The following is a 115343-nucleotide window of genomic DNA, read 5'->3' on the forward strand; positions in this document are numbered from 1 at the left end:
AAAACCTCTGTCTGATAAATGTGTAACTGCCATCTTCTTCTATTTTGAAAATATCACTTTCTAATGGTACAAATATGTCAGGCTGTAGGTAATAGACTGCTTTTTCAGTGCCTAAATACATATTGTCAGGAGGCGAAAATGGATAGGAATAGGTAAGGTGTGTGTATGAACCTATATAATCACTTGAAGTAAAAGTTGTATCGAGCTCATAGTGAACAAAACCCTTATTATCATACGCTTTGTTACTGTCTTGAGCGGTTAGTTGCATGCTCATGAAGGCTTTGCCTGAGGGGGATGTGTATAGTTTGTATTTATGAAGGGTTTCACCGAATGTTAGGCTGAGTTCGGAACCGCTTTGTGAATAATGAAAAGTACGTATTTCATCAAGTGATTTATCGGCGGTAGAGAGTGTAACGGTACCTGTACTATCGTCAGTAAGGGTAAACTCTATTCCCCCTTTATAATTATAATCACCGAGTGTCCACTTTAGTTGGTTAGGTGCAATTTTACCCGCATATGTTTTTCCCGCTTGCAGTGGCGTGGTAAATCCGCTTAATACATCTATCGGGTATGCAATGAGGTCTGACTGAGGAATTAACAGTTCAGATAAAGTAGACTTCCATTCTGGGCTCGCGTCAATATCGACTCCTTGTGTAATGAGTTGATACGTGTAACTAGATTCAATAATTAGATGATCTTGTATTTTACCAAGTATCTTTAGGGTGTCGTATTGTATTGCAAATTCTAATCTTACATCTGGGTAACGATAATAAGTGAAACTTTGATTGATTGTTTGTTCTTCAGGGGTAAATTTACCTGAACGATTATTATACGTACCGATTACTGAGTTTATATCGTAGTGAATGTTAGCAGGGTCAGTTGATGAGTAATGTTTGGGCATAAGTGAGCGGGCGCTCAATGTAGCAAGGCGCTTATCATTACTGTTAAGATTAATAATATCTGCGTGTACCCCTGACTCAGGTGTTCTTGCGTACACTTTTTCACCTGACACAGGCGATGTTTTACGCAGCATATAGGTTTGTGTGTCATTATTGTCGGTTGAAAGTACAACATAAAGTTTCTCTGGGGACTTAGCGAGAATTTTTAATCCATTGTATTGCTCAAGGTCACAATCGTACTTACATCCATACTGGTACATATTGAGTTTATCTAAGTAGTCACTGTTGTATTCAAAGCGACTGAGAGCACCGTTGTTAATTAATAGGCCTTGTTCTTTCTGGTTGAAAATTAATCCGAGATGTTGTTGTTTGTCTTCCCATGCGCCTGTAAGTTCTGCCGCGGAAATATCAATAGGCGCCCACGCTTGGGGATTATCGAGGACATTCACGGTGAACTCATAAGAGGTTGAAGCTTTACCATCAGACACACTGATGGGGTACGTGTGGGTCTCGATATCTAAAAAGTCTGGCGATACGCTGAGTTTTACTTGGTTATTTTCTAGGGTATACGTAAGCCAGTCAGGTTGGTTTTCGATACTGATAGAGAGTGGATCATTCTCTTTATCTTGCGCGTTTAACACGAGGTCGTATTGTGACTTGGCCTTCGCATCAAGGGTGAAAATACCGCTTAACGTTGGGGCGGTATTAACCGGAACTTGTGGTGTGCTGGTTCCGCCATTTGATGACGTATTATTTGATGAAGCAATGCTTGATGAGTCGTTATTTGATGAGCCACCACATGCGCTCAATGCTAAGCATCCTGCTAGTATGAGTAATTTCTGTTTCACGGTAATTCCTGACATCCTGTTTTTAAAAGTGGACGGAATATACCATAATACGGGATGGTTTTGTTTGTTTTTTAGGTAACTTAAACAGTGGTGAGAGGCTCACTAAGTTGTTTAACGTTGGTTGCATACAGGCAGTGTGTAGTCGGCGTATAATTTACGGTAATCGCCGATGGTATTAGAAATAGAAGGAACATAGGAGTATGTCAGAGTTAATCATTCGTACCATGTTGCCGCATGAGCTAAAAGTGGCCATAGAGTGGGCCCGCATTGAAGGGTGGAACCCTGGGCTTGAGGATGCGACATTATTTTACCAAGCAGACCCTGAAGGGTTTTTTGTAGCAGAGCTTGCGGGTGACATTGTTGCAGTTGGCAGTGCGGTCAGATATGACACGCATTTTGCTTTTTGTGGGCTTTATATCGTCGCACCAGAGCATCGTGGAAAAGGGTATGGGTTAGCTCTAACCAAACATAGACTAGCGTACTGTGGTAAGCGGAATATCGGCATTGATGGGGTATTAGAAAACGTCGAAATATATCAGCGTGTGGGGTATCAGCCTTATTATCAAAATAAACGGTTTCAAAAGTGTGCCACTGCCCACGATGTATCATCCACTATCCAAGATGTGACGGTACAGCATATCGATGCCGTCATCGCTTATGATAAGCAATGTTTTCCAGCCAAGCGAGACATGTTTTTAAAAGGGTGGTTACAGCAAAAAAATGGCAAGGCACTCTGCGTGATAGAAAATGGCCAAGTTCGAGGGTATGCAGTAAGGCGACAATGCGTTGAAGGGTATAAAGTAGGGCCATTGTTTGCAGATTCGAAAGCGGTGGCCACACAGTTACTGGGTGCTTTGCAGCAGGATATTATCGGTGAGATTATCATTTTAGACGTACCGGAAAATAACCCTCTTGCGATTGAATTAGCGATTGGTGAGCATATGGAAGTAGTGTTTGCGACATCTCGTATGTATCAACACGGGCTACCTGATATAGCACATCATAAAATCTACGGTATTACCACGTTTGAGCTGGGGTAATGGATAGATAAATATGATTCTTTGAAATTAAGAAATTGATTACTTCTATAGCAAAGCCCTCAATTGAGAATGGTCGTTACCAGTATCAACAGAGGGCTTCGTTTGTATATACCATATAAGAGATATGATTGACTCATTGCAACATTGATTAGAGTGAGTATTTGTCATTACTCGCAATATGCTGCTTAGCGCCAAAATATTAGCGGATATTGTTCCCACCAAATAACTATCAGGCAAAATTGTAATGCACTGATGATGGCAATTAATTCAATTACTTCCCAGCGGTTTTGTCTAATTTTTGCAATCTGATGAAACATACTATAGCCCAGCGTGATGGGTAAAATGGTTGATACCACGATCAGTGACATACTGGCAATATTGAGCATACCAAACTCTAAAAATGATTGGTTGAGGTAAAAATACACGGGGATTGAAAACAGTAATACATTGATAAACGCCAGATGAGTCCTTTTTAGCGGATGTGACATAAACAGCTTTACGCAGCCAATAATAATAAACAATAGCAACCCAAATATCCCAACAACCATGCTTACCCAATAAGGTAAAAGGGTTGTTACAGGCACTTTTTTAAATGTTTTTAAGCCATTACTCATGAAGAACTCATCGTCATTCTTAGCATAAACAACGTGTGATGCTTGGGTTCTGCCTGCTTGTTGATATAAATTATTACCAATATAACTTAAGCGTATTGGCGAGCTTTGCAATGAGTTGATCACCATATGTTGTTCAGAAGCAGTAACCCAAATAAAATTAAACAGCTTATCGATAAATGCAAATTCAGCCATATTATTAGGTGCTAAAATATAGAAGCCGTCCACATCGGTATTGTGTTGCAGCTCAGGTTTTGGCTCTGGTAATTTGGCCGATTTAAGTTTCAAGTATTGTATAAACAAAGCGTTGAACTGTTCAGTGTTGGCGGTTTCGCTGTCGGTGTTAATCGAATAGAAAAAACCTTTTTGCTCATTGAGATAAAGACAAATATAAGCTTTAAATCCAAAGGTTCCACCGGGGTGGCACATGCCCACTGCATCATGTCTATCGCGCGTGGCGAAGGCGAGCCCGTGGCCCATGGGTAACCCTGCTTTTTTAGCATCCGTGTTATCGGCAATGGCAAGTAGTGCCATTAAATCTGCCTGAATAAATGCTTCACCCTTGTGCTGTCCGTTGCTTAAAATAAATGCCATAAATTTTGCCATATCAGGGGCGGTAGTCGTGAATTGACCCGCGGCTCTTAAGTACATAGGTACCGCTTTTTGCATCACTGCGTTTTCATGATAACCCATGGCTAATAATGGGTCTTTGCGAGGTCCACTTTGACTAATAAATTCGAAGGTGCTGTCATGCATATCTAAGGGGTGCAATAAGCGACTATCTAAATAAGCTTCATAGCGCTGTTGTGTCACCGCTTCAATAATCATAGCAAGCAGCGCATAGCCCATATTTGAGTATGAATACTGAGTGCCTGGCTGAGTTCTTATGGTTAGTAAGTCGTGCTGATTTTTAGAAAAAGCAACTTCCAGCGGTATATCCGGTGTTGGGGTGGTACTTAAAAATTGCCGCATTTTGATGTTATCTAAGCCAGCTGTATGTTCAAGCAAGTGTTTAACGCGAATAGGGGTATTGGCTGACCATGGGTTATTTAATTGCAGCTGAGATAAATAGGGCGTGACTTCTGACTCTAATGTTATTGCACCTGTTGATATTAAACGTAGAACCCCCATCGCCAGCACCGTTTTTGAGACAGACCCAACGTGCATCTTTTGTGCGTTTTTCATGGGTAATTGTTTTGCAATATTGGCTTGCCCCGTGCTACCAACATAACTTTGATTACCGTCAATAACCGACCAGGTTATACCGGCTAATTGCTCTTCGCTAAGCACGCGTTCAATGTGTTTTTCAAGCTGTTCAATTTCAGTTGCATGGACGATATTCATTATCAGTATTGCTAGGCAGAGCATCGCAGTGTGTAATAGAGGTTTAATGTGCATGAAAGTCCTAGTCTTTTGCGGTGTATAACAAATTACCACCGCCTATTTTTTTAATTTAATTGTTTAAGCTGATTAGCCAAGCTGAAGATATCAATGCCTTTGCTTATATCTAATTGCATGAATGCAAGGACGCCGTGCATTACAATCAGAATGCGTTGGTATGCCTGAGGCTGTTGTTTTAGTGCTTGTTTTGCTGCTTCAAAGCCATGTTCGTCATAGGTTAATAGCAATGCAACTGCATACTCTTCAGGGGTCCGTTGTCTGGTTTTGGGTTCATACCCTAGCTCTGCAATTACTTTTTCCGCGAGCGTCCAAACTGACCACGGGTTCTGGCCGGTAATGAGTTTACCATCTTGAGTTACTTTTTCTAAGTAGGTTGTACCTGCTTGAAATTGCGCGCCTTGTGCGATGAGTTTGTCTTGTAGTAAAAATGGAAAGATTTGCTTTGCATCAGGAATGAGGAATAGCTCTTCTTCATTGGTGAAGGCACTGACATTTTTATTACTCAGTAGCATGTCACCGTTGTCGAGCTGCACGTTCACGAGTGCCGCAGGGCCATGACATACCGCACTGACGACTTTATTGTTTTGGTATAAGGTTTTTGCAATATTTTGTATATGGGGGTTGTTTGGGAAGTCAAACATGGTGCCTTTGCCGCCGACGAAGTACACAGCTTCATAGTCATCTGGGTTGATGTTTGCTAACGGGATGGAGTTGGCGACTTGTTGTTGAATGGTTTCATTATTTAAAAACGCATAGTCATATGCGCCCATATCTTCGCCATCGATGACAACAGGTGGTTTGCCGCCTTTAGGGCTGGCAATATCAACCGTAAAGCCATTGGCAATAAAGACCCAATAAGCACGAGCAAGTTCGGTATGCTCATAGCCTGTTTCTTTATCTTCGGCCATTTTATCAACGCTTGTGACCACCGCGAGGATTTTCCCTCTGGGTGCGGGAATATCGTCAGTTAAGTAGGGGAAGTCACTCATTTGAGATTCTTTTAAGGCAAGAAAGTGGGCTTTTTCAGGCAATAAGCTTTTAACCCAGCCTTTGGCGCCATAACCGAGCCCAACCACTAAAAGTGTAAGCGTGACGAGTGTAAAGATAATTTTTTTCAGCATAACAGTAACCCAATTAATAATGTGGCAACGAGCATAAATAAGGCGGTGTGAAATTTGTGTGAAGTTCGCTTTCATAGGGGAAATAAATTTTGCGAGATAAATATCGCGTCGATGACTTAAAAGTGACAAAGCACCGCATTGAGGTTGGTTACAGCAAATTATGCGCAGCCATATAGTTTGGGGGTCGTGCCATGGAATGTTAACTCATGTCGTTTTTTTTGTTTTTTTTTGTTAATGTTTACTCGCTGGCGGTTGGTCAGCGTTTAGATTAACAAGGACTGATTAAATGAAAACAATGATGTTATTTATCGCGCTACTGTATAGCGCAACGGGCTTGGCTGCACTTGAAAAAAAAGGACTGTTTTTTCAATCTCAAGGCTATGAGGTTAATATCGGTTTTGAAGGCAGTTATACCGATACCACAGCGGTGGCCTTTTATATTGAATGTGTAGCAGAGCACAGCTGTTCTTCAGCGGCGTTTACTGAAAGAGTGTTGTACGATTTTTTCAGTACACTAAAGCATGGTGGCTTGTACGAATATGTGTGGGACAGTGATGACCCATGTGTGGAACCAGTGGATAGTTGTGGTTCAACTGAAGTTGGTAAAGGCAATAAAAAGGAAAATGTAAAAGAGTCGCTAGAACGACAAATTAATTTTGTTGGCAAGCAAACCAAAGTCGAGTCATCTGCGATCACTGAATTGGTGAAGTATGCGCAGTCATTGGCAAATTTAACACCAAACCAACGCCCGACGAATACGCCGGTGTATCGTATCGTTACAACCAAGCGAGTGGGAGATCAGGTTAAGCCTATATTAATGTGTAAAGTTACCGAATCATCGTGTGAAATACAAAACAATGTAACCTTTGTTCACTATGATAATGATTCAATTGGTGTGTCATTTGACTACAACAGTGGCTGGGGAGAGGACCGAGAAATTAGAGATAGCATTGATACTTTTCTTGAGCGTTTTTCATACCATTGTCAAATGACTTATACAGGTCAGGCTGGCAGCTTAGTGGGTCAATATGTGTGTTACCTTGCACCTTAAATAGAGTAAGATGCACAGCATATGTATTGCTGTTAATGATTTAATTTATTGATAAAAAGCCAAAAAGTCGTGTGATTTACTTTTTGGCTTTGACTGAATTAAGTGTTATCGAACATAAATATATGTTGTGTTATCAACAACATAGGTGGTTATGTTGGTGTCTTTATACACGTCGCCCGTGTAGTTATAAATGTTGTGGTAATTGAGCATTGAATAATCAGTGCCAACGCCGCTGCACCCTGATGTTTCGTGCCAAAATAAGCGAAATTGATGTTCACCGGTTTTATTGGGCAGTCGGCCGAGTGTGTCTGCCAAAGGAATACAATTGGCATTTTTAAGGGTACTGATATCCGCCAAGGCATAAATTCCCACATCGTTCATGCTTAACAGCAGTTCTTGGCTGTTATTTTTCAGGTATTGCCACTGGGCATCGCCTAAATGGTAGTTGTCATCAAACGAGGTTATATTCGCTGTTTCAGTAAACAACACGTCAAAGTCATTAATATGGTCATATGCTTTTCCTGGTACGTACCTAATCCCAACCAAAGTCCAGCCTCCGCCTTTTAAATCCATGTCACAGTAAGTGGTAAATGCCGGCAGCCCGCCAGCACCGTCAGGGTCCATGTGAAAATACCCCGAAGCGGCACTGCTATTATTGGCTTGTATTGATTGACACGTTGTACCTTGGCTGACTGGCGGCGTGGTGTGCTCTTCAACAAAAAAGCCGTAATACTCCATTTCATCAATTTGGGTATAGTCTGTGGAGCCGTGTGTTGTTAAGGTCAGTAACCTGAAATACTTACCGAATGCCGCACGGTTTAAGGTCACATTAGCGGTGCCTTTTTCCATGGTAATGTGTTCATGGTCGACAAAGTTCACGCCATCGTCTGAAACTTGAAAAATAACGTCTTTGGGGGTTCTTGGGCTCGACTCTGCAAAATGCGTGGTAACCTGAGTTTTAAACCCTGTAATAACGGTTTTTTTGCCAAAGTTGACCTGTAGCCATTCGTCAGAGGGGGTTGGGCCGAGCCAAATACCATGGGTAATAAGGTTACCTGCATGGGGATTGATTTTGGCATTGGGGTCGGTGTAATAAAGGTGCCCATCAAACGCGCCAGCTGGGCTGAAAGCGTTGACTGTGCCACTGGCTCTATAGCTGTTGGGTAATAATGCATTGGTATGCACTAAAGCAATGTTATCACCCTCGCCAGTAGTTTGCCCTGGCAGTGTGGGTCGTGAAGCATCGACATTTTGCATATCGCAAAAGTATTGCTGAGCAGCTTCGCCACCAGGACCATCGGCGTCAATTAAGTAAATGTTACTTGGCGCATTCGGGTTTTGGGCTAAAATACTCGCGCAGCTAATTCCATCACTTGGGAAAACTTGTTTATTTAAGGTGGTTAGCTGTGCTAACAATGTGTTGTATTTAGTCAGTAAGTCGGTATTAACAGCATCGACATATTGTTTGGTAACAAGGTGGTTTGGCAAGGTTGGTGTATCAGCGATAGCGTTGCCAATGACTTCTAAGGCCGCACTGGGAGAGGTTGTACCTACGCCTACTTTAACGTTGGTAGAGACGGTATTTGCGCCATCGTTCCAGTGAGTTGTCCCGGGCACGCCTTGAACCCCCTGTATTCCTTGAATGCCCTGTACTCCTTGAGTGCCAGGTATGCCGATTGGGCCTATATCTCCGGTTTCTCCTTGAATGCCTTGGACGCCTTGAGTGCCTTGTATCCCCTGCACACCTTGAATGCCTTGTTCACCTTGAGCCCCTTTAAACTCAGCCCAGAGGTTGCCGTCACAAATAAACACTTTACGCTCTAATTTGCTGTAATAAATAGAGCCTTCATGAATAGAAGTACAGTTAATAGGCTCTGATGCACTCGGAACAAGTCTTATTGCGCCTGCTACTTCAACATTAGAATTGAAGTAATGAGGGAATAGGCTAGGGGTACTCGTCGGGTCGTTAGGGTCAGTGGCAGCTAAAAATTCATTTAAGTTAGCGGCGTTGTCGTTGTCTAAGTCTAACAGTGCATCATTGGCGTCAGTCGGATTTAAACCGCCAAGTATCACTCATACCATCGTTGTCACTGTCGCGCTGTTTTGGTGCGACATGAACAGAGACATCATCAAAGTCAATGATGCTAAGTTGCGTATCAGAGTTCTGCAGCTCTAGAATGATGTTGGCGCCTGAATCAATAAGTGCTTGATGGCCCGCGTTGGGTGAAAATTGCGCTGAAACTTGAACAAAATTGCCTTTGATAAGCTCAGTTGAGGGGGTCATATCGATAAACTGGTCGTTAATACGCAGCCCCAATTTATAGTGATAAGCATCATTATCATGACGCCAACCTACTTTTACATGAATGGTATATTGCTGCTCTAAATCAAGCGGTTGACCAAGATCTTGTGAAATGCTTGCGCCTGCTGATGCAAAAGCGATGTTATGTAACAGCGCATGACTCTCGTATTGGCTGGCTGTGGGGTTGAAAATGCCGGCCCCATTTGATGATGAAAATTGCCAGTTATCAGCTGTATGGCTTTGTGAGTTTTCGGTTAATGTATTGCCATCAAAACTACCGTTGTTTATTAACTCTTGTGCATATATACCAGTAGATACCGTGCTAAGCGCAATTGCAATCCAATTTGCGACGACGTTTTTTTTCATAACTATTTGTTCCCTTATTAGCGTGTAAAATCAATAGAATTATATTGAAAAAGGGCATGATAGATAGCATGAAAAAGTATGGTTTATTCTAGCTGCCCGTATATAGGAAAATAAAGGTAGAGCGGCTATATATTATAATGAAAGGCCTGTTTTATTTAATAAAGCCGTGGAGCAAGCAATTCGCTTGATTAACGAGTAGCGCGCAATTGTTACTCGCTTAGGCGGTAAAAACTGATTAAAATAACATTAAATTTCTTACAATAGTGATAGTGTATGTCGTTACCTGCTTGTCCTAGCTGTGCATCTGAGTATGTATATCAAGATCAATCTAATTTAGTTTGCCCGGAATGTGCCTATGAGTGGAACCCTGAAGAAAAGCGGGCTGAGGAAACAATAACCGCAAAAGATGCCAATGGAACGGTGTTGGTTGACGGTGATAAAGTGACGGTAATCAAAGATCTTAAAATAAAAGCGAGTTCTCAGGTTATCAAAATTGGTACTAAAGCGCTTGTTAGGCGAATTAAAGATGCCAAAGATCATCAGCTAGACTGTAAAGTGGATGGTGTTGGTGAAATGATGCTCACGGCAAAGTTTGTGAAAAAGGCTTAAACGCAATGAAGAGTTTAAGCAGTGATAATAAGCTAACTGTTTTAGCTCCCTCTCATAGGTCTTTAATTCAGTATTTCGCCAATAGAAACCGGTGCTGACGTTTGTTCTTTGATGGCATTGAGCACCGATACCAATGTGTTGTGTTGGCTATTTGGATGGGCGCGCAGACTGATGGCATTTATATTCCCAACAGCCGCTAATCGGGCGATGTTGACATTAACGGCTGTTATCTCTATCAGCCTTTGATTAAGAAATATTTGGTTTTTGCTGTTAATCGTAAATTGGGGTGTTAGTTTAGGCTCAATGGTACTAACACTGTTTTTTGCTCGCTCAATATCAAGCACTGTGTCGCGGTTAAAGCTGGCAGTAACAATAAAAAAAATCAATAAAATGAACACAATATCTAGCATCGGGTTCATATCTACAGTCGCATTCATTTGTTGATAAGCGCTTCTTGTTTTATGCATATTATTTCTCCTGAGTTGTTCATAGTGAGCTTAGAATATGGTTGTTTTTATTTTGGAAACGCATTGTTAATATTCATATTTACTTACAAAGTTGTCTTTATTTCGAACAATTTAGGTGTCGGGTACTGGGAAAGGGATAGATACGATGAATTTGTTAGGTTTCGTTTTTCCTCAAAATTCATCACCTAAACTGCTTGGAATAAGCAGATGCTACTGTGTAAATTGACTTTGATGATGTTATTTAAGTTATTTAAGTTATTTAAGTTATTTAAGTTATTTAAGTTATTTAAGTTATTTAAGTTATTTAAGTTATTTAAGTTATTTAAGTTATTTAAGTTATTTAAGTTATTTAAGTTATTTAAGTTATTTAAGTTATTTAAGTTATTTAAGTTATTTAAGTTATTTAAGTTATTTAAGTTATTTAAGTTATTTAAGTTATTTAAGTTATTTAAGTTATTTAAGTTATTTAAGTTATTTAAGTTATTTAAGTTATTTAAGTTATTTAAGTTATTTAAGTTATTTAAGTTATTTAAGTTATTTAAGTTATTTAAGTTATTTAAGTTATTTAAGTTATTTAAGTTATTTAAGTTATTTAAGTTATTTAAGTTATTTAAGTTATTTAAGTTATTTAAGTTATTTAAGTTATTTAAGTTATTTAAGTTATTTAAGTTATTTAAGTTATTTAAGTTATTTAAGTTATTTAAGTTATTTAAGTTATTTAAGTTATTTAAGTTATTTAAGTTATTTAAGTTATTTAAGTTATTTAAGTTATTTAAGTTATTTAAGTTATTTAAGTTATTTAAGTTATTTAAGTTATTTAAGTTATTTAAGTTATTTAAGTTATTTAAGTTATTTAAGTTATTGTTTATATTGTGCTTGTGTTGTTTTGGCATGGTCGGTCGGCGACGTGATTGATAACTTGCATGCGCTTATTGAACGCCTCACAATGAAATAGTGATCTATCCTATAGGTTAAATCGTAGACATAGCTGCGAATACTTTATTGGGATGTGTCATGCTCCGAGCAATATCTAAGTATATTTCTAGTCACCTAACCTTTGTTGCTTTACTACCGTGTTTTTTGCTAGCCGCAGTTGTTTTTTATGATGTCTCCATGTCATCACAGCGAATGAATGATGCATATGAAGCGGAATATAATGCTTTTTTGAGTCATGCAGTATTAGGTGTAGTACATGAAAGCCAAAAAGAACGGGGCGCATCCGCGGGTTTTATTGCCTCGAAAGGGCGTAAGTTTAAGGCTAGTTTATCTCAACAAAGAGCGGCGACAGATCGCGTTATAAAAGAATTACGTGCAAAACAAGCTAAGTGGCAGCTGAGCGCAACGATGCAAAGAGAGCTGCGTGAATTCTTACAACACTTTGACAAACTCGATCGGGTAAGAGATAAGGTCGATTCGCTGGCAATACCGATACCTGACATGTTGAAATATTATACCGGTATTAATGCGAAAGGCTTGCATATTGTCATCACTGCCTCGCGTTTGAGTAATGAACATATAATCGCAGCCGAACTTTTTTCTATCTATAACTTTTCCAGTGCAAAAGAGTCTGCTGGTATCGAGCGCGCTGTTTTAGCCAATGTATTTAGTACCGACAAACTCAGTTATGCATTAAAAGCAAAATATATACAATTGCGTACCAAGCAGGAGGTATACCTACATGAAGCGCTTGAAGCCTCACCAGAGGTAATGAAAGGGGTATTTGAACAGGCACTATCTTCAAATGAAAATACGGCGGTGGATACATATCGGCTAAAAGTTGAAAGTAAAGAAAGTAACTTTGGCGTTGACCCTGAGCAGTGGTTTAAGGCCGCAACAACACGTATTAATGTGTTGAAAGAGGCCGAAGAGCAAGCGTTGACTTTGGTTGATGAAACCGCAAAAGAGATATATGACGCATCTGTTGTTGTATTGGTCGTTGAAATCATCATTTTTGTTTTAGGTTTACTGATCACCTTTGCGTTATTTATGGCGATTCGGATGCGGTTTCGTCAATCACAGAAGATAGCCAGTGGTATTGAGATTGCGATTTATAAAAAAGACTTGGCACACGAGATAGAAGTAACTAGCCATGATGAGCTGGGTAAGTCCGCAGAAAACATTAATCAGTTAACAATGCAGTTTGGTAGTGACCTGATAGAGTTTGGGCAAGTGGCAACGGAAATTACAGGTTCAACAGAGGCCACGTCCGCTGCCATATTGCAAAGCCAAGATAACTTAATGGAGCAACAAAATGGGATAAAAACCATTGCTGCGGCATCAGAACAAATGAGCAGTAATATCCAAATGATTGCACATTCTATGAATGAGAATTCAGAAGCAGCCCGAGTGGTGGCCAGTGAGTCGATTCATGGTCAGAAAATAGTGAGTGACGCCGTGATTGTGATTCAACATGCATCGGATGATATGGCCAAATCTGCGATTGCAGTTGACGCATTAAATGAGCGCGTAGGCAGTATTTCAAGTATGGTTGAGATGATCCGCAGTATAGCCGAACAAACCAATTTATTGGCATTGAATGCTGCGATAGAGGCCGCTAGAGCTGGAGAACAAGGCAGGGGGTTTGCGGTTGTGGCAGATGAAGTCAGAAGTTTGGCCAGTCGAACACAAAAATCCACAGAAGAAATATCGTCGTTGGTTTCAGAGCTGCAGGCAAGTTCAGAAGAGGCGTCTGAAGTTATTGTAAAAGGAAAGGAAAATGCGATTCAAGCGGCAGAACGAGCCAATGAAATTAAGAGTGCACTGAATAAAATAGTGACTCAGGCGCAACAAGTTGAAAAGGTCACAGAATCTGTTTCAATGAGCACACAGCAACAAAGCGAAGCGATTGGCGATGTGAGTGAGCATATTGCAGTCATATTTAACAAGTCGGCAGAGAATGTGACCGGCGCAGAACAAATAGTGTTAGCGGCACAACGTATTTCTGATGCAGCTAAAAATATGGATAGTTTGATTGAACAATACACGGTGCAAAGTGTAAATAATGACTAAAAAGAGAGAAGGTAGTCCGTATTTAATGTTGTAAAACAATACTGGAAAACGCATCTGACATTATGAGCCGTTATTACTATTGAGGTTAGGGGTATAGCGGTTTTATCCACAGAGTGCGAGTTTTTGGCTCCGTTGGATCTGGGCCAAAAATTTGTGCATCGATTAGTTTAAACACACTTATTAGCGGGCTATTATCGACCTGAGTTCGACCCGCAAGGTAATCAAAGCCCTGTTGGGCAGCATAGTTTGAAAGTGTTTTGATAAGGTTTAAGACAATGGAGATACCTGTTTTTGTTTTATGCAGAGATTTATTTATTACCACCATATCAATATAAAACACCTCATTGCTTAAATTGTGCAAAGGCTTTTTATAACCCCATATTAGCCCCTGCACTTCGAGGTGTTTTGTGGCGAAATAACCAAAGGGCTGTTGTGCATGCATAAAGTAATATTGTGTTCTTTGCAGACTCCAAAAAGACGTTAATTTAGTGGTACAGACTGGGCAGTATTCGCGGTTACGATATACTGCTTTTGACAGTGAGAAGTCATTTCCTTTACATTGTGGGCATACCCACCCTAAATATACGGCAGAATCGTCAGTACAATATGCATGGTGTAAATAATGGGATAGCCCCTCAATGCCACCAATGACGTTAATATGCCATGGTACATAATTCACATCTGATGCTTTTTTACATAGATTGCTGAACAACACGGAACTAAGCATTTTTCTTATACCTTTAAAGATTGTTGCGAAAGGAGTTTAATACTTTCTTGGGTCAGAAGTAACAGAGGATCAATGAGCGGTAAATTAGCCGGCCGAGGTAAATCCGTACAGCCTAAAACAATATTTTGTGCGCCGTGTTGAGCAAGATCTTTGGTGATTTTAATAAGTAATTCCGGTGTCTTTGTTGTCGCTAAGGTGGGGGCATGACTGACTTGGGCAAGAATCAACTTATCCAGGTCGTGCTGGTGCCTCGAATTTGGAAGTATAAGCTCAATATCATAAGAACGGGCAGCTTTTGTGTATAGGCCATAATTTAGGGTTTGTGATGTTGCTAGTAATCCTGCTTTGGTTATTTGGCTATGTGCCAGTGCTTTTATCGCCAAATTAATGATGTTGAGCACTGGTATATTTACGGCACGTTTTATATCGTCGATAAAGTAAGAAAGCGTATTACAAGGCAGCACCAAGAAAGTTGCACCGCTTTTTTCGAGGTTGATAGCTGCATTCACGAGTATGTCTTTGTAGGGGTCAACACTGGCACCGTTAAGTAATATACCGTGCTCCAATATATGAGGCACTGAGATACTATTGATTAAAATGTTAGGGCGATACTTGGTACCCGTAAAGTGCCTTTGTAAATCGAGATAAAATTGTGCGGTGGCGCTTGGACCTGTACCACCAATGATGCCAATCGTATTCATAGTATATACTTGTGATTAATTCTGTAATTGACGCTATTTTCATAAACTGTGCTGTTGAAATCTATTACACGCGTATTACACCGAGTGAGCTGGAAGAAATTAAGCTAGTAGAAAGTAACATGGTGATTGTCCGTTTTATGCCGTGCTAAAATAATGCGTGATAAGTGCTATTTTATAGTGTCGTAAATATATAATGATATGTACGTTGCTGTTCTTTGTTTGGTATGTCACCGATGTCGGTATGTGTTTACATGTTTGTTGCATTGAAAAGCGATTGGTTGTTATTTTTCATGCTTTGATAATAAGTGATAGTGTTACATCACGTGAGGAGCAGGCATAGATATGGTGAAAGTATGCGGCTATTTGTTGAAGAAGTGCGTCGACAAGTACCGTCTTCTTTTAAGCCATAGATGATAGGCGTTACTAAAGTGTGGTTTTTTGTTGTTTATTAATTGCTTGTGTTTTAGTCTGGTGAGAAAGGTATGTTACATAGGGGCGTATTTGTAGTGAGAAGTATATTAGAAATACCGTTAGTGACAGTGTTACATGATGGCTAATACGTTTTATTTTTATAATTTACATTATCGCAATTATCTTTTTAAAATACTCTCTAAAATAGCGTTTATTATTGTACTTGTTTTTGTATCGTATTTTTTACCTGTTAAAAATAGGATGATTAATTAACCTAGGGTGCAAGGTGTTTTATTTTCAACTCACGAGTGAGATGTTTTTAGATTTGAAATTTAACTTTTCTATATCGGTGCAAGATTTGAATGAAGTGGTTTGGTGCTGTTGTTTATAAGAATTAAGTAGATGCTTAAAAATTGCTTGATTTAATTTTATTTGATTGTTAATGTTTGCCTCGTTGCCTTTAGGTGTTTATAAAAACACAATTTTAGTTAATTTGAATTTTAATATCTTTAATAGTGCATGGTGTGGTCATTTTTATTTTTATCAATGATGTTTGATCCATGTGTATATTTGAACTGAGCGATTTATTAAGTTTGGCCTTATATGGTCATGTATGCATGCTTGTATCATCTCTTTATGCATTCACTTTTGTATAGCCAGTTGTTATATCGCGTATTAAACAAATTTCTTTATGTAATATCATATAAATATTTACGTATGCTGATATACCTATATAAGTCTTGGTATGAATTAAATATGGATTAGCTAATAACGGTGATTAAACATCTTGAGCGCAAGGAGTGCATTAATATTAAATACTTACAAGGGTGTTAAAAAATGAAAAAAGCAATATTTTTGATTGGTTCTACAGTTCTAAGCAGTCTAGCATATGCGGGTGATGACCCTGTTAATTGTCGTAGTGAGACCCATAACGTTAGTGTGTATGGCGGTTATGTCGCTAGCTGTACAACTTCGTCAGGCACAGATATCCGACAATATGTTACGCCATCAACGACTAGCTTTATTAGGTTACACAGTCATGGACAGAGTTGTACTACATCGTTGCGCTATTATGGAAAACAAACCGTAACAAGTACACAATGTGATTATACACCTAAAGCGAACTTGACGTTGAGAGCACTACATGACGGTACGGCATATGAAGCCGCGTTGCGTGTTTCTGGCAGTGGCAGTGACCGTGACGGTAGCATTGTTTCTGAAAAATTTTGGTTGAATGGTGCATATAAAGGTTCGTCAATCAGTCCAATTAAAGTACGTACTGCAACACGCTTCACTGTTAAATATGAAGTGACGGATAATAGCGGTTATACAGATTCACAAACAAAAACGATTTGGGTGAACCCTCAAAGTGATCCATGTCGTGAAGGTGTTTCTAGTTGCTAATATAAGACAATTCAGTTTCTTAAAGTGAATTAATTTTATTTAAAAAAGCTGGCTTTTCATTAAGCTGGCTTTACTTATATTTAACATTTTTATGTGGATTAATACATAAATATTCAATGATGATGTGGCAGTTCAACTTTTTAAGTTATGTTTTGCTAGTCACTACATTGAATAGATTATATGAGATAAATATGCTCTTCTTTGTTTCATGCTCAATACGAATCATAGGTGTGCTCTGAGTTACATTTTATAAAAAGCCAGTTAAATACTTACCATCGAATTGTGCATAAAGATGATTTATAATTTCATTAAATTGATGAAAACTGGTTTTTTTATTTAGGTTAATGTGTTTTATCGTTTTTTCTATAAAAAATCATTGCTTTTATTGGCTAAAGAAGGGTATAGTGTTCGCCCAACCGAATAGCAGATTTTCGCTATACTTTTCGTCTTTATTTTCTCACGTTTATTATTGCAATCTCACTAGTAGATGGCGCTTTCGTGCGCGTGTATTTTATAAAAATGATCATGTATGCGTCGCTGCTTTCGCTTTGGTTGGCGCGCCTTTGCGAGAAACCAAAACACACGAGATTAAAAATTAACCGTTTCTAATGAGGAGCAAGTATGACCATCACGAATAAGTCGATTAAAGGGGTTTGTCACTTAAACCCTATCGCTGCTGCAACGGCGTTTGCATTGGCTAGCTTGTCTATCACACCCGCTTTGGCCGAAGCAGTAGAAGCCAAAAAAGAATCAAAAATCGAAGCGATAACAGTAACTGCAACGAAGCGTTCGCAGGTAATTTACGAAGTACCAATTGCAATGAGCGCTTTCTCTGGTGATGAATTAGCATCACAGGGTATTTCAGATATTACTGATGTGGGTAAATTTGTTCCAAACTTGAATATCACCGGTTTTTCAGCGGGCCATAACTCGTCAGCGAACCCCTTTATTCGTGGGATCGGGCTTCAGGACCATTTGATCACGACCGATCCTGGCGTAAGTGTCTACGTTGATGGGGTATACCTTGGTCGCCAAGTTGGTCAAAACTGGAACCTAGCAAACATTGAGCGCATCGAAGTATTGCGTGGCCCACAAGGTACTTTGTATGGTCGTAACTCAATTGGTGGGGCAATTAACATTATCACCAAACAGCCAGATCAAGACGCGGTTACTAAGGTCAGTGCTGAAGTTGGTACGCGTGGCCGTTTGAAGGGAAGCATATTCACCAACCAAGCCGTGAATGATGACCTCGCTTTTAACTTCAACCTTGGTTTTAATCGCCGCGGCGGGCTTGGTGAGTTCACTAACCTACCAAATGCAGAATTTGATGTTGGCGAGAACCAAGAGTTTCACGGCCGTTTTTCATTAAAATATAATGCCAGTGATGATTTACGCGTGGTGTTTACCGCAGATGCAAATGATGGTGAAGGGGGCACGCGCCCATATACAACATTGATAGATGAAATGCCGAATGGCCGCTTGTATCAAAACGGGCTGCGCAATTCTGATGTTGCAGCAGACCCGTACGACAATGCGACAGGTACAATTGAAACATCGACAGTGTCTAATAATGCGAACGGTTTATCGTTAACCCTCGATTATGATATCAACGAAGAACTCGGGACTAAATTTATCTTTAGTAAACGCTCTTCTGAATATAAAGCAGGTTTGGATGATGATGGCGCCGTTGTTGGGCTCGATCATTATCCTGAGAGGGGGACAGCAGACCAAACCTCTGTAGAACTACAGTTTACAGGCTATTTAGGCAATGTTGACTTTGTTACGGGGTTATATTGGTTTAACGAAGAAGGTAGCAATCGTCAGAGTGCCTCTGAGGCAAGCTTTGATGGTGGGCCAACGAAGTTAGAGCTTGATCAAGAAACGACAAGTCGCGCAGTGTTTGTAAATGTAGGCTACGATGCCACCGATGATTTACGTTTATCGGGGGGGGTACGTTATACGGAAGATGAGAAGTCTGCCTCAACCAATGTATTTGACCCAATAGGGACAATTTACTCAAACAAAGAGTGGGATGACGTATCATGGGAAGTGGCAAGTAACTACACCTTTGAAAATGGTTTAAACTGGTATGCAACGGTCCAAACGGGTTATCAATCTGGTCAATATCCAGCACGTCCTTATTTCTTGATCAATCAATTCTTCGGTGCTGGTGGATTTGATAATCCTGAAGCCCCTGCAATTGTTCGCGCCAATAACGCTTTCATAGCCAGTGAAAACATCAGTGCAATTAACTATGAAACCGGTTTTAAAGGTCAGTTAACGAATGACTTTAGTATGAGCGTGGCGTTTTTCAATACTGAATATGATGATTTACCTTATCAAGTGAGTGTGGTTACTGATGCGGGCTTTGACACAAATAATCTTGTAGTTGAGCAGACGTCGCGTGGTATCGAGTTTGAAAGTACGTATTTAATCACAGATAATTTCACTTTGCATTCGAGCTTAGGCTTTATGGATGTTGATGTGGAAGAGCAAAATGGCGTAAAACCTGTCGCGCCTTTAACACCAGAGCTTACAGCCTCGATTAGTCCATCATATGAGTTTGAGCTGAATAATAGTGCATTAGTAACAACCCGATTAGACATATCTTATCGTGATAGCATGTATGGAGAGCCAAGTTCAGACGTCCGTCGTATGACGCAAATTGATTCACGTACCACAGTAAATTTTGATATTTCGTATGCGCCACTGAATGCTGATTGGACAGTCTCATTGTATGGACGAAATGTATTTGATGAGCGTTATGACGATGCGCGTTTAAACACAGGGGATTACATTCTATTAATTAAAAGCAATGACGCCAGTGAGTTTGGTGTTCGTTATAATGCGACTTTTTAAATAAGACATAAGCCTGTTGCACGACACTAAAAGCTCGCAGTGAATGTTTTCACTGCGAGCTTTTTAATGGTGCGCCAAGTATTGAATTTACTGCCTATCTAAATTCATCACTTTGACCCATGCCTTTACAAAGTCATTAATAAAACGCTCTTTTGAGTTATCAAATGCGTATACTTCTGAAATTGCACGAAGTTCTGAGTTAGAACCGAATATCAAATCTACCGACGTTGCTGTCCATTTAGATTGTTTTGATTTTCTATTGATACCTTCAAATACACCTGGTTGCGATGATTTTTTCCATCGAGTAGACATATCCAGCAAATTGATGAAAAAGTCATTAGAAAGTACTTCAGGTTTGTTTGTTAAGACGCCATGTGTTGCGCCTTTGTAGTTGGCATTTAAAACACGCAACCCGCCCACTAAAACGGTCATTTCAGGCACCGACAAGTCGAGCTGATCCGCTTTATCAATGAGCATTTCGGTAGGCGATTTATGACTTTTTTCAGTATCAAAGTAGTTTCTAAAGCCATCTGCATGTGGAGTGAGGAGGTTGAAAGAGTTGATGTCGGTTTGTGCTTGGCTGGCATCGCCACGACCAGCGGTAAAGGGGACAGACACATTAGTACCCGCACTTTTAGCGGCTTCTTCAATTGCTGTTGCACCAGAGAGTACGATTAAGTCGGCCAATGATACATGGCGGCGCTTTAAAAAGCCTTTATTTGCTGAAGTTTGTATTTCTTTCAGAACATTTAAGACCTTGGTGACCTCTGCCGGGTTATTGGCAGCCCACCCTTTTTGTGGTGCCAGGGCGATGCGAGCGCCATTAACACCTCCACGCATATCTGAATCACGGTAACTGGCGGCTGCACCCCATGCTACACGTACTCGCTCAGATATGCTCAGTCCTGAATTTAAGATACTTTTTTTCAATCGTTTAATATCTTTGGATCTCAATTCTGACTTAGTGCTGTCTGAGATGGGATCTTGCCAGATATGAATATCTTCAGGTACCTCGTTACCTAAAAAGTGGCGTGTAGGGCCCATATCTCTATGTGTTAATTTGTACCATGCTTTCGCGAATGCGAGTTGATATTCTTTGGGATCAGCTAAAAATCGTTCGGCAATTTTGCGATAAGCCGGGTCATATTTTAATGCCAAATCGGCGGTGGTCATTACGGGTGGATTAAACTTACCTTTAATATGGGCATCAGGCACAATTTTATGCAAAGATTTGTCTGTCGGCACCCATTGAATTGCACCTGCTGGGCTGCGCGTTTGCTGCCATTCAAATTGCAGTAAATTACTTAAATATAATGATGTCCAGCGAGTAGGTTGCTGGGTCCAAGCTCCTTCTAAGCCACTAGTCACGGTATCTTCTGAATGGCCTTTACCACAGGTATTTTTCCAACCAAGACCTTGTTGTTCTTGCGGAGCTGCGGCAGGTGCTTTTCCAAGGCATTTAGATGCTTTGTGTGCACCGTGCATTTTTCCGAATGTATGGCCACCAGCAATAAGAGCAAGTGTTTCTTCATCATTCATGGCCATACGCGCAAAAGCATGGCGAATATTTTTTGCTGAGCCTAATGGATCAGGTTTGCCTTTTGGACCTTCAGGGTTGACATAAATGAGGCCCATATGAGTGGCACCTAAAGGGCGTTGCAGTTTACCATCTTTGTGTTGCCGGTCGCTGGCGAGCATTTCAACTTCAGGACCCCAATAGACTCGGTCAGGTTCCCAATCATCTGCACGTCCACCAGCAAAGCCATACGTTTCAAAACCCATACTTTCTAAAGATACATTACCGGCTAACACCATTAAATCAGACCAAGATAATGCTTCTCCGTATTTCTGTTTTACAGGCCATAGTAAGCGTCTTGCTTTGTCTAAATTACCGTTATCAGGCCAGCTGTTTAGTGGGTCAAAGCGTTGTTGCCCACCACCAGCCCCACCTCGACCATCAAGCGTACGATAGGTGCCAGCACTGTGCCACGTCATACGAATAAAAAAGGGTCCGTAATTACCAAAGTCAGCTGGCCACCAGTCTTGAGAGGTAGTGAGCAGCTTTTCTATGTCACTTTTAACTTTGGCTAAATCAAGGCCCTTAAATGCTTTGGCGTAATCAAAGTCTTTACCTAATGGGTTTGATCGCACATCGTGATCTCTCAATGCGGATAAGTCGAGTTGGTCAGGCCACCAAAATTGATTCGATTTAGCATGGCCGTCTTTACTAATACCGCTCCCTAGCGCACCTTTAGGTTTACTTATTTGATCTGATTGTGCAACGGCGACACCTGACGCTAACGCGAGTCCCGTGAGTATTGCGATAGTTGATTTAGAAAATACTTGCTGTTTTTTCATTGTCCCAGTTCCTGTTTTAAAACGAGTGTAATCGTTTCGTGAATGACTCTATCAATTGCACAGCATGGATTGGTGATGTTGCCAATACACATGAATACAATAATTGTTCGACCGTCGTATTCATTGCTGTTGCTGAAGTGCGTTTTCTCACAACTTGGTTCCATAAAAAGAATATGGAATATGTTGTGTAATGTATTTTGAATTAAACCGATTAGTGCAATCGGAAAACTCAATTTGCTTAATTGTTATTTATACGTTACTTAGTTGTTATTGTGTGTGTCACTAGCTATTCCTCTTCATTTCTGTAAATGCAGAAGAGGATTTGACATGTTTTGTTTTTCAACTATTTGAATTTAATGTTTTTATTTTCATAAAAATAATGAAAGCTAAGAGTTGAGTAGATGTTAAGTAATCTTTATCACATAAATATCACAAATTCATAACATTTGGGTGGCAGTTAAAGTATCTTATAAATTCGTATGTTGTGTGACAGTGTGATCGATAGGAAAAGTTGACGATGATGCGTCAACTTCACTCAGGCAGGGTGGCAGGAGAATAGGGGCTTTCTCTATCTGTTAGGCTCGTTAAGAGACATCGGCCCACTTAATACCAAACTTTTGCAAGTATTTTTGTAGGCGACTTGAGTCATTCTGTTGTGTTTTTAAGGTGCGACTGACATCAAATAAGGCTCTACCCGCAGAGGCCATGGTTTTATGCTGAGCGCAGGTAGATAAAACAAAGTTAAGTTGATTGGCATCGAATACATCAAGTTGAGCGATTTGTTGTTTTGATAGATGTTGTGCGGAACAGTTTTCACTTTCTCACAATTCACGCACACTTTCCTACAGCTGAATACACGAATATTACAGGTTGTATCGGTATTATCGTTGTTATTGAAGCAAGTAATAGGACATAACAATGTTAAATAAATTTTCTCTTTTAATTGCGCTGGCATGCATCGGTGCAAGTCAGGCGAGTGAATTGAGTGACCGTAATGTCGTCACTCGTTCATTGACGGTACAAGATAGTGAGTTACAAGTTGTTGGCGCTTTGGGTTACGGTAAAAATGGGGGGGAAGACGGTATTGAAGTTGGTCTTGATGCACGGTATGGCTTAAGTGATGACTGGACAATCGGCTTAGGCCATACTCGTTATCGATTTTTAGACCGAGGAGAGAATGATTTAGGCCTTGAGCTGACTCTGGGCGCCGGTTTAAAAGGCATGTACGAAAAGTTAGGGCAAGGCAATGTTGATGTGCTGGGCTACGGTGCTGATATTATGGGTAAATATGTCTACTCTCAAGATACTGCCTTACTATTTGGTGCGCAATATGTGTTTTGGAATGTACAACATACCGATAAAAACGCGGATGAATATCGGTTTAACCTAGGAGTGCAGCATCAAGTGCTTGAGGATGTAGTAGTGAGTGCTGACTATACACTCAGGAGTCTAAATGATATGACTCAGTCAACCGCACATGAAGCCTCAGTGTCAATGAATTATGCACTTTCCAGAAGCTTAGATGCTGGAGTGTATTTGAAATACTCGAGCTTTAACCCGCAAGAGAATGGCTTTACGGCTGACAGTGCCAACAAACAAGAAGTTGGTGCTTATGTGAGCTACCGTTTCTAGTGTGACTCAGTTGGTTTTATTCATTTAGTACTTGATGATACAGCGTTTCAATAAAGGCTAAAAAAGCACTAACTTTCGGTAACTTTGCTCGATTACGAGGGTATAGTGCATAAACATCAACTTTTGGCATTCCCCACTTGGGCAGGATCTGAATTAAGCTACCTGCCTTTACTTCTTTTGCACACATATATTCAGGCAGTACAGCAACGCCTAAGCCATCTATTATGGATTGCTTAAGTAACGCAAAATCGTCAACGAGTAAACGTGGCTTGTTAGCCAAGGTGATTGACTGGCCATCTTCTGAGTTCAAATTTAACTTTGTGCCGTTACTCGCGGGGTTCATAATCAGCAGTTGATGCTCAATGAGTTGCTCAGCAGAGGTGGGGTTACCGTACTGTGTTAGGTAACGTGGGCTAGCAAATAGTTTACGTGAAACACTGCCCAATTTTTTCGCAATTAACAGTGAATCTTCTAAGTGACCAATACGTATTACAACGTCGAACCCCTCTTCAATGAAATCGACTCGTCGATTGACTAAATTGAGCTGCACGTTGATTTCAGGGTATTTATGCATAAACTTGCTAAGTGCTGGGCGCAACACTTGTTGGCCCATCGCGACCGATGTGCCAATCTTTAACTGGCCTTTATAACGATGTAACTGTTCACTGACTGAGCTATTCGCTAAATCAATCTCTTCATGTATGCGCTTGCAATGTATAAGATAATGTTTACCTGCTTCTGTTAAGTGCTGTGACCGGGTAGAACGCTCCAGCAAAGTAATATCTAACTGCTTTTCTAAGCGAGATACTTTTCTGCTGACATTTGCTTTGGGGATCCCCAACCGTTCTGCTGCTAATGTGAAACTACCAGCTTCTACTACAGCTAAAAAAACCATCATGTCATTTAAATCATATTGCATAAGTCAGTATCTAATTGTTGTTGATTATGAGAATATCATATCAATTAATGTGCATTTATCAATCTAATTAGACAGCGTACTATTACCACATCAACCAGATAAAATGACTTTACGAAGGGGAAATAGATGCAAGTATTAACAAGAGAATCATTACCATTAGGTGGCTTTGCCGGTTTAACTGAGCATCGTTTAGTGACTGACAGTCGCGTGTTTGCAGGTAGAAAAGCGCCAGATACATTCGAAGGCATTGGTAATTTTGTTTACCTAGCGGATGCTCAATTTAACCCAATGGGTGAAACGCACATGCACCCACATAAAGAAATTGATGTGATCACCATTATGATGGATGGGCGTATTAGCCATGAGGGGTCGTTAGAGCACGGACAAAGTTTAGTCGCCGGTGAGGCGCAGGTACAGCGTGCTGGTGGTGAAGGTTTTGAGCATAATGAGGTGAACCCTGATATGACCAAAAACCGCTTATTGCAGTTATGGGTATTACCGGATGAATTCGGTGAGCCTGCTGGTTTTAAGCATTATACAGTGCAGCAAGGAGTAACGCGTATTTATGGTGGAAATAAGACGCAAACTGAGGTCTTTTATAGCTCAACCATCATAGACATTGTGCGTTTAAGAGCCGGTGAAATATTCACTTCGAACAACGATGTATTGGTTTACGTCAGTAAAGGTGATGCGATATTAACGGATGGCGGTGCGTATTATGATGCAAGTGAAGGGAGCTTGGTACGCAGTGAAAATATTCGTATTGAAGCAAGTAATGACACTGAAGTGGTGGTTGTGACAGTGGCTGCTCCTTAGATAGCCTGTTTTAATCTATTAATTTATCAGGAACAAAGCCATGACACATATCAACTCACACCTGATTGCTTTGATTAACTACATTGTATTAGTGCCATTGGTGTACTTTATTCCAACCTGGGTAACGCCTTACTTGCCTAACAATCACTTACTGCAAGTCTGTATTGTTGTTGCGTTAATAGTCCCTATTATGTCTTATGTTGTGATGCCTTTGGTTGTATATTGCTTTGGAAAAAAGGCATCAATGTTAGAGAAACACTGATTGTGTCTCTCCTGTGTGTTTTCAAATAGAGGTAAGCTGATCTCGTTTTTTATAACTGTTTATCAAGCCAGTTAGTGATAAGAGGCACTAGGTTATTGTCTTTATCGAGTAATGGGTAGCCATGCTCAGCTCCTTTATAGCTGACAAACTTGCTATTTATATGCTCTGCATTTTTAAACAATGTTTGTGCGCTGCTATAGGTTCTACCATCTTGTTCCGCGGCAATAATAAGTGTAGGTATGCTGGCTAAATCATTTTTATAATGGGCGATATTGGTGTCATTTTGTGCGGATGAAAAAAACGTGATGGCTGAAATAGACTGGCTTTGGGCTAAAGTAATTGCTTGAGCACCACCACAGCTGGCACCGATAACGGCGATATTGCTATTAGGGCCACTTTTCTCTTTCAGAAAAGTGTATGCAAGCATGACATCATCAGGCCAATTTTGAGAGAGAGTTAACCAAGCCGAACGTCGAGTGTCATCTGGTTGCGATCTTACTTTTTCAATATCATATTGATGATTTACGCTTTCTCCAAATCCTCTAAAATCTAAACTTAATGCGTGAATACCTAATTGTGCCAATTGCTCACCTATCTTGGTATACATACTTCGATTGTAATTACATTGATGAAGCATTAAGACGGCACGATCGCTGGCAATGTTAGGTTTGAAATAGTCTGTTTTTAGCGCAAAGTTGTCGGAGGTGATTAGTACATTCTCTGTAGCGTGTGTCACAGTAGAAAAGCTCGCAAGGAATATGAATACGCTGAGTACTTTATAATTTTTTTTCATAATCGTTCTTTTAATTTAAGTGTTGTTCCAACTTAACGATAGCTTGTTTTTTTTTCAGTGATTTTCGTTCAGTGAGACAATAAACGCGTTAAGGTGAATTATTAGGTGATTCTAATTGCGGCACCCCAACAGGAGACCTTTGGCTATGTGTTTGGTTGTTGGTGCAGATCATTATGAGGAGCGGAGATCGTATTTGTTGTAAAAGTAATATTGATATGATGCTCGTTACTTTTTCGGAGAATGGATTTATCGCTTTGATTTTTATAGTTATATTTTTAATTTTTCTTTTTGTTTTCTATTTTTAGCAAATAATAAAAAGTGGTTAAGATTTAGGTAAACCGTAAATGTACAATGAGAGCATGTTTTAGGAAAAGGTATCATAACAATGAAAAATAGACTTTTACTTACGCTTTTAAGTACCCTGTGTTTAAGCGCTTGCTCTCAAAATATCACGCGTATAGAGAATGAACTGTTCCCGGTAACAGGCAAGAAGTATCAAAATATTTATCCTGGTACATATCAAGGCCGCGGCCCTCATCATGCTTATGATGATGTTGACTTTTTATTACCAACAGAGAAAAAAACAGTCGAACCGGGCATGATCAGTTTTGCGCATTCTGGTATTGATAAAACGTTTGGGTTTGAATATGAAAAGCTACTCTCACCGACTGCGGAAATAAATAGCCGCAATGCAGGTCATATTACCTGGCTTGGGCATGCAAGCTTTTTGATACAGAAAACCAATGGCGATGCATTCGTTACCGACCCTGTTTTTGGTGAGTTTGATGGATATGGTTGGGTTGGCAGTAAAGTCATTGATGACTTAAACCGCTTGGGCGATGCACCTATAAAAGCAGACCAACTAGATTTTGTTACGGCAATCATGGTTTCTCACAATCATTATGATCATCTTAATAGTGAAACTTTGAATCGTTTTAATGGCAACACGGCTTTGTACTTACCACTGGATACCGCTGATGATGTCAATTATCAGCAAGGTCCCATTACTGAAATGGGATGGTATACACAAACCAAACATAACAATACCGACCTTCACTTTTTGCCTGCGAATCATACGTCCAGTCATGGCGCGTTTGATACAGATGAAAGCTTATGGGGAAGTTGGCTAATGAATGATGGTAAACACACAGTCTACTTTGCTGGGGATACGGGATATAGCCCCATTTTTAAAGACATACAGCAGCAAGTTGGCGATATAGATGTGTGCCTAATGCCTATTGTTGCATACCCTCGGGGAGCAAGAAAAATGCATATGTCACCAGAAGATGCGGTGCAGGCAGCACTCGATTTAGGGTGTAAGGTGTTTATTCCATGGGGGTATGGTACCTGGGCGTTAGGGTTTGAACACGTCAATGAACCGTTACGCCGCTTAGCAAGAGCCGTTCAAGATATGAAACCTCACTTTATTGTAAAAACACTGCTAGTAGGAGAAGGCGTAAATTACGCTGAGTTATTAAACACGTCTAATTAGTATGTAATCTAACAACCACAATTGTTTTTGTTATACAGTGTTTTGGCGGCCGTTGTATGAAAAATACAGCGGCGCTTTTTACTATTTATTTGATCGCGTCTTATATAATATGTATTCAAATTCAAAGGTATGGAATGTCACTATGTTACGAATGGGCTTATTTTTGGCTGCGATCACATTAAGCGGTTGTGTTAGTTTCACCGATGCAGAACGGTTGCTTGCTAAAGACTGGCGCTATGCAACAGATTCACATGGAAGCCGAGCCATTTTTGATGGACGCTTGGTGAAAGATGGACAGATTGATATGGTTTTTTCGCGAGTTCCCAGACTTGATAAGGCGAATAACTCGTGGGTTGAATTAATTTATGATATTCCGCAGCGTTCTCTCGAAGGTTACGAAAGCGTCACCGTGACTTATCAAAGTGATAGGGTACTTATTATTAAATTGTCGCAAAGAGATTATGGTGGACAAGGTGACAAAAGTTATGCGCATTATCAAGTTACCTTACCAGAGGTAGATAAAAAGACGACACACACTGTAATGTTATCTGATTTTTCTCGTCCTGCTTGGACACCACCGTGGTCAATTGATAAAGGGGCAATTAAAGCACATATTAATGCCTTATATTTTGTACCTAGCTTAACAGATAAGCATGGTGGTCAAGCACAGTTGAGCATCTCTGCATTAACGTTAAACCGAAAGTGAAACGGTTTAATAATGGCTGATATTTAATTAACCTCAGCTCTGGATAAGCGAATTTGCCCAATAAAGCTATTTTTCTCTCTCTCGGCGTTGCTTTCATTTGTAATAGCCCGCTATTACTGCATAAAAGCGCCTTGATATTGAACAAAATAACATCATTGGATTGTACGTAAGTTTATTTTCAAAACATTTTCTATTCCAAAATCCTTATCCAAACCTGAGGTTAATTAAGCCTATTGCGTATTATCAATGAACGGACTTTTTGTATGACAAGGTAAACGCTGGTTGCCATTTGGTTGTGATAATTGAAATAGTCGTTTTACGGCCAAAATCGCGGTGACCACATTCGCGACTGCAATGGCGATAAACATACCAACGAGCGAAAAGTGGTACAATCCAACAATAGCGAGAGGTAACGTGAGTATAATTTTGTGGCTAAAGCTCAGCGCATTTGCTTGGGTCGCTTGGTTTATTGCATTTAAATAAGATTGTGTGAGCATGACAAAGCCAGCCCCAATTAAGCTGATGGGTACGAATAAGAGAAAGGCCGCTAAGTCGGCTTGTAACTCGTTACTTAAATTGAGTGCCACAAAGATAAAATGAGCGTTGCTATACAAAACGACCGCAACGGCAATTTGAATGATAAAAATGATAGCAAAACTATTCATGATAAGTAACTTTACTCGCGAATATTCATTTGCCCACCAGTTTGCAGCGAGAATACCTGGCAGTGATGCCGTAAATACCATAGGGGTTAATAAAGCGACTGCTTCAATTCGAAATAAAATACTCAATAATGGTAATTTTTGATGAGCCACGCTTGCCACAAAATACGTGAGCACACCAATACAAACAGGCATGTACAATTGTTGTAAAGCCGCATTGAGCCCCGTGACCGATATTTGTCTAAAAGTGTTACGCCATTTTATGTTCGGGAGCACAAGGGTATTAATACCAAGTATTCGAAACGTAATTAGCAATGACACAAGCGCAAAGCTACTGTCAGAAATTAAATGGGCATACCCTGCACCTATGATGCCGCTATTTAAAGATTGGACACACGTGCCGTCCCCAATGAACATATAGCTTAATGCAAACTTACAGAGCATCCATAAAGTCAGTAACGTACTTGCTGGCTTTATATGCCCTAAGCTACGCAGTATGCCATTGCATTGCCAAATGAGTACCAATGGTAACCAAGAGATTAATCGTAAATTGGTGTATTGTGTGACAAGAGAGAAGACGTCTAAGTCCGCTGTTGATGCTGCGGATGAATTGGTGCCTAACATTTTGTATATAAAGGGACTGGCGATATAAAGCAGCATCGACATCATGAGTGTAAGTACAGATACCACAACCAAAGTTCTTATCACATTGGTATTTACTCCCCCCATAATATTGTTATTGTCGGTAGATGAAGTTTGAGATTTGACTCGGCATATCCAGTTGTTGGTTGCGATAGATAGAGCAATTGTTAAGCCTGTCATCGCGATCGAAATGGGGGCATTGAAACTTAACGCAGAAAGGTGTGCTGAGCATAGTTTAGCAATTAAAGTGATTTCAAATAAATCATAAGTAACTAATAAAAAAATAGCTGGAAAAATGGGCAAAGAACTATAAATAATAAGCTTCAAAGCAGAGGTATTTAACATCCATTGTTGTTTGCATTGTGGCATGTATATTTTATATTCCGTTAGTGAATAAGAAAAAGATATTGTGTCGTAAATAATAGACCGTGCAATTGGCAAAAAAGTTCTAGGTAAAGGTTAGTTAATACTATCTGTATTTATCACAGTGTGTTGCGAGCATGGATTGACCTAAAGGCGTGGAGTGTCGTTGGCGTAATTAAAGTGCACGTGCTAATTTGTAGTTATACTTTGAAAGAATAGGTTTTTTAAAGTAGCTCAGGGTGTGCTTGGTTGAATCAGTGACTCGGAATATGAAGAAGTACTCTCAATGCAGGAGCACTTCTTATTATGGATCATGTTAAATTAAGGCATGCAGATCTCATTTACGGCAGAATAACATTCTCTACCTGTTCTACATCCTAAAAACGCCGCTGTGTCACATCCTAAGCTATAACAAGCTCCCTGTGTTGCGCCTTGACCGCCCACGATATTTGGCGTTTGGTTTTTAGCGATAAATGTTGCATTTTGGCTGAGTTGCTTAATATTTTTCTTATTTAATTTTATTTTCATCTTTAATATCCTTTTTTAATGTGAATTGTTAATATATCATATTATTTTTGTTGGTGTATGTTTTGTTTTTGTAATCCTGTATTTCTGCTTTTATAAGGCTACTAATTTTTATTCTGTCCCTCCTAGCTAAATTGATGATGCCACTTTTTATATAGTAATGAACGAATTTACTTGTCATTCATAAGCAATGAATAAAGGGGGACTCTATATTTCACCATTTATATGAAGCGGATCACTATCATTTTTATGGGGAGTGCTGGAGTAATTAACGAGCTGAGAAAGTATTACCGTTATTGAGGTAAATATTGTTCAGTACATGAAGTAAAAGCAGAAGTGAATGCAGTGAGGTTTGGCTCGAAAGCGCCGAGCACTGTTAATGCTTGTGCTTCAGCGTTTTATATTGAAAGTAGCCGCTATGTCGAAGCGGCGAAAATAAAGCGGTGTATTTCCCCCTCATTTTGTCAATATGTTATACAGATTTAAATAGCGGTTGATGTGTGTGGTGTTTTGCTGCGACTTAACACAATAAGCCCACCTTGGATGATAAATAAATAAGCGCCAGATACGGGCATGATATAGGCAGCCACGGTGCCTAAAAATATAAAGCTCCAGCCCAATTGTGACGGCACTTTTAGACCTTGTTTGATCATTGTTTGCAGTGCGAGGCCAAATGTTATCCAAAAAGCGCCAGTTAATAGGAACCAGATAATGGCTTCCCTTTTGAAGTTCATTTCTCCATTGGTCATAGTGGCGCTAAACCAACCACTGTCATGCATTTCTATTAGAGTCGGCCAGCCCAAAATAACCCCTATCATGGTGTGAAGCACACCAGTAAAAAATAAAGCATATCCTGAATATTTAGTTAAGTTCATGGTTAATCTCCTTGTTGTATGACGGGTAAAAATTGTTGAGCAATTAATGCTGATAGCTTTAGGCATTGCGTTACATCAGGCTGCGGTTTTATGTGTAAGAGGCCTAAAAATTGTGCATACGATATTGCTGCGAGATCTGTGGCTTGCTCAGAGTTGAGTCCTAATTCTTGATAACATGAGGCTAAAAATGCTTGGCGTTGACTGTCTATTTTCTCTAAATGCGTGACGATAAATGTTTCAGTGAGTGACCATGCCCGAATATGTATTTCAGCCTCAATGTTATTACTTGCAATGACTTGGTCAAGTTTTTGTAACTTTTCTAAGGGCGAGCTTTGGGTGTTAGCTTGCGCGATAAAATTGACAGTGGTTTGCTCATACCAATACTGCATTAATGCATGCACAAAGTCATCTCTACTTTTAAAGTGGTGATAGAATGAGCCTTTGGTGACTTCAAAATTTTGGCATAAATTTGCAATTTTGAGCTGTTGTGGACCAAATTTCACGAGCTGTGTGAGCGCTTTTTCGAGCCATTGGGCTTTACTAAGTTGTTGGGATTTTTTATTCATAATCGCTGCTCTTGCACAGCATTGTGGATAACCACTCGGGCAATTATCCAATGAAATGGCGTGATGAGTGCCATATATAATCGGCCTATAGGGGTTTTAAGGTTGACTAATGTTGAAACGGTTGCTTGTTGACCATCTGTTGTCACGCTCATATAAAACTGCATATGCTTATCTTCAGCAAAACTAATGATCTCTTGATCATGGACAGAGATGACGGTCATAAACCCCGCAGAGTCGCCGAGTTTTAAGTCTGTTTTTTCCATGTGTAATGTGCTGTCTGTAGCTACCTTGAAGCCAAAGTACTTGACGGTTTTGTTACGGATATTCATCAATGTATCTACCCACTTAGGCATACGAGAAAATATATTAAGTTGCGCTTTCGCAGCGCTTATTGATGGTTGGCTAACAGGGGCGCTTAAGGCATCTCGAAAGCTATGCTTGCTGCGTTTTGATGCTAAAAAATCATCTTTTGGTACAGAAACTGCTTTTACTTTCCACATAAACTACTCCTTCAATATATACATACCATACCTTATGGTATGTATATATTGTGCTTTTATTATGCAGTTGTAAAGTGATTAATAACTTTGATGTTATTAAACATGCCCACCAAGGTGGAGAAATAAAAGACAATGCGCTTAAAGCATTGGTTACAAGCCCCCTATTTAAAGCAAAAATTGAGCAAGTAAAAAAAGGTAAGGGACGTTTTAAACGTAAAGCGAAACATCAAGACCAAGAGCCTTATCTTATAGCAGTGTAGCGAGCTCTAAGATAAGGCTTTTCTAGAGTGATAGCTTGGTTTTATGGTAGGAGCTGACGCTTTAATAGTGCAGTGGTCGTCTGGTTTTTGACCTTCGGATAAGCGGGTATGTTACGGAATTATTTAGCTGTAAGGCCATACTATTTAACACCGTTATTTTTGAACAGCTGAGCGGCGAGTAAACCTGCTAACATGCCAAAAAAATGGCTACTCCAACTGATGTTTGGCTGATAGCTGAGCAGTGAAAAAGCAAGTCCTCCATAAATAAAAAAGACCACAATAGCGATGAAAATATTTTTAACGTTACGTTGAAAAAAAGCCAAGGCGAGTAAGTAACCCCATAATCCAAATATCATCAAACTGGCGCCTGCATGATGTGCCGCTGAGCCTAATAACCAAACACCGCTGCCAGCGGCGAGCGTAATAAAAGCGAACACGAGACTATATTGTTTAAACCCATTTTGTAGAGCAAGAAACGATAACAAAGCCAGTGGGATCGCATTTGATGCTAAGTGTAGCCAGTTGTGATGTATCCATGGTGCTAAGGGAATCCCGATTAATCCCATTGTGGTACGAGGAATAATACCAAACTGCGAAATGATGCCATTTGTTACTGTGTTAAGTAGCTGAATAAGCAGCATGATTAAAAGTAGTACGGCGATGATCTTGATTGACTGTCTAAATGGCATTGAACGTTTCCGAATATCAAGTTTAAAGTGTTTTTAATATGACAATAATTACCGTAAAGGTGTGGATATCTTATGTGCATAATGCATTAATTACCCCATGTAATTGTAACAGCATATTCCCATTTTGGTTATGCATAAAGAATTAAGTTAAATTAAAATAAAAGCTTACATAATTTATTTACGCCAAGTAATTTATTACACAAATAGGGATTTTTAGTGAGAAGCACTTGGTTATCTTGTCGGGGTATGTAGAATGGGAGCTTAAACTTTTACTAAAACAGATCAGGTGACAATGAATGTCCGATTTTAAAGTTTGGAAACTGATTAGTCTGTTTTGTTTGTTTAGCTTAATGCTGGGTTGTGAATCGAAGGAAGAACGTACACAACAAACAATCAAATACACACTACAAGAAGCTTCACGTGAGATTAATGCCTTAGGTGAAGCGCTTGAAAAAAAACAAATACGAAATGCGGTATTACTTAGTGAATATGGCAACGTACTCAGTCAGCAAAACCCACAATTTAGTGCCATTGCAGAACTTGTCGCGCAAGATGCAACGACGCAAGGCCCTTTGTATCAAAATTTACTCACCCGCTATCGTCAGTTGAAAGCACCAGAGCCAACGATGCACAGTGACGATATTATTACGCAAGCGATGTTATTAAAAGAAGCCGCGACGCGAAGTCTATTTGCAGACGCATTAACCGACCCAATTAATGTATTGGCAGATATGTCAAATGGTACGCTGGCACGTGTAGGGGCCATTAGTAAAGCGGCTGAAGATGCCGCCAATGGCCAAGCCGGTGTCGGTAATCAATTAGTAGGAAATGCCAACTACGGGCAATGGGAAACCCAATCTAATGGCACCAATTTTTGGATGTGGTATGGCATGTATCGAATGTTTGGTGATCTCGTTGGAGGAGTGGAGTATGGCCGTTGGAGCAAACACAGGAAGTATAGTTATTACAACGATTATGGACGAAAACGCTATACCAGTTATAGTAACTATAAGCGTCAAACCGCGGTTGAACAGCGCACTCGCCAGTCTTATAAAAGCCAAGGAAAGCAGTTTACCAGCCCTTATGCCAAAACCAAAGCTGGCGCATCAGGGTTGAGTCGTAGTAGCCATACCCCATCATCAGCAACGCGCAGTAGTTACTCGAGAAACAGTAGCTATGCTAAGTCAAATTCTGGCTCGGTGCGTAATAGCTCAAGTAGAACCTCGCGCGGTGTTAGCCGAGGAAAGTAACGAATTAGATAGCGGAGTTTATAAAAATGTACCAAATTAACGGATTAACGGCTTGGTCTCTTCAAGCGCTATTGATAGATATGATTGTTATCATTGCGTTGTTTGTGAGCCTTAAATACATAAAAGGGTGGGTCTCGAACCTCCATGCGAACGATGAAATAACAGAAAAAGATAACTTTGCATTTGGGTTAAGTTTTGCGGGCGGGCTTGCTGGACTCGCAGTGGTCTTAACCGGCATTACCAGTGGTGCTTTTGCTGATTCATTATTAGAAGAAGCGACCCAGATGGCAGGTTATGGTGTGGTGGGAATCGTTCTAATTAAAATAGGGCACTTCTTTCAAGATAAAGTGGCATTGAAAAAAGTCGATTTACATGGCGAGATCCTCAAAGGCAATATTACCGCAGCCCTGATTGATTTTGGTCATGTGTTAAGTGTTGCAATTGTGATCCGCTCGGCATTAGTTTGGGTATTAACAGAAGGTTGGTATGGCTTACCTATTGTTGTAATTGCGTTTGTCATAGGTAATATTTGTATGCTGCTAGTGAGTCAATATCGCGTTCAGTTATTTAAGCGTACGAATCGCAATGGTGACTGTTTACAGCAAGCTATTTTAGATAACAATATTGCGGTTGGGATCCGCTATGCAGGGTTTTTGATTGGCAGTGCATTGGCGTTAACAGCGGCGACTGGGATTGCACCGTACGTGGCAGACACGATTACTTCAAGTTTGATTTATTGGAGCGTATCAGCACTGGGCAGTATAATCGCATTTATCGTGTTGCATTTAGTGATGATCAAAATAATTCTTGCAGGGAAAGACATTTCAGATGAAGTGAATCGTCAGAAAAATATTGGCGTAGCAACAATTTCAGCGGCAATTTCGTTTGCGGTAGGTATCACTATGGCCACATTACTTGGCGTATAAACTTTGACAAGCGCATCTTCGCAAAACTCTGAAAACGTGACCAGCAACCTTAAGTTGCTCGGTCACGATATCTTACTAATTAGTGTCATGGCGATTCTTGCTGGCTGTGGCTTAATTTATGAATATTTATTATCTCACTATGCAGGGCGCGTTCTAGGTTCTGTAGAAAGCGCCATTTATGCCATGATTGGGACAATGATTGTTGCCATGGGGATAGGGGCGTTTTTAGCCCGTTGGTTTAAAGACCCATTTACTGCATTTGCATGGCTTGAAAGTTTAATTGCGCTGCTAGGCATGAGTAGTATTTTGATTATTGCCAGTGTTATTGCCTTAACTTATACCCTCCCTCATACATTTTCCAGCCTGTATAACTTACCTGCTGATGCGGTAGTTGATGGCAGAATATTTGAATCACTGCAAAGTGCCGCACGTTTTTTACCGTATATTTTTGGATTAATGCTCGGTATTTTTATTGGTATGGAGATCCCTTTGATTGCGCGTATTCGTCAGCATGTTTATGGGCGATTTTTAGAAAACAACGCAGGTACAATTTACGGTGCTGATTATATTGGCGCGGGTATTGGCGCTGCAATATGGGTGATGATCATGTTGGCGTTGCCGATAATGCAAGCCGCAGCATGGACGGCATTATTTAACGTGATTGCGGGGCTGATGTTTTTGTGGCGTTATCATCAGCATGTGCGTTTCGCTAAGCTGTTATTGTTATGTCATGTGTTGCTGCTTGGATTGTTTTTAGTATTGCTAAGTTATGGCTCTGTGTGGATGAAAGACTTGAGTAATGTTTTGTATAAAGACAAAGTGATTTATTCTGAGTCGACTAAGTATCAACATGTTGTGGTGACTGAGCGATTGAGTCGCACGCAAGCAATGCCTATTAATGATTTATTTTTAAACGGCCGCTTACAATTTTCCAGCGCCGATGAGCAGATTTACCATACTATGCTGGTATACCCTGCGATGTTAGCGGCTAATCGCCACGACCGAGTATTAATTATCGGTGGCGGTGATGGATTAGCACTGCGCGACGTACTTAAATGGCCAGTTAAAGAAGCGACACTCATTGATTTAGATGGTCAGTTACTGTCGCTATTTGGTTTGAAAGGTCAACCTTTCCCTGCGTTACCTGAGATAACAACTAAGCTATCGGCATTAAATAACGACGCATTGAACGATCCTCGTGCTAACGTTATTGTCACCGATGCTTTTCTAGAAGTGGAGAAAATGCTTGATGAAGGGTTATTGTTTGACAGTATTATTATTGACTTGCCCGACCCAAATCATCCCGACTTGAATAAGCTTTATAGTGATTACTTTTATAATCATGTTAGACAGTTATTGTCACCCGACGGTGCATTATCGATTCAATCGACTTCTCCGTATCACGCAAAGAATGCGTTTATCAGTATTGCTAAAACGGTGCAGCAAGCTGGGTTTGCTCATGTTGAGCAATATCAGCAGAATATTCCTTCATTTGGTCAATGGGGATGGACAATTGCAACTCGAACAGGTCAAAGTGCCAGTGAAAGAATCAAAGCCGTTAACGATTTTCCTGTACCAAGCAATTGGGTTAATCAAGAATATTTACAAGCTGCATTTGCTTTTCCAAATAAATTTTTTGATGAAAATAAAAGTATAGAAGTCAATAGACTGGGTTCTGGTGTGTTGTACGATTATTATCGTCAGGCATGGCAAACAGAAGCCGAGTTGTATAAAAATTAAAATGGAAGGTTGACATAATATGTCAGCTATGCAAATCTTAACTCAGACATAATATGTCATAGTGAATAAGGTATATAAGATGGAATTAAATGAATTATCAATCAAACTTGCATCATTTGAAACTGAAGGTGCAAATTTTGAGTCATTCTTAGTTGCGAACGAAGGCGAGCAAGAAGTGTTGCAGGTCATTGTAGATGGCAATGATGAGTTACCTATTTTTGTTACTCAAACAGAAGAGCAGCTACTTTGTATCAGTTACTTATTTAATGAAGCAGAAGTCAAAACTGAACTGCGCCATGAATTGAACGAAGCCTTATTAAAGTTAAATGTACCAATTCCTTTGAGTGCATTCGCTAAAATTGATGATCAGTATGCAATATTTGGTGCTTTAGCGGTGAGTTCATCTTTTGATGAAGTGACACATGAGCTAGTAACATTAGCCGATAATGCAATCGACGCTTTAGACGCTGTGACCGCTTATTTAAACGAATAATAGTGGAGTAAGTTATGAGTATTTTAAAGAAGTTATTTACCGCTGTACGTGGTGGTGCCAGAGAAGTTGGTGAGTCGATTGTGGATGCGAATGGCATTCGCATATTTGAGCAAGAGATAGCGGATGCACAGAATGCGCTGCATAAAGCCAAGAAAAGCTTAACGGAAGTGATGGCGAAAGAAATGCAAACCAAGCGTAAAATTAGCGCTTTAGATGACAGTATTGCCGAGCATGAAGAATACGCAGGCCAAGCGTTAGCGAAAGGTAATGAAGCATTAGCAATGGAAATTGCTGAAAAAATTGGTGATTTTGAAACAGAGAAATCTGAACATGATCAAGTACTAGCTGGCTTTAGTAACCATATTGTGGTTTTAAAGCAACAAGTTAAAGATGCTGAGAAATCAATCAAAGAGAACCAACGTCAATTAACGATGGTTAAAACGACTGAAAGTGTTCAGCAAGCAACAATGGCAGTAAATAGCACATTGAATACTAATGAGTCATCAATGACCAACGCGCGTCAATCGTTAGAGCGTATTAAACAACGTCAACAAGATAGACAAGATCAACTCGGTGCAGCGAAGCAACTAGAAGCATCTGCTAATGGTGATGATCTAAAAGCGAAGCTTGCTGAAGCGGGTATTGGTGAGCAAAATCAAAAGAGTAATGATATTCTTGCGCGTATAAAAGCAAAACAAAACGGATAATTGGTTTTACTCTGATAAAGGAGGCTGTGCCTCCTTTTTTGGTTTGGTATTATTGTAAATAAGGCTTCTTATGTTTGGTTTTTTTAAATCTAAAAAAGCGCCAGAGCGCGAACTCTCTCATCCAAGTCAGTTAGCCGTTGGTGATATGCTGACACTGATTGATTCATTTGCGTACCCGGGTTGGCTTAAAGGTCAAACGCTTAAAGTAACCGATGTACAAACTTATCAATATCAGCATAACGCAGAGTACGAGTTTGTACTGGAAAGTGAATCTGGCAAAGTGACTTTCCTGCAAATTGAACGCAATGATGGCGAAGAGTTTGCTAACTTTTCGGTCAAAATTCAGCGAGAAGAAGTGGATGTTATTTTTACTTTGGATGAATTTGCACGTATTTTCGATGAAGAGCAGTTAAGTGAGATCACGACTGTTGCGCAACCCGATGCTTATGCACATTTCTTAGCGGATAAATATAAGCAAAGTGAAACGCCTTATGTGTGCTATTTCCATGCAAAAGACTACAGAAATCAAACTTTACCGCGCTATCAAGATGAATCTGGCGAGCCATGTGAAGTGATCAGCTTAATTTCAAGTGACGAAAGTCACAGTATTAATATTGAGATTTGGGAAGGGGGAGAAACCGAAGTGTCTTTGACACTGAGTCGCCCTGTAAGTGACGTAATTGACTTGTTCCCAGGGTAAAGGTCGTGACAGATAAGCAAGCCAAGTGGCAACGACAAGAACAAGCCGTTCGAGCCACGCAGATGGCATTTGATTTGACCAGCGATGTGCAAAAAAGCATTAAAAAGCAAGCCGTTGATGAAGAGTTAACCCCATCAGATATGATCCGAAAGATTTTACAATTAGATGTGAAATCTAAAAAGACGCGGCAAAGACTGTCATTTAATCTGAATGATGATGAAATTGCAGAGCTGGCAATACGTTTTGGGGTTGCGACAGATGATAAAAGAGCGGTAAAGCAGCAAGTTGCCGATATTCTGATCCAGAAATTTTCAAAAGGTGAGTAGCAGCCTAGGCGCTTATCAATTTGGTATGGGGGTTTTGTATTACCGCTATTTCTGCACCGTCAAAAGCTGGGCTCCGTTGAAAGTGATTTCCAATTAACTTTGCGTAGCCCAATTCTGCAACGGCGTTGCAATTCAATATTTTTTCGTCGCCACTCGTGCCAACATATATTGTTCCAGAGGCTTCAACATAGCGCCTTTCTATATATACTTGAGCACAGTGATCAGGTATACATACGCCCGCATACGTTGCAAATAAACTTGCGCAGCATAAAGAGAGTAAATAGTTAGATAACGTCATTTTTTCTGTGAAACTCCAGTGTATGTGTATTTTTCACAAGGTATTTATATTCAATTAGGTTTACTCTAAGGTTGTCATGCAATTGTACCTTTAAAAGATTGGGTATGGAGCGTTCGAGTCCCCCACCAATACCCCATCTGATATGATGTTACAGCTGTTTATTCATTGACTAAGACCCGCACGAAAAGGACTATTATGGAAAAAACACGTATTAAGCTACTGCGTTATAATGATATTGCAGTTAGTACAGTCTTTGACAAAGAAGCGGCGTTATTGGCCCAATTGCAAACTAACACGTTAGATCAAAGCTTAGTTTTATGGCGAACTAAAGTACCAACATTGGTTTTACCTGCGGGTAACAAATGGCCCATGAGTTCCTCACTGGAAAGCGCGTTATCTGAAATAGGGTGGCAATTATTTACTCGAAAAACAGGTGGTGCACCGGTTCCACAAACCGACCGTGTTATTAACGTATCTCATTTATATCATTGGCCAACCTCGAAACCTTATTCAATTGTTTTGGCATACCAATATTTATGTCGGGCTTTAACTGGCTTTTTGGCATCGTTTGGTATCACCTGTGATGTCCATGCCACGCCTGGGTCATACTGTGACGGCGACTATAATCTAAATATTGCAGGTAAAAAAATAGTAGGTACAGCACAGCGTGTTGTCGTAACAAAAGGCGGAGGGCGAATTGTATTGGCGCAAGCATGTATTTTAATAGATGCATTAATGGAAGAGTTGGTTAAACCGGTTAACCTTTGTTATACCCATTGTGGTTATCAAGAATTAATCAAAGCAGATGTACATACCTCTTTATTTGAGCATATAGACGAACGTTTAAATGTCGATATGTTGTTTTCAAAGCTTCAACAAGCCTTTATGGATAGCCAGTTGTATTCCAGTTTTGAATAGTGTGTAATTTATTCAATATAGAATGATTACCTTTACTTTTATTTTACCTGCTTTACTCTCATCTGAGTGCTGTCACTTTTTATTGTGAGCAGCGAGGGATTTTGAGTTTGTATAATCGCGTTCTAGGATGAGTATGATTTTGCAGTATAGAAAGCCGCTAAGTCGTTATGTAACACAACTCACAACGGCTGTGCTTTTATCGATGTTGTGTGTCAGTAATTGCTTTGCGACGGTGAAGATTGCCGTTGTCGGTAAAACTAAAAATGACAGTTTCTATGAACAGTCTTATAAAGGGTGTGTACACTTCGCGAAAACACATGCCAATTTAGAGTGCGTATACGACGGTGCTGATGACTATCAGGATGTGCGTACACAAGTATTGATAGTAGAAGAGCTCGTGAAAAAAGGCATTGATGGGGTACTTTTATCCACGACTGATTCAACCTTTTTAGTTGAGGGAGCCCTTAAGGCTGCAAAGCGACAGGGGATCCCTGTGATCACCTTTGACTCAGATTTGTTACCCGAACATCAAACCTACAGATTGGCCTATGTAGGTACAAATAACTTTGATTTTGGTAAGGCATTAGGAGAGGTAGCCAAAAAATATCGCAACAATGATTCACCGCGGTTTTGTATTCAATCAGGCCACCACACGACGCCTAATTTGAATGAACGCATTAGAGGAGTTCGTTACTCTTTGAATAGCGAAGTGCGTGCACCGCATGAAAAAGGTAATATTTGGAAAGAGTATGAACGATGCCCTTTTTATACGATGGGCCGAAGAGAAGATGCGCTTAACCAGCTGCTTGCAATGGTGAGAACACCTAACCCGCCGATATTTATTGCTGTCGCAGGGTTCGCACAGTTTAACCCTCGATATATTGAAATGTTGCGCCCCTACAAGAGTAAAATTCAAAATAAACAAGCAATTATTATTTCGGCTGATACCGAGCAAGTGCAATTAAGTGCCTTGCAACAAGGGCTTGCAACTGAAAATGTGGGCCAAAACCCATTTCAAATGGGTATAACGGGTGCGCAATTATTGTATGATGTGATTATGTATAAAAAGGAGCCTGACAAAGACAGTTATTTTTTAGACTTTCACTATTGCCAGCAAACTAACACGCAGACATGTACGGTTAATCATTAGTTGTTTGCTCATTTTCAGTTAACGATATATTTTGGATCGCTCGATGACTTCAATGTCATAACCATCAGGGTCGGTGATAAAAAAGAAGGTGGCAATTAAGGTAGAGTGATTGAAAAATTGTTTTATTTCTTTAGGCTTGTAACCAAGCTCAATGGCGAGTTGGTGCAGCGAATTAAGATCTGGCGTCGCGAAAGCGAGGTGACCATAGCCATTACCTAATTCATACTGGTTTTTTTGTGCATGGTTATGTGTTAATTCGAGTTCAAAATCACTGTCTTCATTACCTAAATAAATCAGTGTAAAGTCATCAAATGTCAAACGACGCTTTTCATGCAAGTTAAATAATGCGTGATAAAATTTAATAGATTGTTCAGCGTTGGTTACTCTAACCATCGTATGGATCATTTTAGCCATGTTGTTCCCGGAGTAAATATGTGTGAATTATATGCCTCGCAACCACAGTTGCTATACGACACAACCAAGCGCTCAATTCGAATTCAAGGTGTTGTTACGAGCTTAGCGCTTGAAAATCAAATGTGGCATTTACTAGAGCAAATTGCACAACAAGAGCAGAGCTCAGTTGCAGAGTTTATTTCCGTCTTATATCAAGAGATTATAGAACGTCACGGTGAAGTAAAAAACTTAGCATCAATGCTGCGCGTTACTTGCTTAACGTATGTGCTCAATGATAACGGACGTAGCTCAAGTTGGGGTAGTAACTGAGTACTACGTTTTAACTCATGTCTATTTTAATCGTTAAGGCAGGTAGTATGGAAAAAATTGAAGTTAATACTTACTTATTAAATAAGCCATTTACAACAGTGAGTCAGCCATTTGGTGAAGGCGTTGATGTGTATAAAGTAAAAGATAAAATGTTTGCCACCTTAGCCCGAGGTAAAATGGGCAAGGCAGACAGCAATTATTGGTGGATGAATTTAAAGTGTGACCCTGATGAAGCTGCAATACTGCGAGATATCTTTGATGCCGTGATCCCTGGTTACCATATGAATAAACGCCTTTGGAACACCATTATTCTCGATGGCTCAATTCCCCAAGGAGAAATTGAGCGGATGATAGATAATTCATTTTTGCTGGTGGTAGGTAAAATGACGAAAGCTGCGCAAAAGGCAATTCTTCAAAGGTAGATTCCGTGGCGAGTCCGGTCCATTTATCAGTGATTCTAACAAGGCTATATGAATAAATTTTGATTTGATATATTGGATACAATATTTAGTATGAAATTGGACTGTTTTTCGTTACATTGAAGACTGTATTAACTTGTCTATTAATTAAGGAAAAATGATGACTACAGGTAAATTAGGATTGTTTATTGCTACATGGATGACGCTGTGTGTTGGCTGTCAGAGTGTGCAACAAAGTAATTCAGAAAAGGTGGATAGATTAACAGTAGGTGTAGTTCAAAAGGAGATAAAAAATGGTATGCCATCAACGGATGTGGTTGCTGCACTTGGTAGCCCAAATATAGTTAAAACAGCACCAAGCGGAAATGAAGTGTGGGTATATGATAAGTTTTCAAAAGAACAAGTTTATCAGACCTCAGGAGGAACTCTAGGGTACTTTTCTGGCAACGGAGGAGGGATTGTTTCTGCCGAGCAAGGCAGCAGTCAGGTTAGTTCGAATACGTTAACGGTCATCATCAAATTTGATCAGCTAAGTAATGTGAGTTCAATTGCTTATCACCGCAGTAAATTTTAATTAACAGGTAAGAGCTAATGAATTTACTGAAGTATTTTAGCGTATTGTTATGCGTGATAAGTGTACTTGGATGTGCATCAAAACAACAGCAAATGTCGACTTTAGAAGTGCGCAGTATGCAAACGAAAGAATACGATAGTACGACTCAATTGGTGGTGTTTAAAGCGTTGATAAATGCATTGTTAGATAGAGGGTTTACCCTGACATCTTCTGACTCAGATGCTGGTGTGGTGTTAGCAAATAGTACGACGACACAAACGAATGGCACAGAAGTACTCACAAAAGCAGTTGCCACGTATTTTACTCTGGGCCTTAATTGGGTATTTGGTGATAATAACCTAGATGATACGATTTCCATTGATATCTCAGCCAATGTGACTCAGCTAAAAGGGATCACAAGAGTTAGGATTAATGCCATTGCAAAGCGTTTAAATAGCAGTGGAGAAGTCGTTGAATCTGACATGATTGTTGAACCACAATATTACAACTCAATTTTTGAACAAATTGAAAAGTCGGTATTTTTAGAACAAAACCTCGATTAAAGCGACCATGCTATCCAAAATAAGAACTGAAATAGGTGGTATTCAGTTCTTATTTTATCGATATAAAGCGCTTCTGCTATGAGGCGCGTTTTGTCTCGAGTAAAGCTTGCAAATGTGTATATATGGTATTTTTGCATACCAGAGTATGGGGGCGGGTGAGCGATATACCACGGCCTACCACAACCGCTTTTTTTGCCGCATTTAACATCGCGACGTCATTGTGATCATTGCCAAAACACATGGTTGACGACAGGTCGAGCTGCAATAATTGTAGCGCAGAAAGTTTGTTGCTTTGTTCAGTGACAATATCAAAGCAATCCGTACCACTATGGTGATAAAAAGAGAACTTATCAAAATGTTGCTCACAGTAGGCTTTTATTTCTTTATAACGACTTCCTTCAAGCACTAAGAGCTTGATGACTTGTTGTTCACGTAAGCTCGCATTACAAGCTGGAGGAGTGCCAAGCTTAGCGACCCACTGATGAAATTCATGCGGCTTGTCTGAAATTGCATAATCGTAATGCCCGTCATAAAGGTAAGCAATGCCTTCACGGTCAAGCCATTCAAGTAACTGTACTATTTGTGCTTTATTAAAAGCATTTGCATTGGTGACTTGCTGCGCTTTGCTGATCATTGCCCCATTGCATCCAATTAAGGTGTGATCCCAAAAGTGTTTGGGTAGGACTGGCAACGTATCTCTTAATGGTCGGGCTGTTGCAAAGTAAGTATTAATACCTGCGGCCTCTAATTCTATGAGCGTGTCACTGAGTGCGCTAGTGAGAGGTTTGCCTTCAAAAATAAGTGTTCCGTCTAAATCGAAAACAAAGTTTTTAATACCCTTCATGTTACTCCTTGGTTATCTCAAATCAGGACTATTTTGCAATGAAAGTAGGGTTATTGTCTAAAGGTTTATTCTGAATTTAATCAGCCTATATTGAATTGTCGTTTTAAGCTGTGTTTTTCTATTTGTAAATTGTAACATTATGATTTTATTTATTATAAATATGATAGGAAACTTTTATAAAACTGATAAGACGTCGCGTTAGTAACGACCTACAGTGGCCTTGGAACTTTTCGAAAAAAGTAAATTGGAGCTGGAATGAAAAAAATAACATTAGCTACATTGGTATTGCTATATGGTAATCGGGTTTGGGCAGCAGACGTAATTGAGCCGCCAATGGCGAGTATTCCTGCAGGGAGTTTTACGGTACAAACCGAAAATGATGAAAGTTATGATGTCACGGTGCCCGCATTTCAGATGGCTAAATATGAATTGACCGTTGCTGAATATAGCCGATTTATTTCTGACACAGGATATGAAAGTGCGAACAATTGCTCACATCGTATTGATTCAGGGTGGTTTAGCGGTCCGAGTGATGGTAGTTGGGACAATAATATATATCGGTTCTCAGAGTTTCATCCTGTTGTATGTATTAACTATGATAATGCCGTTGCGTATACGCAGTGGTTATCACGTAAAACGGGCAAAGATTATCGTTTGTTGTCTGAAGCTCAGTGGCAATATGTTGTTGAAAGTGGCGGATTACAAGAATACATAAAAGCAGAGGGTAAAAAGCGTGAGCAAATATGTGATGTGGCTAATTTGGCTGATTTACATGCTCAAAATATGTCTGAAAAATTATACGGTGCGTCTTACACTGCAGCTTATAATGTTGAGAACTGTAGCGATAAAGAGGTAACGCTCGCTATGGTTGGTATGTATAAAGCCGATAAATATGGTGTGCATGATTTAGTGGGTAACGCGAACGAAATTATGGCAGATTGTTATGTTAGTGATACCGATAAGTTGAAAAGTGAAGGTGTCACCAAGACTGGAAAGGAGTGCAAAGCCTTTTTTTCTAAGGGTGGCGCTTGGCATTGGGGAATTCAAAATGTATTGGAGCGTTCTCAAAAAAGCCGGGACTTTTTAGGGGCAATTGAAGGGTTTCGTATAGTGCGTGATACCGCTGGACAACAGCTTGAGTCGCAAGAAGGCTCTACTTGGTTTGTGAACACGCTTAAAAAAGAACAGGTAAAAGCTAGGCGAGTACATGCACAAGTAGCAAATTACCCAAAGCAAGTGACGGGCGTAAAGCTCACTGAATTTAAAGAGAAAGTGGAGTTAAGTTGGCAGCTAAGTAATGATGAAATACAGCCAACATATCAAGTGATCAGACAAGATCTTTTGAATAATCATAAAGAGGTTATTGTTGGCTCTGGTATAAATGGGCGAGTTACAGACTTAAACCCTCTACCACATAAAGCGCGTTATTCTGTGGTTGCTTATTATGGTGATAGGCCGAGCTTACACAGCGAAACGATTGACACATCGGCCTATATTACACATGCCATACCAGGGAAAATTGAAGGGGAGGCCTTTTCACAAGGTACTGATATTGAAGTTATGAACTCAGTGCAAGAAGTGAAAGAGGACCGCGTGTTTGCAAGCTTAGGCTTGGCGAAAGCACAGTACAAAATTGATGTATCAACGGCGGGGCAATATGCTTTGCAGCCGAGGGTGTATCATACGGGCAGCAGCAAGCGTGTTGAAGTTAAGCTTAATGGTCGAGTGATTACGTCATTTTCGACTTCGTCTGAGCAAGGGTGGCAAGTTGTCCAAGATGTACACATCAACTTACCCAAAGGTGAGCATACATTGTCATTGCAAGGGCTTGAAGCTCGGTTGTCGGTTAATTGGATGGATATACGGCGTTTATAGTTTTTATTGTTGTCAAACAGTAAGTATAAGGACGTACTTGTTGTTTGAAATTCAATCTATTTATTTTGCAGCAAAGCGAACGTTGGATTATTTTGGTTTGCAAATACTCATTTAAAGATTAATCTATCAACTAATGACAGTTGCTATAAAATAATAATGATTAATTTTTTAAACTTTCAATTTGATGTAGAGCAAGGTTTACTTTCCCAAGAACAGCAGTTTGTTTCATTGAACCATACCCAAATACAGTTACTTACTTTACTTATTAGTGAGCCAGCAAGGGTGTTTAGTAAAGAGGAAATATTGGCAGCAGTATGGCAACACAAAGTGGTGTCAGAACAAGTCATATTTCAAAACATCAGCCAGTTACGTGCATTACTGGGTGAAAGTGCCATTAGAACCTTTCCAAAGAAAGGGTATCAATGGAATATTCCTTTAGAAGATATAGGCAATGTACATTCAATAACGGAACCAGAGTCTGCGTCTAGTGAATTAACCAGCGTAAGACCTGCAACGAACAAAATAGAGCCATTATCAGTTAAGTTAAGCAACGCAACATCTTTAAGTGGCGAACATAAATGTGCGAGTTATAAGAAGCGTTCTTATAACTCGTTTGTTTATGCTGGGGTTATACTTTGTATTAGTTTATTTTTCATTATATATATTTCAGCAAGTAGCGTATTTAATGGCAAGCATTTTGTTGATTCTCAGTTTGATAGTGTATTTTTACCACTTACTTTACAAAGCAATAAAAAATTGGCTCAAGAAACTGAGCAATTAAATCAATTACTGAGTAGTGAATTTAATATACCGAGCAATAAACTAGAACATGTGAATGAAGGGCAGTTTTTTAACTCGCCTTACATGACTTATCATACACTGCAAAAGGATAACACGGCGCTTTTGTTTTCGGGCACACTGTATGAGAATTATAATGAAGCCACTAAGCTATTTCAGCCTTATATGTTTGAGCTTTTAATACAAGGTTATGAACGGCAATGGGTCAGTTATTTATACGCGCAAGATATGACAGAGTTGAGTGGTAAAGTCATCGAACAAATGCGTATATTGAGTAACTCTCGTTATTTTATTCAGCAGCAAAGTGCGAATGTTTCAGCAGAGTTAGTGTTATTAAATGGCCAGTTCCCACTAAACTTAAGTGTGCTACAAAAACTAGCTGAACGGTTTATCGATGAAGACAAGTTCGATGCTGCTGATGGTTACATAGAGCAGCTTTTAACATTAAGTACGGAACGACAACATGCCTTGTATTATGCTTATGGCAAGTGGCTAAAAGGTGCGTTATTTGCCGCAAAAGGCAAGCAAGCGCTGGCACTGGCACTCTATGAGCAGGCGAATACGCTATTCTCAGACACTTTGCTATATGGTTTGCAAAGTGAGGTGAATAAATCACTTGCTGATTTGGCTCATGACAATCGTGACTATGACAAAGTCAAAGCGTATTTATATGCAGCAGCCAGCTTAGCGCGTTTAGCAAGAAAACCGGTACAGGAAATTCGTGCATATACGTTGTTGTCAATTAAGGCGCGTAAATTTGGCTTTGACAAAGCCAGTTATGATCATCTTTATCAAGCCAAAACGTTATTGGCAGAATATGAACTAGATGGTTCTCACTATATGCTGCCCTTTTACCACTTTGCTTTATTTGCATCGACTACTGAGGAGAAACAGCACTTTTTTCATGAAGTATTACGAATGCCGGTTACACCAGACAATGAATGGGTTTTTTTTAGTGCTGTTGAAGCCTTAAGTAAGCTATATCTAAGAAAAAATGACTTTAGTGCAGCAAAAGCAGTGATTGTTCAAGTTAAAAAACCTGCGTTAAAGGCTTACTTAGATGCACAATATCATCAAGCAAATGGCGATGCTCCTCAGGCAATATTGTCAGCGCAAGATGCGTTTAATTTTAGCCGTACACAACATACACTGTGGCTCAGTTTAAATAGTGCCCTATTATTATTAGAGCTTGCAAATACGACGCACAACTTAGAAGTGTCAGAGTATCGCGTTTTTATTGAGTCGAATGCTAATCTTAGCTGGTTACAATGGCGTCAAGCGCGTTTAGCTCAGGTCGGTATAGCAGTACCAGCGTCGTGAGTTAAACCATTGGTGCTTTTAAAACAGTACATTGTTAGAATCTTGAGGGTTTTCTTTAAAGAGAAAGCGTAGTTCGTGTGGTGGTTTTTTTAAGGTACCTAATAAGGTGGTTACCTTCTCGGCATTACCATTAAAGTTGTGAATGAGTTGGTAAAGATCATCACCAGAGTCTGTAATGAGTTTATCTAAGTCACTTTCATCTTGTAAATCAAACTGAGACACCAACCCAGACTCAAAAAGCTGAGACTTTAAGTGGCTTTTCGAATTATTAACCGAGCTCTGAATACTGTCTAAAATGGCTTTGTTATGGGTTTCAATTGATAGGATCTGCGCGACCAAGCTGGCTTGACGCATTATATGCGTAATGGCCATTTCAAGTGCATCCATGAGGTGTGCAATTACATCTAATTGTTCACCAACATTCTTAGCTAAAAACACCACTGATTGCCAATTAAAAATAACCGCCCCTTGAGCAAGCTTATGAATATGGTCCAGATCTTTGTGGTGGCTCAGTAGTTCTTTTTCTAATTTGGCAACGTGATTGGATGAGCTAACGGTGTTTTTAGTCTGTTTAAAGTGAATCACACCATTGAGGTTTAATGAGTGCACAGTATTGAGTAATACTTGTGTTAGACTTTTCATATCAGCACAATAATGGCTAGCCTGCATAAATAAGCTAATGGCCTTCATGTAGGCGTTTTGTTTTTGTAAATCAAGTAACAGAGACTCCGTTTCGTCAATGGTATCGAGTGCTTCATAGTGTTGCTGTTCAGCCGTAAGAATGGCTTCAACTTTAATTTTTATTTCATCTGGATGTACTGTTTTAGAGATGAAATCGTTGGCGCCTATTTCGTAAGCTTTGATATGGCCATCAACGGAAGTGAGACTAGAAATAAATACGATGGGTGTTGTTTGCATGACCTGCATATTTCTAAGTTGCGTACATACTTCAAACCCAGAAATCCCAGTCATAACCACATCAAGCAGAATTAAGTCAGGTTTAAAAGTTTGTGCACGTTCTACACCTTGCTCACCTGAGCATGCAACATCTACCGTGAAATGAGCAAAGGTTTTTTGTAATAACGTGCGGTAGAAATCTTCATCGTCAATAATTAGAATTCGTGGTGTTGTCACAGGCTTGTCCTAATGTATGAAGGTCACAGATTTATTCAATATAGTGCAAACAAGGATAAATGAAACTTTATCACCCGTGCAGGTAATTTTAATTGTATTTATATAAGTAACCTCAGCTCTGGATAAGCGAATTTGCCCAATAAAGCTATTTTTCTCACTCTCGGCGTTGCTTTCATTTGTAATAGCCCGCTGTTACTGCATAAAAGCGCCTTGATTTTGCACAAAATATCATTATTGGATTGTACGTAAGTTTGTTTACAAAACATTTTCTATTCCAAAACCCTTATCCAAACCTGAGGTGAAGTAATAAGTGTTTGAGGTGCTAATTATCGATTGATTAGGGAGTGCAGCAATCGAGGCGTCATATACCAGTGATGATTGAATGTTGCGTATTTCGAACTAACCGAATGATTTTCATTAATAAGGTGTAACATTGAACTATGACCTAAGTCATGAGTTTGCAATTTATTAAAAATATCTTACATTTTGATCTTGAGTATTCTGAGAATGGCCTCAATACTATTAGTGAGGTAAGCAAAAAAAAGGATACCCTATGAAAATTAATCTTTCAGGCCACCACGTAGATGTTACTGATTCAGTGAAAAGCCACGTCCAAGAAAAGTTTGCCAAAATAGCGAGTCACTTTCCTTCACTGTTGTCGATTGACATAATTATCAGTAACGAGCATAAAAAGTTTTACACTGAAATTACAACTACCTATTCAGGTGTGAGTATTTCAGTAAAAGGTGAGAATGAAGTAATGTACCCAGCGATCGCAAGTGCAGCAAAAAAATTAGATGCCGCACTTAAACATCGTAAAGGTCAGTTAAAAGCCAATTTACATGCAAAGCCTGTTAGCACAACACCGGAAATAGCACACGAAATCATCCAGGAAATGGAATTACGTTAAGCTGAGATAAATCTCGACATTTAAGATGAATAGGGCCTAGATAGGCCCTTTTTTTATGTTAGACTCGGCTTCTTTTCACTTTTTAATAAAAACTATGGCTGATTATCAAGCAGTATTAGATCGAGTCATTGATCATATAAAGCCCTTACTATATCAAGGCACTGTCGCCGACTATATACCTGCACTTGCAGAGCAAAGCTTAGGGCAGTTCTCAATTGCAATTCAAACCAATGATGGTCAAAGCTTCAGTGCCGGTGATATTGACGCACGTTTTACAGTGCAGTCTGTATCAAAAGTAATGACCTTAACTATGGCACTACAACGCTACGGTGATGAGTTATGGCAGCGTGTGGGAAAAGAGCCTTCAGGTACCGCTTTTAATTCACTGACTCAATTAGAGTTCGAAAATGGCTTACCAAGAAATCCATTTATTAATGCTGGGGCAATCGTGACGTGCGACGCCCTATATTCTCGCTTAGGTGCGCCAATTCATACAATGTTAGAGCATTATCGCGCACAATCAGGCAATGACAAAGTTAAAATAAATAAACGAGTTGCACAGTCTGAATTTGAGCATCGGTATAGAAATGCGGCGATGGCTTATTTGATGAAGTCATTCGGTAACTTTAACAATGACGTAGAAGAAGTGTTGTGGTCTTATTTTAATTATTGTGCGATTGAACTAGACTGTGTGGAGCTGGCTAAGACCTTTTCATACTTATCAAACCAAGGTTATTGCCAACACAGTAAACAACAGTTATTGACAGCTAAGCAAACGAAGCAATTAAACTCGTTATTATTTACCAGTGGTTTGTATGATGCTGCGGGAGATTTTGCGTATCGTGTTGGTATGCCGGGTAAGTCAGGCGTAGCGGGCGGTATTATTGCGGTGTTGCCGAATCAATTTACGGTGGCCGTATGGTCACCTGGACTTGATAAGGTTGGCAATTCTGTGGCAGGTATTGCCGCACTCGAATTCTTAAGTGAAGAACTCGGCACGGCTATTTTTTAACTTGAGCTCAGTGTTTTTCTTACTGGGTATCATTTATCCCAGTAAGAAGTTTCCAGTGAATCTTCACGTTCAGGTAATCCACGAGAAAGGCGTGGAGAGTGCTGTACCAATACTTCATAGCTTGCTCGGTTAGCGTATTTACTAATTTGTGCAAGAGACGAGTAAGTGATGGCTGCTTGTTCATGCTTTGCCGAGTTTGGCACATTCAATTTGTGATACTCGTTCGCAGATAAATCATGTAAAACGGCCGCTAGCGCACAATCACCAGCCCCATTGGTATTTTTAATGGTATCTGGGCCACCCATATAAGGTGCTGTATGACTATAAGCACGAATTGGGTTTGGGCAATCCGCTTTACGCATCGCACGTGAGAATTCGTATTGGTTAAATTCAGGAATAGCACCTGGTAATAAAGGGTATTCAGTTTCACGTTTTACGCTGTCTTCAACATAACCCGCCATAAATAAGCCTTTGGGCCCTGCTGTACAGATAACCAAATCAACCCAATCAAGCGCTTTATCGGCAGCAAGTAGCGGATCCGAGAAGCCTGTAATCGCTTCACCTTCCTCTTCATTCATTGCTAAAATATCGACATGCTTAGCGACAAATTCAGCCCACCAACTAGGATCTTGTTCGATTAAGAACTTAGTGCCTAAAGTTAATACCACAGGTACACCAGCTTGGTTCGCATATTCAACCGCTTGCATGGTTGCTTGCGTCATTGTTTCATCACCAGTGGTACGCATTAAATATGCGCTAATCACCAAGGCTGACGCGTCTTGGATCAAGCTTTGTGAAATAGATTCAGGACGCAGATAGTTCATTAATCCAGCGCTGATAGCAAATGTGCGTTCGCCACTGTCATCAATCAATGTAAAGCAACGACCAATAGGGCCATCAACAGGCTGTAAATGATCAAGGTCAACACGGCTAGATGTATTACATAAAAACTTATAAGCGTAGCTACCTATATTGATATTTTCACTCATCACGCCAAGTAATACTGAGCGATCATCTGCAAGCACTGAGTAATTGTGCATGGTATTACCAATGGTGCCACCAGCAAACTCGTAATCAACCATATCTTCGCGCTTTAAACGCTCGTATAACGCATTGGTAATATCACTGGCTATCACTTGCGACATACCACGCTGCAGGCCAAATTCATCAAGAAAGGCTTGATCTACTTTGGCTTCAATATCTACGACAATTTGGTCAATGCCACATATATAGCTGCGTTTTAATCTGTCGTCATTGCCCAATTGGTTTATTAGAGGGTCTTTTTCTTCCACTGGAAAATAGTGTTTATGCCTACGGCGTCCCGGAAATTTCATGTTATACCCGTGTGTTTGAGCTCAAGAAATAAAAAAAGCGGCGAATTATAGCGTAAGTGTGCCGTGTTGAGCCACGTCATTTTGGTAATTTTAGCAATAATATGTGGTATATTTGCTCTTGACGAATCCTTATTAATAGTAGCACGACATAAAATTCATGACGGAATTAGAGCAAGATCAATATTGGATGGCACAGGCGTTGGCTTATGCTGATCAAGCTGAGCAGCAAAATGAGATACCAGTGGGCGCACTTATTGTAAAAGACAATCAATTAATTGCGACAGGGTGGAATCAGTCTATTTGCCAGCATGACCCATCAGCACATGCAGAAATGCAAGCCGTTAGGGAAGCTGGTAAAGTACTCGAAAATTATCGTTTGGTTGACTGTACTTTATATGTCACGTTAGAGCCTTGCCCTATGTGTGCGGGCTTACTCGTACACAGTCGTTTAAAACGCTTAGTATTTGGCGCGCCGGATGCTAAAACAGGTGCAGCGGGGTCAGTGATGAATATCGTTAATGAACCTAAATTGAATCACCAAGTAGAGGTAACGCAGGGCGTACTTGCAGAGTTGTGTGCAGAAAAACTGTCAAACTTTTTTAAACGTCGTAGAAAAGAGATTAAAGCGGCTAAAAAAGCAAAGCAAGCGACTCAAGGCTGAGCCGCAATTTCTTCCATTTGTTGTTGCGCAAATAGTTTACGACGCAATAACACTTTCTTGTGGTTATTTTTCATAATAACCCGGCGGCGATTCGCCTGAGAATGTTGGGTGTTTCGTTTAAATTGGTGAGTTCGACGTCTTCTAAGCATCGGCACCTCCTTATTTGTGAGAGAAAAAACACATATGGCAGAATTGCAGGGATGTATTGCAATAGCATGACACTCGCATCGAAAAGATGCATTTTATTTGCCAGCTTTTGTATCAAGCGCTCCGTTTTCATCTAACCATATCAGCGCGTCGTAATATCGACGGATGTTGTTAACATACTGAACGGCAACATCGCCACGCGCATATCCATATCTGGTCTTTCGATAGTAGCGTTTTTTGATTAGAAGGGGTAGTCGTTTTTTTACCTCTGCCCAGCGGTCTGGATCACCCTTTTGCTGTTTGGTAATTTTCCTCGCATCGTTGACATGCCCCCAACCAACATTGTATGACGCCAATGCAAACCAAGTCCTATCAGGTTGACCGATGCTTTTCGGAATTCGTTTCAATAATTTTTGTAAATATTTAGCGCCTCCCCGAATATTTTGCTCAGGTTTAAGGCGGTTTGTGACACCCACTTGCTTGGCTGTTGGCTGGGTGAGCATCATTATGCCTCGCACACCGGTAGGGGACTTAGCACGCGGATTCCACATAGACTCTTGATAGCTTAAAGCGGCAAGTAAGCGCCAATCAAGCGGGCCGGCGTATTGTTCAAACCAAGCACGGTATTTTGGTAATGTTTTACGGGTGGCTTTAACGAATGACAGAGTATTCACATAATTAAATTCATTAACATGACCAAAATACTTTTCTTCTAAGGTGTAGAGGGTTTTGTCGTGTGCAACGGTATTAAAAAATGGCAATAGCAGTGCATAGAGCGAGTCATCGCTATCGTTTCTTAGTACCCACGCGACTTGATCTGAATGCGTAACGGAAAAGCCAATGCTGATATTGGGATGGTAACGTCGAAACAGAGCAAGGGTATGAGAGTCGGCAATGGTAAACTGAATTTCTTCATCTATCACGCCTTGTAGCAGCTCTTCTTCATCGAGATGGGAGGTTGTTTGCCATTCTAAGCTAGGGTATTCGTATTGTGCCTGCTCAAGAGATAAGGCATGGTTAGAATCATTGAGTACCACAATCGGTTCGTCAATATCGGCAAAACTGCGAGGTCGAGTACGGCCCTGTTTATAAACGAGTTTCTGGCTTACTTCTCGGTAGGTTGGACCAAAGCGGTAAGCGCGTTGTGGATGGTAACTCAGCCCTGATGCGGCTAAATCCAAATCGCCTTTGTCTAAGCGAGCAAATAACTCAGACAGACTGAAAAAAGGCACTATTTGTAACTCAACGCCTAAGTATTGCGCAAATTGATGACTAAGCTCATATTCAAAGCCTTGTTCACCTTGTTGCGATTGAAAGTAGTTACTTGGACCCACCAAAGTGCCAACTTTAATTACTTGCTGTTCTTTAATTCTTTCTAATTGATTGGGAGGTGTTTTATCACAGCCAGCAATTGCCAGTACTATGACAATCGTTAGATACGTCATTAATTGCTGCATTTTATGGCCTTTTAGCGAGGTTCTGTGCACTACGTTATCGAAATTACCGACTGAAAGCAAAACTCCCAGTACCTTGTTTTGTATACAACAAACACAGATTTTGCGTGGCAGTGCAAATGAGGGCACGGATTTTTTACGAGTTTTGACAATTTTGGGTTAAACCTAACCGCTATTTCTACTATAATGGCGACCCAAAATATCGTTCAATCCCTAACCCCGGATGAAAATACCTATGTTGATCTTACGTGGTGCACCTGCACTGTCTGATTTTAGAGTTCAAAAAATCCTTAAAAGCTGCGCTGACGCGAACTTACCTATCACAGGTATTTATGCTGAATTCATGCATTTTGCTGATTTAACAAGTGAACTATCTGAAGCCGAATTGGTTAAGTTAAACAAGCTGTTGGAGTATGGTCCGACAATCGCTGAGCATGAGCCAGCGGGTCAGTTAATTTTGGTTACACCTCGTCCAGGCACGATTTCACCTTGGGCGTCAAAAGCAACCGATATTGCAAACAACTGTGGCTTAAGCCAAGTACACCGTGTTGAGCGTGGTATTGCGTATTATGTTGAAGGCGAGTTATCCGCTGAGCAATTATCAGCAACGGCGGCACTATTACACGACCGCATGACTGAAGCCGTGCATTCTGAGCTTGAAAGTGCTGGTAAGTTATTTAGTGTTGATGAACCTAGCCCAATGTCATCGGTTGATATTTTAGGCGGTGGCCGTGAAGCGTTAGCGACAGCAAACGTAGAGCAAGGTTTTGCATTGGCAGATGATGAAATTGACTATTTGGTAGAAAACTTCCAAAAGTTAGGGCGTAACCCGAACGACATCGAATTATTTATGTTTGCGCAAGCAAACTCTGAGCACTGTCGTCATAAGATTTTCAATGCAGATTGGACAATCGACGGTGCTGAACAACCTAAATCATTGTTTAAAATGATTAAGAACACCTTTGAAAATAACCCAGAAAACGTATTGTCGGCATATAAAGACAATGCCGCAGTTATGAAGGGTTCTAAAGCAGGTCGTTTCTTCCCAAATAAAGAGGGTGAGTACACTTATAATCAAGAGAATATTGAAATCTTGATGAAAGTTGAAACTCACAACCACCCAACCGCTATAGCGCCTTTCTCTGGTGCTTCAACAGGCTCTGGTGGTGAAATTCGTGACGAAGGCGCAACCGGCCGTGGTTCTAAACCAAAAGCGGGTTTAGTGGGCTTTACCGTATCTAACTTGCGTATTCCGGGCTTTGAACAACCTTGGGAAAGCGACTTTGGTAAGCCTGGGCGTATTGTTAACGCATTAGACATTATGACTGAAGGGCCTCTGGGTGGCGCGGCATTTAACAACGAGTTTGGTCGCCCAAATCTACTGGGTTATTTCCGTACTTACGAAGAAAAAGTCACCAGCCACAATGGCGAAGAAGTACGTGGTTACCACAAACCAATTATGTTGGCCGGTGGATTAGGTAATATTCGTACTGATCACGTCCAAAAAGGTGAAATTCCAGTTGGTGCAAAGCTGATTGCACTGGGTGGCCCTGCTATGAACATCGGCTTAGGTGGCGGTGCCGCATCATCAATGGCATCGGGCCAGTCTAACGAAGACTTAGACTTTGCTTCGGTACAGCGCGAAAATCCTGAAATGGAACGTCGTTGTCAGGAAGTTATCGATAAATGTTGGCAGCTTGGAGATGAAAACCCTATTGCCTTTATCCATGATGTGGGCGCGGGTGGTCTGTCAAATGCTTTCCCTGAATTGGTGGATGATGGTGGCCGTGGTGGTAAATTCCAACTACGTAATATTCCAAACGATGAGCCAGGTATGGCACCACACGAAATCTGGTGTAACGAATCTCAAGAGCGTTATGTTTTAGCGGTAGGTGTTGAAGATTTTGACCGTTTTGAAGCCATTTGTAAGCGTGAACGTGCACAATATGCGGTGATTGGTGAAGCAACTGAAGAGCGTCATTTAACCGTTGCAGATAGTCACTTTGACAACAACCCAGTGGATTTACCACTGGATGTATTGTTAGGTAAAGCGCCTAAAATGCACCGTGATGTGACTTCTCAACAGGTTGAAGGCAGTGCCCTTGAAACTGCTAACATCGATGTAGAAGAAGCTGCAAAACGTTTATTGCGTTTACCAGCGATTGCAGAGAAAACCTTCTTGATCACCATTGGTGACCGCACGGTAACGGGCTTAGTAGCACGTGATCAGATGGTTGGCCCATGGCAAGTACCAGTTGCAAACTGTGCGGTCACTGCGGCAACGTATGATACGTATCACGGTGAAGCAATGTCATTGGGTGAACGTACGCCTGCGGCATTACTTAACTATGGTGCATCAGCACGCTTAGCAGTAGCTGAGTCACTGACTAACATCGCAGGAACAAACATTGGCAGCTTAGAGAACATCAAGTTATCAGCTAACTGGATGGCGGCGGCCGGTCACCCTGGTGAAGATGCGGGTCTGTATGAAGCGGTTAAAGCCGTGGGTGAAGAGCTGTGCCCTGCATTAGGCTTAACGATTCCGGTTGGTAAAGACTCTATGTCGATGAAAACCAAATGGGATGAGAATGGTGAAGAAAAGTCAGTTACTTCACCGCTGTCATTGATCATTACGGCATTTGGTCGTGTTGAAGACATTCGTAAAACAGTAACGCCGCAATTACGCACAGATAAAGGTGAAACATCACTTATCTTATTGGATTTAGGTGCGGGTCAAAACCGCATGGGTGCATCAAGTTTGGCACAAGTTTATAAGCAGCTAGGTGATAAAACGCCAGATGTGGATAGCCCTGAATTGTTAAAAGGTTTCTACAACGCGATGCAGGCGTTAGTGGCTGATGAAAAGCTACTTGCTTATCATGACCGTTCAGACGGTGGTTTATTTACTACAGTGACGGAAATGGCATTTGCGGGTCACACCGGTGTGACAGTGAACCTAGATGGCTTGGTCGGTAGCGACATTGAAGCACTTTATAATGAAGAGCTTGGTGGTGTTATTCAAGTGCGTAACAGCGACTTGAGCGCAGTACACGGTGTACTTGCTGCACACGGTTTAACAGCTATCAGCCATGAAATCGGCTCATTAAATAGCGAAGACACGGTGGTATTTAACCGCGCAGGTAAAGCGGTACTGAGTAATACACGTACTGAACTTCGTACTATTTGGGCTGAAACGACCTATCAAATGCAGGCACTTCGTGATAACCCGGAGTGTGCTAAGCAAGAATTTGATGCTAAATTTGACGCCAAAGACCCAGGTCTAAACGTGAAGTTAAGCTTCGATTTAAACGAAGACATTGCAGCGCCTTATATTGCAACCGGTGCAAAACCACAAATGGCAATCTTGCGTGAGCAAGGGGTTAACTCACATATTGAAATGGCTGCTGCGTTTAACCGTGCTGGATTTGCAGCTGTTGACGTGCACATGAGTGACATTTTAGAAGGCCGTTTAACACTTGAGCAGTTCAAAGGCTTAGTGGCATGTGGTGGTTTCTCATACGGTGATGTATTGGGTGCCGGTGAAGGTTGGGCGAAATCTATTTTGTTCAATGATATGGCGCGCGAGCAGTTCCAAACCTTCTTCCACCGTGAAGATACATTCAGCTTAGGTGTGTGCAATGGTTGTCAGATGTTGTCAACGGTGAAAGAACTGATCCCTGGCACTGAGCACTGGCCACGTTTTGTTACTAACAAGTCAGAGCGCTTTGAAGCCCGCTTTAGCTTAGTTGAAGTGCAAGAAAGCCCGTCAGTGTTCTTTAAAGGGATGGCGGGTTCTCGTATGCCTATCGCGGTTTCTCATGGTGAAGGCCATGCTGAATTTGCAAATCAGAGTGCGGTAGATACTGCCATTAACTCTGGTACTGTGGCATTGAAGTTTGTTGATAACTACGGTAACCCAACCACGCAATATCCAAATAACCCGAATGGATCTGTTGAAGGTATTACCGGTATTACCTCGACTGACGGTCGTGCTACTGTGATGATGCCTCACCCAGAGCGTGTATTCCGCGCTGTGGCAAACTCATGGCACCCAGATGAGTGGAAAGAAGACAGCCCATGGATGCGCATGTTCCGCAATGCACGTAAGCATGTTGGCTAAGTTAACTTAGTACAATCTATCGTGTTAAAAAGGTCGCTTATGCGGCCTTTTTTTATGTGACGTAACAGTATGGCGTGTACTTAATTTACCGTAACTTTAATAGGATACAGCTCATTCTGGCATCCGAGAGATTTGTAAACTGCGTTTAAGCTCTGCGGATCATTAGCCATACCTATCATAATATTTGAAGATTCATTGAATGTAATTGGCCTTTTAATGAGATTCATCATCAGTCTAGCTTGCTCTAATTAAAACGAAAGAATATTAAATAACAAATAGAGTGAATTGTTGTAATTTTTAATGTGGCTGATTCTGTGGTTTATTAATATATTCATATTTTAATAAATTGCACCTTAATGAGTTGATACGTTTAATTACATTTGTTTTTTAATGGATTTAATAAATGTTTTTTTAGGTTTGTTTCAATAAAAATATTAAATTTCTTTTTTTAGTCATCGAATTTATATATTATCCCTGCAAAATAAAATATTCTCAGCATGGAAGCATCTAAATAATGACTGTTTTACGATTTTTTTTGCTCGCGTTTAGTTTCTTTATACCACTTTTTGTCCAAGCCGCAGGGGTTTGTGATGTTGTTGAAGTCGTTAAGAACGTCAACGTGAGGAACTCACCGCATAAAGCCGGCGAAAAGCTGGGCTATATTAAAACACCTCAACGGTATGTCGTTAACGATAGCTCAGGTAAATGGGCGTCAATTTACTTTGGTGAGACGGGGGGATGGGCTTACGCACCAGGGTACTTGAACCATGTTGAATCGAGTTGTGTACGCATTACCAATGTAACATCGGGTGTTAATGTACGCGCTGAGGCGTCTTCATCCAGTGAAAAATTAGGTCGTGCAAATAAAGGCTCGCTCAGAGTTGTTAAAGCGACTCATGGTAATTGGCAAGAAATTTGGTTTGCTGGTCGCACGGGTTTTATTCATAAAAATTATTTAGAAACCGCAGATGAAGCATTTGACGTTACCTCTACGCCCAGTTTAACAACCAAGCCTCTTACCGCCTATGAATATGCGATCACAACCAGTGACCCTTTAGTTGAATATCAATTAGACAGTGGGCCGAGTGGGATGTCACTCGTATCGAATAAGATAGTTTGGACGCCAAACTCAGACCAAGTGGGTGAGCATGGCGTTAAAGTGATTCTGACATCACTTACCAATCGTGTTCAGGTCAATCATGAGTTTACCTTAACCGTAGAGCCTGTTGAGCAATATACGGCCTGTGATGCGGTAGAGGTGATCAAAGGGGTTAATGTGCGGGTTGGCGCAGGTAGCAATTTTGAAAAAATAGGCTATTTGACAAAAAATCAAAAATATAAAATGCTTAACAAAGCAGGCAGTTGGTATCAAATTTGGTTTAATGAGCAAGCTGCATGGGTGTATGGCAAAGGGTATTTAAAACAGTTTCGTGCATCATGTACAGATAGTGTCAAAGCCAAAAAAGCAGAAGTATTTGACCTAGATAATCGCTCTTTTACTCCGCCACATTACGCCAGTGTGGGTTCTCAATGGGTAATTAAAGGGGCAATTGGCGAGTATTTTGAAATATTTTATAACGCAAGCACGGCACTCATTGAAAAAACGGCATTTTTAGACCCCGCAGTTGATGCCAAAATTATCAGTAACCCCGTCACTGAGTTGTTTGCTCATCAATATTATGCATATCAAATAGCGCTAAATGTCTCTCTTTATACCAGCACGCTCTCATTAGTTGAGGCGCCTGTTGGCATGACCTTATCAGCCACAGGCTTGCTGCAATGGTATCCGGAAGAAGGCAATATTGGTACGCACACTGTTGGTCTTGAATTAACCTCTGAAACAGGGGGGGTGAGTGCTCAAACCTTTAGTGTAAATGTGAGTGCGACGCCTACAGCTGAGCATACCTGTGAAGCAGTGACACTGAAAAGAAACTTGAGTATTAGAACAGAGTTAAACGATCCGAATATTGTCGAGTTTGTAAAAGGTGACAGGAAGTATCTAGTCAAAGAGCAGCAAGGTAACTTTTTGCATATATTTGACGGTTTTCCGTTAGGCTGGGTGCATACCCGTGAGGTTAAACATCGATTTAATACGGACTGCGCCAAAGTTACCAAAGAGGGGGGGACAGGGTATAGAGAAGCAAATGTAAACTCGTCAAAAATGTTTCCACTAGATACCGAATGGCAATTTTTTAAGCTTAAATCTGATGATGAATGGACCCAGTTTGGTCAGTATAACTATTATGATGCGTTCGAAAAAGGCTGGCTGGAAAACCAATATGTGTCTGTGACTCAAGGAAACGTACCTGTTCAGTTTCTTGATAATCGGGTTGAGGTTGGACAGACCGTTCAGCGTGATATTCAGCATGAGGTACGCCAAGGTGACGTGTATGTATATCAGCCGGTATTAAATAAATACATAGATAACCCCCATTACCAAATACTATCGGGAAATGCAGGGTTGGCGGTTGATCAGCACACTGGAGAGTTAAGTTGGTTGGCGCCAAGTGATGATATGGGACAATTACAAAGCGAGGTCCTCGTTCGTGATGAACAAGGTTACTTTGATGTGTTGCAGTTTAACGTTGATGTAACAGCTGATTCGAGCCAAAGTTGCCAAGTGGTTGAAGCAAAAGATGTCACTGCAAATGGGGCAGCCGTATTCGCCTCAAGTACATCACAAAGTGGCGTGGGCAACATATATACCCGGCAATACTATGTAATAAAAGAAGCCTCATCAACGCGCTATGAAATTTACTATGATGAGCAGACTCGATGGGTCGATAAAAACACCGTTCAAGTAACCTCAAGCAAGCACTGTGTTAAAAGTTATGGGACCCGACAAGTTAAAGATGGTTACTTTAACTTTGACAGTGCGGTATTGGGTAATATTCATTCAGGTTCTTGGTGGGCGGTGAGCGGATCAGCAGATGAGTCACATCAAATTAGCTTTAAAGGCCGAGCTGGCTGGGTGCAAAAATCAAGGCTGTCAAGTATCCCGCCGCTTGCAAAAATGAATTTCATTGGCTCAGCAAAAGAATATCAGCCTATTTACTTAGACAGTATACAGAGCCAAGTCACGCAAAATGGCTTTTACGTAACGTATCAGTGGCGGCTTGATGGAGAACTGATCTCACGAGACGGTTTTCATACGCTTTCAGGTTTGCGCGCGGGAGATTATCAGTTATCACTGACTGTGATAGAAAAGGGCCGCTCAGATACAGTTCATCAGCAGTTTAAGGTGCTACCCGCAAATATAGAGCCACCCAGTATCACCTCAATACCACAGTATGTGGCGGTTATTGGAGAAGCATATTTATACCAAGTTACGGCAACGGAACAGCCAACAAGCTATGAGCTGTTGAGTGCACCTGATGGTATGTATGTCACAGACAGTGGTCAATTGGTGATGCAAACACCAGGTGGCGAGCCTCAAGAGCAAGTGAGTTTACAGCTGAACTTTAGCAATGACGTGTCACTGATCCACAGTTATAGATTAAACACGGCGCAAGATAACTCGCCACCGACCATTTATTCGAGTCCCACGACCGATGCCCAAGTGGGAGTAGAATACCGATATGCTGTGAATGCCCGAGACGCTCAGGTATTTAGCCCTTATATGTATTTAAAGTCAGCGCCGCATGGCATGGCGATAAGCAATGGTAATAAAGTTGTTTGGACGCCAAGCGCCAGTGATGTGGGTGATGTTGCTGTTGAATTAGTGGTGACTGACGGTCATATGGAGGCACTACAAGCGTTTACTATAACGGTACGTGTGGGCGCCGACTATGATAACGATGGTATCCCAGACACAATCGATTATTGCCCTGAAACACCTGACAGTGAAGCGGTTAATGAATTAGGGTGTAGTGATGCACAAATGGCATCACAGCATAGTCAAGATTATTCACAAGTGCCAAAAACAGGTAGCCACGTGTCGTATGGCACCTTTGACGATGGGTTTTATCAACGCGGGGTGCAACACACCTTTGAACGAGAGACCGAAAACGTTATAAAAAATACCGTAACTGGGCAGTTGTGGGCGGATATTGATTCAGGTTTGGGGGAGGTGAAGTGGCAAGAGGCGCAAGATTATTGCCAGAATATGCAATTAGATGGCCATTCAGATTGGCGCTTACCCAATCGATTCGAGTTGTTTTATTTATTAGATAGGTCGCAGTCAGGATCATACCTACCAAAAGCCTTTAATGCTTTGTCTCAACACACTTTTTGGGACGGAGTCATTACAGAGTTCAACATGACGGTAGGTAGGTCAATTCGCTCTGCGTTTATTATTGATACCCAAAAAGGCAACTTTGACTCATGGAATGATGTTGAAACGAGTAGTGCAGGTGTGATGTGCGTGCAAGGCAAGCAGGAATTTATACAGGATACAGGGCGTTTTTCTGGAGGGCGTTACGATAATACCAGTCGGCTTTTATGGGAAGGTGACGACACCAGTCGACCCACCAGTACAGTGCAGCGTACTTGGCATGAGTCGGTTAATTATTGTGAAAATCTAAGCTTGGCAGGGTTTGATAATTGGCGTTTGCCCAATGTAAATGAAATATTCAGTCTGTTTGGACTTTACTCTCGAGGCGAAGTAATAGGCTATATTTCTGAATTTAGTATGTGGACTTCTACCGCCAGCTTATACAGGGAAAATAACGTTGACACGTTACATAGAAATAATCGCAAGTACTTGTCACTAAACCCTAAAGATAAAGATGCAACGAGAGCGGAGATTTATGATCAGCATGGCTACGCACGATGTGTGACCGACTTTCCAGAGCCTGAAATACAAGTTGATTACCAACCCGTCCTGTATTTTGGTGACGCGCTCACCTTTAATACCGAAGGTTCAACAGTGAATGGTCACGCCACCACGGTAACATGGGCGTTAAATTGTGGCGAACAAGACTGCCGCCGAGCCATTACAGATGAATCAACCAATAAATTTCCTGATGTGGGCCAATATAGCATTGAGGCTCAATTTAAATATCATGGCTTGATTTATACGCGTAGCTACCCACTTACGGTAATGCGCAATGAGCAAAATACACGACCAACGTTATCAGCCGTGGAGGATATAAACACACGGTTTGAGCGAAAGTTTCTTTATGGGGATTTAGGGGACGAGCTGCAATTTGAGGTAACGGATGACAACGTAAGGCACCTTCCATGTAAGGACGTTACAGCATGCGATTTGCCCCCTGTATGTGAATCATCTGTGCTGTGTGATCAGTATACCAGCATTGAGGTTGTAGAGTGGCCCGACAATATCACCTTGGGACATCCATCGATCGACGGCCCGTTTAATAGTCCGAGAAAGTTTCTTAAACCTTTAGAAGGCAATTCATTTGCAAGTTGGGTTAATTACCGAATTCAAAACAGAGACGCTGACTTAACGACTCAGATGCGAGTGAGGGCGTTTGATGGCCAAGATTATTCCGAGGTCGTGACGGTTAACTTTGATTTACGACGGGATCTAGTCGATAGCGCGCTGCCTGATATGGAGAGGATTCATCCGTTGGGTCGTGCTGTTTCAGTGGTAAAAGGAGGCAGCTATACGTTACAACCAAAGCTTGCCGACGTCAGTAATGATTTTGAAATTACCTATGTTGATTTAGAGACCAACGAACGAGTAACCCAGCGTACCCTTGAATTACGCAATTTAACTAAAACCAAGCGCTTTAACGTTGAAGTTAAAGACCTGCATTTTAATACCGTCACAGAATCACCCGTCACAATATTTGTTATTGACTATAAAGCGCATGTTGATGCGCATATTGGTGCAGGGCAGATCTTTATAACCAGTGAGGGCAGCGCAAACACTGCCCAATGGTATTTGAATGGCGTATTACTGCCAGAGCAAACATCAAGTTCACTGCGGTTGACCCTTGGTGTTGGTACTCATGAACTTAAAGTAAGCGTGACTGACTCTGAAGGCGGGCAGTACACTTATATAATAACGGTTACCGTGCATGACTGGCCTGAGCAAGTGCTGCCTGAGCAAGTAATCGCAATTGACGGAGAACAAAAGTATATCAGTGTCGATAAGACACTCAGTAGGTTTGATGGACTCACTTACGAATGGCGAGTCGATGGGCAGCGTGTCACTGATGGTCACACCAGTGTTTATGCTTTTCAAGCATCATTGGGCAGCTATGATGTAACGGTGAAAGTCGGGAATGATAATTCTAAAACTTATAGCACGCGGGTGATTGTGGTACCCGCAAAGAAAAACTGGCCTCTTGATTTATTAAACCCTGAGTATGAATTTGTTGGGCAGGAACCGGTAGAGATTAAAGCTAAAGCGTACAGCGAGTTTGAAAATTACCACTACGCATGGAAAGTGAACAAAGACGTAATTGATACCCAAGGCGCTAATGCGCTGATATTTGATTACCCGTTTGGCACGTATCAACTTGAACTGACGCTGAGCTCACCGTATGGCAATGGGCAAAGCAAGGTGTACAGGGCACAAGTAAAGGTGGTATCTGAACTACAGTGGCCAGCACAATTACTAGATACACATTACTTCTTTAGCGAAGATCAAGCTGCGGTTGTGCGTATTGACCGAGCAAATTTACCTGAAGACGCCCAGTTTACTTGGTTGGTGGATGCAACTGAAGTTGCGCAAAACACCACTGGTGAGCTGCAATTGCAACTTGAGGCAGGCAGTTATGAATTAGCGGTGACGGTGACTTCTTTGAGCCTGAGCCCGGCATCAAAAAGCTATACGGCGCAGCTTGAAGTTGAAAACGATGCAGTGTACTCAGCCTGCTACCCAACGAAAGATTTGACCGATGATGAGTTAAAAAATACCGTGCCAGAGAACGATATTCCATGGGTTGGGGGCGGCTATGCCCGTGTTGAGGATATTGAACGCGGTTTTAATTATGCCAGAAAAATAGATTCCACTGTCACCGCTAAGTTGAAACTGCCGCAACAGTCTCGGTGGGATAGCATGAGTATACATGAGCAGGCACTGTACATCTTAAATGCTGAACGAATTGCGCGAGGGTTAGCGCCACACCATGCAATTTCCAATGAACTCAATATCGTTTCGCAAACGTATGCCCAGTATTTACTTGATAATAATACGCTTGGTCATATTCGAGCGCATGATAACGCCACAGTGGTTGACCGTATCGTTGAGCAGTTAGGTGATATTAATCAAATATTACCTCAGCGCTGGGGAGCCGGTGAGGTGATTGTTGCTGACCAAGCAAGTACCACCAGCAGTGAAAGCATAGCGAAGGCACTGTACGTATTTTTATACCAAGATAAATACACGTACAGCCCAAATCCCGATAGTTTTGGCCCACCTTGGGCGCATCGACAAGGGCTACTTATAGGCATGAAGGGGGCCAAAGGAGTCATAGGCCTAGGTATTGCAAAAGGTCTGTATACCCTGTCAGGTCAGCAATGGTTCGCAAATCTGAGTGTATTAAATACGGTGTATTATCACGCCCCGAGTTGGCCTTCAGAGCTTGGTACACTGGTAACAACCGATGTGAGCGAAGCAACGCGCTGTGCGAATACCAGTATAGAATTGCCGCACGATGACTTATTAACCGGCATTAATGTTTACCCAGAACGCGTAGACCTAGTACCAGGTATGACCCAGCAGCTCACTGTGATGGGAACGTATAACAATGGGGAAACCAAAACGCTTGATATATTAACTGACTTAGAAGGTCCGGCTCAAAACATATTTAGTTTTGCCAACAATGTGGTGACCGCAAAGCAAGCGGGTACGACAGAGCTGGTGATAAGAGCCGGTGATGTGCTGTCGAGCCCCATTGAAATTCAGGTTGGCGAGCCCACAGTGCGTGATGAGAAAGTGAGTGGTTTTGCCAAGCAATACCAGCATTTAATTGCAGATAACGCCACGATAAAAGACTTTCCAGAGTCGATGATGGCCATTTACAACGGCGTGATCACCAATAATGCAGGGACACCTTTGGCCGGTGCAACCATTGCTTTTGCGGGCTCTCCTGAATTTGGCAGCGTTAAAAGTAATGCGCAAGGCGCATATGCGATTGCAGGACGGGCGGGAAGCGTGTCGATTGAGGCTTCTATGGTGGGTTATCTCAGGGTGCAAACTACCTTGGTTGGTGACAATTTATCGTGGAATCATGTATCGACAATATCACTGCAAGCCATAGATCAAAAAGCCACCACCATTACGCTGTCAGAGCACATCGCACACCGCCACCAATCCACGCCAGTTGTTGATGAGTTTGGTGAACGTTCTACCACATTGGTGTTTGATAATGTGACACAAGTCACGGTTAAAAACCCAAATGGAAGTCGTCGTCAATTAAATAAAATAACGGTCCGTGCGACGGAGTTTGAGAAACCGGCTTCCATGCCGGGGTCATTGCCTGTTGAAACTGCATTTACGTATTGTTCAGAGCTTGATATTGCTGGCGTAGCTGACAATGAAACGGTCGAGTTTGATCAACCTGTTGCCATGTATGTTGATAACTTTTTGAACTTTCCGGTCGGAGAGTTGGTGCCAGTGGGCTACTACGATCGAGTCGAGTCTAAGTGGAAGGCCGCCGAAAATGGGGTGGTGGTTAAACTACTCGATAGTAATAACGATGGCGTGATTGATGGTGCTGATTACACCGGAGATGATGTGGCGGATGATATTGATGGTGACGGAGAAACCATTGATGAAGTCGCAGGTATTGAAAACTACGAAGCCGGTAAAACCTACTGGCGTGGGCAAATGCGGCATTTTACGCCGTATGATTTCAACTGGTCAGCCAATTCAGATGGCGCGCCGCCGACAGAGGTCGACATTTTAGAAGGCGACGACAAAGAGGTTGATGAAGACAACGACGAATGCGCCGCCGTTAGCTCGTATATTAAACCTAAAACATTAGAGTTGCATGAAGATATAACCGTGTTAGGCACGGGTATGACATTACATTATAACAGTGCGCGTACCTCTGACTATCACCATATTATAAAAGCCAATGTGAGTGACCTATCGTTGCCGCAAGGGGTGAATAAAATACACGCTGTGCTGGAAGTGGCAGGGCACCGTTTTGAACAGTTACTTGATGCGACCATCATGCAGCAAGTTACCTTTAAATGGGATGGGCTGGATGTTCAAGGCAATGCGGTTAAAGGTGAAATAAAAGCCAAATTACGAGTGGGTTATGAATATACCAGCCAATATTTAAGTGCAGGTAATATTGCTCAATCGGGTTTAAGACCAAATCAGGAATCCCCTCGTTGGGCGCAGTGGGGAGGAGATTCACTGAATGTTGCTGGCAGAGAAGCACTAATAAAGTGGTCGAACTCAGTGGTGACCTTATATGCAGCACCGGAGAGTGACATTGCCAACGGCTGGAGCTTGTCAAATCATCATAGGCGTGACCGTGTTGGTAACCTGTATTTGGGTGATGGTGAAATTGAAAAAGCGCCCGACAGCTCAACCATTGTGGATACTGGGGTGACGCTGAGTGTGGTTGATGGTGATGATGGTTTTTATACCTCAGTGAGTAAACCACTTGATTATACGGTTACAACAGAGGGCCATATACTCGACAACAACACGCAATTAATGTGGCAAGCCGCCCCGTCGACTGGGCTTTATACCAAAGCGGCAGCCAGTGCGTATTGTGATGCGCTCCCTGATCGTAATAATAGTTATTGGCGACTGCCAAGGTTCACCGATATTTTATATACCGTCGATAAAAGCGGCAAAGAACGCGATATTTTTGTGTATACCATCAATAGCAGTTTAGCTAATACAGCAAACACTATTTGGTTGGAGGACTCATTAGATCAAGCGCAAACACATAAAGTACTGTGTGTGGCAGGGCAAGAGGTTGGGCTCGAACGCACGGGGTCTCCGTTAAAAAGAAAGCCAGCATTAGAGCTGGTGGATAATCGCGCCAACGCCATGCAATGGCAAGATACGCCCGACAATGTGGGCGGGCAGCATACTTGGCGTGAAGCAATCAATTATTGCGAAGATTTAACCCATGCTGGATTCTCTGATTGGCGCTTGCCGACGGTGAATGAATTTATAAAAATGGGTGCAAATAATCTCTTTTTTGGGATGACTGCGTTTGCCCATGAAGATGTCAACGTCGCAGATGGTGAGAACGAAGATTTATGGCACCCTTATGTTGATTGGCGAAAACTCTACTGGACATCCACCCCCAATATTGGAGCGCCTGAATTAGAGGCGTGGGCGGTAGAAATGAGTGGCTTTGGCTATCATGGTTATTCGCAGCAAGATGAGCTTGCCAATGTACGCTGCATACGAAAAGACTTAGACAGTAAAGCCAGCCAGTATCACTTTAACAAAGCCAATCAGCATGTGAGCACGTTAGATAAAGAAACCGGCAAATTGCTACTGACGTTTGAGTATGCTGAGGCACATAATAAGCTGAATGCCATTGTTGACCGATTTGGTAATACCTTACGTATTGAGCGTGATGACGCGGGTCAAGTGACGCAATTGATAGCCCCTTCAGGGCTAATAACCACATTAGAGATTGATGAGCAGCATAATTTAAAACGTGTTGAATACCCCGATGGCAGTATGCACCAATTTAGTTATATTGGGCAGTTACTAAACCATCAAATAGACCCCAATGGTAACGTGTTTGAGCGCTTTTTTAATGCCGATGGGCGCATTACGCGCAGTGAAGACCCTGAAGGCGGAGCATGGCGTTATTACAGTGAGCTCAGTGCCACAACCGGGGAGTTCATTTATGGTTATACCACGGCGCAGAATAATCGTTTTGAAATAACTGAGTCAATCAATGACGGGGCTAAGCAAGTCTCCACTCGCCGACTCGATGGCACCACAGATACGTTAACAGCCAAAGGCCTTGGTTATATCCATCAGGTGGGAGGCATGTCCTATGAAATGGGGACGGCAGGCGGAGGCTCACCGGTATATTACACCGTTAAGTCACCAGGGGGGATCAAGATTAATGCCGTGATGAGGCGCTTTAGCGAAAATAATATCAGCGGTTTAACCACTGAAACCAATGAACGTAAAGTGATTGAAAGCCGGCATTACAAGCAAGCGCAAAAGTTTGTGAGAAATACCAGTTTGGGCCGCGCAACCACCACCTATTATGACCCGGATACCTTGCTGACTACCAAAACCCAGATTGATGGATTTGCCGCGACCCATTACGAGTATGATGGCTATGGCAGAGTAACCCGAGTATCACAAGGTGAGCGTAGCAGCACATATAGCTATGATGACAGTGCTCAAACAGGCCCCGGATTTTTAGCGTCGGTTGTCAATAGTGAAATGCAACAAAGCGATTTTAGCTATGACCAACTCGGGCAAGTGATAGAAACCTTACTATCGTCAGGAGGGAGTGCCTCGCAGCGTACCGCATTCAGTTATGATAAAAACGGCAACGTGAATGGGGTAACCGCAGATGGTCGCAGCCAACATAGCTTTGCATTTGACGGCAATAACCAAGTTGTTGCGTCGCAGCCCCCTGTGGCGGAGAACCTGACGAATACCACCATAAGCTATGTTTATGATACCGACCGCCGTATTCAAGAATATACGCGTGCAAGTGGCGATAAGTTAACCTTTATTTATGGGGAAGGGGTCGATAGGCTTGAGGCGATTAATATGTCGCAAGGGTTATACGAATATCAGTATGATACGGCGGGTAACCTGACCCAAATTGATGCACCCAATGGCAGCCAAACGGTGTATACATATGATGGTTTAATCGTAAAAGAAGCGACTTGGTCAGGTGCGGTGTCGGGGCATTATGGGGTCACCCATAATACCCATGGTTTAGTAAACAAAGCCTGTATAAATGCTGATGAGTGTATTGAATACAAATACGATGCGGATGGCTTACTAACCCAAAGTGGCGCTATATCATTAACGCGCGCCAGTGACAAAGGCGGCGCAATAACGCATAGCACACTGGCAGGGCTGTCACATGCGTTAACGTACAACCAATATGGTCAGGTAAGTGCGCAGCATTTTGAGCATGACGCAACCACCTTATACTCAAGTGATTTACAGTTTGATACCGTTGGCCGCGTGACGCATAAAGCACAGCAGGTACTTGGTGTTGATGAGGTTGTATTGTATGAGTACGATGACGTAGGGCGATTAGCACAAGTCACACTCGGTGAGGATGTTACCCGTTATGACTATGACAGCAATGGTAATCGTCTTTCTGTAGAACACGTTAGTGCAGCTGGGACGCAAAATCGAGCGGCGCGCTATGATGCACAAGACCGGTTAATTGAATTCGCGGGCTGCCAATATAGCTACAGTGTTGATGGTGAGCTGGCCACTCGTGAATGTGGTACAACTACGCACAGTTACACCTATACCGTGTTCGGCAACTTGCAAGGGGTGGAGGTGTCTGACAATGGCACGTTGGTAAAACAAATCACCTACCAAATAGATGCCGAACATCGCCGCGTAGGCAAGCACCTTAATGGCGAGTTTGTGGCAAGCTTTTTATATGCCGGAGGCTTGAACCCGATTGCGCAGCTCAATGACGCGGGCGAGGTGGTTGCCAGGTTTGTATACGGGTCTCAATCACATGTGCCTGATTACCTAGAACGTGATGGCAAGCAATACCGTATCATAACCGACCACATAGGCTCAGTGCGTTTGGTGGTTGATGTGGCGTCATCAGAGGTTATGCAAGCGCTCAGTTACGATGCCTTTGGGGTGGTACTCAGTGATAGTAACCCAGGGTTTCAGCCCTTTGGTTTTGCGGGGGGATTGTATGACCATGATACGCAGTTAGTGCGTTTTGGCGCGCGGGATTATGACGCCGCCACGGCCCGCTGGACAGCCAAAGATCCAGTGGGGTTTGCAGGAGGAGATACCAACCTGTATGCTTATGTTGGTAGCGATCCGGTCAACTTTATAGACCCAACAGGGCATGTTGCATGGCTTGTTTTACCCGCGGTAAAAAGCTTATATGGCTATGCAGAAGATGTAGCATGGCAAATGTTGGTGGAAGGCAAATCGTTTGGGTGTGTAGACCAGCAGAGCGCACTGGCATCAGGGCTTATGAATGCCTTGCCAGCGGGTATGGTCGCGAAGTATCTTGGGAAGGTTGGGAAGGGAGCTACAAATGTTGCTCAATTTGAAAAGTATCGTTCACTGTTAGCCGCTAATGAGATTCTTGCCGCGAAAAGAGTAGGCTCAGCATTAAGAAAATCAGATAAAAACCATTTATCTGCAAGCTTTTTGAGTAAAGAACAATTAGCATCGGGGAAAGTCTTTCCTCTTAAAGGCAGTGATAACGTGCAAAGAACACTTCTCCAAACAAAGGGCAACTTAGATGGTAAAGTTGGTGTCTTTGAGTATATTTTGGAGCCAAATGGACAAGTTTCTCACCAGTTATTTAAAAAAGGAAAGATAAATGGCATCCCGACCAAAATTACACAATAAGGCAAAGTAAAATGGGCTATTTAGTAACGCTTCCAACGTACGAGTTTGCAGTTAGATTAGCAAGTTATTCTTGGGGGGAATTGTTATCAGCAGTAGAGCGCCAGATTGTTTCTCGGCAATTTGTGATTGAACATGCCATGGCAGAATTAATTGTTATGGAAAAATATCCAGATGCATTACTTGAGTTGGCATCTTTGAATAAAGGTGATGATATTCATCCGTATATAGACGACCTCGTGGAAAATGAAGTGTCTGTCTCTGATGTGGATGAAAAAGTATTATTTTTAGTTCTTTCTTGGCTTTTTGAAACTAAAGAGCTCTATGATGAGCCATTAGCTATAGTTGAGGAAATTTATGCTGACTTTGATTATCCCGAGTGTATTAGTGGTTTTATACGTTATATGCCATCAGAAGAGCCAAGTTTAGGAACTGTAGAAGAGAATAAACTTAGGTTAATAGGTAAATGGGAAAGCTATATAGATGAGAAATATAGAGAGTACAATTCTTGATACTTTCTTATAAAGAGGTCGAGTCACTTACTTTACAGTATCTCCTCATAAATAGATAAAATAACAAGGGCTATCTAAGGCCCTTTTTGTTTTTAGCATTAAGCAGAGTAATAAAATGTGTCACTCTGAATTTATTTCAGAGCCTATTTTGAAATTTAGTATCAAGGTTAAGATGGACCCTGACCTGCGTCAGCGCGACGGATGTGTGAGAGTTGGTATTTAGGCGCAGCTCATGATTGGCGGTTAACCTCTGAAAGAAGCCGTAACAGGTTTATATGGTTATGCAGAAGATGTAGCATGGCAAATGTTGGTGGAAGGCAAATCGTGTGTAGCGCTGTTTATAAGGTAACAGAGCGCACTGGCATCAGGGCTTATGAATGCCTTGCCAGCGGGTATGGTCGCGAAGTATCTTGGGAAGGTTGGGAAGAAGGTAGGCAGTGGCGCTGAAAATGTAAATGCGCAGTCTGCGCTTAGGGCGAAGCTTTCCGGACTGGAGAAGGCCCAACAAAATGCGGCTACGACGCGACAACTTCCTGATGGTCGCACACGTTATTATACCAAAGAGGTTCCTGCGAGAACTGAGGGGCCAACGCGTGGTGCTTCGTTTGTCACTGAACATAATCCTAAAACTGGTGGTGTGAGGCAGTGGATGGAAAGCTACAACCATTCTGGGCAAGTAAATAGGGTTCATCCGAAGTCAATTAATGGCCAGACGGTCAATTCTCAACATTATCCACCAACTGCGAGGGAGTTAGGGTTATGACGCTTTCAGCGAAAGAACTAAGTCGTGTATTAAAAGCAGAGCTTGATAAAGGCTACGACGTTGTAAGAGTAGCCCGCGTTGCATTCCAACTTTATCAAGATCATGGGGTTGAACTGACTCCTGATCTTGATGATAAGCTTCTTCAGTTGATGGCTATGGAGGAGGGGCCTGAATTTGAGTTTTCGGAGGATGAGTTAAGGACATTTGCGGAGGAGTTGGCGGGATAGTTTTTTGATGTAGCGATGCAGTAATGTGACAAACAGGGGGAGGAAATCCCTAAAAGATCAAGCGAGTGATTTAGTTTCAGTTAATGACTTGCCAGCAATCAGAACTTTTGAACGAGATGGGAAAGTTTTTTCTCTCGATAATCGTCGGTTAAAAGCTTTCCAAGAAGTTGGCGTACCAATACGGACGCAGATGAAATAGCAAATGAAGCATTCAAATTTACGAGTAAGAATGAGGGGGCTTCTATTAGAATCCGTGGAGGCGGTTTGTAATGAAATCAAAACTAGTAAATGAGCTTGATAATGTATTAACAAAGGAGGATTTTTCTAAGTTTATTATAAGTATGATCGCTGACTTTAAAGTTCATTCTGATGATTGGGAAAATCAAGACTTGCCAAGCTTTTTAGAGGCCGTATCTGGATGGGTTGAAGACATGGACGGTTTCTATGAGAATCAGGAAAAAGAGTTTCCCGGTGATATAAACTGGAAAATCTTTGCTGATATTTTTTATGCTGCAAGAATTTACGAATAATAAATAGTTGATATAAAAGCCTGCACTAGCGGGCTTTTTAATGTGCCGCTTGCTGGATCACTGTATCCAGCATTTCCATCTCAAACTGCTGCTTTGCTCTTGGTAATTGCCTCACCTGTTCGATCTGCTGTTGCAGCTTCGACGCAGGCCCGCGTTTATTACTTCTCTTAGCTGCTTCTTTGCCGTGCAGTAGCTCATCGACTGAATTGTGTAAGATCTCTGCTAGCGGCACCAGTGTTGATACCGCTATCCTTAGCCGCCGGTTGATGGGCGTCATCAGAGGTTGTGCAAGCGCTCAGTTACGATGCCTTTGGGGTGGTACTCAGTGATAGTAACCCAGGGTTTCAGCCCTTTGGTTTTGCGGGAGGATTGTATGACCATGATACGCAGTTAGTGCGTTTTGGCGCGCGGGATTATGACGCCGCCACGGCCCGCTGGACAGCCAAAGACCCAGTGGGGTTTGCAGGAGGAGATACCAACCTGTATGCTTATGTTGGTAGCGATCCGGTCAACTTTATAGACCCAACAGGGCATGTTGCATGGCTTGTTTTACCCGCGGTAAAAAGCTTATATGGCTATGCAGAAGATGTAGCATGGCAAATGTTGGTAGAAGGCAAATCGTTTGGGTGTGTAGCGCTGTTCATAAGGTAACAGAGCGCACTGGCATCAGGGCTTATGAATGCCTTGCCAGCGGGTATGGTCGCGAAGTATCTTGGGAAGACGACAAGTGCATTAGCAAATGCTTCAAAAGCAGCTTATAAAGCGGCTGATAATATAGCTGGATGGGTGCCAAAAAATAAGCACTTGTTAGACTCTACGGCTAAAAGGGCCAGAAAGTTTAATTCTAATAGTTTGAACGATGTTAGAAGTATAGTTCAAGAGGCATTAAGATCTCCAGATACTAAATTTATGCCGAATCCCGATGGTGGATTTCGAGTCGTAACTGATCTGGGTAGAAAGATTGGTTCTAAAGGTGAAACTTCAATACGAATTGCCGTAGGAGAAAATGGTAAAATATGGACAGCATTTCCTGTGAAATAAACTTTAAAATAGTAACAAAACCGGAAGAACCATATACGGAGTTGGCGCTTTCTCAGGTTGATGGAAATTTAAATATACGGAATGCCGGTGTTTTAATTTTCAATGAAGACGACATTTGCTTAGCTGAATTTGCAGCAAAGTTGTCTGCTTGGCTCTGCGAAGGTTATCCCCGTGAATTATTTATATATGAGTCTATGGATTATGAAGAGCCTTATATTATTATGCTTGAGGCGTTTGACGGTGATGGCGCTTATTTGTCTTCCCCTTGGATGAATGATGGTATTAGTTCTCCTCTAGTAATTAGACTGGGTGATTTTATTATAGCTGCGAGATTATTCTTAAATAAATTTGAAGAAGAGTTATCAAACATAAGCTCAATTTATTGTTACAAAGTACGTGATTAAATTGACTAATGACTATAGTAATAGAGCTAAAAAGGGTTGGGCACTTGTTCCATAACACCTCCTCATAAATAGATAAAATACCAAGGGCCATTCAAGGCCCTTTTTGTTTTTTAGCATTAAATAGAGTAATAAAATTGTCACTCTGAATTTATTTCAGAGTCTATTCTGAAATTGGTATCAAGGTTAAGATGGACCCTGACCTGCGTCAGCGCGACGGATGTGTGAGAGTTGGTATTTTTAGGCGCAGCTCATGATTGGCGGTAACCTCTGCAAGAAGCCGTAACAGGTTTATATGGCTATGCAGAAGATACTGCATGGCAAATGTTGGTGGAAGGCAAATCGTTTGGGTGTGTAGCGCTGTTCATAAGGTAACAGAGCGCACTGGCATCAGGGCTTGTTAATGCCTTGCCAGCGGGTATGGTCGCGAAGTATCTTGGGAAGGTTGGGAAGAAGACAACCGTCGGCAGATGGATGTCACCAGATGAATTGGCAAAAATGCAAAAGACAGGAAAGGTTCAAGAAAGCTACACAGGAACTACCCATGTAGCGAATCCAGCTGATGCAGAGTCATTCATTAAACAGACGAAGGTTGGGAATGTTTATGCTGAGTTTGATGTTCCAACTAGTTCACTCAAACAAACAAGTCCAGGTTGGGCACAAATTGCAGGGCCGAATTCTGTAGCAGGTAGGTTAGCAGCCAAAAAAGGCCAGCCAATTCCAGAAATGCCAGCTGTTGAAAATATCGTCCACAAAGCAACAAAGTTTAGGTGATGATAATGCTAAAAGAAGTAGTTAACTGGATTGAATCAAAGTCAAATGTATTTACGATGCATGGTTGTGAAGTTGAAGTTTTGCATTCACCTGAAGAATCTGAAACACAGAGCATCACAGTGGATTTCGAATGCGAAAATTACTACTGTCGACTGATATTTTGGGATGCAGGATATGGTCATGTAGAAGTAGTTGACGTCAATACTGAAGAGACTGTTTTAGACCAAAGTTTCGATGTAGTTGAACACTTGCGTACTGAAAAGCCATTTCATGATTTTTTGATTAAAATGACTAGTTAAAGAGCGCACTGGCATCAGGGCATTATGAATGCCTTGCCAGCGGGTATGGGCTGTCACACGCGTTAACGTACAACCAATATGGTCAGGTAAGTGCGCAGCATTTTGAGCATGACGCAACCACCTTGTACTCAAGTGATTTACAGTTTGATACCGTTGGCCGCGTGACGCATAAAGCACAGCAGGTACTTGGTGTTGATGAGGTTGTATTGTATGAGTACGATGACGTAGGGCGATTAGCACAAGTCACACTCGGTGAGGATGTTACCCGTTATGACTATGACAGCAATGGTAATCGTCTTTCTGTAGAACACGTTAGTGCAGCTGGGACGCAAAATCGAGCGGCGCGCTATGATGCACAAGACCGGTTAATTGAATTCGCGGGCTGCCAATATAGCTACAGTGTTGATGGTGAGCTGGCCACTCGTGAATGTGGCACAACTACGCACAGTTACACCTATACCGTGTTCGGCAACTTGCAAGGGGTGGAGGTGTCTGACAATGGCACGTTGGTAAAACAGATCACCTACCAAATAGATGCCGAACATCGCCGCGTAGGCAAGCACCTTAATGGCGAGTTTGTGGCAAGCTTTTTATATGCCGGAGGCTTGAACCCGATTGCGCAGCTCAATGACGCGGGCGAGGTGGTTGCCAGGTTTGTATACGGGTCTCAATCACATGTGCCTGATTACCTAGAACGTGATGGCAAGCAATACCGTATCATAACCGACCACATAGGCTCAGTGCGTTTGGTGGTTGATGTGGCGTCATCAGAGGTTATGCAAGCGCTCAGTTACGATGCCTTTGGGGTGCTACTCAGTGATAGTAACCCAGGGTTTCAGCCCTTTGGTTTTGCGGGGGGATTGTATGACCATGATACGCAGTTAGTGCGTTTTGGCGCGCGGGATTATGACGCCGCCACGGCCCGCTGGACAGCCAAAGACCCAGTGGGGTTTGCAGGAGGAGATACCAACCTGTATGCTTATGTTGGTAGCGATCCGGTCAACTTTATAGACCCAACAGGGCATGTTGCATGGCTTGTTTTACCCGCGGTAAAAAGCTTATATGGCTATGCAGAAGATGTAGCATGGCAAATGTTGGTGGAAGGCAAATCGTTTGGGTGTGTAGACCAGCAGAGCGCACTGGCATCAGGGCTTATGAATGCCTTGCCAGCGGGTATGGTCGCGAAGTATCTTGGGAAGGTTGGGAAAAAAGGACTTAGGGAAGCTGATAATATTGCGAATGGTCCAAAACTGTGGAAACAGTTGACTAATGACTCAGCTCGATCATCTTTTAATTCTAGTGGTAGCCTTACCGAAGGCGCTATTAAAAACTCTTCAAAGATAATTGATTCTTCACAGATTAATAATACAGCTATTCCTAAAGGTTTCAGTAAATATACGACTGAAACATTTCAATCTCCATCAGGTAATTTTCAAACTCATTTTTATAAAAATGATAAAACTGGAGAAGTGTTTTATGGCCGAGATTACAAGGTTATATTTAATTCAAAATCAGGAGGGTAGATGATGAAAGTGAAATGTATAAAATTGCTAGACAATCTGACAAGGGAACCATTAGAAAGTAGTTCATGGCTTTCAGTCGGTAGGGAATATCAAGTATTATCTGTCCTTATTACAAATAGTTGTCCTGTTGAATATCGGCTAATTGCTAATGATGGACAAATACCTGCGATGTATAAAGCTGACCAGTTTGAAATGATTAGTAACGTGTTACCTTTAAACTGGGTTGTAAGTTATGATGCTGACTCTTATTTTGAATTAGCTCCAAAGTCTTGGATTACTCCCGGCTTTTGGGAAGCTTACTTTGATGGTGAACCAGAGGCTATACAGTTATTTAATACTGAGAAAAATATCATTTTTAAACAAAATACTTAGGATTTAAGGCAAAAGAGGTCGAGTCACTTACTTCACAGTACCTCCTCATAAATAGATAAAATACCAAGGGTCATTCAAGGCCCTTTTTTTTAGGATTAAACAGAGTAATAAAATGTGTCACTCTGAATTTATTTCAGAGTCTATTTTGAAATTGGTATCAAGGTTAAGATGGACCCTGACCTGCGTCAGCGCGACGACATTTTTAAAGCCCAGCATTTACAGGCCCTTTTTGTTTTTTAGGATTAAACAGAGTAATAAAGCTTGTCACTCTGAATTTATTTCAGAGCCTATTTTGAAATTGGCATTAAGGTTCAGAGGGGCTCAGACCTGCGTCAGCGCGACGGCATTATTAGAGCTAGTTGTGTGTTAAGTGCGGGAGACAGAGGCATTTAATAAAGAGAGTGCACAGTTAACAAGCTGCTATTGAGACTTATTAACTGTGATAGCTTATTTTGCGAATATTAAACAGTGAGCGGAGCGTGGTTAATATTTGAGAGCGGTTCATTAATGTCGAATATGACTCCTCGAATGTTTGTTATACCCATTTGTGTCAATCGAGATGAATGCATGTCTAAGTACTGTTGTGCGTTAGAATGTGTATCAAATAAATAGACTCCGCCGCCCAATGATTGCTCGGCATTAAATGTCCAAATTTTCCAAATCACTCCTGGTTCAGCGTTAATCGAATTAGCAAGTTCTCGCATTTTTTCCTGCATGTCAGCATTATTTGATACGGGTAAAGTGAAGTCGACTTGTAGTAGTTTAGGCATTTGAATGCTCCATTAATTGCGTGAATGAGATAACTTGCTGCCACATAAGTGCCTTTACAAGTTAGATGCGTTAATCTTAACTCAGTAAAATGAACCGTAAAGTTCATAATATTGCCATTAATTGTGAGTAAAATTGACACATGAGATTAAAAACAACGTTGGAGCAATGGAGCACATTAAGTACGATTGATGAGTTCGGTAGTATTCAAAGTGCGGCGCAAGAAATGCATAAAAGCCACACAACATTAATTTACTCGATAAGAAAACTAGAAGCGCAGCTCGGTGTTGAACTGCTCGAGGTGGTCAATAAACGGGCCGTACTCACGGCGATGGGGAAAACACTGTTGCGCAGCGCTAAACCGATTTTAGATCAAGCTAAAGGGCTTGAAGACATCAGTATGGCATTGTCATTGGGCACTGAATCTGAAGTGGTTGTTTCAATCGATCATTTATGCGATAAAACGATTGTATATCAGGCGCTTAAAAAGTTTATGCAGCATAATGTCATGACGTCAGTGAAGCTTATTGAAACTTCTTTATCGAGCACGCATGAGGCCGTTGTTGAGCAACGTGCCGATATTGCGATAATTACCTTACCAATAATAAATTTACCAGCCGAGTCGATTGGTGTCACTAGTATGATACCAGTGGTGGCTTCAACACACCCATTGGCTGGTCAAACAGATTTAACAATGGAAGATCTGATCGCACATACGCAAATTGTGCTTCGAGATTTAGGTGTGAGTGAACAAGCAAGCTCGGTAAAGCAGAAAAATGTAGGATGGTTGAAATCGAAAAGGCGGGTCACGGTTGACAATTTTGAGCAAGCCATTACAGCGGTAAAGCATGGTTTAGGTTTTACTCGAATTCCGCAACATATGTTGAATGACACTGTTGACTCTCATTTGACCCAGTTGCGTATACAAGGTGCTGGGTGTTATCAAGTACCACTGCATATTACGTTGCCGAAGGGGTTAAATAGTGGTCCAGCCGCACAAGCGTTATATGATTTAATTGTCACCTCACACGGTCAGGCTAGAGAGGGATTATAATTTAGTGACCGAGTGTTTTCTGGCCTCTATGGGATTGTACCGCGATTTAGTATGGCGTTAGGTTTGGAGGTACTCCAAACCTACTCACAGTTAGGTAAGTTACTCTAACCCATCAGTGTCATAGTAAAGTTGTTTGAGTGTGCCACAGTTGACGAATTTGTAGATCAATTCGTTTGCCGCAGGCACTATTTTTGACGTCCTGAATTTTTGCAAGCATGCACCGGTTAAATCAACATAGATCAAGTGGTTAAAACTGGGTTTGTTTTGAATTTTATGTACGTAAATACGCTCAGTGCCTTTGACGGTGATCATATCGTACTCTTGCCATTTTGATGGCTCAGCTAAATCAGTTAGCTTACGAGAATAAAGGGGTTTGCTAAATACAATGGCTCTGTCTGAGTATACTAGGCTACCGCCTTTTTTATAGTGGCCTTCGTACACATCGGCTGTAATTGTGATTTCTTCCCCGCGCATCAGCCGCTCTATATTAAATGGCTTAGGTTTGATAGTAATTAAATCAGCATCTCGAACTAAATTTAAAAATGCCACATCTGGGTTGTCAATACGGTACACAATTTGTACATCATGCGGGGTCGTATAGGTTGGAAAGTTAGCTGCATAAATGCGTGAGCCGCGATTCATTAGCACCATTGCATGTTCTGCCTTATAGGCAGGATTCAGTGGAGGCAGTTGTTTTTTCTCTTCGGCTGCGTATGCATTGCTTAATATGATCATACAGAGTGTCAGTAATAAAGTTCTCATTGGTATCTCGATGAAAAGTGATAACTCTAGTATAGCGCGATGTCGTCGATAACCTAGTACGAGTTATAGACAAAATCATCACTTTTTAGAAATGCATGCCTAACATTAATGTTGTCATTGGGAAGGTAGGTTTAACTCAACTTTTAATTTATTTGCCATGGCATTAAGGCCTGCAATTTTCTCGCGAGCGAACGTAAGCTGCTGCTCTGTAACCCCTTCATGTTTGCCTCGTTCAATCAGAGTTTCTAAGCGTTTTACTTTACTTTTTGTCGCTGTAATGTATGCCAATTTAAGTGCTTTTTCTTGATCATTGTGAAATTGCTGATAAGCATGATGATCGTTTAAGTCACCAGTATAGTCCGCGTTAGAAGGGGTCGCTTGAATGGGAGGAACGTATGGCTTAACACTTGGCTTCGCATTGCTTTGCATCGGGATGTTTTTGATATCAAGTGATGGTTGCTTGTTGGATAGGGGTTCAGCCGCCGCTCGAATACTGGGTACTTGCTGTTTAACCGCAGAGTCATGAATCAAAAGCTGCTCATTTGGGGTTACAGGTGGTGAGCTCTCCACTGGAGAGCTCGGTATAATAAGCACCATGAAATAGCCGAACATAAACAGTAACATAGTGATTAATACTAATTGGACATGTTTCATATTGATGACTTCGTTGCTTTTAGCCAAGCTTGCTTTTTTTGTTGGTAGCGTTGTTGGGCCATGTTTTCAATGAGTGCAAGAGTCGCTTGGTAGCGCACTGTCTCAGACTCTTTAGGATAGTAATCGAAGTTGACTTGGTGCGTTTGTGCAATTAACCATTTGCCTTTAGGGCTTCGTATTGGATTTGTTAGCTGTGCTTTTTTTAAATTAAACACCACTTGATGTACCCATTGCGTAGCGTTGTGCCTGGCTAATTTTCCTTGCGTGTCAGCAAACAGGTTTTGCTTATTATGCTGCAATAGGGCGTTTTTGAAGCCGAGTTTTTTCACATCAGTATTGAAGTTTTTTGCTTTATTTTGTGATTCAAACAAAACGGCGCTGGCAATCACATTGCTCTTATGTTTAAAGTCGGCTTTATGTTTTAAATAGAAATTCGCAATATGTTTATTGGTAATTTGAGATTTAAGCGTGTCTACATACTCGCTGCGTTCGCCGTGCATTTGAGATTGTACGCCAAAGTAACTTAGCATTGGAGAGCGAATGAGTTCAGCCGTAGCAATCTTATTGAGGTTGGCCAATGAAATGTTGGCTTGTTTAAGGCGCTTTGCAAGATATTTCACCTTGTAATGATAGTCGCGGTGCTGAGTAATGAGTTTTTGAAATAACGCATAATCACCTTGATGTAGCTTGTAGCGGTTTTGCATTGACTGTTCTAGCATTAAGTCTGCAAGCGTAAGTTGCGCGCCAACTAAAAAAGATAAATCGACGGTTATGAGTTGCTGTAATTGAGCGTGAGTATAGTGGTTATTGTTTGGGTAGTTCGGTAAATCTTGGTTTAATTGCTGAGTGCTATACCTTGACCAATCGGGCGCTGGTGGTGTTGGAAGTACTGCGCTTGGCACCGCATTTTGCAACAAAGTCATCACATAGCGACGCACATGAAACTCGGTGCTAAATCCAACATCAGCTTGGCGTTGTAATAAATGGGGTTGGTGTTGTTTTACTTGTGACAATAGAAATAGGTTTTCATTCAGCCGATTACGTGTATCTTCGTTATCAAAGTTGGGTTGGTGCTGTTGGTATATAGCATGCATTAAGGTGATTTCAGCTTGACTGAAAGTCTGTTTTTTTGCGAACGTTGGTAAGCTTAGAAAGCTTACCAACACAATAATGAACCACGGCATTAGCGGGCAACCATGGCGTGATTAAGTAAGTGTACCACCATGGCAATAGCGTGCGGAATAACTTGCTTTGCTGTTGTTAAGCGGTCGTAATGATCTTGGGAGTTTAAAACAATACCGCCTTGTGCATATGAATAAGCGCCCCCTTGTGTTAGTAATGGGCGAATATCTTGGCTTGTTATTGGAACCGCAGTGAAGTCTGCCATTGCATTGTGAACAAGCTGCATGTTGTTTAAATCTTCTTGATCATAGTAGTCTTTAACCCATGACTCCCAACTTGAATGGTTTAATGCTGACGTTGTCCAAGTGTGATGAGGCTGTAGTAAGTCAGTGGTGTGAAAAACGAAACCAAGCAGTTGTGGTTGGCCACTTTGCAGGTAACTTTGGTACCAGTATTGACCAAGGTTATCAATTGGCTGAAAAGGCATTTCTTCAAAATCGTCGTACATAGCATAGCTAGAGTGGCTATCTATACGGTAATTGGCTTCTGTCACCCCATACGTATTGTATTGCGTATCATCCGCTCTAAACCAACCCGTTTCGCCACCCGCGCCATCATCAAGGTAATCACCTTTTAACCAAGTCGCAGCGAGGCTATCAATGTTGCCCCACACCGTTAGTTTTTCATAGTTATAGCCACCAAAATCGTTGCCATGGGCATCTGCACCTTGAGTGTGATTTTGAAAGTGCCAATAGCTGGTGTATTTCACAATACTTTTTGCCGCGCCCCATACCGGTGCTTGTACGCAGTCACCGGTGATCGCGCCGCAAAAAAAAGTGTCTTCAAAATCGTCAACATCATAGGCGGCTTGCCCAAGTAAATCAGCTAAAGCATTTACAGTTAAGTTATTTTTTTCAGCATATTGTTGAAGTCGACTATATTGTGTCGTCGTTGGGTTTTGTGCCATATAATTGATAGCATCAATAACAATGCGTTTATGGGTTTCTTGGCTGAATGCTTGTACATTCATAGTCATCATTGTGAGAGCACAAAATAGTAGCGCTTTTTTCATACGTTCCTCGTTGAAGTAATTACTCTATTACGAACGACGTATTTAACGATGCTATTGTGACAATTTAATTAATAAAAGGTTAATTTTAAAATGTAGTCTAATGTGAAAAGTTGTTATTGTTGATGTTGTTTTGCTCAGGTATGATCAGGGATGAATTTTAGGCACAATCCAGTGTAACCAAGGACTATGAAAAAAATAATAATATTTATCATATTACTTTGTGCATCTTTTTACTCTCAAGCAGAACTTGATGAGTACGATGACGATGAGTTTTTATGGCAATTAAGCCTCGGTGGCTTTTGGGTTGATTTAGCCCTTCCTGAGTTAAAAGGCGCAGAGTCGAATTTTGATAGTTTGACGATGTTAGTTGATGCGAAAATCCAATATAAACGCTTTTACTTAAACTCGCACTCTGGTGATTTTTTTGGTGGCTCAGATATAGGATATCAATTAATCATTGAGGATGACTGGGGCGTAGACGTTATTTATGGTAACTATCAAATACCCTTTTCAAACGAAGGGTATTTTGATAGCGAAACATATATTCCCGAGCTTGAAGGGATCAAAGAGCGTAAGCGAGACCAATCCATTGGCTTTTCATACTATCGCACTATAGGAGAGTATCAAGCGGTTGCGGAACTTGTGTACGACACGCTCGGTGATAGTAATGGCTGGGTGTTACACTTTGAAGCAACACGCAATTTCGAGTTGAGAAACTGGGACGTTTGGCTTAATTTTGGTGCAAATTACTATTCTGCAAATTTCATTGATTATTTTTATGGTGTTGATGCTGATGAAGCCAGATCTTCTCGGCCAATCTATGAAATGGGACATGCCGTATCAGTGTTCACTCAGGTACAAGCAAATTACCCCATAGCGGAAGATTGGGTATTTAGTGCTGGGGCATCAGTCTTAGTTGGGGCAAGCAATACGCGTAAAAGCCCTTTGATTAACTCTCGGCACGCACGTGCAGTATTTGCCGGAGTGAAATATGTATTTTAAATTGGTCTCGGTAAATGCCTTAACGTTAATTGCAGGAATGAGTGTTCATCAACCTGTATTGGCAAATGGCGAAGGAGCAACAGAGATCTTACATGCAGCACCCAGTAAGTGTGTTGCATTAAATGAAGGCCGAACTTGCTACGCGGATGTGAAATTTTCTATTAATACGCCAGTTGTCGGTGATTATTGCATACGAGAAAGTACTTCGAAGAAGATTTTACAATGTTGGGCACAGTCCCAGTCGTTCGAGTTTGTATTAGGTTTTGGTTCTGCCGAAAGTATGAGCTATGAGTTGATCTCAAAGTCACAGCGAGATGTACTTGCAGTGACCACGATTGAAGTGAATTGGGTCCATAAGATCCGAACTAAAAAACGCCGTTGGCGATTATTCTAAGCTGCAATTATAGCGAGCTGATATTGTCTAGGTAATATTGCGCTCGCGTTAGTGTATGCTGCTTTGTAATTTCATCTTGTTTGTCCCAATTTCGATAGACCATGCCAATACGTGGGTTAGTGGCAAACCGTGCCCGATGTGTGATCATAAAGTGCCAATACAAGCTATTTAATGGACACGCGGTCTCAGTGGTTTTTTCTTTCACATTGTAGTGACAGTCGCCACAGTAATCACTCATTTTATTGACATAATTACCACTGGCAGCATAAGGTTTTGTGGCGACAATACCATTGTCGGCAAATTGCGTCATCCCACGAGTATTTGGCATTTCAACCCACTCAATGGCGTCTATATAAATACCTAGGTACCAGTTATCGACCTGATCAGGGTGAATACCGGTGAGTAAACAAAAGTTACCTGTGATCATCAATCGTTGAATATGGTGTGCATAGGCGTACTCTAAACTTTGCGTGATTGCATGTTGTAAGCAGCGCATCTTTGTTTGACCAGTCCAAAACTGGGGGGGTAAATCGCGCTTCGCATTTAAAGTGTTATAGGTTCTATAGTCTGGCATGTTAACCCAATATACCGCGCGTATATATTCTCTCCATCCCAATATTTGTCTCACAAATCCCTCTATTTGTGCAATGCTAATGGTACTAGGGTGATTCTTATAGGCCGCCACTGCGCTACGAATGACCTCAGAGGGAGACAGAATTTTGGTATTTAAGGCGAATGATAGCCGACTATGATACAGGCTCCATTTATGCGCACTATTGGCGGTCATCGTGTCTTGAAACTTTCCGAAATTAGGCAGTAAATAGCGACAAAAGTAATGCAGTAATTGGTGTGCTTCAGCTCTGCTGGTAGGCCAAATAAACGGGTGTTGAAGTTGCCCCAAAGTGGCTATTTTATGTTTTTTTATACGTTGCACAATATCCCTGATATCGTAATCAAACAACAGTGGTGCAGGGATATCAGTGAGATCGGCCTTTTTGAGTTTTTTCCTATTTTCATTGTCAAAGTTCCATTTTCCGCCTTCAGGGAAATCACCGTTCATTAAAATATTAAAGCGCTTGCGCATTTTGCGGTAGAAGTGCTCCATGGTGATGTGTTTATTTTTGGTGAAGTATGTCGAGATTTCTTCAAACGGGAGAAAAAAGTGTTCACTCTCAATACAATGTACCCTTGTGTGCATTAGCACCATGTCAGCCAGCTGTATCGCAAGGCGATACTCATCTGGTCTTTGGTATTCAAAGCAATCACATTGATATTCGTGGCATAAGCGCTGAATTAGTTCTGGTAAGCTCTTGTCATTACTTGTGTCATCAAGTGTTAAATAAACCACGTTGAAATTGGCTTGCTTTAGCGCCATTGCAAAGCGCCTCATTGCAGCGAAAAAACCACATATTTTTTGTATGTGATGCGTGGTGTAATGGGCTTCTTGATGCAATTCGGCGATCACGTAAGTCACATTAACATCGTTAGTTTTAAACCAGTGGTGTCCAGCATCAAGCTGATCACCAAGTATTAGGCGTAATGTTCGCGCTTTTTGCATTATTAGCACTCCACTTTACAGTGGCATGGCCACCCAGTTATATCGTTGCAGTCACTCTGCCCGTTTGGATTTGACGTTGCCGATGGAGGCGACCAAGTTTGTGTATATTCACCACTGGGGTCATACAGCTTTGCTTGTTTTTCGATGTTGAAATGGCGACCTCCTTTTACGTCTGCACCGACCCCAGCAATATATTGCCAATTGCCCCAGTTACTTGCTACATCGTAATCTATTAGACATTGCTCAAAATAAGCAGCGCCATAACGCCAATCTAACTGCATTTCATTAATGAGGTAACTTGCCACGATTTGCCTTCCTCTATTTGAGAGCCAGCCGGTTACGTTTAACTCATTCATAAGTGCATTGATAAAGGGGGAGGGGGTATTGGCATTACACCATGCGGCAAACCGCTGAGCATAAAAGCTGGTAAGAGGTGTAGTCTGAGACACTCCTGAAAATCGAAATAGGGCCGCTTGATGTTGGGCGCTGTACCATCGAAAATATTCGCGCCACAGTAATTCAAAGTAAATCCAATATGTTGACTCGTTATGACCATTGAGTGCTTCGTATTGTCTGAGCGCATGCAGAATCTGATGTGGGCCGATAGCACCGTGCGATAAATAGGGTGAGAAGCGTGTAGAAAAGTCATCACCTTGCAGTGCATTACGGGTGAGTTTATAGCTTGATGCAGATGAGGAGTCAAAGTAGCGCGCTAGGTGGCGCTGTGCATTACTTTCACCGCCGCAGTAATAAGGGTTATTCCCGTTGGATATAATTTCGGGAAGTGAAAAATACAGCGCAACTGGGGCTGGTGGTAAATGATGCACTAAAGTGGGCTTTTGGGCTTGCAATGTTGTTATAAACGCCTCTTTTTCAATTTGCTTTCTAAACCCTGAAAATGTTTTTGGTAGCTCTGCTAGGCTAAACGGAAGCTGTATTTCATCAAGAAGATGACTGGTATTGTCTGACAGAAACTCCACCTTGGTAAACGTTGCCTGTAATTTTTTCCACACTTTTGTCTCGTTGTATCCTGAGTGAATAGCTTGGCCTACGTGTGTAATACCGTATCGTTGGATGTAATCATGAGTAATGGTATACCTGTCACCAAATTCGACTTGTAATGTTTGGCCATGTTGTGCGAGTGTACCTTGTAGGTCATGTAAGGTACTTTTTAAAAAACCCAGTTGTGCTTGGGTGGGCGGTACTTGCGCAAAGTGTTTTGAAAAATGGTTTTGGGTAGGTAAACAAAATAAACAAACCAGTGCATCAACTGTGGTTGACAGTGCCAGCAAAGCTTTATTGTCTTGTACACGGCAGTCTTGATTAAATAGGTAAAGGCCAATTCGTTTCATAATAAAATGTTCGCTATTTCTTTATTAGTTATACGAACAGAAATGAAAAAAGCCCACATGGGCTTTTAAATGAACTAAAAATTAGGCTACTGGCATTGCTCAATTAGACTGCGCAAATGTGCACCAATATCTTGGCTTTGACTACGCCCGTCTTGCAGTACTTGCGCTGCTTTTTCTTGTAGCTCATTTAAGTTATATTCAGACAATAAGGTGCGTAGATAATTAACCGTGTCAGCACCTTGTTGAAGCAGTTGTGGAATACTTTCTAATGATATTTCCGACTCAGATAAACTACCAATTGTTTCAGCGAGCTTAGATAAGTCGGCACTATCTTGCAGGGCACCTTCAACTTCAATAAGTGCCCCCATTGGATCCGCGTCCAGTTGCTTCGCAACGCACGCGGCAACAGTGCCCTTTTCAGCCGTTGAAGAAAACGTTGCTAAGCCTTGTTCTCTAATTGCTTCAATAGCTGATTTTAGCTCATTATTTTGTGATAAATACTGCTCTTCAATTTGTGTTTTTGATGACTCAAATACATCGCAAGCCGTTACCGACAATAATAAAAACCCCGATAAAACGAACGCTCTTTTCATAACCATTCTCTTTGCGTAAACTCAAATGCAGTCTACTTTGCTGGCAAGGAAAAGTCATCTTAAGGTCGATATTTGATGCTGTTTTTGCTGTCTAAAATGTTGCAAATTAACAACGTTAGTTGTATTAAACGCGACGCTTTTGATTATATTGGCAAACATATGAAGGGCTTTTCGCCAAGCATTACGTAATGCCAATGTAAATTGCCGTCCCAAATGAAGTTGCAGTGTTTCCAGCATTGTATGGCATATCACCGCAATGTCGTACTCGCTTAACCTGAGAGTATGAAAATCTGATTTGTATTGTTGAACCAAATCAACCAGCGCGCTTTGCTGTGGTAACAATGCAATTGCCTCGTGTAAAAAGGTATGAATACGGTGTTCAATGTTGAGGAGGTATTTAGGTGAGTTGGGAACAACAAGCTGTAAATCGTATCTTTTAAGCTGGCTATGCAAGCTAACACAAAAACAATGAAAATTAGGTTTTAACGTAGCAAATGACTGCGTTAATAGTTGGTATTGATAAGGAGAAATACTCATAATCGCCTCTTTGTCGATTAAAAGCGCGTCCGTTTGCTTGGATGGAAGAATCATTTTCAGATGACTGCAAACCTGCGTTTGAATTATCAGAAAAGAACCAAACGTGATAGCTGTGGTACAACCGAACCCAATAACTACCTCGAGTTTAAATTGACTGTTTATTGAACTCTTGACGATCAGTATAGAAGTGAAGCGAGCAGATGTGAATGATTAATTTATGGGTGTTTTAGGTTTTTAATAAAAAGGCAGTAAAATACATACTTTCCTGCCTCTATTCTTTTTTGTAAAATTAATTAATTGGCGCTAGTAGTTTTGGGTCGGTTACTAGCTTACGAACACCATGTGCGTGATCTTCTTCAAACTCATTGCTTTCGCACCATGTTGCGAGTGTATTGATGTCAACTTTGGCACAAGCTGGGCGTACGCTCCAGGTGACTTGTAGCGGTGAGCATTGTTGTGCTGTGTAGCTAGGGCCGGTGGTTGAGCCTAAAAATTCTACAGGTTTACCCGTCGTATCAGGGATGTGTTTTGCTTGGTGATATCCGTTTACAACATTACCGTCGTAATCCAGATCGTTGAAATCAAGCGCATTTTCATCATTAACGACCATGAATACTTGTGTTTCTACACGTAATTGTGGATTAGCACATTTGTCACTTAAACATGAGCCTAGACCCTTACCAGGTGTCACATCACAAGAACTGTGAACCCAATGGACTTCAATGGTGTCACCAGGTTTGACATTTTTGCATACTTTTCCTTTGGGCGCTTTCAATTCGGCCGCAGTTAATGAGCTGGTGGCATTACATTGATACCCGCCATATTTATTATCACCAGCAAAGACTGAAAAGTCTTTGGCTTTATGCTCTGCATTTTTGTGAAAATGAATGTTACACAGGTTCATTTCTTCGCTATCAGGTGCTTTTGAGAATACCCGCTTGTTTTCGCCAAGTAGATTATCAATATCACGAGGTGTTTGTGGTCCATACCCTTCACAACTTGAAGCAATGGTTTGTCCCGCAAATGCTAATGATAGCGCTGTCAATAGCGACACTGTTGCTTTTTTCATAATAGTTTCCCTGTAATGTTAAAATTGCGATATTATATCGCAGCTTACAGCGATATGTAATGTCCTGAGAAAGAAAATTACCTATTTTAGGGTCTTTAGTGATTCAAATAAAAGAATTAATCGTTGTTGTAAGGTTGCTTATTAATGGAACACTCCTTATAATACTGCGCATATTTTGCAGTGTTTGCTGCACATTGGCGCGGGATGGAGCAGCCTGGTAGCTCGTCGGGCTCATAACCCGAAGGTCGTCGGTTCAAATCCGGCTCCCGCAACCAAATTCTAAAAAATATGTTTATTTTTTAGATGTAGCGCGCATTCTATGTAATGCGCGTTTTGCGTTTAAGCGTTTGCTTAATTTGGCTGTTAAGCCCGCAACCAAGTAAGGCCTTTGGCCACACAGTTTTGTTTTAGGTGTGACGCCCCGCTTGGTTCGGGGCGTTGTTGTATCTAGTGCTTTGCTTTTAGCAGTGCTGAATACTAAACAGCTAGTATAATTGGGGCTTAAGCCCTTTTTTTGTTTGTATGGAGGAAATTTGTGACAAAACTCGAGCAAGATTTGACCGTAATGTTAGAGCCAGCTGTAGAAGCACTCGGTTTTGAATTGTTAGGTCTGGAGTTTGTGCAAGCCGGTCGTCATTCTACATTACGTGTATACATTGAAAATGAAGGCGGTGTTTCAGTAGATAACTGTGCTGATGCAAGCAGACAAGTAAGTGCGATTCTTGACGTAGAAGACCCGATTACAAACGAATATGATTTGGAAGTGTCTTCTCCTGGCGTTGATAGACCACTATTTAAGTTGGCTCATTATGAGAAGGCACAAGGTGAAGAGGTGCGAGTACGTACTAAATTACCACAAGATGGACGACGCAACTTTAAAGGCGATTTAGTCGCAGTTAGCGCCGATATGATCACGTTAAAGATCGATGGTAACGAACATTTCATTATGCTCAGTAACATCGAGCGTGCAAACATCATCGCAAAATTTTAAATATTGAGTGCGAAGGACAAGGGCAAGCGAGGCATTACCTATGGCAAAAGAGATATTATTGGTGGCAGAAGCCGTTTCCAATGAGAAGGCAGTCCCAAAAGAAAAGATTTTTGAAGCGTTAGAGTTTGCTCTGGCGACTGCAACGAAGAAAAAACATGACGGTGATATTGAAGTTCGAGTTTCAATTGATCGCAAAACAGGCGAATACGATACGTTCCGTCGCTGGATGGCAGTGGATCCGCAAGAAGATGGTTCATTAGAAAATCCGTACTCAGAAATAACCCTGGAAGCTGCGCAGGTTGAAGAGCCTGAAACACAAATTGGTGATTTTGTTGAAGAGCAAATTGAATCAATAAAATTTGACCGTATTACAACACAGATGGCAAAGCAGGTTATCGTACAAAAAGTACGTGAAGCTGAGCGTGCACTTGTTGTTGAGGCTTACAAAGATCAACAGGGTGAACTGGTTACCGGTGTCGTTAAAAAAGCAACACGTGATGCCATTGTTATGGATTTGGGTAATAATGCTGAAGCGGTTATTTACCGTGATGATATGCTACCACGCGAAAGCTTCCGCCCTGGTGACCGTGTTCGTGGTTTACTTTATGAAGTAAAACCTGAAGCACGTGGCGCACAATTATTTGTGACGCGTTCAAAACCTGAAATGTTGATGGAATTATTTCGCATTGAGGTGCCAGAAATTGGCGAAGAAATGATTGAAATTCGTGGTGCAGCGCGTGATCCCGGTTCTCGTGCAAAAATCGCAGTTAAATCAAATGACAAACGTATTGACCCTGTGGGTGCGTGTGTTGGTATGCGTGGCGCACGTGTGCAAGCTGTTTCTACTGAGCTTGGTGGCGAGCGTGTCGATATCGTATTATATGACGACAACCCTGCACAGTTTGTTATCAATGCAATGGCACCAGCGGAAGTCGCTTCTATCGTAATGGATGAAGACTCTCGCTCAATGGATATCGCTGTAGAGGCTGATAACTTAGCACAAGCCATTGGTCGTAATGGTCAAAACATTCGTCTAGCGAGTCAATTAACTGGCTGGGAGCTAAATGTGATGACAGTTGAAGACATGGATGCGAAGAACTCAGAAGAGTCAGATAAGCTCGTTAATTTGTTTACACAAAACTTAGACATCGATGATGACTTTGCAGGTTTATTGATTAACGAAGGTTTCTCAACGCTTGAAGAAGTCGCATATGTTCCAGTTGCTGAGTTTTTAGAAATTGACGGCCTTGATGAAGACACCGTTGAAGAGCTGCGTAATCGTGCAAAAGATGCGTTAACAACGAAAGCACTTAAAACAGAAGAAAGCCTTGAAGGTGCAGAGCCTGCTGAAGACTTGTTAGCATTAGAAGGGTTAGAGCGTCATTTGGCATTTGTTATGGCAAGTAAAGGTGTTGTTACCCTTGAAGACTTAGCAGAGCAGGGAATTGACGAGCTGGTAGAAATTACAGAGTTATCAGAGCAAGATGCTGGGCAGTTAATTATGGCTGCACGTAACATTTGTTGGTTTGGTGAAGACGAATAATTTATTAACGGAGTAACACACACTATGGCAGAAGTAAGCATTGAAAAACTAGCCGAGACTATTGATACAACTGTTGATAAATTGCTGCAGCAATTAAACGATGCAGGGATCACCAAAGGCGAGACTGATAGTGTTACAGAATCTGAAAAGGCTCAGTTACTTGACCACCTAAGTAAACAGCATGGTGGTAAAGGTGCTGAAGGTCCTGAACGTATGACTTTGCAACGTAAGAGCAAAAGCACATTAAATGTGAAAGGCTCTACGGGTAAAGATAAAGCAGTTCAGGTTGAAGTACGTAAAAAACGTACTTACGTCAAAAAGAGCACTATTGACCAAGAAAAAGAGCAAGAACGTCTAGCAGCAGAAGAAGCTAGCCGTAAAGAGGCTGAATTAAAAGCACAGCAAGCCGCTGAGCAAAAGGCCAAAGAAGATGCTGAGCGTAAAGCAAAAGAAGACGCTGAGCGTAAAGTTAAAGAAGAGGCAAAGCGTAAAGCTGAAGCTGAGCGAAAAGCCAATCAACCGCAGGACAAGAAAGTGGATAGTGCGAAAGTTGAAAAAGACCGCCTAGAAGCGGAGCGTCTGCAAAAAGAAGCAGAAGAGGCAGCATTGATAAAAGCTGAAGAAGAAGCGAAGCGTCAAGCAGAAGTGGCGCGTAAACTAGCTGAAGAAAATGAAGCTCGTTGGAAAAAAGAAGAAGAGGAACGCCGTCGTCGCGAAGAAACGGCTGACCATCACCTGACAACATCAACTTATGCACGCGAAGCAGAAGATGAGTCAGATGCACGCGAAGAGAAAAGTGCGCGTCGCAAGAAAAAGAAAAAAGCACCTGCAAGAGCTGAAGCGCCTTCAAGAGGCCGTAAAGGTAAACTAAAAGCGCCTTCATCTTTACAGCACGGCTTCCAAAAGCCAGTTGCAGATGTAAAACAAGAAGTACGTATCAGTGAAACAATTGCTGTTGCTGAACTAGCTTCTCGTATGGCTGTAAAAGGCACTGAAGTCGTTAAAACGATGATGAAAATGGGTGACATGGTTACAATTAACCAAGTTATCGACCAAGAAACAGCACAACTAGTTGCTGAAGAAATGGGTCACAAAGTAGTTCTAGTAAAAGAAAATGAGCTAGAAGTACAAGTATTGAATGACCGTAGTGAAGTTGAATCAACTGAATCACGTGCACCAGTGGTAACGGTAATGGGTCACGTTGACCACGGTAAAACGTCAACGCTTGATTACATTCGAAGCGCAAAGGTAGCGTCTGGCGAAGCTGGTGGTATTACACAGCACATTGGTGCCTATCACGTTGAAACGGAAGGCGGCATGATCACCTTCTTAGATACTCCAGGACACGCCGCGTTTACGTCAATGCGTGCACGTGGTGCAAAAGCAACTGATATCGTTATCCTAGTTGTTGCCGCAGATGATGGTGTAATGCCTCAAACAAAAGAAGCTGTACAACACGCTAAAGCAGCGGGTGTACCTTTGATTGTTGCTGTGAACAAAATGGATAAAGAAGGCGCTGATCCAGACCGCGTTAAGAACGAACTAGCACAGCTAGACGTTATCCCAGAAGAGTGGGGCGGCGATACGCAATTTGCACACATCTCTGCAAAAGCCGGTACTGGTGTTGATGAGCTTCTAGAAGCGGTTCTAATGCAATCTGAGCTATTAGAGCTTACTGCACCAACACAAGGTATGGGTGCAGGTGTTGTTATTGAATCACGTCTTGATAAAGGCCGTGGCCCAGTTGCAACTGTACTTGTTCAATCTGGTCAGCTTAAGCAAGGCGATATCGTGCTTTGTGGTCTTGAGTATGGTCGTGTTCGTGCAATGCGCGACGAAAACGGTAAAGAAATCAAGACTGCTGGTCCATCTATCCCAGTAGAAGTATTAGGTCTATCTGGTGTACCTGCTGCAGGTGATGAAGCGACTGTTGTTAAAGACGAGCGTAAAGCACGTGAAGTTGCATTGTACCGTCAAGGTAAATTCCGTGATGTTAAACTAGCGCGTCAGCAAAAAGCGAAGCTAGAGAACATGTTCAGCAACATGACTGAAGGTAATGTGTCTGAAGTTAATGTTGTATTGAAAGCGGACGTTCAAGGTTCAATTCAGGCAATTGCAGATTCACTTGTTAAACTCTCTACAGATGAAGTTAAAGTGAAGATCGTGGGTAGTGGCGTAGGTGGTATCACAGAAACTGATGCAACACTTGCCGCGGCTTCAAATGCAATCATTGTTGGCTTTAACGTACGTGCGGATGCATCTGCGCGTAAAGTGGTTGACTCTGAGAACCTTGATTTACGTTACTACAGCGTTATCTACAGCTTGATTGAAGAAGTTAAGCAAGCGATGTCTGGTATGCTAGCTCCTGAATTTAAGCAAGAGATCATTGGTCTTGCAGAAGTTCGTGATGTGTTCAAGTCTCCTAAAATCGGCGCAATCGCGGGTTGTATGGTTACAGAAGGCATCGTTAAACGTAGCGCGCCAATCCGTGTACTTCGTGAAAACGTTGTTATTTACGAAGGTGAACTTGAGTCACTTCGTCGCTTTAAAGACGACGTACAAGAAGTGCGTAACGGCATGGAATGTGGTATCGGTGTTAAGAACTACAACGATGTTAAAGTTGGCGACCAAATCGAAGTATTCGAGACGGTTGAAGTTCAACGTACATTGTAAACCATTGCTATAATAATGGTTGAAATGGGGGCACTAGCCCCCATTTGTTCGTTTAAAACTAATTAAACTTATTATTGTTTTTCAATAAGTTAAAATTTATAAGTGGTGAAGATGAGAGAATTTTCTCGCACAGATAGAGTTGGCCAGCAAATCCAAAAAGAGATTGCTGTGATATTACAACGCGAAATTAAAGACCCACGCTTAGGCATGGTGACGGTTTCTGCGGTTGAAGTATCAAGAGACTTATCTTACGCAAAAATCTTTATTACGGTATTGAATACCAGTGATGAAGATAAGACTAAGCAGAGTGTTGCCATCTTAAATGATGCAACGGGCTATATTCGTTCTATTCTAGGTAAGCGTATTCGTGCGCGTATCATGCCAGAACTACGTTTTGTGGTAGACAACTCGTTACTTGAAGGTATGCGTATTTCAAACCTTGTTGATTCGGTTATTCGTGATGATAACGAAAAGCGCGGACCTGAGTCATCGGAGGATGAGCAAGAGTAATGGCAAGACGTTCAAAAGGTCGTCCGGTTGATGGCATCGTGCTTTTGCACAAACCTGAAGGGATCTCGTCGAATAAAGCGTTGCAACAAGCGAAAGGCATTTACTTTGCGCAAAAAGCAGGTCATACCGGTGCATTAGATCCACTGGCAACAGGCATGCTACCCATTTGTTTTGGTGAAGCGACCAAGTTCACACAGTTTTTATTAGATACTGATAAAACCTATGTTGTGCGTGCCAAGCTAGGCGAACGCACAACCACCTCTGATTCTGACGGTGAAGTGGTTGAAACACGCCCTGTAGATATCACACTTGATGGTTTACAAAAAGAAATTACAGGTTTCTTGGGTGAAACTGATCAGTACCCTTCAATGTATTCAGCATTAAAATATCAAGGCCAGCCTTTATATAAATATGCCAGAGAGGGCATTGAAGTACCTCGTAAGTGTCGAAAAATAAATGTATATAGTCTAACGCTTGACGAATATGATGCTGAAAATGAAGAAATTCAGATGACAGCGCATGTGTCTAAAGGTACATATATTCGCACCATCGTGGATGATTTAGGTGAGAAACTAGGGTGTGGTGCGCATGTCATTATGTTGCATCGTTCAAAAGTGGGCCATTATCCAAGTGAGCAAATGGTCACGATTGAACAACTCGAAGAGAAACTACAGCAAGCAAAAACAGAAGGGGTTGAACCTTCAACATACCTAGATGAATTACTGTTGCCGATGGACACTGCTTTGGTTGATTTACCCGTGGTTGAGATCTCGGCGGAGCAAGGTGTGGCATTCAGCCATGGTCAGGTTGTGGTATGTGGCACGGTACCTGAGGGTATTATTAAAGTGGTTGCAGATGGGCAGTTTATTGGTATTGGTGAACGTAACCCAGATGGCCATTTAAAAGCCAAACGCGCACTTGCAACTAACCAATAGTTTTTTCTAGTCTCATGCGGTGAATATTGCTATACTGCGCGCCGCTTACTCGCTTTTGCTGAATTAGTGATCGGCTTAAGCACAATTTAAATTAATTTTGGAGTTATTATGTCACTAAGTACTCAAGAAAAAGTAGAAATCGTTGCTAAATTTGCACGTGTTGAAGGCGACACTGGTTCACCTGAAGTACAAGTAGCACTTCTTACTTTCGACATCAACAAGCTACAAGGTCACTTCGCTGATCATAAGCATGATTTCCACTCACGTCGTGGTCTTCTTCGCAAAGTTAGCCAACGTCGTAAATTACTTGATTACCTTAAAGGTAAAAACGTTGAGCGTTACTCAGCGCTAATCAAAGAGCTTGGCCTACGTCGCTAATCTTTTGATTGATTGTTGGCTTTTTTAGCTAACATTAAAAAAGGGGCTTTCAAGCCCCTTTTTTTGTGGGTGTTCTCCACGTATACTAACACCCGCTTAGCATTGGGCTAAGTCAGCGCCAGCGCTTTTGCCAATTGTAGTGCTTAAATAGATTGTTTAGTCTATTTAAGACTGTAATTGGTACTAGTTGGCGTCTATATTTTGTTTTATTTAAGGAAATATTTGTGCAAGCAATTATTAAAGAATTTCAACTAGGCCAACACACGGTCACAATCGAAACTGGCGCGATTGCCCGTCAAGCAGATGGCGCAGTACTAGCAAGCATCGGCGATACTTCAGTACTTGTTACTGTTGTAGGTAAGCGTGACGCACAACCGGGTCAAGACTTCTTCCCACTCACAGTTAACTACCAAGAGCGTATGTACGCTGCGGGTCGTATCCCAGGTGGTTTCTTGAAGCGTGAAGGTCGTCCAAACGATGGCGAGACATTGATTGCGCGTCTTATTGACCGTCCAATTCGTCCTCTTTTCCCGAATGGCTTCGTAAACGAAGTACAGGTTATTGCAACGGTTGTTTCTGTTAACCCTGAAATCCAACCTGATATGGTTGCGATGATTGGTACTTCAGCCGCTCTTGCTATTTCTGGTATTCCATTCAGTGGCCCAATTGGTGCTGCACGCGTTGGTTATATCGATGACCAGTATGTACTAAACCCAACTTTAAAAGAGCTTGAAGAAAGTAAGCTTGATCTTGTTGTTGCTGGTACTGAAAACGCGGTACTTATGGTTGAGTCTGAAGCAGATGTATTACCAGAAGACGTAATGCTTGGTGCAGTTGTGTATGGTCATGAGCAATCTCAAGCGATCATCACTGCCATCAATGAATTTAAAGCTGAAGCAGGCAAGCCTACTTGGGATTGGACTGCACCAGAGAAAAACGTTGCAGCATCAGACAAAGTTGCAGCACTCGCAGCTGATAAAGTAGGCGCAGCTTACTTGATCACAGACAAAGTAGAGCGTAAAACAGCACTAACTGCAGCAAAAGAAGGTGTGGTTGAAGCTCTTACTGCTGAACTAGCTGAAGGCGAAACGTTAGATACGCAAGAAGTTGGTAAATTATTTGGTGCATTAGAGAAGAACATCGTACGTAGCCGTATCATTGCTGGCGAGAAGCGTATTGATGGTCGTGAACCAGATATGGTTCGTGCACTTGACGTAATGACAGGTGTGTTACCACGTACTCACGGCTCTGCTATTTTCACTCGTGGTGAAACTCAGGCGCTAGTTACAGCTACTTTAGGTACAGAACGTGATTCACAGTTAATCGACGATTTAACTGGTACACATAAAAACCACTTCATGCTTAACTACAACTTCCCTCCATTCTGTGTAGGCGAAACTGGTTTTGTTGGTTCACCTAAGCGTCGTGAAATCGGCCACGGTAACCTTGCAAAGCGTGGTATTCAAGCTGTAATGCCAACATTGACAGACTTCCCATACTCTATCCGTGTGGTATCTGAAATCACAGAATCAAACGGTTCTTCTTCAATGGCTTCTGTATGTGGTACGTCACTTGCGCTAATGAATGCAGGTGTACCAATCAAAGCATCTGTTGCGGGTATCGCGATGGGTCTAGTTAAAGAAGAAGAAAACTTTGTTGTTCTTTCTGACATTCTAGGTGACGAAGATCACTTAGGTGACATGGACTTTAAAGTAGCCGGTACTGAAGCGGGTATTACTGCATTGCAGATGGATATCAAGATTGAAGGTATCAACAAAGAGATCATGCAAATTGCACTTAAACAAGCTAAAGCAGCGCGTTTACACATTCTATCAGTGATGGATGAAGCAATTGCAGCACCTTCAGAAGAGCTTTCTGAATTTGCACCTCGTATTTATACAATGAATATCCCACCGAAGAAAATTGCTGAAGTAATTGGTAAAGGTGGCGCTACGATTCGTCAGTTAACTGAAGAAACGGGCACAACGATTGAAATTGAAGACGATGGTACGATTAAAATTGCAGCAACAGATGGCCTAAGTGCAAAAGATGCAATCTCTCGCATTGAAGCGCTTACTGCTGAACTAGAAGTTGGCACTATCTACAATGGTAAAGTTGTACGTATCGTTGACTTCGGTGCGTTTGTAAACGTATTACCAGGTAAAGATGGCCTAGTTCATATTTCACAGATCAGCCCTGAGCGAGTTAACAGCGTCGGCGACCACTTAACTGTTGGTCAAGAAGTGAAAGTTAAAGTACTAGAAGTAGATCGTCAAGGTCGCGTACGTCTGAGCATTAAAGAAGCGTTAGAGCAATCAGCTACGCCAGCGCCAGAAGCGCCTGCTGAGTAATTTTGTGTAAATAAGTTATTTACTATGTAAAAGGGGGCTGATTGGCCCCCTTTTTTATGTTCTAATGTTGGTTCACCTATTGTTTTTAGGCTAGCAAAAGGAAGGATATGAATTTAAAATCCATCATAGTTTTACCCCTTATATTAGCAGGGCTAACTGGTTGTAACTCGACGCCAGAACAGATTAAAGCATCTATCGTAACAGTTCCTTTCAGTGCGCCTCTACAGACTAACTTTCGCAATGAAATTAGTGTCGCGCGTTATTCGGAATTATTGCTGGCAACAGATTTACCGACAGAGCAAAGAGCACAGCTTTATTACAATCGAGGTAGACTTTACGATGGTCTAGGTTTAAGTACTTTAGCAAGAATTGATTTCAATCGAGCAATAAAGATGAAACCTGACTTAGCCGAAGCTTATAATTTTTTAGGCATTCATCACACTTTATTGCAAGAGTATGGAAAAGCATATGAAATGTTTGAGGCAGTTTTAGAGCTTGATGAACGTCATGAATATGCCTATTTAAATCGCGGAATTGCATTGTACTACGATAACCGTATAGATTTAGCTAGCGATGATTTAAGTGCCTTTTTAGCGCGCTCTCCACAAGATGCATACCGCGTCATGTGGCTGTATTTGGCACAGTTAAAACACGACCCAATTATTGCTAAAGCGACTTTAAAAGCGAATCAGCAAGCAATTAACGACGCAGAATGGTCATCACAACTTGTTAAATTGTATTTAGGCGAGCTATCAGAAGAGCAGTTTTTGCAACAAATTAGTGTCGGTGTAAAAAATCAGCAAGAGTATTCGGAACGTCTATGTGAAGCGTATTTTTATTTAGCAAAACTGTATCAATTCCAAGGTAATGAGCATATCGCAGCTGACTTTTTTAAATTAGCATTATCAACGAATGTATCTGAGTTTATAGAGTACAAATACGCACGTTTAGAATTAGATATTTGGGCCAGTGAAAACGCAAGCTAGACAGATATTTATTGCGATAAGCTGTTTGCTTTTAATGGCCCAAAGTGGCCATTATCCTCAGTTAGCAACACCTTATGAACGCTCCAACTTCTTGACCCAGTTTCCAAATGCTTTTTATCAATTAGACAATACGTTTGCGCTTAGGGAGTTGCCAAATAAAACTATCAATGCATTGTTGGTATTAGAGGTACCTGATATTGGTTTTGAATGGGCCATTAGACATGCCAAAAGGGATGATTTTAAATCAAGTAAATTGTATTGGCAGCGTTATTTGCAAGAAGTACCTCTATCGCAGTTTTTACGCTTACTTGAAGTGTTAAAAAAAGCTAATAGAGTCAATGAAATGAGTGATGTGGCCGTATATCGAGCCTTACCTATATACTATCAAGATTGGCTTGCTCTGCATCGTGGCATATCACCACTGGGGTTAAGTTCTGCACGGTTGTCTGCGCACAACATCATAAAGCCATCAAGTCAAATTTCTTTTTCAAAGCGATGTATCAATAAAGTTTTGTTACTGACCGATCATCTTTTAGGACTAGAAAAATTGAACGGGCTTAGACTGCAATATAATCAAACACCAGAGCCAAGTGCGATGAGCTACTGTTTCAGTGAGCCGATGTACATTGGTAATGTAGCTGAGTGTTCAACCAAAAATGAGCAGTTTGCACACTGTAAATTTGAGTTATTAGTTGATGTATTTCCAAGTTTACTGCACCAAGCAGATAAATTGGTTGTTTTGACTCGAAATGGATACGCGAATGTGCGTGGTAATATGATGACGTTGAATGGACGCAGTAGTTATGCGGTATTTTTACATGAGTTAATGCACTTTAGTGGCTTTGAAGATGAATATCCAGTACCGGAAAGTAAAGCTCTTTGGCTATGCGCAGCGCCCGGACAGCATGCTCCAAATTTATATGTTGGTGAAGCGACAAGTGCGCCACGAGGATGGCAAAGAAGTAATACATGCAACAAAGGTGGGTTGCAGGCTTTTAAGCCAAGTGATGAGTGGAGCATTATGGAATATCAAAGTAAGCCGCTTTCTGAACAATATAGAATATTATGGCAACAGGCGGTTAATGCTGAGTATCAGAAAAAGCGTTCAGCGCGGTAGATTTAGTTTGACTGTCTTATTTAAATAATCGTATGCGGATTTTGTGATATATGAAATATATCTGAATTGTTTGTTAATCTTGGCTAAAATAGAACCAGCTAGAACCTGAAACTATAGACAACTCAAACACTAATACAGTATAACTATGGTTAGTTTTGTGTGGTGAAAATGAACATGAGTTTCTTTTACATCTGACATAAAGCAGCACACTAAATATGGTGTACGGTCGTACTTAGACGACGTAATAATAAAAGGTTTACTCTATGACTTTGCTTTGGATACCCTTGCTATCCTTATTCGGCAGTATTATTTCTTCATTAACGGGTAAATTAACACGTAATCAATCGACTGGGTTGACCTTGTTAATGCCAGTTATTGCACTTGCGATGACAGTAAACTTGGCTCCGGCTGTGTTTGCGGGTGAAGTGATCCGTTATAGTGCACAGTGGGTGCCTTTATTGGGGCTTAACCTGTCATTTAGGCTAGATGGACTCGCTCTGTTATTTGTTTTTATGATCTTAGGTATTGGTATATTAGTCATTTTTTATGCGCGTTATTATCTGAGCTCTAAAGATTCTATGCCTAAGCTCTATGCATACTTAATGCTCTTTATGACTGCTATGTTAGGCATTGTTATGTCTAACAATGTATTACAACTGTGGTTGTTTTGGGAGTTAACCAGTATTAGCTCATTTTTGCTGATCAGTTATTGGTGGCATAAATCAGAAGCACGCAAGGGCGCCCGTATGGCGTTAACTATCACTGGTGGTGGTGGTTTGGCGCTATTGGCAGGTTTACTCTTACTTGGTGATATTGTTGGTAGCTATAATTTAGATACCATACTCGCAAGTCGGGCGATTATACAAGAGCACGCTTTATATGAAGTGACGCTTATTCTTGTATTACTTGGTGCTTTCACAAAATCCGCACAGTTTCCATTTCACTTTTGGTTACCGCATGCGATGGCAGCACCAACACCTGTAAGTGCTTACTTACACTCTGCGACTATGGTAAAAGCGGGCATTTTCTTATTAGCTAGATTCTACCCGGCATTGGCTGGAACTGAACTTTGGTTTATATTGGTTGGCTTAACGGGTCTTGCTACGCTTTTGTTTGCGGCTTATGTCGCACTTTTTAAACATGATTTGAAAGGGTTGTTGGCTTACTCCACAATTAGTCATCTAGGATTAATTACTCTGTTGTTTGGTTTAGATACTGAATTGGCGACAGTAGCGGCCATATTTCACATTATTAACCATGCAACGTTTAAAGCGTCGCTATTTATGGCGACAGGAATAATCGACCACGAAACGGGTACGCGAGATATGCGTAAACTCAATGGCATGTGGCGATTTATGCCTTATACGGCCACGTTGGCTATGGTTGCAGCAGCGGCCATGGCGGGTGTACCGTTATTAAATGGTTTCTTGTCAAAAGAGATGTTCTTTGCTGAGACTTTGCATCAACAGCTACTCGGTTCGATGTCGTGGCTTGTACCTGTACTAGCTACTGTGGCTGCAGCATTTTCTGTTGCTTACTCAGCCCGCTTTATTCATGACGTGTTCTTTAATGGAGAGCCCGTGAGCTTACCTAAAGAGCCCAGTGAACCACCACGTTATATGCGCATACCTATCGAGGTGCTAGTTGCGCTTTGTTTAGTCGTCGGCATGTTCCCACATTTTGTGGTTGATGGTATTTTGAAAGCAGCTTCTACAGCGGTGCTTGGTGGTTATGTGCCAGAGTTTAAAATTGCGATTTGGCATGGTTTTAATTTACCTCTTTTAATGAGTGGTATCGCTGTCTGTGGTGGCTTACTGATCTATACACAGCGTAAGTATTTGTTCCAATTTCAAGCGTCACTTCCTCCATTAAATGCTAAGAAGGCATTTGATGGTAGCGTTTATGTGATGATTAAATGGTGTCAGCGTAAAATAAGTGCCATTGAAAATGGCTCTTTACAGCGTTATTTAATGCTAATGTTAATGGTGGTGCTCATTAGTGCTGGTTGGCCTTTATTTGAAATGAGTCAACTTGTAGGTGGTAAGCAGCCTACCCCAGTGGATGTGCATAATGGCATTGGTGCTGCTCTATTGATGATTGGTGCAATTGGAACGGTAATTTGGCACCGCTCGCGTATGGTATCATTGTTAATGATATCTGTGGTTGGTTTGATGGTATCTGTGGCGTTTACGCGCTTTTCGGCACCAGACTTAGCACTCACGCAGCTTACTGTAGAAGTTGTGACGATTATCTTACTAATGCTTGCGCTGTTCTTTTTACCGCAACGCTCACCAAAAGAGTCAAGTTCAATACGGGTATTGCGAGATTTGGGGATTGCATCAGCAATCGGGGTTGTTGTTGGTAGTATTTGTTATGCACTCATTACACGCCCACTTGAATCTATATCTGACTTTTTCTTAGCTAATGCAAAGACCGGTGGTGGCGGGACCAATGTGGTTAACGTTATATTAGTTGACTTCCGTGGGTTTGATACGCTAGGTGAAATTTGTGTGTTAGGTATTGCTGCACTGGGTATTTACAAGTTATTGGTCAACCTTCCGTTATTTATGCCAGGCAGTGATAGTGAAGGTCGACCTTGGGCGAAAGAGCGTTACCCACTATTGTTAGCCAGTATTTCGCAGTCACTATTGCCGCTTGCATTACTTGTGTCATTTTATATTTTCCTACGGGGTCATAACTTACCAGGAGGTGGGTTCATTGCTGGTCTAGTAACGGCGATTGCGTTTATATTGCAATATATCGCGCACGGCTCTCACTGGATTGCTGAGCGACTCACTATCAATTATCGTAAAATTATTGCTTCAGGTATTGCAATAGCGCTATTCACGGGAGTAGGTAGTTGGGTCTTTGGTCGACCATTCATGACAACATGGTTTGAATATTTTGATATTCCATTAATCGGTAAAATTGAGCTTGCGAGTGCATTGGTGTTTGACTTAGGCGTTTATATTACCGTAGTTGGTGCTACGTTAATGATCCTTGCGAGTTTAGGTAAGCTCACTGCAAGTGCACATAAAGATGAGGTGAAAGTCTAATGGAATTATTATATGCATCTTGCGTGGGTTTATTAGTTGCGTGCGGCGTGTTTTTGATTTTGCGCTCACGAACATTTCCCGTTGTACTTGGACTGACCATGCTGTCATACGCCGTAAATTTATTTTTGTTTTCATCAGGAAGGTTAAGTTTAAACCAAGCCGCAGTATTAGGATATAGCAGTGATTATGCCGATCCATTACCACAAGCTCTGGTTTTAACGGCGATTGTGATTGGCTTTGCGATGACCGCGTTTGTCGTTATTTTAGCAATTCGAGGCCGGGCAGATTTAGGAAATGACCACGTGAATGGTCAGGTACCAGAGAAAGATAAAAAGGGCAAAGCATGATCCAGCATTTGACATCTTTACCTGTTTTACTGCCTATGTTGGCAGGGGTTATTTTATTAATGCCACCGTGTGGTAAAAATGTAGCAATTAGACGAGTTGCGTCCGTTGTGATGGGGGTCATTACCTCACTCGTATCGATTCTTTTGCTGCTCCAAGTTCAACAACAGGGCACCGCGGTTTATGCTATCGGTGATTGGTCGGCTCCTTTTGGTATTGTTTTGGTTGCAGATCCCTTGTCGACATTACTCGTATGTTTAACCAGTATTCTCTGTACTGTATGTGCTTTATATGCGAGTGCTGGTGATGATGAAAATGGCAGCTTCTTTCATCCACTTTTACATTTTTTAATGCTCGGAGTGAATGGTGCCTTCTTAACGGGAGATGCTTTCAATTTATTTGTATTTTTTGAAGTGTTACTTATTGCATCATACTCACTGCTAATGCATGGAGGAGACAAGAGAAATACCCGAGCAGCCTTACAATATGTAATTATGAACTTAGTTGGTTCAGCGGTATTTCTTATTGCATTAGGTGTACTGTATGGCGTGTTGGGTACGCTTAACATGGCAGATATGGCGCAAAAAGTCACATTTTTAGAAGGTGATGATGTTTATCTTGCAAAGATTGGTGGCTTATTGTTACTGGTTGTTTTTGCGTTAAAAGGGGCGCTTTTGCCGCTACACTTGTGGCTACCAAACACTTATGCTACCGCTATGCCTGTTGTTGCCGCTTTATTTGCGATTATGACTAAAGTAGGTGTGTACTCTATGATGCGGGTATACACGCTGATTTTTGGAGATGAGGCGGGTGAGTTAAGCCATATGGCACAAAATTGGTTATGGTGGTTGGCGTTAGCGACTATTGCCATGGGAGCTATAGGTGTACTGGCAAGTCAGGATTTGCGTAAGTTGGTTGCCAATTTAGTCATTGTATCTGTTGGAACACTTGTTGCGTTAGTTGCAGTTCAAACGGTCGAAGCCAGTGCTGCTGCGATATATTATTTAGTTCATTCCACATTGGTCACTGCAGCCTTGTTTATATTAGCAGATCTTATCGGTCGACAACGTGGTAAAGTGGCCGATAGGATCACGGTAGGCAGGCCCGTCACACAACCAATCCTTCTTGGGTTTGGTTTTGTTGTTGCAGCGGTTGCTGCGATTGGTATGCCACCGATGTCTGGTTTTATTGCAAAGATTTGGTTACTGAAAGCGACGTTTGATAGTGAATATGGCATGGTGTTTTGGCCGTTGTACTTATTGGCTAGCTTAGCTTTATTAGTCGGGATCTCAAAAGCCGGTAGTACTGTTTTTTGGCATCATAAAGGCAATACAAATGATAGCCACGAGCAGGTGAGAGTCCACCCTGCACAATTAGTTGCGTTGATTATTTTGCTTTCAAGTGCGCCACTCATGGCATTGTTTGCAGGCCCTGCAAGTGAGTATGCGTTAAATGCAGCGACAGCATTACATGATTTTCGAGGCACAATATCAACTATATTAGAAGGAGGTCAGTAAATGCGTTTAGAAGCTCGTTTTAGTTGGCTACCGACCCCGTTTCGTAGTTTATTGCTATTTGTTGTATGGCTGCTTCTTAACAATACATTGTCACTTGGGCATATTGTATTAGGTACCATACTCGCCATTTTGATTCCATTGGCAACATACCCATTTAGAACACCTCAACCGCTTATTGTGAAGCCAGGCTTAGCTGTGCGTCATTTGTTATTGGTGCTCTATGATATCATTACCGCCAATGTACAAGTTGCTATCTTAATTCTTGGGCCGACAAAAAAACTCAATCCAGGTTTTGTTAAGGTGCCGTTAGATTTAACGCATAGTATGCCGATTACCATTTTGGCGAGTACGGTATCTCTCACGCCAGGGACAGTCAGTGCCGAAGTGTATCCTTGGTTAGAGTCTTTACCTGAAGGCGAAGACCCAAGCGAACGGTACTTATTGATCCATGTATTGAATTTACAAGATGAACAGGCTTTGATACAGACAGTTAAGCAGCGATATGAAGCGCCGTTGAAGGAGATATTCGAATGCTAGAAACGGTAATTTTGATAGTTTTTGCCATGATAGGTATCTCACTGTTACTAAACCTATGGCGTTTGGTTGTAGGGCCCTCAGTACCAGATAGAATTTTGGCATTGGATACGATGTATATTAATAGTATTGCATTAATTATTTTATATGGAATGAGTATGGGCACAGCTTTGTATTTCGAGGCGGCATTACTTATTGCGATGCTGGGTTTTGTTAGCACCGTGGCTGTATGTAAGTATTTACTACGTGGCGATATAATAGAATAGGGGGCAGTTATGGCTGAGTATATTATTTCAATATTGCTTTTGATTGGTGGGTGTTTTGTTTTGGTCGGTTCAATTGGGCTAGTTAAAATGCCTGATTTTTTTATGCGTTTGCATGGGCCAACAAAAGCCACTACTTTGGGAATGGCCAGTCTGCTAACCGCGGCAATGGTTTTTTTTAGTACCACAGGGGAAAGTTTGAGTTTAAAAGAAATACTGATTTCTATATTTCTTTTACTTACAGCTCCAATCAGCGGGTATATGTTAATTAAATCTGCAATTCATCATAAACTTGAAAGTATTAAACGCACATCAGGAAAAGACAATATCGAAGATGACGTTTAGGTCACTAGTTATCGAAAAATGAAATAAAGCGAGGCTGATTTGATTGGTCTCGTTTTTTTATTTAATGAGTATGAATTTTTACATTTTGTATACTAAGTTGAAAATGCGGATAATTTTTTATTTAACCCCTTGTCATTGCTGAAATAATTAATTAACTTCAATGGGAGGGTTAAACAAGTCATATTAAGGTTAGCTATGAAACAAGTTTCTATCCGTGGGAAGTTACTGGTTTTTGTTGGGATTTTAGTTTCGGTATTGGTTACTACGTTAACTGTGTTTACGTGGCTTCATCTAAAAGAAGAAAATACCGTGCAAAACGATAGGGTACAGCAGGTTTTATTTACTGAGATTCAACATAACTTAATCGCTCAAAGTGCATATTATGCACAGCAAGTTGCAGGTTTTATTAATGAGGCGTATCGGATCCCTTATACGTTTGCAGGTGTTTTAAATAGCACCAGTGTTAGCGCTCCATTAGATAGAGAAGCTGTACAGCTAGCACTTTCGGGGGCGCTAACTCAGAATAAATCTGTTTCATCTATGTATGCTCAGTTTGAAAGCAATGGCTATGATGATTTAGATAATCAATATACCTCAGGTGCGTCACATTCCGTAAAGGGAGCTGGCACGCTGGAATTGTATTTTACGCAAGACGCATCCGGAGTTACTCAGCAAACAGTGGCATCTGCAGGCGATAAATATCTTGATAGGCGTAATGAATTTGGTTTACGTGAAGCTGAGTGGTATTTATGTGCGAGGGATAAAAATGCACCGTGCATCATGGAGCCTTACTTATATGAGGTTACACCTGGAAATAACACTTTGATGACGTCCTTAACAGTCCCTGTAAATAATGGCGGGCGATTTAGGGGATTGGTAGGTGTGGATGTGAATTTACCTATTTTTCAGGAATTAGTCGATGAATTATCAAGCGCGTTGTACGACGGCAAAGCCAAAGTTACGCTGTTAAGTGAGTTAGGTCTTGTGGTCGGAGCAAGTCATTATGATAAATTGGCAAGGCCTTTAAGTGAATCAATTAGAGAAACGCGGGCCAATACATTAAAGCTTTTACATAGTGGTAAAGGCTTTGTTCAATTTGAAGACGACATTGCTGTCGGAGTGCCTATTGATATTCCGTTGGCAGAAACAACCTGGTCATTAGTTATTGAATTGCCTAAATCAGCTGTTTTAAACAATGCAAATAAGTTGGCTGAGGAATTAGCTGAATCGACAGATGCACTTGGTCAGTGGATGATGCTCGTTGGGTTGATGATTGCAACTATAGGTATTGCAGTAACGGTGATATTGGTTAATACCATTATTAAGCCATTGACACATATTCAAAATAGAGTGGAAAATTTAGCGTCAAGTGAAGGTGATTTAACCCATGCACTGGAGGTCAGTGAACATGCAGAGCTTATTGCAGTAGCGAAAGGATTTAATGCGTTCACAAATAAACTCAGAAATATGATCGATGATTTAAAGTTGCTAGCAGAGCAATCTTACCAGCAATCGTTTAACACGACGGAAGTTGCTATCAATATAAAGAACAAAGTAGCGAATCAGCATATTGAAATAGACAGTGTGGTTACTGCTATTAATGAATTAAGTGCCACGGCCTCTGAGGTTGCACGTTCGTCAGAGCAAGCTGCGAGCAGCACTAATGATGCAACAAATCAGGTGCGAGAGAGTGAAGCTGGTATTATAAAAACAACCGAAACGGTACAAGGAATGGCATCACAAGTAATAGAAGCAAAACAAGCAATTATTAAAGTCGCTGAGCGCAGTCGTGATATATCAAAAATACTTGATGTGATTAGAGCTATAGCAGAGCAAACTAATTTGCTCGCCTTAAATGCGGCAATAGAGGCTGCAAGGGCTGGTGAGCAAGGTCGTGGTTTTGCAGTTGTTGCGGATGAAGTACGAGCGTTAGCATCGAAAACACAAGCTTCCACTGATGATATAAGCAAGCTGATTGATAATTTGACGTCTGAAGTCGCAAGTTCAGAAAGAATAATTGAAAGCTCAGTTGCTAAAGGTGAGCAAGCTGTTGATTACAGTCAACAGTCATCGCAAGCGATGAGTTCTATGGTGTCGGCGTTGACGAGCATTTCTAATGAGGTGACCCAAATAGCCACAGCTGCAGAAGAGCAAAGTATGGTCACTGAGGAAATAAACACGAATACGACAAGTATTGCGGATGCTGCTGCAGAGCTTTCATTGTTAGCTGATCAAGTTGAGCAAGCGGCGAGCATGATGACTGAAATTGTTGAGCAAAAGCACGCTCAGCTTAATTTGTTAAAAACGAAGCAGTAGCGATTATTTTTTGGAGTAAATGATATAAGGGGTGATATTTATGACAATGCTAGATGGTGCATCATTCCGCCTTTTGCACTTCAATTATGTGCGACCTGAAATTTCAGCTCTGTTATAGGCATGCATAATCGACAGTGTTTGACACTAGAGTTTCTAAACTGGCATCTACATAAAACTTAGAATAGAATAACTGTTAATTTATACAGTTATTCACCCTAAGTAGATATATGAAACTTTATATAGCGGAAAAACCATCATTAGGTCGAGCGATTGCAGATGCATTACCAAAGCCGCAGAAGAAGCAGGATGGTTTTATAGAAGCGAGTGATGGCAGTATTGTTTCGTGGTGTATTGGTCATTTGCTTGAGCAAGCAGAACCTGATGATTATGATCCTAAATATAAAAAGTGGCTGCAACAAGACCTACCTATAGTCCCAACGGACTGGCAGTTTAAAGCCAAGCCAAAAACGAAAAAGCAACTCGGTGTACTTAAAAAGCTGATAAAAAAGGCTGGGACGATTGTGCATGCGGGCGATCCAGACAGGGAAGGTCAACTGCTAGTTGATGAAGTATTGCAGTTTGTTGGGCTATCAGAACGGCAAAAACAAAATACTCAGAGGTTACTTATTAGTGACCTAAATATACAGGCTGTTAAAAAGGCGCTTAGTCAACAGCAGCCTAATCAGAATTTTGTTCCTTTGAGTGTTTCAGCATTAGCGCGTGCAAGAGCGGATTGGTTATTTGGCATGAATCTCACTCGTGCGTATACACTTGCTGGCCAAAAATCAGGTTTTCAAGGGGTGCTTTCTGTAGGGCGAGTACAAACTCCGGTACTTGGCTTAGTGGTTAGGCGAGATGCTGAAATTGCGGACTTTGTATCTAAACCATTTTACGAAGTATTTGCCAGCTTAGAAACCGATGACAAAAGTAACTTTTCAGCTAAATGGCAACCGAGTGAAGCTTGTGAGCCATATATGGACGAAGAGAAAAGGGTGTTGTTGAAAGCGCTCGCTGAAAACGTAGCGACACGCATAAAAGGGCAAGTTGGTGAAGTCATCGAAATTGAAAAAAAGCCAAAAAAACAAACTGCACCTTTACCATATAACCTATCAGCATTACAAATTGATGCCAGCAAAGCGTTTGGTATGTCAGCCAAACAAGTTCTTGATATATGCCAAGGGTTATACGAGAAGCATAAACTCATTACTTACCCACGTTCAGATAACCGATACTTACCTATGGGGCATTATAAAGAAAGAGAGTCGGTGGTGGCAGCAATGGTAAATAACAACGGGTGTGAGCAATCTAAAGTGGATGCCGCTAACCTGTCGTTAAAGTCAAAATGCTGGAATGACAAAAAAGTCGCTGCACACCACGCCATTATTCCGACCAGTAAAAAGTTGAAGTCCGCACAGCTAGGCTATCAAGAGCAACAAATATACGGCCTGATCAGCAGGCAATATTTAGCACAGTTTTACCCTGCGTTTAGCTATGATGAAACCAAAGCTGAAATTATGATTGCTGGTGGGTTGTTCATCGCGAAGGCAAAACAAGTCAATGAGATTGGTTTTAAAGTATTGTTTGGTAAAGCCAGTGATGATGAGGATAACTTATCTACTTATTTACCGCCTTTGGTGAAAGGGCAGCGTTTACATTGTCACGATGCCAAAATTCAAGAAAAGCATACTCAACCTCCACAATATTATACCGATGCAACACTCTTGGCTGCGATGACAGGGATCAGTCGGTACGTTCAAAACAAAGACATAAAAAAGATATTGAAAGAGACTGATGGGCTTGGGACTGAAGCCACTCGAGCAGGTATTATAGAGTTGTTATTTACACGTGGATTTTTAACGCGTAATGCAAAGCAGATCAGATCAACTGAGTTAGGGCAAGCGATGATCACTATGTTACCAGAATCACTCACTCTACCCGACAGAACCGCGTTATGGGAACTAAATTTAGCACAAATAGCGAATAAGGAATGTACTTATCAGATGTTTATGGCCCCTTTGTTGTCTCAACTGGGTGAGTTCGTCGACAGTGCGATGGTTGCTTATAACCCAGATTTGAAAAGGTTGTCTAAACCGAGGACATTCAAGCGTAGAGGGAAAAAGCGGACAAAGGCGAAAAGTTAAGCTTGTAAATAAGATTTTTGACACTATATAAGAAGAAAATACATCACAGAAAGTAAATATGAGTAACCAAATTCAATTAACGCCTGAAAATATTCAACAAACATTGGGTGAGCAAAACCAAGAAAAATTAATATTGCTTACTTTCTTCAGCGGGCAAAACCCTGATTGTGTTGCCCAAGCGTCAATTTTGACTAACCTAGCTGTGACTTATACCGACCACATTATTGTTGCGACGGTAGACTGCGATTTACAACAAGCATTAGCAAGCCAGTTAGCACAGCAAATAAACTTGCAAGCTTTACCTACGTTAGTGATGCTAAAAAATGGTGCGCCTGTTGAAATGCTGCCAGGTGCGCAAACGGAAGAAGATATTAAAAAGGCGCTTGCCAATCATTTACCGAAACCTGAGATGTTGCTGTTAGATCAAGCAAAGCAAGCTCTGCAAAGTGATGACCAAAACAGTGCGTTTAATTTTGCTAAACAAGCGTATGAAATAGACCCAACTAATTCGCGGGTTAAATTAGTATTGGCAGATATTTGTATTCAGATCCAGAAGCTAGATGACGGTCAAGCATTGCTTGATAGCATTTTTGAAGAAGAGCGTGATGCATATTACCAAAACCTAGTGGCTAAACTAGCACAAGCACTGCAAGCGCAAGAGTCTCCTGAAATCCAAACTCTGAGCAAAGCGTTAGAAGCAGAACCTGATAATAACGACATTAAAGTAGAGCTAGCCTCATTATTTAATGATACGGGCAAAAAAGAGCAAGCGCTCGAGTTACTGTTTACTGTACTAAGAAAAGATTTAAACTTTGGTGACGCTAAAAAACAGTATTTAGATATAGTCGCTTCTTTACCTGATGGTGATGCGCTAGCGGCAACCTACCGCAGGAAATTGTATAGCTTGTTATATTAGCCGTAACATGAGTTCAGATATAAAAGCCGTTAATGAGAATTAACGGCTTTTTTGCTTTTTATGTTTGCGTATTGCTAAATATAGACAATACTTAACTTCCCTCGCAAGAAAAGTAGCTAGAAATATGACGTTACTGTTACTTTTTCTGTCTGTTTTGAGGTGTTTGGTATGCTTTTTAAGCGAAGTGTATGTTTTTGTAATTTTATTGAAATAAAGGCTTGCGCTTTTTCTTCATCTCCCTATAATGCGACCCCACTGACACGGAGCGCTACGCTAACTTAGCAAAGCAAAACGCAGTCAACGTCGAGTAAAACTTAAATTTAAAATTTCTTTATGAAAACATTGAATT

101 protein-coding genes and 1 tRNA gene (1 of these 102 running past the window's edge) are annotated in these 115343 nt (G+C 41.4%); 65 read left to right on the plus strand and 37 right to left on the minus strand.

The annotated features are described in order from the left end of the window. On the minus strand, positions 1-1747 hold the 5' portion of the coding sequence (locus tag PAUR_RS03600; protein ID WP_192506449.1) for a hypothetical protein. It extends 197 nt beyond the left edge of the window; 1747 of the gene's 1944 nt are visible here — the first part of the coding sequence; the start codon lies at positions 1745-1747; the stop codon falls past the left edge of the window. 200 nt (positions 1748-1947) lie between these two features. On the opposite strand from PAUR_RS03600, the gene PAUR_RS03605 reads away from it, so the two are divergent. Beyond that, entirely contained in the window at positions 1948-2787 is an 840-nt protein-coding gene (locus tag PAUR_RS03605) for a GNAT family N-acetyltransferase (RefSeq protein WP_192506450.1), read from the plus strand. A 185-nt stretch (positions 2788-2972) separates the two neighbouring features. Here the strand turns inward: PAUR_RS03605 and PAUR_RS03610 are convergent, their stop codons facing one another. Next, positions 2973-4796 (minus strand): serine hydrolase domain-containing protein, encoded by a 1824-nt coding sequence (locus PAUR_RS03610; RefSeq protein ID WP_192506451.1) that lies wholly within the window; start codon positions 4794-4796, stop codon positions 2973-2975. A gap of 50 nt (positions 4797-4846) precedes the next feature. After that, on the minus strand, positions 4847-5920 hold the full coding sequence (locus PAUR_RS03615) for a type 1 glutamine amidotransferase domain-containing protein (RefSeq protein ID WP_192506452.1): 1074 nt from the start codon (positions 5918-5920) through the stop codon (positions 4847-4849). Between the two features lie 286 nt (positions 5921-6206). Between PAUR_RS03615 and PAUR_RS03620 the strand changes: the two genes are divergently transcribed. Continuing rightward, a complete protein-coding gene (locus PAUR_RS03620) occupies positions 6207-6971 on the plus strand; it encodes a hypothetical protein (protein ID WP_192506453.1) in 765 nt (254 codons plus the stop codon). Between the two features lie 105 nt (positions 6972-7076). Here PAUR_RS03620 and PAUR_RS23540 read toward each other — a convergent pair whose 3' ends face one another. Together PAUR_RS23540 and PAUR_RS03630 are read right to left on the minus strand one after the other, a co-directional pair. After that, a complete protein-coding gene (locus tag PAUR_RS23540) occupies positions 7077-9044 on the minus strand; it encodes a fibrinogen-like YCDxxxxGGGW domain-containing protein (RefSeq protein ID WP_192506454.1) in 1968 nt (655 codons plus the stop codon). After that, positions 9016-9639, minus strand: coding sequence for a hypothetical protein (locus PAUR_RS03630; RefSeq protein ID WP_192506455.1), 624 nt, complete (start codon positions 9637-9639; stop codon positions 9016-9018). Before PAUR_RS03630 ends, PAUR_RS23540 begins: the two co-directional genes overlap by 29 nt. A gap of 273 nt (positions 9640-9912) precedes the next feature. On the opposite strand from PAUR_RS03630, the gene PAUR_RS03635 reads away from it, so the two are divergent. Beyond that, positions 9913-10248 (plus strand): zinc ribbon domain-containing protein YjdM, encoded by a 336-nt coding sequence (locus tag PAUR_RS03635; RefSeq protein ID WP_192506456.1) that lies wholly within the window; start codon positions 9913-9915, stop codon positions 10246-10248. A 62-nt stretch (positions 10249-10310) separates the two neighbouring features. Here PAUR_RS03635 and PAUR_RS03640 read toward each other — a convergent pair whose 3' ends face one another. Further along, the gene (locus tag PAUR_RS03640) at positions 10311-10715 is read right to left on the minus strand and encodes an ExbD/TolR family protein (protein WP_192506457.1); all 405 of its coding nucleotides are present in this window, start codon (positions 10713-10715) and stop codon (positions 10311-10313) included. Between the two features lie 185 nt (positions 10716-10900). After that, positions 10901-11608, minus strand: a complete 708-nt coding sequence (locus PAUR_RS03645; RefSeq protein ID WP_192506458.1) for a hypothetical protein — start codon at positions 11606-11608, stop codon at positions 10901-10903. Between the two features lie 121 nt (positions 11609-11729). Between PAUR_RS03645 and PAUR_RS03650 the strand changes: the two genes are divergently transcribed. After that, complete coding sequence (locus tag PAUR_RS03650; protein WP_192506459.1) at positions 11730-13724, plus strand: methyl-accepting chemotaxis protein; 1995 nt, start codon at positions 11730-11732, stop codon at positions 13722-13724. An 85-nt stretch (positions 13725-13809) separates the two neighbouring features. On the opposite strand, the gene PAUR_RS03655 is transcribed toward PAUR_RS03650, so the two are convergent. Together PAUR_RS03655 and PAUR_RS03660 are read right to left on the minus strand one after the other, a co-directional pair. After that, positions 13810-14451: a hypothetical protein gene (locus tag PAUR_RS03655; protein WP_192506460.1), complete on the minus strand. Its 642-nt coding sequence runs from the start codon at positions 14449-14451 to the stop codon at positions 13810-13812. A gap of 5 nt (positions 14452-14456) precedes the next feature. Next, positions 14457-15152, minus strand: coding sequence for an aspartate/glutamate racemase family protein (locus PAUR_RS03660; protein WP_192506461.1), 696 nt, complete (start codon positions 15150-15152; stop codon positions 14457-14459). Positions 15153-16400: 1248 nt separating this feature from the next. Here PAUR_RS03660 and PAUR_RS03665 point away from each other — a divergent pair. Together PAUR_RS03665 and PAUR_RS03670 are read left to right on the plus strand one after the other, a co-directional pair. After that, positions 16401-16967: a hypothetical protein gene (locus PAUR_RS03665; RefSeq protein WP_192506462.1), complete on the plus strand. Its 567-nt coding sequence runs from the start codon at positions 16401-16403 to the stop codon at positions 16965-16967. Positions 16968-17588: 621 nt separating this feature from the next. Continuing rightward, a complete protein-coding gene (locus PAUR_RS03670; protein ID WP_192506463.1) occupies positions 17589-19826 on the plus strand; it encodes a TonB-dependent receptor in 2238 nt (745 codons plus the stop codon). 87 nt (positions 19827-19913) lie between these two features. Here PAUR_RS03670 and katG read toward each other — a convergent pair whose 3' ends face one another. After that, a complete protein-coding gene (gene katG / locus PAUR_RS03675) occupies positions 19914-22184 on the minus strand; it encodes a catalase/peroxidase HPI (protein ID WP_192506464.1) in 2271 nt (756 codons plus the stop codon). A gap of 16 nt (positions 22185-22200) precedes the next feature. Further along, positions 22201-22335, minus strand: a complete 135-nt coding sequence (locus tag PAUR_RS23765; protein ID WP_263973684.1) for a hypothetical protein — start codon at positions 22333-22335, stop codon at positions 22201-22203. A 767-nt stretch (positions 22336-23102) separates the two neighbouring features. Between PAUR_RS23765 and PAUR_RS03680 the strand changes: the two genes are divergently transcribed. Continuing rightward, positions 23103-23816 carry a hypothetical protein gene (locus PAUR_RS03680; RefSeq protein WP_192506465.1) on the plus strand — a complete coding sequence of 238 codons (714 nt, stop codon included), beginning with the start codon at positions 23103-23105 and terminating at the stop codon, positions 23814-23816. Positions 23817-23832: 16 nt separating this feature from the next. Here PAUR_RS03680 and PAUR_RS03685 read toward each other — a convergent pair whose 3' ends face one another. Further along, a complete protein-coding gene (locus tag PAUR_RS03685; RefSeq protein ID WP_192506466.1) occupies positions 23833-24735 on the minus strand; it encodes a LysR family transcriptional regulator in 903 nt (300 codons plus the stop codon). 126 nt (positions 24736-24861) lie between these two features. Here PAUR_RS03685 and PAUR_RS03690 point away from each other — a divergent pair, with 126 nt between their 5' ends. Both PAUR_RS03690 and PAUR_RS03695 read left to right on the plus strand, forming a co-directional pair. Further along, entirely contained in the window at positions 24862-25551 is a 690-nt protein-coding gene (locus PAUR_RS03690) for a pirin family protein (protein ID WP_192506467.1), read from the plus strand. Between the two features lie 40 nt (positions 25552-25591). Continuing rightward, positions 25592-25813 carry a hypothetical protein gene (locus PAUR_RS03695; RefSeq protein WP_192506468.1) on the plus strand — a complete coding sequence of 74 codons (222 nt, stop codon included), beginning with the start codon at positions 25592-25594 and terminating at the stop codon, positions 25811-25813. 49 nt (positions 25814-25862) lie between these two features. Here PAUR_RS03695 and PAUR_RS03700 read toward each other — a convergent pair whose 3' ends face one another. After that, entirely contained in the window at positions 25863-26606 is a 744-nt protein-coding gene (locus PAUR_RS03700; protein ID WP_192506469.1) for an alpha/beta hydrolase, read from the minus strand. A gap of 385 nt (positions 26607-26991) precedes the next feature. Here PAUR_RS03700 and PAUR_RS03705 point away from each other — a divergent pair, with 385 nt between their 5' ends. Further along, positions 26992-28098: an MBL fold metallo-hydrolase gene (locus tag PAUR_RS03705; RefSeq protein WP_192506470.1), complete on the plus strand. Its 1107-nt coding sequence runs from the start codon at positions 26992-26994 to the stop codon at positions 28096-28098. A 142-nt stretch (positions 28099-28240) separates the two neighbouring features. Next, positions 28241-28804 (plus strand): hypothetical protein, encoded by a 564-nt coding sequence (locus PAUR_RS03710; RefSeq protein ID WP_192506471.1) that lies wholly within the window; start codon positions 28241-28243, stop codon positions 28802-28804. 230 nt (positions 28805-29034) lie between these two features. Here PAUR_RS03710 and PAUR_RS03715 read toward each other — a convergent pair whose 3' ends face one another. The 5 genes from PAUR_RS03715 to PAUR_RS03735 form a co-directional block, all read right to left on the minus strand. Then, positions 29035-30477 carry an MATE family efflux transporter gene (locus PAUR_RS03715; protein WP_192506472.1) on the minus strand — a complete coding sequence of 481 codons (1443 nt, stop codon included), beginning with the start codon at positions 30475-30477 and terminating at the stop codon, positions 29035-29037. A gap of 315 nt (positions 30478-30792) precedes the next feature. Further along, positions 30793-30999 carry a hypothetical protein gene (locus PAUR_RS03720; RefSeq protein ID WP_192506473.1) on the minus strand — a complete coding sequence of 69 codons (207 nt, stop codon included), beginning with the start codon at positions 30997-30999 and terminating at the stop codon, positions 30793-30795. Positions 31000-31478: 479 nt separating this feature from the next. Continuing rightward, positions 31479-31871: a DUF6463 family protein gene (locus tag PAUR_RS03725; protein ID WP_192506474.1), complete on the minus strand. Its 393-nt coding sequence runs from the start codon at positions 31869-31871 to the stop codon at positions 31479-31481. Positions 31872-31873: 2 nt separating this feature from the next. After that, entirely contained in the window at positions 31874-32437 is a 564-nt protein-coding gene (locus PAUR_RS03730) for a TetR/AcrR family transcriptional regulator (RefSeq protein WP_192506475.1), read from the minus strand. Beyond that, positions 32434-32937 carry a DUF2867 domain-containing protein gene (locus PAUR_RS03735; RefSeq protein ID WP_192506476.1) on the minus strand — a complete coding sequence of 168 codons (504 nt, stop codon included), beginning with the start codon at positions 32935-32937 and terminating at the stop codon, positions 32434-32436. Before PAUR_RS03735 ends, PAUR_RS03730 begins: the two co-directional genes overlap by 4 nt. Before the next feature lie 77 nt (positions 32938-33014). Here PAUR_RS03735 and arfA point away from each other — a divergent pair, with 77 nt between their 5' ends. Further along, positions 33015-33197 carry an alternative ribosome rescue factor ArfA gene (gene arfA, locus PAUR_RS03740; protein WP_192506552.1) on the plus strand — a complete coding sequence of 61 codons (183 nt, stop codon included), beginning with the start codon at positions 33015-33017 and terminating at the stop codon, positions 33195-33197. A 140-nt stretch (positions 33198-33337) separates the two neighbouring features. Here the strand turns inward: arfA and PAUR_RS03745 are convergent, their stop codons facing one another. Further along, positions 33338-33886 carry a rhomboid family intramembrane serine protease gene (locus PAUR_RS03745; RefSeq protein WP_192506477.1) on the minus strand — a complete coding sequence of 183 codons (549 nt, stop codon included), beginning with the start codon at positions 33884-33886 and terminating at the stop codon, positions 33338-33340. A 296-nt stretch (positions 33887-34182) separates the two neighbouring features. Between PAUR_RS03745 and PAUR_RS03750 the strand changes: the two genes are divergently transcribed. The 7 genes from PAUR_RS03750 (at position 34183) to PAUR_RS03780 (ending at position 40028) form a co-directional block, all read left to right on the plus strand. Next, positions 34183-35136, plus strand: a complete 954-nt coding sequence (locus tag PAUR_RS03750; protein WP_192506478.1) for a CHAD domain-containing protein — start codon at positions 34183-34185, stop codon at positions 35134-35136. A 26-nt stretch (positions 35137-35162) separates the two neighbouring features. Continuing rightward, complete coding sequence (locus PAUR_RS03755) at positions 35163-36062, plus strand: DUF350 domain-containing protein (protein WP_192506479.1); 900 nt, start codon at positions 35163-35165, stop codon at positions 36060-36062. A gap of 3 nt (positions 36063-36065) precedes the next feature. Beyond that, on the plus strand, positions 36066-37802 hold the full coding sequence (locus PAUR_RS03760; RefSeq protein ID WP_192506480.1) for a polyamine aminopropyltransferase: 1737 nt from the start codon (positions 36066-36068) through the stop codon (positions 37800-37802). Between the two features lie 79 nt (positions 37803-37881). Beyond that, positions 37882-38295: a YjfI family protein gene (locus PAUR_RS03765; RefSeq protein WP_192506481.1), complete on the plus strand. Its 414-nt coding sequence runs from the start codon at positions 37882-37884 to the stop codon at positions 38293-38295. A 14-nt stretch (positions 38296-38309) separates the two neighbouring features. Further along, positions 38310-39002 carry a PspA/IM30 family protein gene (locus PAUR_RS03770; RefSeq protein WP_192506482.1) on the plus strand — a complete coding sequence of 231 codons (693 nt, stop codon included), beginning with the start codon at positions 38310-38312 and terminating at the stop codon, positions 39000-39002. 70 nt (positions 39003-39072) lie between these two features. After that, the gene (locus tag PAUR_RS03775; protein WP_192506483.1) at positions 39073-39702 is read left to right on the plus strand and encodes a hypothetical protein; all 630 of its coding nucleotides are present in this window, start codon (positions 39073-39075) and stop codon (positions 39700-39702) included. Positions 39703-39764: 62 nt separating this feature from the next. Beyond that, entirely contained in the window at positions 39765-40028 is a 264-nt protein-coding gene (locus tag PAUR_RS03780) for a hypothetical protein (protein WP_225738286.1), read from the plus strand. A gap of 4 nt (positions 40029-40032) precedes the next feature. Here the strand turns inward: PAUR_RS03780 and PAUR_RS03785 are convergent, their stop codons facing one another. Continuing rightward, positions 40033-40326, minus strand: a complete 294-nt coding sequence (locus PAUR_RS03785; protein ID WP_192506485.1) for a hypothetical protein — start codon at positions 40324-40326, stop codon at positions 40033-40035. Positions 40327-40521: 195 nt separating this feature from the next. On the opposite strand from PAUR_RS03785, the gene PAUR_RS03790 reads away from it, so the two are divergent. Further along, the gene (locus PAUR_RS03790) at positions 40522-41244 is read left to right on the plus strand and encodes a lipoate--protein ligase family protein (RefSeq protein WP_192506486.1); all 723 of its coding nucleotides are present in this window, start codon (positions 40522-40524) and stop codon (positions 41242-41244) included. A 133-nt stretch (positions 41245-41377) separates the two neighbouring features. After that, complete coding sequence (locus PAUR_RS03795) at positions 41378-42394, plus strand: substrate-binding domain-containing protein (RefSeq protein ID WP_192506487.1); 1017 nt, start codon at positions 41378-41380, stop codon at positions 42392-42394. An 18-nt stretch (positions 42395-42412) separates the two neighbouring features. On the opposite strand, the gene PAUR_RS03800 is transcribed toward PAUR_RS03795, so the two are convergent. Next, positions 42413-42808: a VOC family protein gene (locus tag PAUR_RS03800; RefSeq protein WP_192506488.1), complete on the minus strand. Its 396-nt coding sequence runs from the start codon at positions 42806-42808 to the stop codon at positions 42413-42415. Between the two features lie 18 nt (positions 42809-42826). Between PAUR_RS03800 and PAUR_RS03805 the strand changes: the two genes are divergently transcribed. The 4 genes from PAUR_RS03805 (at position 42827) to PAUR_RS03820 (ending at position 44652) form a co-directional block, all read left to right on the plus strand. Next, the gene (locus PAUR_RS03805) at positions 42827-43117 is read left to right on the plus strand and encodes a ribbon-helix-helix domain-containing protein (protein WP_192506489.1); all 291 of its coding nucleotides are present in this window, start codon (positions 42827-42829) and stop codon (positions 43115-43117) included. Positions 43118-43164: 47 nt separating this feature from the next. Then, a complete protein-coding gene (locus PAUR_RS03810) occupies positions 43165-43539 on the plus strand; it encodes an MmcQ/YjbR family DNA-binding protein (RefSeq protein WP_192506490.1) in 375 nt (124 codons plus the stop codon). A gap of 157 nt (positions 43540-43696) precedes the next feature. After that, positions 43697-44110, plus strand: coding sequence for a hypothetical protein (locus PAUR_RS03815; protein WP_192506491.1), 414 nt, complete (start codon positions 43697-43699; stop codon positions 44108-44110). A gap of 17 nt (positions 44111-44127) precedes the next feature. Then, entirely contained in the window at positions 44128-44652 is a 525-nt protein-coding gene (locus tag PAUR_RS03820; RefSeq protein ID WP_192506492.1) for a hypothetical protein, read from the plus strand. Between the two features lie 76 nt (positions 44653-44728). Here PAUR_RS03820 and PAUR_RS03825 read toward each other — a convergent pair whose 3' ends face one another. Continuing rightward, positions 44729-45496, minus strand: a complete 768-nt coding sequence (locus PAUR_RS03825; RefSeq protein WP_192506493.1) for an HAD-IIB family hydrolase — start codon at positions 45494-45496, stop codon at positions 44729-44731. A gap of 255 nt (positions 45497-45751) precedes the next feature. On the opposite strand from PAUR_RS03825, the gene PAUR_RS03830 reads away from it, so the two are divergent. Both PAUR_RS03830 and PAUR_RS03835 read left to right on the plus strand, forming a co-directional pair. After that, the gene (locus tag PAUR_RS03830; protein ID WP_192506494.1) at positions 45752-47371 is read left to right on the plus strand and encodes an SUMF1/EgtB/PvdO family nonheme iron enzyme; all 1620 of its coding nucleotides are present in this window, start codon (positions 45752-45754) and stop codon (positions 47369-47371) included. 156 nt (positions 47372-47527) lie between these two features. After that, positions 47528-49489 carry a winged helix-turn-helix domain-containing protein gene (locus PAUR_RS03835; protein ID WP_192506495.1) on the plus strand — a complete coding sequence of 654 codons (1962 nt, stop codon included), beginning with the start codon at positions 47528-47530 and terminating at the stop codon, positions 49487-49489. 18 nt (positions 49490-49507) lie between these two features. Here PAUR_RS03835 and PAUR_RS03840 read toward each other — a convergent pair whose 3' ends face one another. After that, a complete protein-coding gene (locus PAUR_RS03840; RefSeq protein WP_192506496.1) occupies positions 49508-50623 on the minus strand; it encodes a response regulator in 1116 nt (371 codons plus the stop codon). A gap of 553 nt (positions 50624-51176) precedes the next feature. Here PAUR_RS03840 and hpf point away from each other — a divergent pair. Together hpf and glsB are read left to right on the plus strand one after the other, a co-directional pair. Further along, positions 51177-51533 (plus strand): ribosome hibernation-promoting factor, HPF/YfiA family, encoded by a 357-nt coding sequence (gene hpf / locus PAUR_RS03845; RefSeq protein WP_192506497.1) that lies wholly within the window; start codon positions 51177-51179, stop codon positions 51531-51533. A gap of 94 nt (positions 51534-51627) precedes the next feature. Then, entirely contained in the window at positions 51628-52545 is a 918-nt protein-coding gene (gene glsB / locus PAUR_RS03850) for a glutaminase B (protein WP_192506498.1), read from the plus strand. Between the two features lie 29 nt (positions 52546-52574). Here the strand turns inward: glsB and PAUR_RS03855 are convergent, their stop codons facing one another. Further along, positions 52575-53879 carry an inosine/guanosine kinase gene (locus PAUR_RS03855; RefSeq protein WP_192506499.1) on the minus strand — a complete coding sequence of 435 codons (1305 nt, stop codon included), beginning with the start codon at positions 53877-53879 and terminating at the stop codon, positions 52575-52577. Positions 53880-54036: 157 nt separating this feature from the next. On the opposite strand from PAUR_RS03855, the gene tadA reads away from it, so the two are divergent. Then, entirely contained in the window at positions 54037-54540 is a 504-nt protein-coding gene (gene tadA / locus PAUR_RS03860; RefSeq protein WP_192506500.1) for a tRNA adenosine(34) deaminase TadA, read from the plus strand. On the opposite strand, the gene PAUR_RS03865 is transcribed toward tadA, so the two are convergent. Beyond that, positions 54531-54689: a hypothetical protein gene (locus tag PAUR_RS03865; protein ID WP_192506501.1), complete on the minus strand. Its 159-nt coding sequence runs from the start codon at positions 54687-54689 to the stop codon at positions 54531-54533. The two genes, tadA and PAUR_RS03865, sit on opposite strands and share 10 nt — an antisense overlap. A gap of 93 nt (positions 54690-54782) precedes the next feature. Continuing rightward, positions 54783-56132, minus strand: coding sequence for a membrane-bound lytic murein transglycosylase MltF (mltF, locus tag PAUR_RS03870; RefSeq protein ID WP_404821669.1), 1350 nt, complete (start codon positions 56130-56132; stop codon positions 54783-54785). Between the two features lie 244 nt (positions 56133-56376). Here mltF and purL point away from each other — a divergent pair, with 244 nt between their 5' ends. From purL to PAUR_RS03900, 6 genes are all read left to right on the plus strand, one after another. Continuing rightward, a complete protein-coding gene (purL, locus tag PAUR_RS03875) occupies positions 56377-60261 on the plus strand; it encodes a phosphoribosylformylglycinamidine synthase (RefSeq protein ID WP_192506503.1) in 3885 nt (1294 codons plus the stop codon). A 514-nt stretch (positions 60262-60775) separates the two neighbouring features. Beyond that, positions 60776-73702, plus strand: coding sequence for an Lcl domain-containing protein (locus PAUR_RS03880; RefSeq protein WP_192506504.1), 12927 nt, complete (start codon positions 60776-60778; stop codon positions 73700-73702). Between the two features lie 11 nt (positions 73703-73713). Further along, on the plus strand, positions 73714-74211 hold the full coding sequence (locus PAUR_RS03885) for a DUF2247 family protein (protein WP_192506505.1): 498 nt from the start codon (positions 73714-73716) through the stop codon (positions 74209-74211). 373 nt (positions 74212-74584) lie between these two features. Next, the gene (locus tag PAUR_RS03890; protein ID WP_192506506.1) at positions 74585-74974 is read left to right on the plus strand and encodes a hypothetical protein; all 390 of its coding nucleotides are present in this window, start codon (positions 74585-74587) and stop codon (positions 74972-74974) included. Next, positions 74971-75201, plus strand: coding sequence for a hypothetical protein (locus PAUR_RS03895; protein ID WP_192506507.1), 231 nt, complete (start codon positions 74971-74973; stop codon positions 75199-75201). The genes PAUR_RS03890 and PAUR_RS03895 overlap by 4 nt, the downstream gene beginning before the upstream one ends. A gap of 269 nt (positions 75202-75470) precedes the next feature. Continuing rightward, entirely contained in the window at positions 75471-75731 is a 261-nt protein-coding gene (locus tag PAUR_RS03900) for a DUF7660 family protein (RefSeq protein ID WP_192506508.1), read from the plus strand. Between the two features lie 37 nt (positions 75732-75768). Here the strand turns inward: PAUR_RS03900 and PAUR_RS03905 are convergent, their stop codons facing one another. Next, positions 75769-76008: a hypothetical protein gene (locus PAUR_RS03905; RefSeq protein ID WP_225738277.1), complete on the minus strand. Its 240-nt coding sequence runs from the start codon at positions 76006-76008 to the stop codon at positions 75769-75771. Positions 76009-76016: 8 nt separating this feature from the next. On the opposite strand from PAUR_RS03905, the gene PAUR_RS03910 reads away from it, so the two are divergent. The 7 genes from PAUR_RS03910 to PAUR_RS03940 all read left to right on the plus strand — a co-directional run bounded on the left by PAUR_RS03910 (position 76017) and on the right by PAUR_RS03940 (position 80141). Further along, on the plus strand, positions 76017-76382 hold the full coding sequence (locus PAUR_RS03910) for an RHS repeat-associated core domain-containing protein (protein WP_192506509.1): 366 nt from the start codon (positions 76017-76019) through the stop codon (positions 76380-76382). Between the two features lie 24 nt (positions 76383-76406). Further along, the gene (locus PAUR_RS03915) at positions 76407-76772 is read left to right on the plus strand and encodes a hypothetical protein (protein WP_192506510.1); all 366 of its coding nucleotides are present in this window, start codon (positions 76407-76409) and stop codon (positions 76770-76772) included. Further along, positions 76748-77176, plus strand: coding sequence for a DUF7878 domain-containing protein (locus PAUR_RS03920; RefSeq protein WP_192506511.1), 429 nt, complete (start codon positions 76748-76750; stop codon positions 77174-77176). The genes PAUR_RS03915 and PAUR_RS03920 overlap by 25 nt, the downstream gene beginning before the upstream one ends. A gap of 417 nt (positions 77177-77593) precedes the next feature. Further along, positions 77594-77947, plus strand: coding sequence for a TreTu family toxin (locus PAUR_RS03925; RefSeq protein ID WP_192506512.1), 354 nt, complete (start codon positions 77594-77596; stop codon positions 77945-77947). A 5-nt stretch (positions 77948-77952) separates the two neighbouring features. Continuing rightward, positions 77953-78246 carry an immunity protein TriTu family protein gene (locus tag PAUR_RS03930; RefSeq protein ID WP_192506513.1) on the plus strand — a complete coding sequence of 98 codons (294 nt, stop codon included), beginning with the start codon at positions 77953-77955 and terminating at the stop codon, positions 78244-78246. 50 nt (positions 78247-78296) lie between these two features. Then, positions 78297-79769, plus strand: coding sequence for an RHS repeat domain-containing protein (locus tag PAUR_RS03935; protein WP_450091386.1), 1473 nt, complete (start codon positions 78297-78299; stop codon positions 79767-79769). Then, positions 79770-80141: a hypothetical protein gene (locus tag PAUR_RS03940; protein WP_192506515.1), complete on the plus strand. Its 372-nt coding sequence runs from the start codon at positions 79770-79772 to the stop codon at positions 80139-80141. 461 nt (positions 80142-80602) lie between these two features. Here PAUR_RS03940 and PAUR_RS03945 read toward each other — a convergent pair whose 3' ends face one another. Further along, the gene (locus PAUR_RS03945; protein WP_192506516.1) at positions 80603-80911 is read right to left on the minus strand and encodes a monooxygenase; all 309 of its coding nucleotides are present in this window, start codon (positions 80909-80911) and stop codon (positions 80603-80605) included. Positions 80912-81051: 140 nt separating this feature from the next. Here PAUR_RS03945 and PAUR_RS03950 point away from each other — a divergent pair, with 140 nt between their 5' ends. Beyond that, positions 81052-81963, plus strand: coding sequence for a LysR family transcriptional regulator (locus PAUR_RS03950; protein ID WP_192506517.1), 912 nt, complete (start codon positions 81052-81054; stop codon positions 81961-81963). Between the two features lie 99 nt (positions 81964-82062). Here the strand turns inward: PAUR_RS03950 and PAUR_RS03955 are convergent, their stop codons facing one another. From PAUR_RS03955 to PAUR_RS03970, 4 genes are all read right to left on the minus strand, one after another. After that, positions 82063-82725 carry a hypothetical protein gene (locus tag PAUR_RS03955; RefSeq protein WP_192506518.1) on the minus strand — a complete coding sequence of 221 codons (663 nt, stop codon included), beginning with the start codon at positions 82723-82725 and terminating at the stop codon, positions 82063-82065. Positions 82726-82839: 114 nt separating this feature from the next. After that, positions 82840-83379, minus strand: coding sequence for a hypothetical protein (locus PAUR_RS03960; protein WP_192506519.1), 540 nt, complete (start codon positions 83377-83379; stop codon positions 82840-82842). After that, positions 83376-84563, minus strand: coding sequence for a peptidyl-prolyl cis-trans isomerase (locus PAUR_RS03965; RefSeq protein ID WP_192506520.1), 1188 nt, complete (start codon positions 84561-84563; stop codon positions 83376-83378). Before PAUR_RS03965 ends, PAUR_RS03960 begins: the two co-directional genes overlap by 4 nt. After that, complete coding sequence (locus tag PAUR_RS03970; protein WP_192506521.1) at positions 84563-85573, minus strand: phospholipase C/P1 nuclease family protein; 1011 nt, start codon at positions 85571-85573, stop codon at positions 84563-84565. Before PAUR_RS03970 ends, PAUR_RS03965 begins: the two co-directional genes overlap by 1 nt. Positions 85574-85759: 186 nt before the next feature. On the opposite strand from PAUR_RS03970, the gene PAUR_RS03975 reads away from it, so the two are divergent. Further along, on the plus strand, positions 85760-86575 hold the full coding sequence (locus PAUR_RS03975) for a MipA/OmpV family protein (RefSeq protein WP_192506522.1): 816 nt from the start codon (positions 85760-85762) through the stop codon (positions 86573-86575). Then, positions 86565-86969: a DUF3019 domain-containing protein gene (locus tag PAUR_RS03980; protein WP_192506523.1), complete on the plus strand. Its 405-nt coding sequence runs from the start codon at positions 86565-86567 to the stop codon at positions 86967-86969. Before PAUR_RS03975 ends, PAUR_RS03980 begins: the two co-directional genes overlap by 11 nt. 7 nt (positions 86970-86976) lie before the next feature. Here the strand turns inward: PAUR_RS03980 and PAUR_RS03985 are convergent, their stop codons facing one another. From PAUR_RS03985 to PAUR_RS04005, 5 genes are all read right to left on the minus strand, one after another. Beyond that, complete coding sequence (locus PAUR_RS03985) at positions 86977-88527, minus strand: cryptochrome/photolyase family protein (protein WP_192506524.1); 1551 nt, start codon at positions 88525-88527, stop codon at positions 86977-86979. A gap of 2 nt (positions 88528-88529) precedes the next feature. Beyond that, positions 88530-89879: a DASH family cryptochrome gene (locus PAUR_RS03990; protein WP_192506525.1), complete on the minus strand. Its 1350-nt coding sequence runs from the start codon at positions 89877-89879 to the stop codon at positions 88530-88532. An 86-nt stretch (positions 89880-89965) separates the two neighbouring features. Beyond that, the gene (locus PAUR_RS03995) at positions 89966-90472 is read right to left on the minus strand and encodes a hypothetical protein (protein WP_192506526.1); all 507 of its coding nucleotides are present in this window, start codon (positions 90470-90472) and stop codon (positions 89966-89968) included. Positions 90473-90526: 54 nt separating this feature from the next. After that, entirely contained in the window at positions 90527-91009 is a 483-nt protein-coding gene (locus PAUR_RS04000; RefSeq protein WP_192506527.1) for a globin, read from the minus strand. Positions 91010-91298: 289 nt separating this feature from the next. Next, entirely contained in the window at positions 91299-92078 is a 780-nt protein-coding gene (locus PAUR_RS04005) for a delta-class carbonic anhydrase (protein ID WP_192506528.1), read from the minus strand. 198 nt (positions 92079-92276) lie between these two features. Here PAUR_RS04005 and PAUR_RS04010 point away from each other — a divergent pair. The 19 genes from PAUR_RS04010 to PAUR_RS04100 all read left to right on the plus strand — a co-directional run bounded on the left by PAUR_RS04010 (position 92277) and on the right by PAUR_RS04100 (position 114994). After that, positions 92277-92353: transfer RNA gene (locus PAUR_RS04010), tRNA-Met, on the plus strand. 260 nt (positions 92354-92613) lie between these two features. Then, positions 92614-93069 (plus strand): ribosome maturation factor RimP, encoded by a 456-nt coding sequence (gene rimP, locus PAUR_RS04015; RefSeq protein WP_192506529.1) that lies wholly within the window; start codon positions 92614-92616, stop codon positions 93067-93069. Between the two features lie 40 nt (positions 93070-93109). Further along, on the plus strand, positions 93110-94612 hold the full coding sequence (nusA, locus tag PAUR_RS04020) for a transcription termination factor NusA (protein ID WP_192506530.1): 1503 nt from the start codon (positions 93110-93112) through the stop codon (positions 94610-94612). 24 nt (positions 94613-94636) lie between these two features. Continuing rightward, positions 94637-97285, plus strand: a complete 2649-nt coding sequence (infB, locus tag PAUR_RS04025) for a translation initiation factor IF-2 (RefSeq protein ID WP_192506531.1) — start codon at positions 94637-94639, stop codon at positions 97283-97285. A 111-nt stretch (positions 97286-97396) separates the two neighbouring features. Beyond that, positions 97397-97795 carry a 30S ribosome-binding factor RbfA gene (rbfA, locus tag PAUR_RS04030; RefSeq protein ID WP_010365895.1) on the plus strand — a complete coding sequence of 133 codons (399 nt, stop codon included), beginning with the start codon at positions 97397-97399 and terminating at the stop codon, positions 97793-97795. Continuing rightward, the gene (gene truB / locus PAUR_RS04035; RefSeq protein WP_192506532.1) at positions 97795-98730 is read left to right on the plus strand and encodes a tRNA pseudouridine(55) synthase TruB; all 936 of its coding nucleotides are present in this window, start codon (positions 97795-97797) and stop codon (positions 98728-98730) included. The genes rbfA and truB overlap by 1 nt, the downstream gene beginning before the upstream one ends. A 108-nt stretch (positions 98731-98838) precedes the next feature. Further along, positions 98839-99108: a 30S ribosomal protein S15 gene (gene rpsO / locus PAUR_RS04040; protein ID WP_010365898.1), complete on the plus strand. Its 270-nt coding sequence runs from the start codon at positions 98839-98841 to the stop codon at positions 99106-99108. 224 nt (positions 99109-99332) lie between these two features. Then, positions 99333-101459 (plus strand): polyribonucleotide nucleotidyltransferase, encoded by a 2127-nt coding sequence (gene pnp / locus PAUR_RS04045; protein ID WP_010365900.1) that lies wholly within the window; start codon positions 99333-99335, stop codon positions 101457-101459. A gap of 107 nt (positions 101460-101566) precedes the next feature. After that, positions 101567-102445 carry a lipoprotein NlpI gene (gene nlpI / locus PAUR_RS04050; RefSeq protein ID WP_192506533.1) on the plus strand — a complete coding sequence of 293 codons (879 nt, stop codon included), beginning with the start codon at positions 101567-101569 and terminating at the stop codon, positions 102443-102445. A gap of 34 nt (positions 102446-102479) precedes the next feature. Further along, a complete protein-coding gene (locus PAUR_RS04055; RefSeq protein WP_192506534.1) occupies positions 102480-103562 on the plus strand; it encodes a hypothetical protein in 1083 nt (360 codons plus the stop codon). 263 nt (positions 103563-103825) lie between these two features. Further along, the gene (locus tag PAUR_RS04060) at positions 103826-106618 is read left to right on the plus strand and encodes a monovalent cation/H+ antiporter subunit A (RefSeq protein ID WP_192506535.1); all 2793 of its coding nucleotides are present in this window, start codon (positions 103826-103828) and stop codon (positions 106616-106618) included. Then, on the plus strand, positions 106618-106965 hold the full coding sequence (locus PAUR_RS04065) for a Na+/H+ antiporter subunit C (RefSeq protein WP_192506536.1): 348 nt from the start codon (positions 106618-106620) through the stop codon (positions 106963-106965). Before PAUR_RS04060 ends, PAUR_RS04065 begins: the two co-directional genes overlap by 1 nt. Then, on the plus strand, positions 106962-108479 hold the full coding sequence (locus tag PAUR_RS04070) for a monovalent cation/H+ antiporter subunit D (protein ID WP_192506537.1): 1518 nt from the start codon (positions 106962-106964) through the stop codon (positions 108477-108479). The genes PAUR_RS04065 and PAUR_RS04070 overlap by 4 nt, the downstream gene beginning before the upstream one ends. Further along, positions 108480-109016 carry a Na+/H+ antiporter subunit E gene (locus tag PAUR_RS04075; protein WP_192506538.1) on the plus strand — a complete coding sequence of 179 codons (537 nt, stop codon included), beginning with the start codon at positions 108480-108482 and terminating at the stop codon, positions 109014-109016. Beyond that, positions 109010-109279 (plus strand): K+/H+ antiporter subunit F, encoded by a 270-nt coding sequence (locus tag PAUR_RS04080; RefSeq protein ID WP_010365913.1) that lies wholly within the window; start codon positions 109010-109012, stop codon positions 109277-109279. The genes PAUR_RS04075 and PAUR_RS04080 overlap by 7 nt, the downstream gene beginning before the upstream one ends. A gap of 9 nt (positions 109280-109288) precedes the next feature. Then, positions 109289-109621 (plus strand): Na+/H+ antiporter subunit G, encoded by a 333-nt coding sequence (locus PAUR_RS04085; RefSeq protein ID WP_192506539.1) that lies wholly within the window; start codon positions 109289-109291, stop codon positions 109619-109621. A gap of 195 nt (positions 109622-109816) precedes the next feature. Further along, positions 109817-111937: a methyl-accepting chemotaxis protein gene (locus PAUR_RS04090; protein WP_192506540.1), complete on the plus strand. Its 2121-nt coding sequence runs from the start codon at positions 109817-109819 to the stop codon at positions 111935-111937. A gap of 227 nt (positions 111938-112164) precedes the next feature. Then, complete coding sequence (locus PAUR_RS04095) at positions 112165-114078, plus strand: DNA topoisomerase III (RefSeq protein WP_192506541.1); 1914 nt, start codon at positions 112165-112167, stop codon at positions 114076-114078. A 58-nt stretch (positions 114079-114136) separates the two neighbouring features. Beyond that, a complete protein-coding gene (locus PAUR_RS04100) occupies positions 114137-114994 on the plus strand; it encodes a tetratricopeptide repeat protein (protein WP_192506542.1) in 858 nt (285 codons plus the stop codon). Positions 114995-115343 lie beyond the last annotated feature (349 nt).

This window comes from Pseudoalteromonas aurantia 208 (genome assembly GCF_014858725.1).
Classification (GTDB): Bacteria; Pseudomonadota; Gammaproteobacteria; order Enterobacterales; family Alteromonadaceae; genus Pseudoalteromonas; species Pseudoalteromonas aurantia.

Coding starts and splice junctions, on each gene's coding strand:
- PAUR_RS03605 (WP_192506450.1), top strand. CDS start 1,948: ATGTCAGAGTTAATCATTCGTACCATGTTGCCGCATGAGCTAAAAGTG.
- PAUR_RS03610 (WP_192506451.1), bottom strand. CDS start 4,796: ATGCACATTAAACCTCTATTACACACTGCGATGCTCTGCCTAGCAATA.
- PAUR_RS03615 (WP_192506452.1), bottom strand. CDS start 5,920: ATGCTGAAAAAAATTATCTTTACACTCGTCACGCTTACACTTTTAGTG.
- PAUR_RS03620 (WP_192506453.1), top strand. CDS start 6,207: ATGAAAACAATGATGTTATTTATCGCGCTACTGTATAGCGCAACGGGC.
- PAUR_RS03630 (WP_192506455.1), bottom strand. CDS start 9,639: ATGAAAAAAAACGTCGTCGCAAATTGGATTGCAATTGCGCTTAGCACG.
- PAUR_RS03635 (WP_192506456.1), top strand. CDS start 9,913: ATGTCGTTACCTGCTTGTCCTAGCTGTGCATCTGAGTATGTATATCAA.
- PAUR_RS03640 (WP_192506457.1), bottom strand. CDS start 10,715: ATGCATAAAACAAGAAGCGCTTATCAACAAATGAATGCGACTGTAGAT.
- PAUR_RS03645 (WP_192506458.1), bottom strand. CDS start 11,608: ATGCCAAAACAACACAAGCACAATATAAACAATAACTTAAATAACTTA.
- PAUR_RS03650 (WP_192506459.1), top strand. CDS start 11,730: ATGCTCCGAGCAATATCTAAGTATATTTCTAGTCACCTAACCTTTGTT.
- PAUR_RS03655 (WP_192506460.1), bottom strand. CDS start 14,451: ATGCTTAGTTCCGTGTTGTTCAGCAATCTATGTAAAAAAGCATCAGAT.
- PAUR_RS03660 (WP_192506461.1), bottom strand. CDS start 15,152: ATGAATACGATTGGCATCATTGGTGGTACAGGTCCAAGCGCCACCGCA.
- PAUR_RS03665 (WP_192506462.1), top strand. CDS start 16,401: ATGAAAAAAGCAATATTTTTGATTGGTTCTACAGTTCTAAGCAGTCTA.
- PAUR_RS03670 (WP_192506463.1), top strand. CDS start 17,589: ATGACCATCACGAATAAGTCGATTAAAGGGGTTTGTCACTTAAACCCT.
- katG (WP_192506464.1), bottom strand. CDS start 22,184: ATGAAAAAACAGCAAGTATTTTCTAAATCAACTATCGCAATACTCACG.
- PAUR_RS03680 (WP_192506465.1), top strand. CDS start 23,103: ATGTTAAATAAATTTTCTCTTTTAATTGCGCTGGCATGCATCGGTGCA.
- PAUR_RS03685 (WP_192506466.1), bottom strand. CDS start 24,735: ATGCAATATGATTTAAATGACATGATGGTTTTTTTAGCTGTAGTAGAA.
- PAUR_RS03690 (WP_192506467.1), top strand. CDS start 24,862: ATGCAAGTATTAACAAGAGAATCATTACCATTAGGTGGCTTTGCCGGT.
- PAUR_RS03695 (WP_192506468.1), top strand. CDS start 25,592: ATGACACATATCAACTCACACCTGATTGCTTTGATTAACTACATTGTA.
- PAUR_RS03700 (WP_192506469.1), bottom strand. CDS start 26,606: ATGAAAAAAAATTATAAAGTACTCAGCGTATTCATATTCCTTGCGAGC.
- PAUR_RS03705 (WP_192506470.1), top strand. CDS start 26,992: ATGAAAAATAGACTTTTACTTACGCTTTTAAGTACCCTGTGTTTAAGC.
- PAUR_RS03710 (WP_192506471.1), top strand. CDS start 28,241: ATGTTACGAATGGGCTTATTTTTGGCTGCGATCACATTAAGCGGTTGT.
- PAUR_RS03715 (WP_192506472.1), bottom strand. CDS start 30,477: ATGCCACAATGCAAACAACAATGGATGTTAAATACCTCTGCTTTGAAG.
- PAUR_RS03720 (WP_192506473.1), bottom strand. CDS start 30,999: ATGAAAATAAAATTAAATAAGAAAAATATTAAGCAACTCAGCCAAAAT.
- PAUR_RS03725 (WP_192506474.1), bottom strand. CDS start 31,871: ATGAACTTAACTAAATATTCAGGATATGCTTTATTTTTTACTGGTGTG.
- PAUR_RS03730 (WP_192506475.1), bottom strand. CDS start 32,437: ATGAATAAAAAATCCCAACAACTTAGTAAAGCCCAATGGCTCGAAAAA.
- PAUR_RS03735 (WP_192506476.1), bottom strand. CDS start 32,937: ATGTGGAAAGTAAAAGCAGTTTCTGTACCAAAAGATGATTTTTTAGCA.
- PAUR_RS03745 (WP_192506477.1), bottom strand. CDS start 33,886: ATGCCATTTAGACAGTCAATCAAGATCATCGCCGTACTACTTTTAATC.
- PAUR_RS03750 (WP_192506478.1), top strand. CDS start 34,183: ATGTCCGATTTTAAAGTTTGGAAACTGATTAGTCTGTTTTGTTTGTTT.
- PAUR_RS03755 (WP_192506479.1), top strand. CDS start 35,163: ATGTACCAAATTAACGGATTAACGGCTTGGTCTCTTCAAGCGCTATTG.
- PAUR_RS03765 (WP_192506481.1), top strand. CDS start 37,882: ATGGAATTAAATGAATTATCAATCAAACTTGCATCATTTGAAACTGAA.
- PAUR_RS03770 (WP_192506482.1), top strand. CDS start 38,310: ATGAGTATTTTAAAGAAGTTATTTACCGCTGTACGTGGTGGTGCCAGA.
- PAUR_RS03775 (WP_192506483.1), top strand. CDS start 39,073: ATGTTTGGTTTTTTTAAATCTAAAAAAGCGCCAGAGCGCGAACTCTCT.
- PAUR_RS03780 (WP_225738286.1), top strand. CDS start 39,765: ATGGCATTTGATTTGACCAGCGATGTGCAAAAAAGCATTAAAAAGCAA.
- PAUR_RS03785 (WP_192506485.1), bottom strand. CDS start 40,326: ATGACGTTATCTAACTATTTACTCTCTTTATGCTGCGCAAGTTTATTT.
- PAUR_RS03790 (WP_192506486.1), top strand. CDS start 40,522: ATGGAAAAAACACGTATTAAGCTACTGCGTTATAATGATATTGCAGTT.
- PAUR_RS03795 (WP_192506487.1), top strand. CDS start 41,378: ATGATTTTGCAGTATAGAAAGCCGCTAAGTCGTTATGTAACACAACTC.
- PAUR_RS03800 (WP_192506488.1), bottom strand. CDS start 42,808: ATGGCTAAAATGATCCATACGATGGTTAGAGTAACCAACGCTGAACAA.
- PAUR_RS03805 (WP_192506489.1), top strand. CDS start 42,827: ATGTGTGAATTATATGCCTCGCAACCACAGTTGCTATACGACACAACC.
- PAUR_RS03810 (WP_192506490.1), top strand. CDS start 43,165: ATGGAAAAAATTGAAGTTAATACTTACTTATTAAATAAGCCATTTACA.
- PAUR_RS03815 (WP_192506491.1), top strand. CDS start 43,697: ATGACTACAGGTAAATTAGGATTGTTTATTGCTACATGGATGACGCTG.
- PAUR_RS03820 (WP_192506492.1), top strand. CDS start 44,128: ATGAATTTACTGAAGTATTTTAGCGTATTGTTATGCGTGATAAGTGTA.
- PAUR_RS03825 (WP_192506493.1), bottom strand. CDS start 45,496: ATGAAGGGTATTAAAAACTTTGTTTTCGATTTAGACGGAACACTTATT.
- PAUR_RS03830 (WP_192506494.1), top strand. CDS start 45,752: ATGAAAAAAATAACATTAGCTACATTGGTATTGCTATATGGTAATCGG.
- PAUR_RS03835 (WP_192506495.1), top strand. CDS start 47,528: ATGATTAATTTTTTAAACTTTCAATTTGATGTAGAGCAAGGTTTACTT.
- hpf (WP_192506497.1), top strand. CDS start 51,177: ATGAAAATTAATCTTTCAGGCCACCACGTAGATGTTACTGATTCAGTG.
- glsB (WP_192506498.1), top strand. CDS start 51,628: ATGGCTGATTATCAAGCAGTATTAGATCGAGTCATTGATCATATAAAG.
- PAUR_RS03855 (WP_192506499.1), bottom strand. CDS start 53,879: ATGAAATTTCCGGGACGCCGTAGGCATAAACACTATTTTCCAGTGGAA.
- tadA (WP_192506500.1), top strand. CDS start 54,037: ATGACGGAATTAGAGCAAGATCAATATTGGATGGCACAGGCGTTGGCT.
- PAUR_RS03865 (WP_192506501.1), bottom strand. CDS start 54,689: ATGCTTAGAAGACGTCGAACTCACCAATTTAAACGAAACACCCAACAT.
- mltF (WP_404821669.1), bottom strand. CDS start 56,132: ATGACGTATCTAACGATTGTCATAGTACTGGCAATTGCTGGCTGTGAT.
- purL (WP_192506503.1), top strand. CDS start 56,377: ATGTTGATCTTACGTGGTGCACCTGCACTGTCTGATTTTAGAGTTCAA.
- PAUR_RS03880 (WP_192506504.1), top strand. CDS start 60,776: ATGACTGTTTTACGATTTTTTTTGCTCGCGTTTAGTTTCTTTATACCA.
- PAUR_RS03885 (WP_192506505.1), top strand. CDS start 73,714: ATGGGCTATTTAGTAACGCTTCCAACGTACGAGTTTGCAGTTAGATTA.
- PAUR_RS03890 (WP_192506506.1), top strand. CDS start 74,585: ATGAATGCCTTGCCAGCGGGTATGGTCGCGAAGTATCTTGGGAAGGTT.
- PAUR_RS03895 (WP_192506507.1), top strand. CDS start 74,971: ATGACGCTTTCAGCGAAAGAACTAAGTCGTGTATTAAAAGCAGAGCTT.
- PAUR_RS03900 (WP_192506508.1), top strand. CDS start 75,471: ATGAAATCAAAACTAGTAAATGAGCTTGATAATGTATTAACAAAGGAG.
- PAUR_RS03905 (WP_225738277.1), bottom strand. CDS start 76,008: ATGACGCCCATCAACCGGCGGCTAAGGATAGCGGTATCAACACTGGTG.
- PAUR_RS03915 (WP_192506510.1), top strand. CDS start 76,407: ATGAATGCCTTGCCAGCGGGTATGGTCGCGAAGTATCTTGGGAAGACG.
- PAUR_RS03920 (WP_192506511.1), top strand. CDS start 76,748: ATGGACAGCATTTCCTGTGAAATAAACTTTAAAATAGTAACAAAACCG.
- PAUR_RS03925 (WP_192506512.1), top strand. CDS start 77,594: ATGGTCGCGAAGTATCTTGGGAAGGTTGGGAAGAAGACAACCGTCGGC.
- PAUR_RS03930 (WP_192506513.1), top strand. CDS start 77,953: ATGCTAAAAGAAGTAGTTAACTGGATTGAATCAAAGTCAAATGTATTT.
- PAUR_RS03940 (WP_192506515.1), top strand. CDS start 79,770: ATGATGAAAGTGAAATGTATAAAATTGCTAGACAATCTGACAAGGGAA.
- PAUR_RS03945 (WP_192506516.1), bottom strand. CDS start 80,911: ATGCCTAAACTACTACAAGTCGACTTCACTTTACCCGTATCAAATAAT.
- PAUR_RS03950 (WP_192506517.1), top strand. CDS start 81,052: ATGAGATTAAAAACAACGTTGGAGCAATGGAGCACATTAAGTACGATT.
- PAUR_RS03955 (WP_192506518.1), bottom strand. CDS start 82,725: ATGAGAACTTTATTACTGACACTCTGTATGATCATATTAAGCAATGCA.
- PAUR_RS03960 (WP_192506519.1), bottom strand. CDS start 83,379: ATGAAACATGTCCAATTAGTATTAATCACTATGTTACTGTTTATGTTC.
- PAUR_RS03965 (WP_192506520.1), bottom strand. CDS start 84,563: ATGCCGTGGTTCATTATTGTGTTGGTAAGCTTTCTAAGCTTACCAACG.
- PAUR_RS03970 (WP_192506521.1), bottom strand. CDS start 85,573: ATGAAAAAAGCGCTACTATTTTGTGCTCTCACAATGATGACTATGAAT.
- PAUR_RS03975 (WP_192506522.1), top strand. CDS start 85,760: ATGAAAAAAATAATAATATTTATCATATTACTTTGTGCATCTTTTTAC.
- PAUR_RS03980 (WP_192506523.1), top strand. CDS start 86,565: ATGTATTTTAAATTGGTCTCGGTAAATGCCTTAACGTTAATTGCAGGA.
- PAUR_RS03985 (WP_192506524.1), bottom strand. CDS start 88,527: ATGCAAAAAGCGCGAACATTACGCCTAATACTTGGTGATCAGCTTGAT.
- PAUR_RS03990 (WP_192506525.1), bottom strand. CDS start 89,879: ATGAAACGAATTGGCCTTTACCTATTTAATCAAGACTGCCGTGTACAA.
- PAUR_RS03995 (WP_192506526.1), bottom strand. CDS start 90,472: ATGAAAAGAGCGTTCGTTTTATCGGGGTTTTTATTATTGTCGGTAACG.
- PAUR_RS04000 (WP_192506527.1), bottom strand. CDS start 91,009: ATGAGTATTTCTCCTTATCAATACCAACTATTAACGCAGTCATTTGCT.
- PAUR_RS04005 (WP_192506528.1), bottom strand. CDS start 92,078: ATGAAAAAAGCAACAGTGTCGCTATTGACAGCGCTATCATTAGCATTT.
- nusA (WP_192506530.1), top strand. CDS start 93,110: ATGGCAAAAGAGATATTATTGGTGGCAGAAGCCGTTTCCAATGAGAAG.
- infB (WP_192506531.1), top strand. CDS start 94,637: ATGGCAGAAGTAAGCATTGAAAAACTAGCCGAGACTATTGATACAACT.
- rbfA (WP_010365895.1), top strand. CDS start 97,397: ATGAGAGAATTTTCTCGCACAGATAGAGTTGGCCAGCAAATCCAAAAA.
- truB (WP_192506532.1), top strand. CDS start 97,795: ATGGCAAGACGTTCAAAAGGTCGTCCGGTTGATGGCATCGTGCTTTTG.
- rpsO (WP_010365898.1), top strand. CDS start 98,839: ATGTCACTAAGTACTCAAGAAAAAGTAGAAATCGTTGCTAAATTTGCA.
- nlpI (WP_192506533.1), top strand. CDS start 101,567: ATGAATTTAAAATCCATCATAGTTTTACCCCTTATATTAGCAGGGCTA.
- PAUR_RS04055 (WP_192506534.1), top strand. CDS start 102,480: ATGGCCCAAAGTGGCCATTATCCTCAGTTAGCAACACCTTATGAACGC.
- PAUR_RS04060 (WP_192506535.1), top strand. CDS start 103,826: ATGACTTTGCTTTGGATACCCTTGCTATCCTTATTCGGCAGTATTATT.
- PAUR_RS04065 (WP_192506536.1), top strand. CDS start 106,618: ATGGAATTATTATATGCATCTTGCGTGGGTTTATTAGTTGCGTGCGGC.
- PAUR_RS04070 (WP_192506537.1), top strand. CDS start 106,962: ATGATCCAGCATTTGACATCTTTACCTGTTTTACTGCCTATGTTGGCA.
- PAUR_RS04075 (WP_192506538.1), top strand. CDS start 108,480: ATGCGTTTAGAAGCTCGTTTTAGTTGGCTACCGACCCCGTTTCGTAGT.
- PAUR_RS04080 (WP_010365913.1), top strand. CDS start 109,010: ATGCTAGAAACGGTAATTTTGATAGTTTTTGCCATGATAGGTATCTCA.
- PAUR_RS04085 (WP_192506539.1), top strand. CDS start 109,289: ATGGCTGAGTATATTATTTCAATATTGCTTTTGATTGGTGGGTGTTTT.
- PAUR_RS04090 (WP_192506540.1), top strand. CDS start 109,817: ATGAAACAAGTTTCTATCCGTGGGAAGTTACTGGTTTTTGTTGGGATT.
- PAUR_RS04095 (WP_192506541.1), top strand. CDS start 112,165: ATGAAACTTTATATAGCGGAAAAACCATCATTAGGTCGAGCGATTGCA.
- PAUR_RS04100 (WP_192506542.1), top strand. CDS start 114,137: ATGAGTAACCAAATTCAATTAACGCCTGAAAATATTCAACAAACATTG.